Origin of the sequence: Serratia sarumanii (assembly GCF_029962605.1) — a bacterium.
GTDB classification, from domain to species: Bacteria; Pseudomonadota; Gammaproteobacteria; order Enterobacterales; family Enterobacteriaceae; genus Serratia; species Serratia sarumanii.
Map to the genome: position 1 here is coordinate 4,146,708 of NZ_CP124750.1, position 113,365 is coordinate 4,260,072.

The following is a 113,365-nucleotide window of genomic DNA, read 5'->3' on the forward strand; positions in this document are numbered from 1 at the left end:
TGGTTCCCGGATAAGGAGCGCGGCCGCGCCAACGCCATCGTCATCATGTTCGTACCGATCGCCGGCATCCTCACCGCCCCGCTGTCGGGTTGGATCATCACCGCCTGGGACTGGCGCATGCTGTTCCTGGTGGAGGGGGCTCTGTCGCTGGTGGTGATGGCACTGTGGTACTTCACCATCAGCAACCGGCCGCAGGAAGCCAAATGGATCTCGCAGGCGGAAAAAGAGTATCTGGTGAAGACCCTGCACGACGAACAGCTGCTGATTAAAGGAAAAACGGTGCGCAACGCCTCGCTGCGCCGGGTGCTGGGCGACCGGATCATGTGGCAGTTGATCCTGGTGAATTTCTTCTACCAGACCGGTATCTACGGCTACACCCTGTGGCTGCCGACCATTTTGAAAGGGCTGACCCACGGCGATATGGAGCAAGTGGGCCTGCTCGCTATCCTGCCCTATATCGGCGCCATCTTCGGCATGCTGATCATCTCCACCCTCTCCGATCGCACCGGCAAGCGCAAAGTCTTCGTCGCCCTGCCGCTGGCCTGCTTTGCTGCCTGCATGGCGCTGTCGGTGCTGCTGAAGGATCACGTCTGGTGGTCTTACGCTGCGCTGGTCGGCTGCGGCGTGTTTATTCAGGCGGCAGCCGGGGTGTTCTGGACCATCCCGCCCAAATTGTTCAACGCCGAAGTGGCCGGCGGCGCGCGCGGCGTGATCAATGCGCTGGGCAACCTCGGCGGCTTTTGCGGCCCGTATATGGTCGGCGTCCTGATCAGCCTGTTCAGCAAGGACGTCGGCGTCTACAGCCTGGCGGCTTCGCTGGCGATCGCCTCCGTGCTGGCGTTGATGCTGCCCAATAAATGCGACCACGGCGCGAGGAACGAATGATGGAATATTGGCTGGGGCTCGACTGCGGCGGCACCTTCATCAAGGCGGGATTATACGACCGCCGGGGCCATGAACACGGCGTTGCGCGGCGCAATCTGGCGATCGTCGCGCCGCAGCCCGGCTGGGCCGAGCGCGATATGGCATCGCTGTGGCGCACCGCCGCCGACGTGATCCGTGAAGTGCTGTCCGCCAGCGGCGTCGCCGCCGGCGCCATCCAGGCCATCGGCATCTCGGCGCAGGGCAAGGGCGCATTTCTGTTGGATAAGCAGGGGCAGCCGCTGGGCAACGCCATGCTCTCTTCCGATCAGCGCGCGCTGGCGCTGGTGCAGGAATGGCAGCGACAGGGCGTGCCGCAGGCGCTGTATCCGCAAACGCGCCAAACGCTGTGGACCGGGCACCCGGTCTCGCTGCTGCGTTGGCTGAAGCGGCATCAGCCGGAACGTTACGCCCGCATCGGCAGCGTGCTGATGGCGCACGACTACCTGCGCTATTGCCTGACCGGCGAGCTGGCCTGCGAAGAAACCAATATCTCCGAATCCAACCTGTATCTGATGCGCAGCGGACGCTATGACCCGGCGCTGGCGCAGCTGCTGGGTATCGGCGACATCATGCCCGCCCTGCCGACGATTGTCGGTTCGGCCGATATCGCCGGGCGCGTCGCGGCAAACGCCGCGGCCATCACCGGCCTGCAAACCGGCACCCCGGTGGTCGGTGGGCTGTTCGACGTGGTGTCCACCGCGCTGTGCGCCGGCCTGCAGGACGAAACCCGGCTCAATGCGGTGATGGGAACCTGGTCAGTCACCAGCGGCATCACCGACGCCATCGTCGAGGGTTTCGATCATCCCTTTGTCTATGGCCGCCACGCCGAAAGCGGCCAATACATCGTGCATGAAGCCAGCCCCACGTCCGCCGCCAACCTGGAATGGTTCTGTCGCCAATGGGGGCTGCAGGACTACGGCCAGCTTAACCGCTGGGTCGCCGCCCTGCCGAAAGCCGCCGGCGATCTGCTGTTCGCCCCTTTCCTGTACGGATCCAACGCCGGCCTGGGGCTGAGCGCCAGCTTCTACGGCCTGCAGGCCTTCCACCAGCGCGAGCACCTGGTGCAGGCGATCTACGAAGGCGTGGTGTTCTGCCACATGACGCACCTTAACCGCATGCGCCGGCGTTTCCCTGAGGCGCAGGCACTGCGCGTGACCGGCGGCCCTGCCAAATCCCTCCCCTGGATGCAAATGTTCGCCGACGTCAGCGGCCTGCCGGTGGAGCTGCCGCAGGTGGAAGAAACCGGCTGTCTGGGCGCGGCGATGGCGGCCATGGTCGGCAGCGGCGCCTTCAACGATTTCACCGCCGCCCAGCACCGGCTGGCGCCGCGTATCGAGCGGCTGCTGCCAGATGCGGCCGCCGCTGAAGCTTACGACAACAAACACCAACGTTATCAGGCACTGATTGCTGCATTGCAAAATCTGCAGCCCGCCAACAAGGAGGCTCCATGAGCACGAAACCGCGCCTGCAGTTGGCGCTCGATCAAACCCGTTTGGATACGGCGCTGCGCACCGCCGAGACCCTCAGCCCCCATGTGGACATCATCGAGGCCGGTACCATTTTGTGCATCAGCGCCGGCATTCAGGCGGTTAGCGCGCTGCGCGAGCGCTGCCCGCAGCACACGCTGGTGGCCGATCTCAAGGTGGCCGACGCCGGCGCGACGCTGGCCGAGCAGGCTTTCGGCCAGGGCGCGGACTGGATGACGGTGATCTGCGCCGCGCCGTTGGCCACCATGGCCAGCGCGCGGGAGGTCGCCGAGCGTCACGGCGGTGAAATCCAGATCGAACTGTTCGGCCGCTGGACATTGGAGGATGCACGGCAATGGCGCGGCCTCGGCATTCGCCAGGCGATCTATCACCGCGGCCGCGACGCGCAGGCCAGCGGGCAAACCTGGGGCCGGCAGGATCTGGATCGGATGAAGGCGCTGTCCGATCTGGGCATCGAACTGTCGGTGACCGGCGGCATTACGCCCGCCGACCTGCCGCTGTTTAAAGAGATCGCCGTCACCGCCTTTATCGCCGGCCGCGCGCTGGCCGAAGCCGGGGATCCGCCGGCGGCCGCCAGGCAGTTCCGCACCGCCATCGATGACATCTGGAGATCATGATATGCGTCAGCACCCGTTGGGAATTTACGAGAAGGCGCTGCCGAAACACCTGAGCTGGCCCGAACGCCTGGCGCTGGCCAAGGCCTGCGGCTTCGACTTCGTCGAAATGTCGGTGGACGAAAGCGATGAACGCCTGGCGCGCCTGAGCTGGAGCAAAGCGCAGCGCCTGGCGCTGGTGGACGCCATGCTGGAAACCGGCATCCGCATCCCGTCGATGTGCCTCTCCGGCCACCGGCGCTTTCCCTTTGGCAGCCACGATCCGGCGCTGCGCCAGCGCGCCTTCGACGTGATGGAACAGGCCATTAAGCTGGCCCAAGACGTCGGTATCCGCACCATCCAGCTGGCCGGCTACGACGTGTATTACGAAGAGCAGGACGAGGGGACGCTGGCGCGCTTTAGCGAAGGCATGCAGTGGGCGGTAGAACGTGCCGCCGCCGCCCAGGTGATGCTGGCGGTGGAAATTATGGATACCCCCTTTATGAACTCGATCGGTAAATGGAAAGCCTGGGACGCCCTGCTGGCCTCGCCGTGGTTCACGGTGTATCCAGACGTTGGCAACCTCAGCGCCTGGGGCAACGACGTGCCGCGCGAACTGGAGCTGGGCATCGATCGCATCGCCGCCATTCACCTGAAAGACACCTACCCGGTCACCGCCGCTTCGCCGGGGCAATTCCGTGACGTGCCGTTTGGCGAAGGCTGCGTCGACTTCGTCGAGGTGTTTCGCACGTTGCAGCGCCTCAATTACCGCGGCGCATTCCTGATTGAGATGTGGACAGAAAAAGCCGAGGAGCCGGTGGCCGAGATCGTTCAGGCCCGCCGCTGGATCGAACAGAAAATGCAACAAGGGGGCATGACATGCTGACTCAGTTAAAACAACAGGTGCTGGAGGCCAATCTCGATCTGCCGCGCCATAAGCTGGTGACCTTTACCTGGGGCAACGTCAGCGCGGTGGATCGCGAACGCGGCCTGGTGGTGATCAAGCCTTCCGGCGTTGAATACGAGCATATGACGGCGGAGGATATGGTGGTGGTCGATCTGGCCAGCGGCCGCACCGTCGAGGGGGCAAAGAAACCGTCGTCGGACACCGCCACCCATCTGGCGCTGTACCGCGAATTTGCCGATATCGGCGGCATCGTCCACACCCATTCCCGCCACGCCACCATCTGGGCGCAGGCCGGGCTGGACATCCCCGCCTGGGGAACCACCCACGCCGACTATTTTTATGGCGCTATCCCCTGCACGCGCCTGATGACCCAGGATGAAATTGAGCACGATTACGAACTGGAAACCGGCAAGGTGATTATCGAAACCTTCCGCCGGCGCGATATCAATCCCAACGCTATCCCAGCGGTACTGGTCAACGCCCACGGCCCCTTCGCCTGGGGCAAAGACGCCCACAATGCGGTGCATAATGCGGTGGTGCTGGAAGAAATTGCCTACATGGGCATTTTCTCACGCCAGCTGACGCCGGGCATCCACAGCATGCAGCGCGAACTGTTGGACAAACACTACCTGCGCAAACACGGCCAAAACGCCTACTACGGGCAGTAGCGCGCCAGGGCCATAATCGTTGCGCCCGATGCTTTGCCGCATCGGGTGCCAGCGGGCATGAGGCGCAGTGATAACGATAACCGCATTCGCCCATCGGCGAAAAATTCGCTATCATCCGCACCCACCTTCCAGCCGGCCGCCCAATGTCTACTGTCACCGATACCTTTATCGCACCGCCATGCCATGACCAAATAGAGATCCTCTATCAGGACGATCATCTGGCGCTGATCAATAAGCCGGCCGGGCTGCTCAGCCTGTCGGGCAAGAATCCGCAGAATCTCGATTCGGTACACCATCGGCTGGTACAGATCTTCCCCGGCTGCACCCTGGTGCACCGCCTGGATTTCGGCACGTCCGGCTTGATGGTGGTGGCCCGCAACAAGGCCGCCAACGCCGCGCTCTGCCGGCAGTTCAGCGAGCGCACCGTCGGCAAAGTGTACAGCGCGCTGCTGTGCGGCCATCTGGCGGATAACGAAGGGGTAATAGACGCGGCGATCGCCAAAGATCCGGCGCTGTTCCCGCTGATGTCGATTTGCGCCCTCCACGGCAAGCCCGCCCGCTCCCGCTATCGGGTCGTCGAGCGCTTTTATCGTGAAGCGGAGGGCGGGATCTCGCTGCCGCTGACGCGGGTGCAGCTCATCCCGGAGACCGGGCGCACCCACCAGCTGCGTATTCACAGCCGGCAGTTGGGCCACCCTATTTTAGGCTGCGATCTGTATGGCGGGCGACTGCTGCCGGGTACCGAACAGACGCCGCGGCTGATGCTGCACGCCAGCGAGCTGGACTTTGTGCACCCCATTAGCGGGGAGCGGATCGCCGCTCGTCACGCCGCGCCGTTCTGAACGCGGCTTACCACATCAAATCGTCGGGCACTTTAAAGTCGGCGTACGGATCGTCTTCATCCTGTTCTTCCTGACTCAGCGCGCTGTGCAGCACAATGCTGGCCGCATCGCGCTGCGCGATTTTATCGGCGACGCTCGCGGGGATAATCGCGTATTCACACTCTTCCCGGTTCTCGACCACCAGGCGTGCAATGGCGAGGCGGCCATTGATCAGCTGGGTTTGCGTCGCCTTATCCACCAGGATTTTCTTGATCAGGTTACCGTCGGTGAAGTTGAAACCGATATCGCCTTTCGCCAGAACGATGCGGTTCATTTCGATCAGCTGTTTCACCTGCGCCTTGTATTCTTTGGACAGCGCGGCCTGCTTTTGCTGCTCGTTCAGCTGCTTATCGCGCTCAAGCTGCGCCTTTTTATTCTCTTCCACCGCCTCTCTGGCCTCGCGGGCCTGAACGCGTGATTTTTTAGCCGTTCTTTGGACTTTGGCCATTTTCTTGCTGGTTACCAAGCCCGCTTTGAGCATCTGCTCTTGTAAGGTGAGTTTTGTCATGTTCGTGTCTGAAGCCGTGGGATCATGGGGGGATTATACCCGTAATTTTTCAGGCTGCACCAGGTTGCCGGCCCGGTACGTTGGCGGTTTGCGCCGCAGGGCGACGGCGGCCAACCGGCCCGAACGCCAGATCATGAATAGCGCTCATGTGGTAATGAAATTAAGTCTCTTTCACTCCCACCGGGACTCTGGCAAAAATAGACCTCATTAACGACAGACAATATGAAATCGGCTGAATAAAAAAAGAGAAAAACAACCCATTGAAAGAAATGGATAAATCCAGCCTTCATATCATATAACAGGATACTATAAGACGATGAATAGAGACTTTGCCTTTACGATTAAGAGCAGTTCTTTCGATGAAGATTATAACCCTTCTAAAAGTACGCGTATCACCACCAACTTCGCCAATTTGGCCAGAGGGGAAAACCGCCGGGAGAACCTGCGCAACACGCTGGTGATGATTAACAATCGCTTCAATTCGTTGGCGCATTGGGATAACCCCAAGGCCGACCGCTATTCGGTTGAGCTTGACATCATTTCGGTGGAGATGCGCGTTGAAGATCAGGGCGCCAGCTTCCCGGTGATCGAAATCCTGAAAACCAACATCATCGATAAAAAAACGCAAAAGCGAATTGATGGCATCGTCGGGAACAATTTCTCGTCTTACGTGCGCGATTATGACTTTAGCGTCTTGCTGCCGGCGCACAATAAAAACACGGCGGAATTCACTATCCCGAATGATTTCGGCGATTTGCACGGCAATATCTTTAAGCACTTCGTCAATTCAAACGAATACCATGAGAATTTCAGCAAACCGCCGGTGATCTGCCTCAGCGTCTCCAGCAAAGACACCTATCATCGGACGGGCAATCAACATCCGGTGTTGGGCGACGAGTATCGGCAAGACGGCGCTTCGCTGACCGACCGGTATTTTAAAAAAATGGGCCTGCAGGTGCGCTATTTCATGCCGAAAAATAGCGTCGCGCCCCTGGCGTTTTATTTCCCCGGGGATTTGCTGAGCGATTACACCGATCTGGAGCTGATCGGCACCATCAGCACGATGGAGACCTTCCAAAAAATCTATCGGCCTGAAATTTACAATGCCAACTCGGCGGCGGGGCAATGCTATCAGCCAAGCCTCAATAACCAGGACTATTCATTAACCAAGATTGTTTACGATCGCGAAGAGCGTAGCCAGTTAGCGATTGAGCAGGGGAAATTTACGGAAGAGCAATTTATCAAACCCTACAAGCCCATTCTTGAGCAATGGTCTGCTCACTACGCGCTTTGATTCACTTAAATACAGGTCATCTATTATGAAAATATTGCTCCCTACCTCGACCGCCGGCAGCTTGCCCAAACCTTCCTGGCTGGCCCAACCGGAAACCCTGTGGTCGCCCTGGAAATTGCAAAATGAAGAATTAATCGAAGGGAAACAGGATGCCCTGCGTTTGTCGCTGGCTGAACAACAACAGGCCGGCATCGATATCGTCAGCGATGGCGAGCAAACGCGCCAGCATTTCGTCACGACGTTCATCGAGCACCTCAGCGGCGTCGATTTCGAGAAACGCGAAGTGGTTAAAATCCGCAATCGCTATGAGGCGAGCGTGCCGAGCGTCGTGGGTGCGGTGGCGCGCCAAAAGCCCGTTTTCGTTGAAGACGCCAAATTTTTACGCCAGCTGACCAAACAGCCGATTAAATGGGCCCTGCCGGGGCCGATGACCATGATCGACACGCTCTATGACAACCACTATAAAAGCCGCGAGAAATTGGCCTGGGAGTTCGCCAAGATCCTCAATCAGGAAGCCAAAGAGCTCGAGGCCGCCGGCGTCGACATTATTCAGTTTGATGAGCCCGCATTTAACGTGTTCTTTGACGAGGTGAATGACTGGGGCATCGCCGCCCTGGAAAGGGCCGTTGAAGGGCTTAAGTGTGAAACGGCGGTGCATATCTGCTATGGATACGGCATTAAGGCCAATACCGACTGGAAAAAGACGCTGGGCTCAGAATGGCGGCAATATGAAGAGGCGTTCCCCAAGCTGCAAACGTCTACCATCGATATTATCTCGCTGGAGTGCCATAACTCGCACGTCCCGATGGATCTGCTGGAACTGATTCGCGGCAAAAAAGTGATGGTTGGCGCCATTGATGTGGCGAATCATACCGTTGAGACGCCGGAGGAAGTGGCCGCTACGCTGCGCAAAGCGCTGCAGTTTGTCGATGCCGACAAACTCTATCCGTCGACCAACTGCGGCATGGCTCCCCTGCCTCGTCAGGTCGCCAGCGGCAAGCTGAATGCCTTGAGTGCCGGCGCCGAGATCGTGCGCCGAGAACTGCTGGCCAAATAATCGCGCCATCGCCCGCCGCAGTACCCTCCTGCGGCGGGCGATGATCATCGACTCCCCCTCCCCGCAACGCCCCCGCTCTGGTGTATACTCGGATTTCTACGCGATGCCAGCCACAGCGGCCTGAACGGCCCCTCAGCCAGCCCACACCAGCTTAATAACAGTGGAACCCTCATGAGCCCAGATACCGCTCGCATCAGCGAAATTATCGATCGCGCCAGGATCTCGCCTTATCAAATCCTCATCCTCACCCTGTGTTTCCTGATCGCCCTGCTGGACGGGTTCGATACCGCCATCATCGGCTATATCGCCCCCGCGCTGCGCGAAGAGTGGGGCCTGCAGCCCTCGCAGCTCTCCCCCGCCTTCGGCGCGGGGTTGTTCGGCCTGCTGATCGGCAGCCTGCTGTTCGGGCCGATCGCCGACGCCATCGGCCGCAAACGCGTGCTGCTCGTCGCGGTGCTGGTATTTGGCGGCTGCACCCTGGCTTCGGCCTATACGCATTCGATCGAATCCCTGACCCTGCTGCGCTTCATCACCGGCATTGGCCTCGGGGGCGCGATACCGACCTGCATCACCCTCAGCTCGGAGTACTCACCGGCGCGCCGCCGCATGCTGATGGTCACCCTGAGCTGGAGCGGCTTTACCGCCGGCTTGGCCCTGGGCGGCCTGCTGGCCGGGCAGATCATTCCTGCATTTGGCTGGCGCGGCGTGCTGCTGGTCGGCGGCATCGCGCCGTTGGCGCTGCTGCCGCTGCTGGCCTGGCAGATGCCCGAGTCGGTACGCTTTATGGCCGCCAGCGCCAGGCATGCCGATCGGCTGCGCCGGGTGGTCGAGCGTATCACCGGCCAACGTTGGACGGGGATAACCATTGTCGATGACGAGCGCCCGGCACAGGCCAAGTCGCCGATCTCGCACCTGTTTATCGAAGGGCGCGCCGCGCGCACCCTGCTGCTGTGGGCGGCGTTCTTCTGCTCGCTGTTCGTGTTCTACCTGCTCACCAGTTGGCTGCCGACGATACTTAAAGACGCCGGTTACGATATCGTCCACGCCTCGCGCATCGGGGCGATGGTGCCGCTCGGCGGCACCCTGGGCGCCATCCTGATGGCGCTGCTGATGGACCGGATCGGGCCCTACCGCGTGCTGGCCGTCTCCTACCTGGGGGCCGCGCTGGTGATCGGCGCGACCGGGTATCTGATGGGCGACGTCTACACGCTGGCCGCCGGCGTGTTCCTGATAGGCTTCGGCGTGGCCGGCGCGCAGAACGGCCTGAATCTGGTTTCCGCCACCCTTTATCCGACCGCGGCCCGCGTCACCGGCGTCAGCTGGGCCATGGCCAATGGCCGCTTCGGCTCGATCGTCGGCTCAATGCTCGGCGCCTGGATGATGACCGCCGCCGGCTCGGCGGAAGTGTTCTTCCTCTGGCTGGCGCTGCCGGCGCTGCTGGGCGCGGGCGCCATCTTCCTGCTCTATCGCCTCAGCCTGCGCCGCCGCGCGCCGCTCGCCAAGCCGGTCGCCGGCGCCTGAACTCGCGGAAAAGAAAAGGCCGAGACGCCCTTGGAGATGTCTCGGCCTGTAATCAAAAAAGGGGGCCAAGGCCCCCTTCTCTGTTATTCCGCCTTGGCGGAAGCGTCTTCGGTGCGATACAGGTGCACGTCCATCTGCGGGAACGGAATGCCGATGTTGTGGGCATCCAGCGAGCGCTTGAAGTTTTCCATCAGATCGAAGTACACGTTCCAGTATTCCGCGTTGGTGGTCCAGGAACGGGTGACGAAGTTCAGGGAAGACGGCGCCATCTCGTTCAGACGCACGGTCACGCCTTTGGCGTGCATGATGCGCTTGTCGGCGGCGATCACATCGCCCAGCACCTTCTTCACCACGTCGATATCGGCGTTGTAGGCCACGCCTACCACGATATCCACGCGGCGGTTCGGCTCGCGGGAGTAGTTGATGATGTTGCCGGCGATGATTTTACCGTTCGGCACCACGATGGTTTTGTTGTCTGCGGTACGCAGGGTGGTGGAAAAAATCTGCACCTGATCGACGGTACCGGCCACGCCGCCCAGATCGACATATTCCCCCACGCGCAGCGGACGGAAGATCACCAGCAGCACGCCGGCGGCGAAGTTGGACAGCGAGCCTTGCAGCGCCAGGCCGACGGCCAAACCGGCGGCGCCCAGCACGGCGATCACCGAGGTGGTCTGCACGCCGACACGCCCCAGCACGGCGATGAAGGTGAACGCCAGCACGCCGTAGCGCACGATCGCCGCCAGGAAGTCTGCCACCGTGGCGTCGATGCCGCGCAGCTTCATCACGCGGTTCAGCGCATTGCCGACCACGCGAGCCACGATCGAACCGATGATCAGGATAACGATGGCGGCGACGATATTCACCGCGTACTGGATCAACAGATCCTGGTTCTTCACCAACCAGTTGCCGGCACCGTTGATGCCGTCTACTACATTCAAATCTTTCATTCGTGTCGTCCTAACTCAGTCCCTAACGGGAGAAACTCGCAAAAATACACTGGCCTCGGCAGCCAGTCGGAAACCACCGCCTAAGGGTAACCAACATTAAAGGCTCATGCCAACCGTCAGCGTTAAAAATAGCCGAAACCGCTCGCCGCTTCTTCTATGCTGAAAACAGCGCGTTGGCCATTTCACGACAAGGGATCCGTTCTTCATGCACATTCGCTCTTCGCTCAAACATTATTGGCAAGTGCGGCCCAGGCTGCTGTTTTCTGTCGGCGCCGGGCTGTTGTGCTTTCTGCTGCTGCCCGCCCAGCTCTCGTTGCTGCAGCGCTTGATGATCGGCTGGAATACGCTGGCCTGGCTCTACCTGCTGTTTCTCTGGCGGCTGATGCTGGTCAGCACGCCGCAGCACATTCGCCAGATCGCCCGGCGACAGGATGAAAGCGCCAGCACGGTGTTGGCGCTGGTCAGTTTCGGTTGTCTGGTGAGCATTCTGGCGATCCTGTTCGAATTGAGCAGCGCCAAACAGGCCAGCGACTCGCTGAAAACCCTGCATCTGGCGTTAACCGGCGGAACGCTGGCGGTCTCCTGGCTGCTGCTGCCGACCGCCTTCACCATGCACTACGCCCATCAATTTTATCGCCAGGGTGCGCAGCAGGAGCCTTTGCCGCTGCTGTTCCCCGGCAATCTCACCGAGCCGACCTATCTGGACTTCGCCTACTTCTCTTTCACCATCGCGGTCGCCTCGCAAACCGCCGACGTGGCGGTCGGCGCCGCGGAGGTGCGTAAAATCGCGCTCGTACAGTCGGTTATTTCGTTCGTGTTCAACATGCTGATCCTGGGCCTGTCTATCAACGTCGGCGCCGGCCTGCTGGGCTGAAAACGAAAAAGGCTCCCCGCAGGGAGCCTTTTGCATCGTGCAACAGGTGCCGAAGATTACAGAACGTCTACCGCGTTCAGATCTTTGAAGGCCTGCTCCAGACGCGTCACCATGCTGGTCTGCGCTGCGCGCAGCCATACGCGTGGATCGTAGTATTTCTTGTTCGGCTGATCGGCGCCTTTCGGGTTGCCCAGCTGGCCCTGCAGGTAAGCTTCGTTCGCTTTGTAGTACTGCAGGATGCCGTCCCAGGTCGCCCATTGGGTGTCGGTGTCGATGTTCATCTTGATCACGCCGTAACCCACAGACTCTTTGATCTCTGCGTCGGTAGAACCGGAACCGCCGTGGAACACGAAGTTCAGGCTGTTGTGCGGCAGGTTGAATTTCTTGGACACGTAGTCCTGAGAATCACGCAGGATGGTCGGGGTCAGCTTGACGTTGCCTGGCTTGTACACGCCGTGCACGTTACCGAAGGAGGCAGCGATGGTGAAGCGCGGGCTGATGGCGTTCAGTTTTTCGTACGCGTAAGCCACGTCTTCCGGCTGGGTGTACAGTGCGGAAGCGTCCATATGGCTGTTGTCCACGCCATCTTCTTCACCGCCGGTGCAGCCCAGTTCGATTTCCAGCGTCATGCCGATTTTGGCCATGCGCTTCAGGTAGGCGCTGCAGATCTCGATGTTTTCTTCCAGAGACTCTTCAGACAGATCGATCATGTGAGAAGAGAACAGCGGTTTGCCGGTAGCGGCGAAGTGCTTCTCGCCGGCGTCCAGCAGGCCGTCCAGCCATGGCAGCAGTTTCTTCGCGCAGTGGTCGGTGTGCAGGATCACCGGCACGCCGTAGTGTTCAGCCATCTGGTGAACGTGGTGTGCGCCGGAGATGGCGCCCAGAATCGCTGCGCCCTGAGGCACATCGGTCTTCACGCCTTTGCCGGCGATGAACGCGGCGCCGCCGTTGGAGAACTGAACGATGACCGGCGCGCGCACTTTAGCCGCGGCTTCCAGCACTGCGTTAATGGAGTCGGTACCCACGCAGTTTACCGCTGGCAGCGCAAAGTTGTTCTCTTTAGCAACTGCGAAGACTTTCTGAACGTCATCACCCGTGATGACACCCGGTTTTACGAAATCAAAAATTTTAGACATGTTACTTTGTCCTGTTTCGTCGGCCGTAGATGGATGTAAATCGATGTTTTCACGCCGCGCAGCGTGAGCCGCGCGGTATAAAACAAACGGGCGGCTTTCGCCTCCCGTTGTCTGAATTACTGCTTAGCGCGCTCTTCCAGCATCACGACTGCAGGCAGCGGTTTCCCTTCAACGAATTCCAGGAATGCGCCACCGCCGGTGGAGATGTAGGAAATTTTGTCAGCGATACCGAACAGATCGATGGCTGCCAGAGTGTCGCCGCCGCCAGCGATAGAGAAAGCGTCGCTATCGGCGATCGCGCGGGCGACAATTTCGGTGCCCTTACGGAAGTTAGGGAACTCGAATACGCCAACCGGGCCATTCCACAGAATGGTCTTGGCGTTCTTCAGGATAACGGCCAGACGCTCGGCAGAGACGTCGCCCATATCCAGAATTTGCTCGTTGTCCTGGATCTCGTTGGCCTGCTTCACGGTCGCGGTCGCGGTTTCGGAGAACTCGGTCGCTACGCGCACGTCGGTCGGAACCGGGATGTCGCAGGTTTCCAGCAGTTTCTGCGCGTTCGGGATCAGGTCAGGTTCGTACAGGGACTGGCCCACGTTGTTGCCCTGCGCCGCCACGAAGGTGTTGGCGATGCCGCCGCCGACGATCAGCTGATCGGCGATTTTGGACAGGGAATCCAGCACGGTCAGTTTGGTGGAGACTTTAGAACCGCCCACGATGGCAACCATCGGACGGGCCGGGTTGCCCAGGGCCTTGCCCAGCGCTTCCAGCTCGGCGGACAGCAGCGGGCCGGCACAGGCGACAGGCGCGAACTTGCCCACGCCGTGGGTGGAAGCCTGCGCGCGGTGCGCGGTGCCGAACGCGTCCATTACGTACACGTCGCACAGCGCCGCGTATTTCTTGGACAGGGTTTCGTCGTCTTTCTTCTCGCCCTTGTTGAAACGGACGTTTTCCAGCACCACCAGTTCGCCTTCGGCGACGTCGACGCCATCCAGATAATCCTTCGCCAGACGCACTGGGGATTTCAGGTGATCTTTCAGGTAGTTGACCACAGGCAGCAGGGAGAATTCTTCGTTGTACTCGCCTTCGGTAGGACGACCCAGGTGGGAGGTTACCATCACGCGGGCGCCTTGCTTCAGCGCAGCTTCGATAGTCGGCAGGGAAGCGCGGATACGCGCGTCGGAAGTCACTTTACCGTCTTTTACCGGCACGTTCAGATCGGAGCGGATCAGTACGCGTTTACCCGCCAGATCCAGATCGGTCATCTTAATTACAGACATGGTGAACCCTCTTTATTGAATCTCTATAAAATTGCCTGAGCAGCGCGCCAATCACGCCGGCGCCGCCGTACTAGAAACCGCTGGCGGCCATTGCCCGTGTTGTATCCAACATCCGATTGGCAAAGCCCCATTCATTGTCGCACCAGACCAAGGTCTTTATCAGGTGCTGCCCGCTGACCCGGGTCTGCGTACCGTCGACGATAGCGCTGTGCGGGTCATGGTTAAAATCGATCGAGACCAATGGTAATTCCGTGTAGTCAACTATACCACGAAATGATTCCCGTGCGGCCTTTTGCAACAGCTGGTTGACCTCCGCCACCTTCACCGCGGCGCTCACGCTGACGCTGAGATCGATAGCCGTCACGTTGATGGTCGGCACGCGCACCGAGATCGCCTCGAAGCGATCGCAAAACTGCGGGAAGATACGGGTGATGCCCGCGGCCAGCTTGGTGTCGACCGGAATGATCGACTGGCTCGCCGCGCGGGTGCGCCGCAAATCCGCGTGATACGCGTCGATCACCGGCTGATCGTTCATCGCCGAGTGAATGGTGGTCACGGTGCCGGATTCGATGCTGTAGGCGTCGTCCAGCAGCTTGATCACCGGAATAATGCAGTTGGTGGTGCACGAGGCGTTGGACACGATGCGATGTTCCGCCAGCAGCGTCTGATGGTTGACGCCGAACACGATGGTGGCGTCCAGATCGTTGCCGCCCGGATGGGCGAACAGCACTTTCTTCGCCCCCGCCGCCAGATGGGCTTCGCCATCCGCCCGGCTGCCGTACACGCCGCTGCAGTCCAGCACCACGTCGACGCCCAGCTCGCCCCAGGGCAACTGCTCCACCGCCGGCTGATGCAACAGGCGAATCGCGTCGTCCCCGACGCTCAGCGTGTCGCACTCTTGCCGCACATCCCAGGCGAAGCGGCCGTGGCTGGAATCGTACTTCAGCAGATGAGCCATGCCCTCGGCGTTCGCCAGCTCGTTGATCGCCACCACGGAGATTTCCGCCCGTCGTCCCGATTCGTACAGTGCGCGCAATACGCTGCGGCCGATGCGGCCAAAGCCGTTTATCGCTATGCGGATGGTCATGCTGCTCCTGAAAAAGGGCCGTCCCGCCGGGCTGACTCACCGGCGCCGGGCCGGCGCTGACTGGTTGTCTCACTAACCCGCATAGAGTAGTGGATCGCACCGCCCGCTGTGAATCGCCGCGTTTGCATTATTCCCGCGTTTCAGCGGCTTTTCGCCGCCGTCACATCGGCATTTCTGTCGAAGAGTGCTTCAACTGAAACGCTTCAGCTGAGCATAAACCAAAGTTTTGGCAAAAGGAACAGGTGCAACAGTTCCACAAGTAACGGAGGGGAGTTTTACGAGCATAAGATGATCTGGCGCACATTTTTGGCTTCAAGGCCGCGGCGGATTTTCACTCGCCGGCCCCGTTTCGCCGTAGTGCTCGCGGAAATAGTCGCGCAAAAATTCGACCGTCACCCGCACTTTCGCCGACGTTGCCAGCCGGGAAACGTACACCGCCCGGAAAAGATCGCCGCTAGCGGTTTAACTCTGTAAACGGAACGCCCGCGCCTGCGGGCGTCCTGATTATGCTTTCGGGAATATCCACAGATGCTCGGCCGGCAGGGAGAGCCGGCACAGCGCCCGATCGCGCGCTTCGTGGCCATAGGCGCGCACCACGAAATCCTCGGCCACGGTGCGGAACAGGTATTCCCAGCGATCGCCGAGATACATGCTGGCCAGCAGCGGCAGCTCAAGCTGGTTGCCCTGCGGATCTTCGCCCAACCGCACGCGCTCCACGCGGATCACCGCCGAGCCCTCCTGGCCGACCTGCACGCCTGCGCCCGCTTTGCCCCACAGCGCCCAATCCTTGCCTTCGATGCGCGCCCGGTCGCCTTCCAGCGCGACAACCTTGCCCGGCAAGCGGTTGTTGCTGCCCATGAACTCGGCGGTGAACAGCGTGGTGGGCGAACCGTACATCTCCTGCGGCGTGCCCTGCTGTTCGATTTTGCCGTTATTGAGCAGCAGGATGCGATCGGAGATGGCCATCGCCTCGTTCTGATCGTGGGTCACCATCAGCGCCGACAGGCCAAGCTTGATGATCAACTCGCGCAGGAATACCCGCGCCTCTTCGCGCAGCTTGGCGTCAAGGTTGGACAGCGGCTCGTCCAGCAGGATCACCGGCGGGTTGTAGACCAGCGCCCGTCCGATCGCCACGCGCTGCTGCTGGCCGCCGGAAAGCTGGTGCGGATGGCGCTTGGCCAGATGCCCCAACCCGAGCTGATCCAGCACCGCCTGCACCCGCTGGGTGATTTCCGCCGAGGCGATCTTACGCAGCTTCAGCGGGTAAGCGACGTTCTCAAACACCGTTTTATGCGGCCACAGCGCGTAGGACTGAAACACCAGCCCCAGATTGCGCTCTTCGGCTGGAATTTCGCTGCGCGCGCTGCCGTTGTACACCGCGTTATTGCCGATGACGATCCGCCCCTGGCTCGGTTTCTCCAGCCCGGCCACCGCCCGCAGCAGCGTGGTTTTGCCGCTGCCCGACGGACCCAGCAGCGAGACCACTTCGCCCCGTTTCAGATCCATCGACACCCCTTTCAACACCGGGTTGTCGCCATAGGTCAAATGCAGATTCTCTACCGAAAGTTCAATCATGTAATTTCACTCCAAAGCGCAAGGCAATCCCCAGCCCCAGCACCACCAGCAGGATATTGATGAACGACAGCGCGGCGACGATATCGATAGCGCCCGCGGCCCACAGGGAAACCAGCATCGAGCCGATGGTTTCCGTGCCCGGAGACAGCAGATACACCCCGGTAGAATATTCGCGTTCAAAAATCAGGAACATCAGCAGCCAGGAGCCGATCAGGCCGTAGCGCGACAGCGGAATGGTGACGTGGCGGGTGATCTGGCCACGGCTGGCGCCGGCGCTGCGCGCCGCCTCCTCCAGTTCCGGCCCCACCTGCAGCAGCGTGGAAGAGATCAGCCGCAGGCCGTAAGCCATCCACACCACGGTGTACGCCAGCCAGACGCTGAAGATGGTGCTGCGCAGCGAACGCAGCCAGACAATCCAGTTAGCACGCAGCCACTCGGCCATCGGCAGCGCCGACAGCCAGCCCTCCTTGAGCGATTTGTCCAACCACATCGGCAGGAACAGAAACACCCACAGGAACGCCAGACCGGCCAGCAGCCCCGGCACCGCGCGCGGCACCAGCACGCTGTAGTCGAGGAAGCGCGTGGCGCCATCCGGCTTGCGGTGCATGGCGATGCCGATGAACAGGTAGCACGCCACCGCCAGCGCCCCGCCGATCACCCCAATCGCCATTGAGTTGACGATGGCGCGCAGCAGGTTGGGTTGCGCCCAGATGGTGCGGAAGGTGTTGATCGACAGCTCGTCCCAAACAGACACGCCCACGCCCCAGTTGGAGATAAAGGCGCGCAGCACCACGCCTATCAGCGGCACGCCGATGGTCACGGTCAGCCAGAACACCACCACCGCGCCGGCCACCCAGCGCCATTTGCCCAGCGGCAGCGCACGGGCCTGCGAGGCTTTGCCCTTGACGGTAACGAAGCGGTTGGCGGTGCGCATCAGCCGGCGCTGCAGCATCACCAGCGGAATGGTGATGCAGATCAGCACCACCGCCACCGCCGCCATCAGGTGGTAAGACGGCGTGCCCAGCTTGTTGGTCAACTGGTACAGGTAGGTCGCCAGCACCAGATTGCCCTCCGGATCCCCCAGCACCAGCATCAGGCCGAACACTTCCAGCCCGAGGAAGAACAGCAGCACCCCGGCGTACAGGATAGACGGCCGCACCATCGGCAGGCTGACGGCGGTCATCACCTGCAGCGGCGTGGCGCCGGCGGTGCGCGCCGCTTCTTCAACGTCGGAGCCCACGCTGCGCAGCGCCGAGGAGATGTACAGATACGCGTGGGGCACGTGCGTCAATCCGGCTATCACCACGATGCTGGCCATCGAATAGATGTTCCACGGCACGAAGCCCAGCAGCGCCTGCGCCCACAGCGAGAAGAAGCCCACCGGCCCCGCCGCCACCACGTAGCCGAAGCCCAGCACCATCGGCGACACGAAGATCGGCACCAGAATCAGCGGCTCGATGATCCGCCGCCCCGGCAGATCGGTGCGCACCATCAGGAAGGCCAAAATGCCACCGAGGGGGATGGCGATGATCACCAGGCCGAATGCCAGAATAAAGCCGCTCTTCAGCGCCTTGTAGAAATCAGGATCGGTAAAGATGAACTCGAAGGCCTCCAGGCTGAAGACCTTGGAGGGAGAGAAAAACGGTGCCGAGAGGAAGCTTTGAATGATGATAAACGACAGGGGGACATAGATAACCAGCGCGGTTATCAACACCACCAGGCCGCGCGGCAGGCTCTGCCACTTTCTGCGCCATGCTTGCATAAATGCTCCCTATGGTTGTAAACGACGACCAAAGGGCGCGCGCCTCTAAGGCAGGCGCGCGTCCGAATGCAGTCCCTGTTATTTCGCCGCGGCGGCGCGCCACTGTTTGATGTAGTCGAGGCGTTTGGCCGGCTGCAGATATTCCAGCAGGCTGTCGTCGACCGGGATCGGCTTGAGCGCGTTACCCAACAGCTTGGTCATGCCGTCGATGTCGTTCTTGCCTTCGATGTCGTTGCGGATCGAGGGGATATCCGCCTGATTGGCGAGAATACTTTGCCCTTTCTCCGACAGCACGTAGTCGAACCACAGCTTGGCGGCGTTAGGGTTGCCGGCCTCTTTGCTGATGAAGCTCACGCGCGACAGCACCAGGGTATAATCTTTCGGATAGACGATGCCGAGCGACGGGTCGCTTTTGGCGCGGGCCTCGGCGTACGAACCGAGGATATTGAAGCCGATCAGGTTTTCACCGGAGGAGACGCGCTCCATCATGGTGCCGGTGGAGGATTGCACCGCCAACCCGCCCTTGGCCACGTCGGCCAGCGTTTTGAAGTAGTTGGGATCGGCCTTGAAGTCCTGCACCGACAGCATGAAGCCGACGCCGGATTTTTCGATGTCGTACGTGGTGACTTTCTTCTTGAATTTGTCCGTCTGGCCGGCGATCAGCTTGGCCAGCGCCGCGTGCGAATCCGGCACATCGCCTTGCGGGATCAGGCGTTTGTTATAGATAAACACCACCGGCTCATAGGTGGTGCCATACACTTTATCTTGCCATACCGCCCATTTCGGCAGCTGGGCCTGCTCAGGGGAGGTATACTCCTGCGCGTAATCGCCCGCCAGTTTCAAAATGGTGTCCATCGACGAGCTCCACACCACGTCGCCGCTGGTGCCGCCGGCCGCCTGCTCGCTGATGAAGCGGTTATAGAGTTCGGTGCTGTTCATGTCGTTGTATTCCACCTTGATGCCCGGGTACAACGCCTCGAACCCCTGGATCAGCGGCGCCGCCGCCTTGGTGTCGGTGGTCGAGTAAATCACCACCTTGCCTTCTTTCTTCGCGCCGTCGACCCATTTCTGATAGTCGGCGGGGTAGCCCGCCGGGAAGGCCGCATAGGCGGAAACGGAGCCCAGTAAGGTGATTGCAGCTACGGTCGCGCTGATTTTTTTCATCATCATCCATCCCCTGATCACATTTAATAAACCAAAAATTAACATATAGTTAATAACTGCAACGAGGCAACGGCGTTGCTTTGTTATCTTTCGGTTTTGTGAGGTTGGACATTTTTTAGCCAACAAAAAAGCCCGGCAGCGCGGGCTTTACGGCACTTTCTGTTGCAGACTATTCGGCCAGGCGAGAGCGCCGCAGCAGGCGAATTCGCTGTACGATGGCGATCTTGGAAACTTCAGGACAAACGCCGGCATTCAACCCGCAATATGCCGATCTTTTTCACCCGCAAACCGGTCGAAGACGGCCATGTCTCTTTCGCCTATGACTCTTTCAAACCGCATATCGAAATCCCGCTGTCGATAGACATGGTGGCGCGCGCGAGCTAAAGCCCTGCCGGGCCGGCCGCCATGATCCCTCTGTGCGGCCGGTTCACGCCAGGATAAACAGCGCTGGATTAATCAGGTTTTTGTCGCCGAATTATTATATCCTGCCGGACGAAAATTTTGCGGGCGCTCACGGCCCCCTGCGCCTGCCCTTCTGCGGTTATCCATCCGCAGCCAGGCCGTTTATTTCATGAATACAGGCAGTGCCATACCGTTATGACCAAGAATTTATCCCCGAAAGACATTATCGCCCTGGGCTTTATGACCTTCGCCCTGTTTGTCGGCGCCGGCAACATCATTTTCCCGCCGCTGGTGGGACTGCAGTCCGGTGAACATCTGTGGCCGGCCGCCCTCGGGTTTATGGTGACCGCCGTCGCCCTGCCGGTGATCGCCGTGATCGCGCTGGCGCGCGTCGGCGGCAGCATCAGCCTGCTGACCGGCCCCATCGGCCGCACCGCCGGCCTGCTGTTGGCGACCGTCTGCTATCTGGCGCTCGGCCCACTGTTCGCCACGCCGCGAACCGCCAATGTCTCTTTCGCCCTCGGCATCGCGCCCTTCACCGGCGACGGCGCCCTGCCGCAGTTCATCTACAGCCTGCTGTTCTTTACCCTGGCGATGATCGTGTCGCTGTATCCCGGCCGCTTGCTCGATAACGTCGGCCATATTCTGGCGCCGCTGAAAATTCTGGCGCTGGCCGCACTCGGCATCGCCGCCCTGGTTTGGCCCGCCGGTGCGCCGATCTCCGCCGTCGGCAGCTATCAGGCAGCGGCGTTTTCCACCGGTTTCGTGCAGGGGTATCAAACCATGGACACGCTGTCGGCGCTGATGTTCGGCTCGATTATCGTTACCGCCGCCCGCTCGCGCGGCGTCAGCGACAGCGGCCTGCTGCTGCGCTACACCCTGTGGGCCAGCCTGATCGCCGGCGTCGGCCTGACGCTGGTCTATATCTGCATGTTCAAGCTCGGCGCCGGCAGCGGCGGCCTGGTCGAGAGTGGCGCTCAGGATGGCGCGGCGATCCTGCACGCCTATGTGCAGCACACCTTCGGCGATCTGGGCAGCATCTTTATGGCGGTGCTGATGTTCATCGCCTGCCTGGTGACGGCGGTCGGCATGACCTGCGCCTGCGCGGACTTCTTCTCCCGCTACCTGCCGCTCTCTTACCGCGCGCTGGTGGTCATCCTAGCCCTCTTCGCCATGCTGGTCTCCAACATGGGGCTGGCCAATCTGATCCGCGTCTCGCTGCCGGTGCTGACGGCGATCTATCCGCCCTGCATCGCGCTGGTGTTACTCAGCTTCAGCCAGAACCGCTGGCGCAGCGCCAAGCGCGTCTTCGCGCCGGTGATCGCCACCAGCCTGGTGTTTGGCCTCGCCGACGGCCTGAAGGCCTCCAGCTTCAGCGGCCTGCTGCCCGACTGGTTCGATAAGCTGCCGCTGGCCGAACAGGGTCTGGTCTGGCTGCAGCCTACGCTGCTGGTGCTGTTGCTGGCGGCGGCTTACGACCGGTTGCGCAGCGTCGAAAGCGCCAACGCCGCGTCGTAACCGCGGGTCACGCCCATAAAAAAAGCCGGTCACGATGACCGGCTTTCTTATCGGCTGGCGCCAGGCCGCTTACTTCAGCAGCGCCTGCGCCTTGGCCACCACGTTGTCCACGGTGAAGCCGAACTCGGCGAACAGCTGCTCCGCCGGCGCCGACTCACCGAAGGTGGTCATGCCCACGATGGCGCCGTTCAGCCCCACGTACTTGTACCAGTAGTCCGCGATACCCGCTTCCACCGCCACGCGCGCCGTCACCGCCGCCGGCAGCACCGACTCGCGGTACGCCGCATCCTGCTTGTCGAACGCGTCCGTCGACGGCATCGACACCACGCGCACCTTGCGGCCCGCCGCAGTCAGCTTGTCCGCCGCTTCCACCGTGATGCCCACTTCGGAGCCGGTGGCAATCAGGATAACGTCCGGCGTGCCCGCGCAGTCTTTCAGCACGTAGCCGCCGCGGTACACGTTCGCCAGCTGCTCTGCGGTGCGTGGCTGCTGGGTCAGGTTCTGGCGCGAGAACACCAGCGTGGTCGGGCCGTCGTTGCGCTCGATGCCGTACTGCCACGCCACCGCCGATTCCACCTGGTCGCACGGGCGCCAGGTACTCATGTTCGGGGTCACGCGCAGGCTTGCCAGCTGCTCCACCGGCTGGTGGGTCGGGCCGTCTTCGCCCAGACCGATGGAGTCGTGGGTGTAGACGAACACGTTGCGCAGCTTCATCAGCGCCGCCATGCGCACCGCGTTGCGGGCGTATTCCACGAACATCAGGAAAGTCGCCGAGTACGGCAGGAAGCCGCCGTGCAGCGCGATGCCGTTGGTGATGGCGGTCATGCCGAACTCGCGCACGCCGTAATGAATGTAGTTGCCCGCCGGGTCAACGTTCAGCGCTTTCGAGCCTGACCACATGGTCAGGTTGCTCGGCGCCAGGTCGGCGGAGCCGCCCAGGAACTCCGGCAGCACCTTGCCGAACGCTTCCAGCGCGTTCTGCGACGCCTTGCGGCTGGCGATGTTGGCCGGGTTGGCCTGCAGTTTTTCCACGAACGCCTTGGCGTCGGCTTTCCAGTCGGCCGGCAGCTCGCCGTTCATGCGGCGCTTGAACTCGGCGGCCAGCTCCGGGAAGGCCCTGGCGTAGGCGGCGAATTTGTCGTTCCAGGCCGCTTCTTTGGCCTGACCGGCTTCCTTGGCGTCCCACTGGGCGTAGATGTCCTGCGGGATTTCAAAGGCGGCGTATTTCCAGCCCAGCGCTTCGCGGGTGGCGGCCACTTCGGCGGCGCCCAGCGCGGCGCCGTGCACGTCATGGGTGCCGGCCTTGTTCGGCGAACCGAAGCCGATAACGGTCTTGCACATCAGCAGCGACGGCTTGTCGGTCACCTTGCGGGCTTCTTCAATCGCGGCCTTGATGGCGTCCGGGTTGTGGCCGTCGACGTTGCGCACCACGTGCCAGCCGTAGGCTTCGAAGCGCAGGGCGGTGTCGTCGGTGAACCAGCCGTCGACGTGGCCGTCGATGGAGATGCCGTTGTCATCGTAGAAAGCGGTCAGCTTGCCGAGCTTGAGGGTACCGGCCAGAGAGCAGACTTCGTGCGAGATGCCTTCCATCATGCAGCCGTCGCCCATGAAGGCGTAGGTGTGGTGGTCAACGATGTCGTGGCCCGGGCGGTTGAACTGCGCGGCCAGGGTGCGTTCGGCGATGGCGAAGCCGACGGCGTTGGCGATGCCCTGGCCCAGCGGGCCGGTGGTGGTCTCAACGCCCGGGGTGTAGCCGTACTCCGGGTGCCCTGGGGTTTTGGAATGCAGCTGACGGAAGTTTTCCAGCTCGCGCATCGGCAGGTCGTAGCCGGTGAGGTGCAGGAGGCTGTAAATCAACATGGAGCCGTGGCCGTTGGAGAGCACGAAACGGTCGCGGTCAGCCCAGTGCGGGTTAGTCGGGTTGTGGTTGAGGTAGTCACGCCACAGGACTTCGGCGATGTCCGCCATGCCCATAGGGGCACCCGGGTGGCCGGAATTGGCTTTTTGTACGGCGTCCATGCTGAGTGCGCGGATGGCGTTGGCAAGCTCTTTACGAGAGGACATGTTTTACTCCAGGTCGGATAAAAAAAGCAGTCAAGTTCCCTATTTTCTCAGACTCCACATCACAACGGCAATCCCTAATGCCAAATGAGAGCGAGTTCACCACTTATTAGCACGATTGGACGCTTTTTCGGAATAACACTATTCTCGCCCCGGCTGGCGTACACTAGGCTCTTGCAACAAGATTTCCTCCAAGCAAAATGACTCTTTTACCTTGTTACCTTCACAGGAAGATGGCGTTATGAAGATCCGTACCTCTTTGATTGCGTTGGGCATTGCCACCCTGGCAACCGGCTGTCAAAACCTGAATACCGAAACCTTGATGCAGTCCGGCGCGCAGGCATTCCAGGCGGCGACCCTGAGCAACAACGACGTTAAGGCCCTGAGTGATAAATCCTGCGCCGAGATGGACAGCAAGGCACAAATCGCGCCGGCCGACAGCACCTACGCCAAGCGTCTCAACAAAATCGCCGCGGCGCTGGGCGACAACATCAACGGCACCCCGGCCAACTACAAGGTCTACGTGACCAAAGACGTCAACGCCTGGGCGATGGCCAACGGCTGCATCCGCGTCTACAGCGGCCTGATGGACATGATGAACGACAACGAAGTCGAAGGCGTGCTGGGCCATGAAATGGGCCACGTGGCGCTGGGCCACACCCGCAAGGCGATGCAGGTGGCTTACGGCACCGTGGCGCTGCGCACCGCGGCGTCCTCCGCCGGGGGCGTCATCGGCTCGCTGTCGCAGTCGCAGCTGGCGGACATCGGCGAGAAGCTGGTCAGCGCCCAGTTCTCGCAGAAGCAGGAAAGCGAAGCGGATGATTACTCGTTCGATCTGCTGAAAAAGCGCGGCATCGATCCGAATGGCCTGGCCACCAGCTTCGAAAAACTGGCCCAGATGGAAGCCGGCCGTCAGAGCAGCATGTTCGACGATCACCCGTCTTCCCAAGCGCGCGCTCAGCACATTCGCGATCGCATCGCGGCAGAGAAATAACCACGAGAACGCCCGGCAATCGCCGGGCGTTTTTTATCGTCTCAATACAGCGTCTTCTGCGGCGGCCCGGCGAAGGTCAGCGGCCCGACCTGCTTCATGTCCACCTCGACCACCGACGGCCCCGGGTAGTTGATCGCCTCGGCCAGCACGCCGTTGAACTGCGACGCCGCGTCCACCTTCCAGGCTTTCAACCCCATCGCTTCGGCGATCTGGGTAAAGGCCGGCGTATGCAGCTCGTTGTAATACTGACGCCCGGCGAAGTACTTGTCCTGAATACCGCGCATCACGCCATAACCGCCGTCGTTCATGATAATCAGGGTGATGTTCACCTGTTCCTGCGCCATGGTCGCCAGCTCGCCCAGGCCCAGCGCCAGACCACCGTCGCCCACCAGCCCCACCACCTTGCGCTGCGGGTTGGCGATCGCGGTGCCGATAGCCATCGGCAGCCCCATACCGATGGCGCCCGCCAGCGAGTGAATGTTGCACAGCGGCGAGATCGCCCGGAACAGCCGGCTGCCCCAGACGCTGCCGGAAACGGTGATATCGCGTACCAGCAACCCGTCCTGCGGCAGCGCGGCGTCGATGGCGTCGTTGAGTTTGGCGTATTCGCCGGACTGCTGGCGCAGCGCGCGCTCCGCCTGCTGCACCGCCCCCGCGATCTCGGCATCCCACTCGGCGTTGACCTTCTCGCCGGGGCTCAGCCGCGCCGCCAGCGCCGCGAGCAGCGCCGCACAGTCGCCGTTGATCTGCTCATCAGCCAGATAGTTGCGGTTGGCCGCCGCCGGATCGATGTCAATCTGCACCAGCGGGCGCGGCAGCGGCAGCGTCCAGGTGCGGGTTTCATTACTGCGCAGGCGCGAACCGGCCACCAGCGTCAGATCGCACTGCGTCAGGATCGCTTCGATGCTCGGTGAGTTATGGAACGCCCGCAGGCTGCGCGGATGGCTGTCCGGCAGAATGCCGCGCCCGTGGGTGCTGGAGATCACCGCTACGCCGGCGTCCGCCAGCTTGCGCACCGCGTCGCCGCAGGCCAAGGCGCCGCCCCCCAACCACAGCAGCGGGCGCTTGGCCTGTTTCAGCCGCTGATGCAGCCGTTCCACCGCCGCATCGTCCGCCTGCGGCAGCGGCGCCGGCGCCAACGGTTCGGTCAGCACCGAACGGGAAACCAGGCTGCTTTGAATATCGATCGGGATCTCGACCGCCACCGGGCCACAGGGCACGGTTTGCGCATCCAGGATCGCCCGCTGGATCACCGCCACCGCCTGCTCCGGCGAATTGACCCGATAAGCGCGCTTGGAGCAGGCGCGCAGGAAGCCGAGCTGATCGCGGGTTTCATGAATAAAACCGGCGTCGGCGTCCAGATAGGCTTTTTCCACCTGGCCGGTGATATGCAGCAGCGGCGTGTTGGCGTTGAGCGCCTCAATCATCGCCCCCACCGCGTTGCCGGCGCCGGCGCCGGTGCTGGTCAACGCCACGCCCAGGCCGGAGAAGCGCCCGTGCGCGTCGGCCATGGTGACCGCCCCCGCTTCGCCGCGCGCCGGCACGAAGCGAATTTTATCGCGCTGCCCCACCGCATCGGCGATCGGCAGATTATGAATCGAAATGATGCCGTACATCGCCGACACCGCGTACTGTTCCAGAGTCCGGGCTATCGCCTCGCCAACCGTGATTTTATCGCTCATCATCTGCCTTCTTAGGGTAGTCGTTATTAGGGTTATGCGTAGAGGTGTCGGCCTAGTCGCTCCAGCGGTTCACCTGATGGCTCAGCGCCAGATACACGCTTTTCTGCTGCATGTAGGCCTTGATGCCGTTCAGGCCTTTTTCGCGGCCCAGCCCGCTTTCCTTGAAACCGCCGAACGGCGTGGAAATCGAGAACGTTTTGTAGGTATTGACCCAGACGGTGCCGGTTTCCAGCCGCTCCGCCAGCGCCATCGCGCGAGGGAAGTCGCGGCTCCAGATGCCGGCCGCCAGGCCGTACACCGAGTCATTTGCCTGTTCGATCAGCTGTTGCTCATCGTCAAACGGCAGCGCCACCAGCACCGGGCCGAAGATCTCTTCCTGGCAAACGCGGGCGTCGTTGTTCAAGCCTTCAATAATGGTCGGCAGGTAATAGCTACCGCTCGCCAGCTGCGGATCGGCCGGCGCTTCACCGCCGATGATCACCCGACCGCCCTCCTGCCGCGCCAGCGCCACGTAGTCCGCCACGCTTTGCCGATGTTTGGCGCTGATCAGCGGGCCGAGGTGCACGCCCGGCACCAGCGGGTTGCCGATGCGCAGCCCCGCCGTCAGTTCGGTCAAGCGCGCCAGCAGCGGCTGATACAGCGAACGATGCACGAACAGCCGCGAACCGGCGATGCACGCCTGGCCGGCGGAGCTGAAGATGCCGTAGCAGATGCCGCGCGCCGCCTGTTCCAGATCGGCGTCCTCCAGCACGATGGTCGGCGATTTGCCCCCCAGCTCCAGCGAGGTGGGGATCAGCTTGTCGGCGGCGATGTGCGCCAAATGGCGCCCGGTACTGGTCCCGCCGGTAAAGGCGATCTTTTTCACCAGCGGATGGCGCGCCAACGCCTCGCCGATCACCGAACCTTTGCCCGGCAACACGCTGAGCAGCCCGGCCGGCAGGCCCGCCTGTTCGAACAGCTCGGCCAGCTTCAGCGCCATCAGCGGCGTGGCTTCGGCCGGTTTGAGCACCACCGCGTTGCCCGCCGCCAGCGCCGGCGCCACCTTCTGCATTTCGCTGGCGATCGGCGAGTTCCACGGCGTAATGGCGGCGATCACCCCCATCGGTTGGTACTGGCTGAGCGTCATCACCTCAGCGCTGCGCGGGGTCGGCAGCTCGCCTTCCAACACCTCGCAGGCGGCGGCAAAGTAGCGCGCGGTCGCCGCCGCGCTGGCCACCAGCCCACGGGTCTCGGCCAGCGGCTTGCCGTTGTCGCGGGTTTGCAGCTCGGCCAACTGCTCCTGCTGCGCCAGGATCAGGTTGCTGACGCGGTAGAGGATCGAGGCGCGTTGATGCGGCACCAGCCCGCGCCATTCCGGCGCGCGCCAGGCGCGCTCTGCCGCTTCCACCGCCTCGTTCACGTCCTCGACGTTGGCGGCGCGCAGCCGCGCGTTGACGCTGCCGTCGGCCGGGAATACCGAAGCCATCTCTTCGCCACGCCCTTCACGCCAGCGCCCGGCGACAAAAATATTCAATCGTTCCATGCTCCGCTCCTGCCGTTCAGGCAATAAAACCGCCGTCCACCAGACGGCGGCAGGCTTGTACCGCGCTCAGCGCCGCCAGGGTTGATGTTTTGGGATTGCTTGCCAGCGGGGTGCCGCTCAGCTCGATGTGAAATTCGCCAAAGTCGCCGCATACCTGCAGACGATGGGTATTGCGCCGGGTGGCGGGATCGACCTGCAGGCGCACCCGGGTGGCGTCCATCCCCAGACCGTTGAGCGCAATGGTGGCCGCCACGTTGGCATTGGCCGGGAACAAACGCGCCGCTTCGCGCGCCGAGCCTTCAAAAAATACCTGCGCTTCGCTCACCGCATCGAGGTCGATCAGCTGCTCCGCCGGGCTGCCTCGCCAGCTGGCCGGGCTTTTGCTGGCCTGATAAGTCACGCTCTCCAGCCCGCCTTCGCGCGCCGACGCCAGCCCATCCATCCCCGCCACCGCACCGGACAGCACGATTAGCTGCCCGTGATGGCGGCGGCAAACCTGCTGCAGCCGCTGTTGCAATGCGGCGTCCGCCAGCGCGCCGGTCGAGATCAGCGCCAGCGGCCAACCGCGCTGCAGCACCGCTTCGCCGAACTCCGCCACCGCCTGCTGGCTGGCGCACTCCAGTACCAGATCCGGCCGCTGCAAACACTGCTCGGGATGGGTCAGCGCCTGCACCCGCCCGCCAAAGGCCGCGGCGATCGCCGCATGATGAGCCGCGCGCGCCAGGATCCAACCGACCTCCACGCCTTCCGGCAAACGGGCGATCACTTCCTTCGCCATCGCGCCGTAGCCAATCATCATGATCTTCTTCATCTTTATCGGCCCCTGCTACACATGGCGGTTAAAGCCGCCGGATACGTCCAGCGCCGCGCCGGTGGTAAAGGAAGCCAGCGGCGAAGCGAGGAACAGCAGCGCCTGCGCCGGCTCCTGCGGCTTGCCCAGGCGCTTCATCGGGATGCCGCGCCGTTCGGCGATCGCCGCCGTCCACTGTTCCCAGCTTTGATCTTTATCGCTGCGCTCGTCGAAACGGCGGCGCCACTGGCCTGACTCCACCATCCCCAGCAAGATCGAGTTAACGCGAATGCCCTTGCCCACCAGCTCTTTCGACAGCGTCAGCGTCATGTTGAGCAGCGCGGCGCGCGCCGCCGAGGTGGCGATCATGTGTTCTTCCGGCTGCAGCGCCAGCAGCGAGTTCACGCAGGTGATAGACGCGATCGCCGACCGTTCCAGCGCCGGTAAGAACGCCTGCACCGGGTTGATCACGCCGAACAGCTTCAGCTCGGCCTCATGCAGCCAGGCTTCGCGCGGCGTCTGGTCAAAATGGGCGACGAAGCCCTGACCGGCATTGTTGATCAGCAGATCCACGCCGCCGAAATGCGCCGTCACCTGAGCGGCGAACTGCGCCACCTGCTGCGCGTCCAGCACGTCGCAGCGCAGCGCCAGGATCTCCGCCTGCGGAAACTCCGCACGCAGGCTGGCCTCCGCGCCGGCCAGTTTGTCCGGATCGCGGCCGCAGAACGCCACCTTAGCCCCTTCGGCCAGCAGCAGCTTCAGGGTTTCGAAACCGATGCCCGACGAGCCGCCGGTCACCACCGCCACCCGATTCTCAAGCTGAAAATTCATCGTTGGATTGCTCCCGTAAAGTCCCGCAGATAGCGGTTGAAACACGCCGGCGCGTCGAGGTAGCTGGCATGGCCGGCGGCGGCGATCAAACGCAGCGTCGCGTCCTGCTCACGCGCCAGCTCGGCCGCCTTCTCCGGCGGCGTAATGCGATCCTGCTCACCGCACCAGACTTCCAGCGGGCCGCGATAGCGCGCCAGATAGCGGTCGATATCGTCGTTGGCCAGCATCCAGGCGGCTCTCAGAAAGCCGTCGGGATCGAGCTGCTGCATGCCGTTGCGCACCCAGGCGATGTCCTGCGGATCCGCCCCTTCACGCAGCAAGGCCGCCGCCCGCTGCTCGCCGTAGCCCACCGGCCCCAGCGTCTCTATCATCTGTTGGCGCTGGCCGTACACCTGCCGGCGTTTTTCCTCCGGCGCCGTGGCATAGCCCTGCGCCGGATCCGCCAACGCCAATCCGCATAACCCGTCCGGATAGCCGGCGGCATAGGCGCTGCCGATCAGCGCCCCCAGCGAATGGCCGACGATCAGCGGCTGCGCCAGTTGCAGCTCATCTATCAGCGCCGCCAACGCCGCCGCATAACCGGCGGCATCGGCCTGCGGATCCGCCAACGGCAGGCTGCCGCCGTAGCCCGGCGCGTCCCACGCCAACAGACGGTGGCCATCCGTCAGGCCGCTATCGTTGAGCTGCTTGATCCACGAGGCCGATCCGGAGCTGATGCCGTGCAGCAACACCACCGGCCGCCCCTGCCCGGCCTCGCGCCAGCTCAGGGTATACGCCCCGCAGCGCGCCCGTTGGCGTTGCGCCAGGCCGTTCATCAGTTGCGCTTCACTTTGGATAGCGGATGATCCGCCGGATAGGTCGGGATCTCCGGCTTGGCGGTGCCGAGCATCACGCACATCAGCGCCTCTTCCTCACCGTGGTTGAACAGGCCGCGATACACCCCCGCCGGCACCGAGATCAGATCGCGCTCTTTCAGCCTGGTCTCGTAATACTCTTCGCCGTCCTGAATCATCAGCGTGATGCTGCCCTTCAGCATGAAGAACACTTCCTCCACGTCGTCGTGCAGGTGCAGCGGGCCCTCGCACTTCGACGGCAGCACCATGGTGGAGAAGGTGAAATTGCCCGCCGGAATGGTGTTGGCGTCGCTGGCCACGCCGGTGGCGCCGGTGCCGATGTAGCGCATCTGCGCGCGGCGGTATTTCGGGTCAAAGTCGGCCTGGAATTTCAGCGCGTTCCAGTCGTATTTACGGCCTTCGAAACGGGCGATGCGCGACTCCACCCAATTTTCCATCGACAGATCCTGCGGCTTGACGCCGGCTTTGTTCTCAACCTGAGACATGTTGTCACTCCTCTGTTGAATCGATTGATTAATCAGTACTTTCTCAGTAACGGCAGCAGAATGAGGCAGCCGACGAAAGCCATCACCACCAGGAACAGCAGGCCGTTATCCATATTGCCGGTGGCGGCGATCAACGCCCCCATCAGCACCGGTGCCAGCGCGCCGGCAAAATTGCCCAACCCGTTGAAGATGCCGCCGGCGGTGGCGCTGACCTTGCTGCTGGTCGCCTTCGCCAACAGCGCGAAAATATTCGGCGCGCCGGCGCCCCACATAAAGGTGCTGAAGGCCATGGCGGCGATTACGCTGTAGGTGCCCTGCAGGTGCAGCACCACCGCCAGACCGAGGCCGGCGCCGCACAGCGACAGGAAACAGGCCAGCGCGCGCCGATCCAGCTTGTCCGACAGCCAGGCGCCCAGCACTTCGCCAAGCAGCATGGCGATGAACGGCAGCGAAGAGAGGTAACCGGCATGCTCCAGATGAATGCCTTTCCCCTTGATCAGGTAGCTCGGCAACCAGCCGTTCATGCCCCACAGGTAGGTCAGGAAGGCGATGTTGAACAGGCAGATCATCCAAAAGTGCGGGCTGCGCAGCAGCTCGCGGCGATGCTGTTTACGTTCGGACACCGCCGGCTTGGTCGCCGCCGCCGGGCGCGCGACGTTCAGGTGGCGCATGCCGAACAGCACCAGCAACATCACCGGCAGCGTCAGAAACGCCATAAAGAAGAAGGTGGCCTGCCAGTCGAAGGTATTGAGGATGTACAGGGTGACCGGGAAGCCAAGCGCGGCGCCCAGCGGCGTGCCGAGCAGCCACAGCATGGTGGCGCGCGCCTGCAGCTGCGGCGGGAAGGCCTGACGAATAATGGCGTAGGCCATCGGCAGCAGCGGCCCTTCGGCGATGCCGAGCAGAATGCGCAGCGTCATCATGGCGTGATAGGAACGCGTCATCCCCATCAACACCATCAGCACGCCCCACACCACCATCATGCCAATCAATACCTTGACCGGATTAAGCCGATCGCCGATGCCGCTGAGCAGCATCGAGGAAATGCCGTAGGAGAACAGAAACGCGCTCATCAGCAAACCCAGCCGCGCCGGGTCAAACCCGATCCCTAACGCCTGCTGGAACTCGCTATCGGAAAACAGCGCCGCGATGCTGATCTTGTCGAAAAACGCCAGCAGCACGCAGGCGAACAGCGCGATCGGCACCGACCAGCGCACCCGCTGCTGCGGATTTTCGGCAACGGCTTCCCCCGCCCGTCCAGCGCGGGCGTCAATGTCTTGCGTAGTCATAAAACGCTCCCGAGGTTCGGGCGTTATTTCAACGCCATCAAAGAAAACTCCGCATCCGCCAGCTGCTGCGGATCCAGCACCCGGCCGCTCGCCAGCCAACGCTTGCCGAGCTTGATGGTGCGCGCATCGTTGAACGCCACCATCTGCACCAGCTGCCGATCGGCGTTCAGCGTGAAGAACACCTGCGACTGCGGCGTGCGGCGCACCACATGGTGCACGCCGCCGCTCGGCACGCCGAGGATCTGGATATTGGCGTCGTATTGATCCGACCAAAGCCAGGCCACGTCGTCATACGGTGCGGCGAAGGCGTCGAGCATCGCGCAGGCGGTGCTGATGGCCTGATTTTGCGCGTAGGCCCAGGACTGCAGGCACAGGCCGAGCGTCGGGTGGCGCGCCACGTCGCCGGCGGCGAAGATCGCCGGATGGCTGGTGCGCCCCTGGCCGTCGACCACGATGCCGGACTCGATCGCCAGCCCGGCGCTGCGCGCCAGTTCGAGATTCAGCTCGACGCCGATCCCCACCACCACCAGATCGAAGGCCTGCGGATCGCTGACTTCGCTGCCGATCCAGGCGGCGCCGTCGCGATCTTCCAACGAGATCTCGCCGCAGCCACACAGCACCGTGACGCCCTGCTGACGATGCAGTTCGAGCAACGCCTGTGAAACGTCGGCGCCGACGCTGCGCATGCACAGCGCGGGCTGGCGTTCAAACACCGTCACCTCGGCGCCGAGACGGCGCGCGGAAGCGGCGATCTCCAGCCCGATCCAACCGCCGCCGACGATCGCCAGGCGGCGGCAACCCTGCAGGCCCTGCCGCAACCGAGCCGCATCGTCCCAGGAACGCAGCGTCATCACGCACGGGTGCTGCGCCCAGGCGGCGCCCGGCAAACGCGGCCGACCGCCGGTGGCGATCAGCAACTGCTCGAACTGCAGCCGTTGCCCGTCGCTGAGCGTGACGATTTGCTGTTCTGCATCGATGGACTCGGCGCGCAGCGGGCGACGCCAGTCGATATTCAGCTCCGCCACTGTCTGTTCGCTGAACAGCCGGCTGAGGGGAGCCGCGGCATCCAGCAGCGCCGCTTTCGACAGCGGCGGCCGCTCGTAAAAATCGTAGGGTTCGTCGCTGACAACCGTCAGCCGGCCGCTGTAACCGCGATCGCGCAGCGTCTTGGCCGCCCAGCCCCCAGCCTGGCCGCCGCCGACGATGACGATGCCCGCGTGTTCCGGCCGGTTCATAACGCCGCCGCCTTTTTATGCTGACGGCGCGTGTCGTGATCGATGCCGCCCTCTACCGCCCATTCGGTGAAGGAGACCAACGAATGCTCCAGCTCGCGCGGCTGCCAGTTTTCCGTCAGATAATCGTCGTTGGTGTAGTACTCGAACGCGCCGCCGGTCGGGCTGTTGACGTACCAGAAATAGGCCGAGGAGATCGGGTGGCGGCCGGGGCCGATAAAGGTGCTCCACTTCTCCTTGTTCATGGCGATGCCGCCGCCGATCACTTCGTGGATATCGCGCACGGTGAACGCCACGTGGTTCAGGCCCCGTGGGCGGTTCGGCAGCTTCAGCAGGAACAGGTTATGGTGGCCGCCGCGCGCCTGGGTACGCAGGAAGACGGCGCGATCGATATAGCGATCGGAAACCTGGAAATCCAACAGCTCGCGATAGAAGCGCTCGGTCGCCGCCAGATCCTCAACGAAGAACACCACGTGGCCGATGTTGATCGGCTGTGCCTGCGAATAGACCGGGCTGGGTTGATCGATGCGGCGCACGTCGCCCCATTGGTTGATTGGCGTGACCGGCACCTCGACCGCCTGCTGGCGGCTGACGACGAAGCGCAGCGTCATGCCGTTGGGATCGAGGCATTCCAGCTCTTCTCCCACCTGCCGGAAGCCGGGCATCAGCGCCAAACGCGGCTGCAGATGCGCCAGATCGGCAGGCGAGGCCACGCCCCAGGTCATGCGGCGCAGGGTAGAACCGCCTTCAAACGCCGCAGGCAGCGCCGCGCTTTGCAACGGATGCAGGACAACCCGCGCCCCGCTCAGGGTGGTGAATTCGCGCTGCGGTTCGCCCCAATGTTGCGTGGCGGGCTGCAGGCCGAAGTCTTGCATGAATTTTTCGCAGGTTGGCAGATCTTCGACGCCAAATTCCAGTTTTTCGATTCCGATTACGCTCATTGTTCAGCCTCACGTTCTCGCTGCATACGGTTTTCAGGCATGAGTCAACCCCGCCCCCTGTTTGCTACGGGCCTTATCCCTGCCTGAGTAAAAGAGTCGGTCCTGTCAGTTAGCCGACGTTGGCCTGCGGCGGCGCGCCGAGGAAGCCGGAAATTTTCTCCGCCGCGTCGCGTACTTCCATGCGCAGCCGCTCGCGATCCGCTTTCGGGATCTCATCGGACGGCACCATGATGCTGACCACCGCCTCGACCCGCTGCTCGCGGTTGAAGATCGGGTAGACGATCGAGGAGATGCCGTGGCGGAAGAACGATTCGCCGATCACATAGCCGCGCGCTTTGTCTTGCTGCACCATCTGCCACAGCGTTTCGCGATCCGCCGGGGTGCCCGGCGCATTGCCCGGCAGCTGCGCGTCCGGATAAAGTTGTTCGAACTCGCTGCGGGTGGCGCTGGTCAACAGCATGCGGCCGAGCGAGGTTTGGTGCACCGGCAAGCGGGTGCCGACGCTGACCTGATTGATCTGCGAACCGGCGGCGCTGACGCGGGCGATGTAGATCACGTCGCGCCCGTCGCGGATCGCCAGATGGCTGCTGCACTGGCTGCGATCGCGCAGCTGCTCAATCACCGGCTGGCCGGCCTGCGCCACGTCCAGCGACGCGATGTATTCAAAGCCGAGGCGCAGCACCTTGATGCCGAGCGCAAAGGTGTTGGTGCGCGGATTGCGCTCCAGAAAGCCCAGGTGCTCGAGCGTCTGCACCACGCGGTAAGCGGTGGCCTTCGGCATATCGACCAGGCGATGCAACTCGGCGAAAGTCATTTCCTTATGCTGCTCGCCAAACGCCAGCAGCAGCTGCAACCCGCGATCCAGCCCCGGGATCAGATACTTACATGCTTGCTCGTCCGCCATCTCTCGCTCCTGCGCTGTGCGCCGGCCCTGCGGGCCGTCAGTTGAATACAAAGCCGCCGTTGACCGGCAGCAGTTGGCCGGTGACGAAATCCGCCAGCGGCGACAGCAGATAAAGCACCGTACCGTTCACATCGTCCGGGTGCTGCGCCCCGGCCAGCGCGCGCCCCTGCTCGTACAGCTGATGACGCTCGGCGGGCACATACTCGGTGGCTTCCACCCGCGTCAGGCCCGGCGCGATGGCGTTGACGCAGATCCCCTGCGGGCCCAGCTCGCGTGCCATCGATCGGGTCATCGCGATCAGCGCGCCTTTGCTGGCGACATAGGCCATCAGGCGCGGCGCGCCCCACAGCGCAGTGTCCGACGCCACGTTGACGATCTTGGCGTGCGGGCTGCGCGCCAGCAGCGGCACCGCCGCCTGGCTCACCAGCCAGGTGCCGCGCACGTTGACCTGCATCACCCGATCCCACAGATCGATATCGTATTCCATCATGGTTTTGCCGCCGACGCCGGTCGCCAGCGCCGCGTTGTTCACCAGGCCGTCGATTCCGCCGCCTGCGGCGATCTTCTCGAACGCCGAACGGATCGAATCCGGTGACGCCAGATCGATGGTCTGCGTTTCCACCTGAGCGCCCTGCTCACGCAGCGCGGCGCCGCTCGCCGCCAGCTCATCCGCCAGAATGTCGCACATCACCACCTGCGCGCCGGCGGCGGCGATGGCGGCAGCGAAGCTGTAACCCAGGCCGCGCGCCGCCCCGGTGACCACGATGCGTTTGCCGTTCAACAGGCCGTTCACTGCGCCGCCTCCCGCTCGCGCAGCGTCGCCAGCTGTTTCTGGGCCTCTTTTTGCATCAGGCGGCGCAGGCGCGAAAGGCCGACGTCGTGCTGGTACAGGTATTCGCGGCCGCGGGCGTTAGGCGCCATATTTTCAAGCACGATGCGATCCTGCTCGAGCACATCCCAATGCAACGATTCCAGGCGGTTGCGGTACATGAAGCGCCACATGTCGCGCTGCCAGTCTTTGACCTTACGGATGCGCCAGAAGAACACCCGGCAGTGATCCTTGTCTTCCGGCACCACCATGCCGATGATCCAGAAGTGACCGCCCGGCCCGAAGCGCTTTTTGTACGGGATCGACAGGCGCATCCAATACGCGCCGCTGTTGCCGAACTCCACCCAGTCGAAGTTGACGCCAATCTGGCCGTTTTTCTTGAAGATAAACCCGCTGTCGGTCGGCTCCAGCCCCATATCCGCCTTGCGGTCCCCTTCCGCCATCGAGTGCGAGGAGGAGTGCAGGTAGGTGCCGTGCATCGGATCCATCACGTTTTCCAGGGCGTATTGGTAGTTGCAGTTCCAGCTGGCGGTGCACAGGAAATTGCTGTACGACGCTTCGTCCGCCAGCTCTTGCGGGAAAGTCAGCTCCGCCGGCGCTTCATCCGCCGTCACGCCGAAATAAAGGAACACCGCGCCGTAGGCTTCTTTGGCCGGGTAAGACCGCAGGCATTTTTGCCCCACCAGCGGGCAACGATCCACCGCCGGCACGTCTTTCACCGTGCCGTCGCCGCCGACCTCCACCCCGTGATACCAGCAGGCGATGCGATCGCCGAGGTTCCATCCCATGGAAAGCCGCGCGCCGCGGTGCGGGCAGCGGTCTTCCAGCGCGTGGATCTGGCCTTCACCGTCGCGCCATACCACGATTTGCTGCTCCAGACGGGTGATGCCGACCGGATTGTTGCCCACTTCCCAGCTGGCCAGCACCGGATACCACATGCCGCGCAGCCCCTGGTCAAGATAGTCCTGCAAGCTCTGTTCGGAGGATGTTGTATTTGCTGTCATTGTCTTCTCCCGGATGTGGCTCAGAAACCGTTAACGTGAAGGAATTCGCGGAACGTCGCCTCATTCCACGGTTGGCCGCTGCGATCGAACAGGCGGCGCTGATTCAACGCGCTGACGATCTGCTCCAGCTCATCCGCGCCCTGATCGAAGATCGTTTCCAGCGCCGCCACCAGGGCGGTTTCGAAACCGTCCGGCACCCGGGCGCGGTTTTGCCAGATGACATTGCGGAACTGGCCCGGCTGATGGATTTGACCGTTGCCGCCTTCGCGGGCCGGCGTCACCTGTTGGGTGTCCGGCAGCCAGGGATTGAAATCGGTGATGTGCTGCATGATTACTCCTCCGCGATAAAGGTGATCTGGATTTGGTTGTCGACCACCCGGGTGGGATAGGTTTGCAGATCGCGGCCGCCCGGCTCGCGCAGGCACTGGCCGGTGCGCACGTCAAACAGCGCTTCGTGCAGCGGGCACTCAACCTTACCGTCGTCTACAAACCCCTGGCTGAGCAAGGCATAGGCATGCGGGCAGACGTCTTCCAGCGCGTAGTAGTTACCGTCGAGCAGGTATACCCCGATCTCTTTTCCTTCCACGTTGCCGGAAAAAGGAAAATCTTCTTTCACCTGAGACACTTCGCACACATTCTTCCAGCTCATTGCTTTTATCCTCTATCTGATTGTTTCATATATGAAACTCAGTTTCTTATTTAATACATTCACTATAAGTGTGGCGAAACTTTCGTCAAGCGAGCGGAACGGCAAATGTTAATGAAAGGTTGTTTAAAAATGACAAATGCGGGAAGGATCACGAAATAATGCACCGATATGAAAAACCTATGTCAGTTGTGCGCTCCCCTGCTAATTTATGGCAAAAAACGCGTTGATTCCGGCGACGCATTGCGCGTAAAAGTGTTTTCTCTCTGTCTTTCACACCCTATTTGATAACAATAATTTTACATCAATCAGCCTCATCCTCCCGCGTTTGCGCTAACTGGCATCCTCGGGTGAGTTTGCTGCTGCCTGAATTCGTCAACCGCTCGCACTGAGGAACGCGCCGTGCAACAACGTCAACGCTGGTTTGGAGTGATCGCCCTGCTGTTTCTGATCGTTATCGCCTATGCGGATCGGGTCAATATCGCCGTGATGTTGGTCAATCCCGACTTCCTGCAACACTTCCAACTCGGCGGCGACCGCGCTCACCAGGGCACGCTGATGACGGTGTTTTTGCTCGGCTACGGGCTGTCCGCCATGTTGCTGACGCCGTTTCTGGAAACGCTGATGGGCTACCGCCGCGCGCTGACGCTGAGCGTGGTGCTGTGGGCGCTGCTCACCGCCGCCTCGCCGCTGGCGGGATCGCTGATGCTGCTGTGCGTGGTGCGCGCGCTGCTTGGCGTCAGCGAAGGGCCGCTGTTCTCGCTGAAGACCATGTACATCGGCGAGCATTTCGCCGCCGACGAGCGCGGCAAGCCCAACGCGGTCAGCGCATTGGGCGTTTCATTGGGGCTGGTGCTCGGCTTTCCGCTGGTGAGTTTTCTGATGGCGCACTTCGGTTGGGCGATGTCGTTTCACCTGCTGGCGCTGCTCAACCTGCTGCTGGGGCTGGCGCTGGTGCGGCTGTTCGTTCACCCGCTCCCCTTATCCTCATCTTCACGCCCAGCCGATCCGCAACCGGTGCTGAACCGCGTCTGGCGCACCTTTGCACTGGCCTGGCGCACGCCGATGCTCGGCTGGATCCTGCTGATCGAGATCGCCACGCTCAGCTACCTGTGGGGCTCCAGCGCCTGGCTGCCGGCGTATCTGACCGATGAAAAGGGGTTTTCCATCAAGCAGATGGGCTGGATGGCCGCGCTGCCTTTCATCGTCAGCATCGCCTCCAAATACCTCGGTGGCGTGTTGCTCGATCGTATCCGCCCTTATCAGGCGCCGCTGATCTTCGTCTGCGGCGGCGCAGCGACCGCGCTGTGCATTTATGGCGTGATGCACAGCCATCAGCTTGGCTGGATCGCCTTCTTCCTGCTGGCGGCCAACGCCTGTTGGGGGGCGCAGGGCGCGGCGATACCCACGCTGCTGCAACATTATGCGCGGCCGGAGGCGGTCGGCAGCGCCTATGGGCTGATCAACGGCATCGGCAATCTGTTCTCGGCGTTTGTGCCGATGGCGATGGGCATGGTGATGACCAGCCAGGGCAAGGTGTCTTCAGGCTTTGCGGTGCTGATCGCCTCGCAGCTGCTGACGCTGCTGGCGGGCGGCGCGCTGTTTGGCCGCATGTTGCTGGCACAGCAGATGAAGCGGGCATAAACCCGTTTCTCTGCCCTGTGCGGCGGAAAACCGAAAGCGTTGAGAGGGTGCTCGTAGATCTGGACGCCAACAGCCAGCAGACGGGGAACATCCCCCGCCGCCGGGTTGCCTTACCGTTCGGATTCGTAAGCCAAAATGGCCGCAACCTCCGTATTGCCCGATCGGATCCGCAGCTCACACAGCGTGCTGCGAGTTATCCATGCCAGTGATATTACCGTGGCACAAATAACCACCAATTTTAACAGGCTCCGTTTGTTCGGCATCATGCCTTCTTCTCCTTGCCTCGCGGCGGGTAAGAGGCTAACTTAACGTTGTCTGGCGTTAGAGTTGGCCTCGGGTTGATGGATATCGACTCGGGGCTTTTCTCTTTGTACCTTTCACGCAGGCTCCAGATACAAAGATCCAGAGCACCCGCGCGCAGTATATTCATCCTCTCCACTCTCCCGATTCCTTTTTACTGACTCAGTTTCATTTCTGCGCAGGATTGCGCAAAGGCGTTGCAACGGACTGAGAAGGCAGCGCGGATGGCGACAAATGCAATAAAAAAGCGGCCCCCATACAATGGAGGCCGCTTTTTCAGCGAGGAGTGGCCTGGCGTCAGGCGTGTTTCTTGGCCGCCTGCAGGTACAGCATCTCCAGGCCCAGGGTCGCCGCGGCCAGCGCGGTGATCTCGGACTGGTCATAAGCCGGCGCCACTTCCACCACGTCCATGCCGACGATGTTCAGCGACTGCATGCCGCGCACCAGCTTCAGCGCGCGATCGGAGGTCAGGCCGCCGATCACCGGCGTGCCGGTGCCCGGTGCGAACGCAGGATCCAGGCAGTCGATGTCGAAGGTCAGATACACCGGCATATCGCCGACGATGCCCTTGATCTGGGTCAGCAGGTCGTCCACGCTGCGATCGTTCACCTGCGCGGCGTCCAGCACGGTAAAACCGTTGTCATGATCGAACTCGGTACGAATGCCGATCTGCACCGAGTGGTGCGGATCGATCAAGCCTTCGTTCGGGGCATGGTAGAACATGGTGCCGTGGTCGAACTTGCTGCCGTTGGCGTAGGTATCGGTGTGGGCGTCGAAGTGCACCAGCGCCAGCTTGCCGAAATGCTTGGCGTGCGCGCGCAGCAGCGGCAGGGTCACGAAGTGGTCGCCGCCGAACGAGAGCATGCGCTTACCGGCCTTCAGCAGTTTCTCCGCGTGCGCCTGCAGCTTGTCGCTCATGTCTTGCGCGTCGCCGAAGTTGAACACGATATCGCCGCAGTCAACTACGTTCAGCCGATCGCGCAGATCGAAGCTCCACGGCCAGCGGTTGCCTTCCCAGGCCAGGTTGGTGGACACCTGACGGATGGCCGCCGGGCCGTGACGGCCGCCGGCGCGACCGGAGGTCGCCATGTCAAACGGAATGCCGGTGATGACCCACTCTGCATCGCTGTCGTAAGGCATGAAGTTCAGCGGAAAGCGCAGGAAACCAAAGGCGTTGGACACTAATGAATTATCGGACTGATGGCCTAAGGTGCTCATAGTAAACCCTCGTAGTTCAACAAGTTGCCGGGCGCAGAGGCCGGGCCGTTACAAAAAAAAATCCCTCCCGCGTCGTTAGCCCGACGAGAAAGGGATTTGTTCGATGTTTGTTTCGGTGCTACCGATACGGCTGATTATGGCCGCATTTTATCCATGCTTCAAGGGGGCCGATATCGCCCCCCTGAAGAGGGCAGTTACTCGTCTTCCAGATACGTGTAGCCGTACAGGCCGGCTTCAAACTCTTCCAGGAATTGCGCCTGCAGCTCGCTGTCCAGATCGGTTTCTTTGACCTGATCGCGGAACTTGGCCAGCAGCGCACCCGGATCGAGCTGCACGTACTCCAGCATGTCCGCCACGGTGTCGCCCTCGTCGGACAACTCGGTCTCGACGCTGCCGTCCGGGAACACGTACACGTCAACCGAGGCGGTGTCGCCGAACAGGTTGTGCATGTTGCCGAGGATCTCCTGGTACGCGCCGACCATGAAGAAGCCCAGCGCCGGCGGGTTCTCCGGATCGTACGGCGGCATCGGCATGGTGGTCGCCACGCCGTCGCCGTCGACGTAATGGTCGATAGTGCCGTCGGAATCGCAGGTGATGTCGAGCAGCACCGCACGGCCTTCCGGCGGCTTATCCAGCCCTTCCAGCGGCAGCACCGGGAACAGCTGATCGATACCCCAGGCATCCGGCATCGACTGGAACAGCGAGAAATTGACGTAGAACTTGTCCGCCATGCGCTCTTGCAGCTCGTCGATGATTGGACGGTGCGCGCGATTGCTCGGATCGAGCTGCTGCTGGATCTTGTTGCAGATGTTCAGATACAGCTGCTCGGCCCAGGCGCGCTTGGTCAGATCCAGCATGCCGTGCGCGTATTGGGTATGCACGTCGTGCAGATCCATCTGGCTGTCGTGCAGCCATTCGCGCAGCGAGCGGCGGTTCTCCGGCTCGTTCATTTCCAGCCAGGTTTCCCACATGCTTTCCAGCGCGCGCGGCGCGTCGGCTTCCGGCGGCAACGGTTCGCTGAATTCGTTGCGCTCGACGCCGATCACGTTGGAAACCAGCACCGTATGGTGCGCGGTCACGGCGCGGCCGGACTCGGTGATCACCGTCGGGTGCGGCAGGCCGTGTTCGTTACAGGCATCGCCGATACCCCAAATCACGTTGTTGGCGTATTCGTTCAGGCCGTAGTTCACCGAGCAGTCGGACTGCGAGCGGGTGCCTTCGTAGTCGACGCCCAAGCCGCCGCCCACGTCGAAGCACTGAATGTTGACGCCCAGCTTGTGCAGTTCAACGTAAAAGCGCGCCGATTCGCGCACGCCGGTGGCGATATCGCGAATGTTGGCCAGCTGCGAGCCCAAGTGGAAATGCAGCAGTTGCAGGCTGTCGAGACGGCCCGCTTCGCGCAGGGTCTCCACCAGCTTCAGCACCTGCACCGCCGCCAGACCGAACTTGGATTTTTCGCCGCCGCTCGACTGCCATTTGCCGGAGCCCTGCGACGCCAGGCGCGCACGCACGCCCAGGCGCGGCACCACGTTCAGCCGCTCAGCCTCTTCCAGCACCAGGTTGATCTCGGACATCTTCTCGATCACCAGGTACACCTTGTGCCCCAGTTTTTCGCCGATCAGCGCCAGGCGAATATATTCACGATCTTTATAACCGTTACAGACGATCACCGAGCGGGTCATGCCGGCATGCGCCAGCACCGCCATCAGCTCGGCCTTGGAGCCGGCTTCCAGCCCCAGCGGTTCGCCGGAGTTCACCAGCGACTCAATCACGCGGCGATGTTGGTTCACCTTGATCGGATACACCAGGAAATAGCCGCCCTGGTAACCGAAAGACTCACGCGCGCGTTTGAACGCGGCGTTGATCGAACGCAGGCGATGCTGAAGGATCTGCGGGAAGCAGAACAGCGCAGGCAAACGTTGGCCGTCTTGCTGGCGCGTTTTCACCAGTTCTGCCAGATCGACGCGCGCCTGCGGGACATCCGGGTCCGGGCACACGCTGATATGGCCCAGCTCGTTGACGTCATAGTAATTGTTGCCCCAGTAGGCGACGTTATAAGTACGCAGCATCTTGCTGGCATTACGATCATTCATGGCAACCTCCTGCATGGAGCGCAAAGATAAAGACTCGCCCGCAACCGGCGGGCGGTGAATCAACAGATCATCAGACATGGTTCGCCTCACATTCCGCACTGACGAAACCGTCAGCCACTATCGCAGCTACCACCCGCGAGAACAACCCAACAAGCCGCGCTGGCGGCAGCGAAGAGAACCGCCGTTCGCGGTCAGCGATCGGTTTATCACTCATATAATTGTAAGACACCCTGTTCAAACCTCGTGAATCGGGCCAAGAAACATCCCACAGGAAGGCTGCAGGCTACCCTTGTTCAGTTCTTCAGACGACCGTTAGCCGGCCCGAGAATCCTGAGTAGCGGCCAAGTGTTTATCGCACCTGGTAAGTGACAAAGAGACAAGACGGGAAATAGCAGAAGAATGTGCGCCAGAACGGCACTGCTGTTGGGAACCAACAACCGGTAGACAACGGATCATTAATCCAACCACCTCCACGCGCGCCGTTCGGAGTGAACGACCAAGCCTCTAAAATAGTGTAAGAACGTGACCGTTCGATGAAGCGGCGGCGCTCACGGAGAACGCCTGCGACGGATAATAGCGCAACGGCGGCGAATGCAAAGCGGAAGTTTATCGCGCCTTCCCCCACTCAAGACCGCCGTACTGTGCAGCAAATGAACCGCGCGCGCAGTTTATACCGGTAAGCAGGTGAAAAAGCAAAATGAAAATTCGCCGAAAACTGTTTCAAGCGATGAAAATGGCGCCAACCCGTTTGCGCAAAAGAGCGAAAGCGCAAAAAATTACTGGCAATCTGGCTAAACCCTGACCTAAAATAGACGTCCAGATGTTAATCCATCTATACTGGTTAACTGATAAACTGCTTAACGGCTTTGCCTGAGGGGCGTTGCAGGATGCATCTCGCGCCATCAGCGGAAGACCCTTCGCTTTGATGCCGGATCTCCAGCGCTGTGCAGTAATTTCTAACCCGTCTTATGCAAGGTAAAGAACACAATGGCTAAACACCTCTTCACGTCCGAATCCGTCTCCGAAGGACATCCCGATAAAATCGCCGATCAGATCTCCGATGCCGTCCTCGACGCCATCCTGGAACAAGATCCGAAGGCGCGCGTCGCCTGCGAAACCTACGTGAAAACCGGCATGGTGCTGGTCGGCGGTGAAATCACCACCAGCGCCTGGGTCGATATCGAAGAGATCACCCGCAAGACCGTGCGCGAGATCGGCTACGTTCATTCGGACATGGGCTTTGACGCCAACTCCTGCGCAGTATTGAGCGCCATCGGCAAACAATCCCCGGATATCAATCAGGGCGTTGACCGTACCGATCCTCTCGAGCAGGGCGCCGGCGATCAGGGCTTGATGTTTGGCTACGCCACCAACGAAACCGACGTGCTGATGCCGGCCCCGGTGACCTACGCGCACCGTCTGGTGCAGCGCCAGTCCGAAGTGCGTAAAAACGGCACCCTGCCGTGGCTGCGTCCGGACGCGAAGAGCCAGGTGACCTTCCAGTACGACGACGGCAAAATCGTCGGCATCGACGCCGTGGTGCTGTCCACCCAGCATTCCGAAGACATCGCGCTGAAAGATCTGCAAGAAGCGGTGATGGAAGAGATCATCAAACCGGTCCTGCCGGCGGAATGGCTGACGGCGGGCACCAAATACCACATCAACCCGACCGGCCGTTTCGTTATCGGCGGCCCGATGGGCGACTGCGGCCTGACCGGCCGTAAGATCATCGTCGACACCTACGGCGGCATGGCGCGCCACGGCGGCGGCGCCTTCTCCGGTAAGGATCCGTCCAAGGTTGACCGTTCCGCGGCCTACGCGGCACGCTACGTGGCGAAAAACATCGTTGCCGCCGGCCTGGCCGATCGTTGCGAAATCCAGGTGTCTTACGCTATCGGCGTAGCGGAACCGACCTCCATCATGGTGGAAACCTTCGGTACCGAGAAAGTGCCAACCGAACAGCTGACGCTGCTGGTGCGCGAATTCTTCGATCTGCGCCCATATGGCCTGATCCAGATGATGGATCTGCTGCAGCCGATCTACCGCGAAACCGCTGCCTACGGCCACTTCGGCCGCGAGCACTTCCCGTGGGAAGCGACCGACAAAGCCGCGCTGCTGCGCGATGCCGCCGGCCTGAAATAAGCCCCGACATCAACATGAAAACGGCGAGCCCTGGCTCGCCGTTTTTTTTGAGCGGATGGGTGCTCCTGGATCAACGCATCGACTGCCGGCCGGCGGAGGTACCGCCCCCGCCGCCGGGTTGCCTTACCGTTCGGATTCGTAAGCCAAAATGGCCGCAACCTCCGTAGTGCCCGCTCGGATCCGCAGCTCACACAGCGTGCTGTGGGTTATCCATGCCAGTGATATTACAGTGACACAAATAATCACCAGTTTTAACGGGCTGCGTTTGTTCGGCATCATGCCTTCTTCTCCTTGCCTCGCGGCGGGTAAGAGGCTAACTTAACGTTGTGACGCGTTAGAGTAGGCCTCGGGTTGATGAATATCGACTCGGGGCTTTTCTCTTTGTATCTTTCGCAGAAGCTCCAGAGACAAAGATCCAGAGCACCCGCCCGCAGTATATTCATCTCACCGCCACGCCTCGCGTTCCTTTTCGCACGCAATATCGTTTTTGCGCATCCGTTCGCAGCACCTTGCAACATCATGAAAAATAAAAAAGGCCCAGCAACGCGGAGCCTTTGATGACAGAGAGAACGCAGCCGAGACGCCGCTTACGAGGTCTGCTTACGCAACAGATACACGAAGTACGGTGCACCGATAAAGGTCGCCAATAACCCGGCGGGGATCTGATACGGGAACAGCAGCATCCGTCCGCACCAGTCGGCAAACACCATCAGCAAGCCGCCCAGCAGCGCGGCGATCACCATTTGCGGCAGCGCGCGGCGGAAGCCCAGCATGCGCGCCATATGCGGCGCCATCAGCCCGACAAAGCTCAGCGGCCCTACGGTCAGGGTCGCCATCGCGGTCAGGGTGGCAGCCAGCAACAGAATGCTCAACCGCGCCGGCGTCAGCGCAATGCCCACAGAACGGGCGGTGGCGCCGCCGAGCGGCAGGATGGTCAGCCAGCGGCGGCACAGCGGCGCCAATACCAGCAATCCGGCGGCGATCAGCGCGGTGCGCAGCGCCTGCGCCGGCTCCACCGAATAGGTCGAACCGGAGAGCCAGGTCAGCAAGCCCCCCATACGCGGATCGCCGCTGGCCAACAGCAGGAAGATGACGGTGGTAAAGGCGGTGCTGAGCGCGATACCGGCCAGCAGCATGCGTTCGGTCGAGAAACCGCCGCGGCCTGCGGCGATCATGATGATCAGCAACGTGGCGGCCGCTCCCAGACTGCCGGCGGGCAGCAGCCACACGAAGGCGTCGCCCGGCACCATAAACAGCATCATCACGACGCCAAAAGCGGCGCCGGAGCTGATGCCCAACACTTCCGGGCTGGCCATCGGATTGCCGGTCAACTTCTGGATCAGCGTGCCGGCGACCGCCAGCATCATGCCCGCCGCCAGCGCCGACAACACCCGCGGCCAGCGCCACGGCAGCAGAGCGTCCAGTTCCACGCCCAGGCTCCAGTGCCAGCCGCCGGCATTTTTGCCCAGCATCAGCGCCAGCGCCAGGCCGATCAGCAACACGAGGCCGCCCACCAGGATCCAGCCGGGCAGATTCCCGCGTTCGGCAGGCACCTTGTCGCCGAGGTTCATCGGCGGCGGCGTGGCGGCGCTGCGCAAACGCGGCAGCAGCCACAGCAGCAGCGGCGCGCCGAACAGCGCGGTGGCCGCGCCGGTCGGGATCTCGTGCCACACCTGCGTTACCCCGAGCATCACCTGATCGGTCAGCCACAGCAACAGCGCCCCCAGCAGCGGCGCCAGCATCATGCGGTGCGCCAGGCGGCGAGCCCCCAACATCTTCGCTATCAGCGGTGCAAACAGGCCGATAAAGCCGATAACGCCCACCGCGCTCACCAACATGGCGCTGAAGATGATGGCCACCCCCAAAGCACAGAAGCGCGCCATCGACAGCCCTAACCCCAGGTTGCGCGCCACACCGTCGTCCAGCCCCAGCAGCGTCAGCGGGCGCAGCAACAGCGCCGCTAACAGGCCAGCCACCAGCAAACGCGGCAGGAGGAACTGCACGGCGCTCCAGTCCTGTTGGTTCAACGCGCCGGTGCCCCACAGGAACATGCCCTGCAGCTGATCGTAATTAAACAGCGCCAACAGGCTGTTGACCGCGCCGCAGTACAGCCCCAGCACCAGCCCGGCCAGAATCAGCGTGACCGGCGACATCCGCTTGCCCCAGGCGACGCCGAACACCAGCCCGCCCACCACAATCGCGCCCACCATAGCGGCCAGCTGGCGGGTAAACTCACCTCCCGGCAGCACCCACAGCGTGGCGATGGTCAGGCCAAGCTGCGCGCCGGCGGCGACGCCGAGCGTCGACGGCTCCGCCAACGGATTGCGCAACACCTGCTGGAACAGCACGCCGACCAACCCCAGACCGGCGCCGGCCAACAGCGACACCGTCAACCGCGGCAACAGGCTGTAATGGAACAGCATTTGCCGCACGTCGTCGATGTCCGGCGCGCTGAGCGCCCGCGCCCATTGCGCCGGCGGCAGCTGCTGCGCCAGATTGTATATCGTCAGGCCACCTGCCGCCGCCAGCAACAGTAGGATCAGCGTCAGCGGCAATTTCCGGATGCCCGAACTCATGACGCACTCTCCTGAGCCTGCGCCAGCAGGCGGCAAAACCGCATCGTCGACAGCGTGGCACCGTAGAACCACACCGCCGGCACCTGCCGCAGCTGGTTTTGCCTCACGAAGGGCAACGACTGCCACAGCGGCGTCGCGCTGACCTTGTCCATCATCGCCTGATTACCGTGATCGAGATAGATGACCCGGGCATTACGCACCGTGGCCAACCGTTCAATGCCCACCACCGCCGTGCCCCAGAAATTGGTTTCTTCCTGCCAGGCATTGCGGATGCCCAGTTGATCCATCGCTTCCTGGAACAGGCTTTTCTGGCCGATGATCAACGCATGGCGCGTGTCGATCAGTGAAAACAGCAGCAGCGGTTGCCGGGTGTAGCTTTGCAGGCGCTGACGCGCGTCCTGCATAAAGCGGTCAAACTGCGCCAGGTGCTGTACCGCGCGGCTTTCTATGCCCAATCGTTGCCCCAGCGCCAGCAGCGACTGGCGGGCGACGGTCAGCGGTTTGCCGCTGCCGTCGTTGAAGCCAAAGCTCATGGTTGGCGCGATGGGTTGGATTTTTTGCGGCGTTGGGCCATAGCCTTGCGACAGTAACACCAGCGAAGGCTGAAGCTGCTGCAGCAGTTCGAGGTTAGGTTCGGTGCGCTGGCCGACGTCGACCACCGTCGCCGGCAGCTTCGGCTCCGCCACCCACAGGTTGTAGTTATGCACATCGGCCACCGCCAGCGGCGTCACGCCCAATGCCAACAGCAGTTCGATCGGCAGCCATTCCAGCGCCGCAACGCGGGCGATATCCGGCGGCGCATCCGCCGCTCGGCCGGGCAACGAGCCCAACAGCGGCGACAGCGCCAGCGCCATCAACAAACGGCGGCGCAGCGGATCGTGAGAAGAAGTGAATGCAGAGGACATCAGTAGACAAAACTCACCGGCGCGCCGCCGCTCGGGTGCGGCAACGTGCCCATAGGAATACCGTAAATTTGTTCCAGCACCGGCCCCTGCATCAGTTCCAGCGGGCCGCCCTGGGCGATCATTTCACCGCCGCGCAGCGCCACCAGATGGTCGCAGTAGCGTGCCGCCATGTTGATGTCGTGCAGCACGGCGATCACCGTGAGATCGCGTTCGCGGCTCAGGCGCTGGATCAGCGCCAGCACCTCGACCTGGTGCGCAATGTCCAGCGCCGAGGTCGGTTCGTCAAGCAGCAGGCAGCGGCTGTCCTGCGCCACCATCATCGCCAGCCAGGCGCGTTGGCGCTCGCCGCCGGAGAGGCTGTCCACCAGGCGGCTGGCGAACGGCTTCAGCCCCACCAGCGCGATGGCCTCTTCCACCAATTGGCGATCGTTGGCGCCAAAACGCCCCAGCGCGCCGTGCCACGGATAGCGGCCGACGGCCACCAGCTCGCGCACCGTCATGCCTTCCGCCGCCGGCAACTGCTGCGGCAGGTAGGCCACCTGGCGGGCGAAGGATTTGCTGTCCCACTGCGCCAACGGCTGCCGATTGAGCAAAACCTGACCGCCGCTGGGCGCATGATGCCGCCCGAGCAATTTCAACAGGGTGGATTTACCGGAACCGTTATGGCCGATCAGGCCGCAGACTTTGCCCTGGGGAAAACTGAGCGACAGCGGTTGCAACAGCACCCGGCCGGGGACGGCGAAGCTGGCGTTATCCAGCGCGAAGGTCGCGCCGGGATTAAGAAGTTTGTCCTGCATAGATCCTGCTTTGTCCGGGGCGACGCGGCGCCGCCCCGGCTATCCGGTTAGAAACGGAAGGTTGCGGTGGCGACCACCTGGCGTTCTGCGCCCCAGTAGCAGCCATAAGTAGCAAAGCAGCTGGAGACATATTCCTTATCAAACAGGTTGTTCACATTGATGCCAATCGAAGAACCCGGCAAATTGAAACGCGCCAGATCATATTTTATCGCGGCATCAAACACCGTGTAATCCTTCACTTTAAACGTATTGGCCTCGTCACCATAGCTGGAGCCAACATAGCGAACGCCTGAACCCAAGGTCAAACCGCTAATCGCAGTTTCATGGAAGGTGTAATCAGCCCACAGAGAAGCCATGTGTTTAGGGATAGCGGAAGGTGTATTCCCCTGTAGCGAAGTATCTTTAGTATATTCAGCATCCGTGTAGGTGTAAGAGCCCAACAGATTGAGGTTAGCCGACAAGGCCGCTTTCGCCTCCAACTCAATCCCACGAGAACGGACCTCCCCACCCTGGACGCTAAAGAACGGATGTTCTAAGTCAGCCACTTTATTGTTGGTTTTAGTCAACTGGTAAAACGCCACACTGGCGGTGATCGGACGATCCTTAGGTGCGTATTTAACCCCAGCCTCATACTGCTTGCCTTTAGAGGCAGCAAATGTATTGCCTGAGAAATCAGTGCCTGAGGTTGGCTCAAACGATTCGCTGTAGCTGACATAAGGCGCGATGCCGTTTTCGAAAACATAGTTCAAGCCAGCACGGCCGGTAAACTGGTTATCCTGCTGCTTAGAGACGGAATTCTGGTTCAGGCGATTGGTGCTATTGGTATCGCTCCAATCATAGCGCCCCCCCATCGTCAGAACCCAGTTGTTCCATTCAGCCTGATCTTGCACATACAGGCCGGTCTGCTCCTGACGGTTAACCTGACTGGCACCACCGGTAATGGTATAGCTCCGATTGCCGTACTGTGGAGCGATGACATTCAGATTGGATGCACTGCCATATTGATACACAACATCATTGCGCATACGCATATAATCCACACCCATCAACAAGATATGGTCAACTTGCCCGGTCGCAAATTTAGCCTGTGCCTGTGTGTCGACCGCAAAGCTGGACATATGCTCTTTGGAATTCATCACGCCACGCTTCAGCTCAGCTGAATTATCTGGATCAATGCCTAGGCCGTAAATAGAACGGTAGTCCACATCCATTTTCGAATAACGCAGGTTTTGGCGCACGGTCCAAACATCATCAAAACTATGCTCAAAGGCATATCCGACCATTTGCTGCTTGCGGGAAATGTTGTTATAGCCAGGCTCACCATCGTTGAAACTGGTCGGTAACTTACCGTTGATACCATTTTGCACCGTACCTTCTTTCGGCAACCAGCCATAGAAGCCAACGCTAGGATCATCCTGGAAGCTGCTGAGGAAAGTCAAAGAAGTGCGATCATCAGGTCGCCAACTGAAGGAAGGAGCAATAGCATAACGTTTACTTTTCTCGCCAACCTGCTGCTGATCTTCATCGCGCGCAACCCCCGTCAGACGATATGAGTAAACCCCCGCATCATCCAAAGCGTCACTGAAGTCAAAACCGGTCTGGAACAGATTATCTGTCCCCATTTTGAATTGAACTTCGCGCAGCGTCTCTGTTGTCGGCCGCTTACTGACCAGCGCGACCACCCCACCAGGGTTGCTTTTGCCGTACAATACCGAAGACGGTCCGCGCAGTACTTCCGCTCGCTCAAGGAAGTAAGGGTCTATCTGATAAATCGAATAGTTATCGTCCTGCAGTTTCAGGCCATCCAGATACATATTGGTACCTACCGAGCTGAAACCACGGATGTTCACTGCATCATAGGCGGTGGAGGCACCGCGATTTCCAATCATCACACCTGGCGTATAGGCCAGTGCGCCCTTCACCGTATCCGGCTGGCGCATGTCCATCTCTTCACGCGTCACTACGGAAACGGACTGCGGGTTCTTCTCGATTGGCGTATCGGTTTTGGTGCCGGTGGCGCTGCGTTTGGCGACATAGGTGCCGACCGGCCCCCAGGCGCTTTCCTGCTGGGCGGTATTGCTGCCGCCCACAACGGTAATCGTGTCTTCCTTGGTGGCCGGCTTGGCGTCGGCGGAAAAAGCCGGCATCGCCAGCGTGCCCAACGCCGCAGCGACGGTGATCGCTAACGCGCTGACGGGGGTACGGCCCTGCTTGGCCGCGGATGACGAAAGACGCTTGGTCGACATAGTTGATTTCTCTGATGAATTATTAAATGAAGAATGTAAACGATAATAATTATTATAAGCGTCGCATTTTATGCAGAAGCCAAATTAAACTGCAAGCCGAATTCATGGGGCAAATAGGTTAAGGATTAGGCGCTTAGCCATGCGGTTAGCAGGGAAATAAAACGAGCGAAAAAATAAAAAAACCCGCAACCAAGGTTACGGGCTTAATAACAAAGAAAAAATTTTCACCGGGGCCGACGCCCCGGTAGCGATTACTGGCCGAACATATCCTTGATCCAGCCGGCGACGCCATCGCCATCTTTTTGCTCACCCGCCGCCGGTTGCTGCTGTTGCTGCTCCGCCGTCTGGCTGGCCTGGCACAATCCCTGCGGATTGTCAGTCCAGACCGGGATGGTGCGCCAGCTGCCGCCGCCGCAGATAAAGTTGCCGGCAGAGTCGATGCTCATCTGGTTAATGCCTTCCGGCGGCTGCAGCATCAGCGGCAGCGGCGTCTGGTTTTCCAGATAACGACGATACAGGGTCAACGCGCCGTTGGCGCCGGTCAGCTTGGCCGGGCCGTTGTTGTCGCGCCCCACCCAGGCGATCGCCACTTCCTTGCCGTCGATGCCGGCGAACCAGCTGTCGCGCAGATCGTTGGTGGTACCGGTTTTCGCCGCCAGGTTGTAGTTCGGGAACTTCACCGACAGCGAGCGAGAAGTCCCGCGCGCCACGCCTTGCTGCATCGCGTACAGCGTCAGGTAAGCGGCCTGCGCCGGCACCATGCGTTCGGCCTGCGGGAAGCTCTGGTACAGCACCGTGCCGTCTTCGGCGATCACCGAACGCACCGCCGACAGCGGCGCACGGTTACCGCCGCTGGCGATGGTCTGGTACTCCTGCGCGACTTCCATCGGCGTCAGGCCGATCGCGCCCAGCAGCATCGAAGGCACCGGGTTGATCTCCGCTTTCGGGATGCCCAGACGTTGCAGCGTGGCGCTGATCTGATCCAGCCCCACCGACAGGCCAAGGTTCACCGTCGGCACGTTCAGCGAGTTGGCCAACGCATCCACCAGCATCACCTGACCGCGGAATTTGCGATCATAGTTGTTCGGCTGCCAGACGGCGCCGTTCGGCTGTTTCAGCGACAGCGGCGCATCCGCCAGCCAGGTGTTGAGGCGGTATTTATCCGGTTCGGACAGCGCGGTCAGGTACGTCGGCGGCTTGGCCAGCGAGCCGACCAGGCGGCGCGCCTGCATGGCGCGGTTGAAACCGGCGAACTGCGGATTGGCGCCGCCGACCATGGCGCGCACTTCACCGCTGAAGCGATCGACGATCACCATCGCCGCTTCCAGATCCTGCACGTGACGCGCAGCGCGCAGCGCCGGGATGCCGTCTTCGACCGCTTTTTCCGCCGCGTCTTGCGACACCGGATCCAGCGTGGTGAAAATCTTCACGCCGGACAGATCATTCACCTTATCGCCCAGCCTGGTCTGCAGCTCCTGACGCACCATCTGCATAAAGGCCGGCTGTGGCGTAATGACGCCGCCTTTCGGCTGCACGCCCAGCGGACGCGCGCTCAGCATGTCGTACAGCTCGCCGTCGATTACGCCCTGGTTTTTCAGCAGCTTGAGCACCAGATTGCGGCGCTCCAGCGCCAGTTTCGGGTTACGCCACGGGTTATACAGCGACGCGCCCTTGACCATGCCGACCAGCAGCGCCTGCTGATCGAGGCTCAGCTCGTCCACCGGCCGGCCGAAGTAGTACAGGCTGGCCAACGGGAAACCGCGGATCTGGTCGCTGCCGCTCTGGCCGAGGTACACCTCGTTCAGATACAGCTCCAAAATGCGGTCCTTGCTGTAACGGTAATCGACCAGCAGCGCCATATAGGCTTCGTTGGCCTTACGCCACAGCGAGCGTTCGTTGGTCAGGAACAGGTTCTTCACCAGCTGCTGCGTCAGGGTACTGCCACCCTGCACCGCACGGCCGGCGGTCAGGTTGGCCAGCACCGCACGGCCGATGGAATACGGGCTGATGCCGTCATGCTCATAGAAGTGGCGGTCTTCCGTGGCGATCAGCGTATCCACCAACAGATCCGGGAAACCGGCGCGCGGCACGAACAGACGCTGTTCACCGTTTGGCGACTGCAGCATGGTGATCAGGCGCGGATCGAGGCGGAAGAAGCCGAAGCTGCGGCCGCTGTCCAGGTTTTCGATCTTAGCCAGACGGTTGTTCTGGAAATCGAGACGGGCGCGGATCTGCCCTTCTTTACCATCCGGGAAATCGAACGGGCGGCGCAGCATCTCGATGCTGTTGGCCTGCACGGTAAACTCGCCCGGACGCGTCATGCGGCTGACCTGGCGATACTGCATGCCTTCCAGCAGGTTGACCATTTCCTTCTTGCTGTACGGCATGCCCGGTTCCAGGTTGACCATGCGGCCGTACACTGCCGCCGGCAGCTGCCAGACTTTGCCGTCGATGCGGCTGCGGATCTGGGAATCCAGATAGACGCCGTAGATCGCCAACAGGACGGCGATCACCAGGATCAGTTTGATAATCAGGCCGAGCCAGCGGCGTTTTTTACGCGGCGGAGTCGCTTTTACCTTACGCGGCATGCGTTCCTCCTCCTCTTCATACTCATCATCGTCATACTCGTCTTCTTCGTAATCGTCATAATCGTCGTCTCGGCGACGGCGCGGCGGCTTGCGCGACGCGGTGTTTTTTGGTTGTTTTCCTTTGCGCCCGATGGGCTCGCGGTCATCCCCAGCCATGGCTGTTGTTCTCCGAGCTTGCCGACACTGCCGGCCATGATTAGTCGCTTAATCTGTGCCTACGCCGCAGCGCTGACCAGAAGAAACATCTGAATTCCAAACCTTGAATGATCGCGGCCTACTGATATTTCTTCGTTCGGCGCGTCGGTACCGCCGTGGCCGGATCGTCCGGCCAAACGTGTTTCGGGTAGCGGCCCTTCATCTCTTTTTGCACCTCGCGGTAGGCGCCTTGCCAGAAGGCCGCCAGATCGCCGGTGATTTGCAACGGCCGGTGCGCCGGTGAGAGTAACTCAAGCACCACCGGGATGCGACCCTCCGCCAACATCGGGCTGCGCTGCTCGCCGAACACCTCCTGCAAACGCACCGCCAGCGCCGGCGGTTTGCCGGCCTCATAACGGATCGGCAGGCGACTGCCGGTCGGCACAGTGTAATGAGTGGGTAGCGCATTATCCAGCCGCTGCTTTTGCTGCCAGTCCAGCAGGCGGGACAGCGCCTCGGCGATGTTGACCTGCTTCAAGCCGCGCAGATCGCGCACGCCGTTCAGCGACGGCAACAGCCACTGCTCCAGCGCCGCCAGCAGCGGCTCTTCATCCATCGCCGGCCATTCCGCCTCCGGCAACCAGGCTTGCGCGCACTGCAGGCGCACCCGCAATTGTTCGGCGGCGCCCTCCCAGTTGAGCACCGCCAGCCCCTGCGCACGCACCCAATCGAGCAGCGCCTGCTGCAGCTCTTCGTCCGCCGGTTTGGCCAGCGGCTGGGCGCGCAGCGTCAAACGGCCGATCTGCTGGCGCTTCCAGGCGCGCAGCGTGCCCTTCTCGTCATCCCACTCCACCGCCGTGCGCTGCGTGACGATCGCCGGCAGCTGCGCCGCCAGCGCGTCGATGTCCACCGGCAGCGCCAACAGGATGCGCGCATCGGGGCTGTTGTGGCCCTGCAACAGGCTGGGGACGATGAGCCAGGGCGCGCGCGACAGCGCCTCATCCTGATTCATCGCCGCCCCCATGCCGTTGGCCAGCAGGTAGCGGCCGTCCTGGCCTCGCCGCTGGGCGATGCGATCGGTAAACGCCGGTGCCAACAGGCGCGGCGCCAGATCGACGTCGACTTGCCCTGCACGTTGCGGCAGGCGTTTGGCCAACTGCGCGGCACGCTGCCGCCAGTTCGGTTGCGGGCGGCTCAGCCAGTAGCCGATATCCATCTGCCCGCCGCGCGGCGGTTCTTCCAGCAATGCCGCCAGCAACGCCGCCGTCGCCAGGCCGTCGGCACTCAGCGCCGCGCCGGCGGTCAGCATCGTCGCCAGCCGCGGCTCGCATCCCAGCGCGGCCATCTGGCGCCCCGGTGCGGTAAGTTTGCCACCGTCATCCGTGGCCCCCAGCCGGTGCAACAGCGCCCTGGCCGCCGCCAATGCGGCGGCAGGAGGCGCATCCAGCCAGGTCAGCTGCGCCGGGTCGTGGCAACCCCACTGCAGCAACTCGAGCCAAAAGCCGGTGAGATCGCTCTGTAAAATGTCCGGTTCGGCGTGTTCCGCCGCGCGCTCCGCCTGTTCTTTGGCGAACAGATGCCAGCAAATGCCCGGCTCAAGACGCCCGGCGCGCCCGGCGCGCTGCACCATCGAGGCCTGACTGATGCGCTGCGTCGCCAGCCGCGTCAAACCGTTGCGTACGTCGTAACGCGCCACGCGTTCCAGGCCGCTGTCCACCACCAGCCGAATGCCCTCGATCGTCAGGCTGGTTTCAGCGATGTTGGTCGCCAGCACCACCTTGCGGCGGCCAACCGCCGCCGGCTGAATCGCTTTTTGCTGCTGCGCCAGAGGCAGCGCGCCATACAGCGGGCAAAGATCGGTATCGCTCGCCACCTCGCCGGTCAATCGCTCCAGCACCCGATTGATCTCCGCCACGCCCGGCAGGAACAGCAGCAAAGACCCCGGCTGTTCGGCCAGCAACCGCTTCACCGCCGCCGCTACGCCATCTTCCAGCCGCTGATGGCTGGCCAACGGCTGATATAAACGTTCAACCGGGAAGCTGCGCCCCTCGGACACCACCACCGGCGCTGCCGGCAGCAGCTGCGACAGGCGCGCGTTGTCCAGGGTGGCCGACATGATCAGCAGTTTCAGATCGTCGCGCAGCCCTTGCTGCACGTCGAGCAGCAGCGCCAGCGCCAAATCGGCCTGCAGGCTGCGTTCGTGGAACTCATCGAGGATCACCAGCGACACGCCCTGCAGTTCGGCGTCCTGCTGCAGCATGCGGGTGAGAATGCCTTCCGTCACCACTTCCAGCCGGGTCTGCGGCCCGCTTTTACTCTCGGCGCGCATGCGGTAGCCCACGGTCTGGCCGGGCTCCTCCCCCAGTTGCTGCGCCAGGCGATAAGCGACGTTTTTCGCCGCCAGCCGCCGCGGCTCCAGCATGATAATGCGCCCCGGCAACCCGGCCTTAGCCAGGATCTGCAGCGGCAACCAGGTGGATTTACCGGCGCCGGTCGGGGCGTGCAACAGTACCTGAGGAGCGGACTGCAACGCAGCCAGCAACTCATCAAGCACCGCGCTGACGGGCAATGAAGACACTGAACTCTCCGTGGTGGTTAACGTTAAACGGCGTACAGTGTAGCATTAGCTTTGCCCCCGTAGCCTTTCAAACTGCGGCGTCGTTAGCTATAGTACGGAGCTCGTCCAGGCGTCCCGCTTCGCGCGAGGCCGCTGCAAGCCGCATTCAAATCTGTTCCTGACGGATTTGTCATTATTTACCGAGCCCCCATGTCCAATTCGCGCCGCCTGTTTTTCGCCCTGTCCTTGCCTGATGCCCTGCAACAGCAGGTGATCCGCTGGCGCGCCGAGGCGTTTGCGCCGGAGGCCGGCCGGCCGGTGGCGGCGGCTAATTTGCACCTGACGCTGGCGTTTCTCGGCGAAGTCACCGCGCAGAAAGAGCTGGCGCTGCGCAAACTGGCCGGCCGCATCGTGCAACCCGGCTTCAGCATGCGGCTCGACGATCTCGGCCATTGGCCGCGCCCCGGCGTGGTCTGGCTCGGCACCCGCCGCGCGCCGCGCGGGCTATTGCAGCTGGCCGAACTGCTGCGTTCGCAGGCCGCCCGCAGCGGCTGCCATCAAAGCGCGTTGCCGTTCCATCCGCACATCACGCTGCTGCGCGCCGCCACCCAGCCGGTGGCGATCCCGCCGGCGACGCCGGGCTGGGCGTTCAGCGCCGACGCCTTTTCCTTGTATGAGTCGGTGTTCGAAAACGGGCGCACCCGTTACCAACACCTCGAACAGTGGCCGCTGGCCACGCAGGCATCCGCATGATTTTCTCTCCACCGCTGCGTTCCGCCACGCTGATAAAACGTTACAAACGCTTTCTGGCGGACGTGATCACCCCGGAAGGGGAAACCTTTACGCTGCACTGCGCCAATACCGGCGCCATGACCGGCTGCGCCACGCCCGGCGACACCGTTTGGTACTCCACCTCGGATAACCCCAAGCGCAAATACGCCCACAGCTGGGAACTGACCCATACCCAACAGGGGCACTGGATCTGCGTCAACACCCTGCGTGCCAACGCGCTGGTGCGCGAGGCGATCGAACACAATTTAATCAATGAATTATCCGGTTACAGTAAAATCAGCGGCGAAGTGAAATACGGCGGTGAAAACAGCCGTATCGATTTGTTATTACAGGCAGAAAATCGGGTTAACTGCTATATTGAAGTTAAGTCAGTCACATTACTGCAACAACAACGTGGTTACTTTCCTGATGCGGTAACGCTCAGAGGGCAAAAGCACCTGCGTGAGTTGCTCAGCGTGGTTGAAAGCGGGCAACGGGCGGTGTTGTTCTTTGCCGTGTTACACAGCGGTATTGAGCAGGTCGCACCGGCACATCATATAGATGAGCGCTATGCGGCGCTGTTGGCACAGGTCCGGCAGTTGGGAGTGGAAGTGGTTTGCTACGGGGCAAAGTTATCACCTGACGGTATTTATCTCTGCGATAAGCTGCCGTTTTTTATCGATTAGCGCGGTCGGGTCCCTATAAATAGACAACCGGCCAGCACGATCGCCAAATACGCCCTCCTTCACACGATTGTCAAGCGGGCGACAGGAATAATTGCCAACCTACCTTCCTTCTGTTATTTATAGCGGCCTGTTTTTCCCCCGCATTGGGGATTCGATAGTGCGTGTGTATGTAGGAGAAGCAACATGCAAGAAGGGCAAAACCGTAAAACCTCGTCCTTGAGCATTCTCGCCATCGCTGGGGTGGAGCCGTACCAAGAGAAGCCGGGCGAAGAGTACATGAACGACGCCCAGTTGTCGCATTTCAAGCGCATTCTTGAAGCGTGGCGCAACCAGCTCAGGGACGAAGTGGACCGTACTGTATCGCATATGCAAGAAGAGGCAGCCAACTTCCCTGATCCGGCAGACCGTGCTACTCAGGAAGAAGAGTTCAGCCTTGAACTGCGTAACCGTGACCGTGAACGCAAACTGATCAAAAAGATCGAGAAAACGCTGAAGAAAGTGGAAGACGATGATTTCGGCTACTGCGAATCTTGCGGCGTGGAGATCGGCATTCGTCGCCTCGAAGCGCGTCCGACCGCCGATCTGTGCATCGACTGCAAGACGCTGGCTGAGATCCGCGAAAAGCAGATGGCCGGCTAATACCGTTGTTACCGCTGCGGCGTGCGCACCCGCGTGCGCCGCACAGAGAAAAGGGAACCACTCCCCTCTGATATGCAAGAAAGTCATTATGTGGGGCGCTTTGCCCCATCGCCTTCCGGGGATCTGCATTTCGGTTCGCTGATTGCCGCTCTGGGAAGCTACCTTCAGGCTCGCGCCCAACGCGGGCAGTGGCTGGTTCGCATCGAAGATATCGACCCGCCGCGCGAAGTCCCCGGCGCCGCCGCTCGCATCCTGTCCGCGCTGGAACATTATGGTCTCCACTGGGACGGCCAGGTCATCTATCAATCCCAACGTCACGACGCCTATCGCGCCGCGCTGGATCTGTTGCAGCGTCAGGGGCTCAGCTATTACTGCACCTGCACCCGCAGCCGCATCCAGCAGATCGGCGGATTGTACGACGGCCACTGCCGCGACTTGCAGCTCGGCCCGCAGGGCGCCGCCATCCGCTTGCGCCAGACCGCGCCCGTTTACGGGTTCCACGATCGCCTGCAGGGAGAGTTGCACGCCGATCCGGCGCTGGCGGGGGAAGACTTTATCATTCGCCGCCGCGACGGGCTGTTCGCCTACAACCTGGCGGTGGTGATCGACGACCATTTTCAGGGCGTGACCGAGATTGTGCGCGGCGCCGACCTGATCGAACCGACGGTGCGTCAAATTGCCCTCTACCGCCAGCTGCAGGCGCCGGTGCCCGCCTATGTGCATCTGCCGCTGGCGCTGGGCGCCAACGGCATCAAGCTGTCGAAGCAAAACCATGCGCCGGCGTTGCCCGCCGGCGATCCGCGCCCGGTGCTGATCGCCGTGCTGAAATTTCTGCGCCAACCGCTGCCGGAAAGCTGGCAAGATCTTGACCTGCCATTATTATTGAGCTGGGCGGTCGCACATTGGCGGTTGGAAAACGTGCCGCGTCAGGAGGCTATCCCTCTGGATGAAAACACGCCGGCATTCTCAAAGGAGCCATGGTGAGCTATGATTAGCCGCTATTTTTTGTTAGCTCCATTTTTATCAGTCACTATCGAGGTGTACCATTTTTACCCGAGTAGCCAACTTCTGTCGTAAGGTACTGACCCGCGATGACAAGCTGCCCCGCGACGACGCGGCGGCCGGCGATAAAAACGTAGTCCGCGAAGAGCGTGCCGCGGCGCCAAGCCGCCCTGCGCCGCAGCCGCGCGCCGCCGACAACGGCAACAACGCCCCTGCCCGCCGCTCAACGCCGCGCAAGCGTCCGCCTTTCCCCCTCGCCGAGAGCAACGACTCGATGACCGTGATCCCGCGCGAACAGCACTCGATTTCCCGCAAAGACATTAGCGAAAATGCGCTGAAAGTGCTTTACCGCCTGAACAAGTCCGGCTACGAAGCCTATCTGGTCGGCGGCGGCGTGCGCGATCTGTTGCTCGGCAAAAAGCCGAAAGACTTTGACATCACCACCAACGCCACGCCGGAGCAAGTGCGCAAGCTGTTCCGCAACTGCCGCCTGGTCGGCCGGCGCTTCCGCCTGGCGCACGTGATGTTCGGGCCGGAAATCATCGAAGTGGCCACTTTCCGCGGCCACCACGAACAGAACCCGGAATCCGACAAGAACTCGTCTCAGCAGGCGCAAAACGGCATGCTGCTGCGCGACAACATCTTCGGTTCGATCGAGGAAGACGCCCAGCGCCGTGACTTCACCATCAACAGCCTGTACTACGGCGTGGCGGATTTCACCCTGCGCGATTACGTCGGCGGCCTGAACGATCTGAAACAGGGCGTGATTCGCCTGATCGGCGATCCGGAAACCCGCTACCGCGAAGATCCGGTGCGCATGCTGCGCGCGGTGCGCTTCGCCGCCAAGCTGGATATGCGCATCAGCGAAGAGACCGCCGAGCCGATCCCGCGCCTGGCCTCGCTGCTGCATGAGATACCGCCGGCGCGCCTGTTCGAAGAATCCCTCAAGCTGCTGCAGGCCGGTTACGGTTTCCAGACCTACCTGAAGCTGTGCGAATACCAGCTGTTCCAACCACTGTTCCCGCTGATCGCCCGCAACTTCACGCCGAACCACGATACGCCGATGGAGCGCATTCTGGTGCAGGTGTTGAAGAACACCGATCACCGCCTGCAGAACGACATGCGCGTCAACCCGGCGTTCCTGTTTGCCGCCATGCTGTGGTACCCGCTGCTGGAGCACGCGCAGAAGCTGGCGCAGGAAAGCGGCCTGGCCTACTACGACGCCTTCGCGCTGGCGATGAACGACGTACTCGACGAGCAGTGCCGCTCGCTGGCCATCCCGAAACGCATTACCACGCTGGTACGCGATATCTGGCAACTGCAGCTGCGCCTGTCCCGCCGCCAGGGCAAACGCGCGCACAAGCTGATGGAACACCCGAAATTCCGCGCCGCCTATGATCTGCTGGCGCTGCGTGCAGAAGTGGAAGACAATCAGGAGATGCTGCGTCTGGCCGAGTGGTGGGGCGAGTTCCAGGACGCCACGCCGGCGCGGCAGAAAGCCATGCTGAGCACCCTGGGGGACGATCCGGCGCCGCGCCGCGCGCGTCAACGCCGCCCTCGCCGCCGGGCACCGCGTAAAGAAGGGGCATAATGATCCGCGTTTATATCGCGCTGGGCAGCAACCTGGCGCAGCCGCTGCAACAGGTTAAAGCCGCACTGGAGGCGCTGGAGCATCTCCCGCGCTCCCGGCTGGTCACCTGTTCTTCGTTTTACCGCACCAAGCCGCTGGGGCCGCAAAACCAGCCGGACTTTCTCAACGCGGTAGTGGCGCTGGATACCCTGTTGCCGCCCGAACAGCTGCTCGACCATACCCAGGCGATAGAACGTAATCAGGGGCGCGTGCGCAAGGATGAACGCTGGGGGCCGCGCACGCTCGATCTGGACATCATGCTGTACGGCGACAAGGTGATCCATACCGAGCGCCTGACGGTGCCGCATTACGGCCTGAAAGAGCGCGAATTCATGCTCTACCCGCTGGCGGAAATCGCTCCCGATCTGATTTTCCCCGATGGCGAGCCGCTCGCCAGCTGCCTCAAGCGCGTGCCGGAAAACGGCATGGCGCTGTGGCATCAAAGTAAAAAGTGATCGCGGGGTCTAGAGCAGATAAAGCTTGAGTTGCGCCACGGCGGCCAGCAGCATCACCACCATCATACAGCCGAATATCCGCCTCACCCACCGCAGCCTTCGTTCCTGCGCTTCCGGCCCCGTAGCCTCTCTCCCGCGTGACCAGACAAACATCACCAACGCAAACGCCAACATCAAAAAGCCGCTCGCTGCCAACAGCAAACTGCCCGACACCATGCCGGCACGCAGCGACAGCAGCCCGACCACCGCCATCGTCAACGCGGTACGCCCCCAGGCCAGACGAGTACGTTCAGGTTGCAAACCAGGATCGCGCGGCGGCGCTTCCACCGTTGGGTGCATCACACGCCAAAACTCAGAATGACCGCCACCAGCGCCAGAGCGATGACGACCACGAACAGGGTCAATAGCCACAGCAGGCGGGTATAAGGCATATCGCCGTCATGCCGCATGGCTTTCTCATTGGCCTTCCAGCGACGATAGGCCATCAGCCCCAGCACTACAGCCCCCAGCGTCAAAGCCACCGCCAGCCCCTGACGGATGGCTGCCGTGCCAAATTCGGAGGCAAACTGATTGATGCCGACCGCTCCCGCCATAAACGCCAATGCAGTGCGGATCCAAGCCAGAAAAGTGCGCTCATTGGCTAAAGAAAAGCGGTAGTCGGGCGTTTTACCCTTGGCCCACCATTTTAACGGGCGATTTGGCGATGGCTGGTTCATGATTTCCCTTGAACATGTAAAACCTTTCTGAAACAGAACCCTCGCACAATAAACAATTCAACCACCGTTTGCCATTCGCGATACGGGTTCTGTGGAGTCCGTCTTACAGCGTCAGCCGCGCAACGAACCCGCCCGGCGGGCGATTGGCAAAGCCGATCTGTAAACCATGCAATCCGGCGATACGCTGCACGATCGAGAGGCCCAGCCCGCTGCCGGTTTGCTCCTGCCCCGGCGGGCGATAGAAGCGTTCTCCGAGCCGTGCCAGATGTTCCGTGGTGACCCCCGGACCGTCGTCCTCCACCGTCAGCGAGCGTTCGCTCAGCGTCACGGTGACGACGCCGCCCTGCGGGGTATAGCGCACCGCGTTATCCAGCAAGTTGCGCAATAGCAGCGACAGCAGCAAGGTTTCCCCCTGACGCGGCGGCGGCGTTCCCTGATGTTCATAGCGCAGCGTCACGCCCGCCGCATGGGCCTGCCGATCCTGCTCCGCCAGGGTCATCGTCACCAGTTCGTTCCAGTCGATCGGCGCCAGTTCGGCCAGATCCGACAGCGAATCCAGCCGCGACAGCGTCAGCAGCTGATCCACCAGCCGGGTGGCGCGATCGATGCCGACCGTAAGATTGTCCAGCGCGTGCTCGCGCATCGGCGCATCGTCCCCTGCCAGTTGAACCACTTCGGTCTGCACCCGCAGCGCCGCCAGCGGGCTGCGCAACTCGTGCGCGGCATCGGAGGTGAAACGCCGCTCCCGCACCAGCAACGCGTTGATGCGAGCGAACAGCGCATTGAGCGCATCCACCAGCGGACGCACCTCGGTCGGCACCTGGCGCGCGTCCAACGGCGTCGCGTCATCGGGCGCGCGCCGGCGCAAACCGGCCGCCACCGCGCGCAGCGGCCGCAGCTCGCGCCCGACCATCAGCGCGATCAGCAGCATCAGCACCGGCAGCGTCGCCAGCCAGGGCACCAGTTGGCCAGTCACCATGCCCAGCGCCATATCGCGCCGGTAATCCCACTCCTGGCCGACCACGATGCGATAGCGCCCATCCGGGCTGGTCAGCCACAGCAGGCGCCAGCTGTCGTCATCACCTTTGCGCTCGCCGTCGGTAAAACCTTCACGCTCCCCGTCAAACAGGAAATCGGCGCCGTTCTCGCCGTCGTTGAGCAGCATCTTGCCTTGGCGATCGAAGATGGCGAACGCCAGCGCGTCGTCGTCCTGATCGCCACGCTTGCCGTGATGCACCAGCTTCTTGGTTTTCGGCAGGCTGCGCGCGCTTTCATCGGCCAGCAGATCGCCGAGGTTGGCGGTCGCCAGCCGTTTGGCGAACAGCATCTGCTGGGTATCGAACACTTCATTGATGGTGTTGCGCGACATCACCCAGGCCACCACGCTGGCGGTGCACCAGGTCATCAGCGCCAACAGGCTGAAGATCAGGATCAGACGCAGCCGCAGGCTGAGACGCTTCACGGCGCATCCCCCAGCGTGTAACCCACGCCGTGAATGGTGCGGATGAAGCCGTTGCCCAGCTTGCGCCGCAGGTGGTGAATATGCACCTCCACCGCGTTGCTGCTCACCTCGTCGTCCCAGTTGTACAGCTTCTCCTGAATCAACGGCCGCGCCAGCACCCGCCCCTTGTTGTGCAGAAACAGCTCCAGCACCGCCAACTCGCGCGGCGTCAGCGTCACCGGCTCGCCGTTGCAGCTCACGCTGCGGGTGGCGCTGTCAAACACCACGTTGCCGTGCGTCAGCTGCGGCATCAGTTGGCCGTGGCGACGGCGGATCAGCGCCTGCAGGCGCGCCGCCACTTCGGCCAGCGCGAACGGCTTGCACAGATAATCGTCGGCGCCGCTTTGCAACCCGCTGACCCGCTGCTCCAGTGCATCGCGGGCAGTGAGGATCAGCACCGGCACGTCCTGCCCGGCCTGGCGCCACTGGCGCAGCAGATCCAGGCCATCGAGGCCCGGCAGGCTGAGATCGAGGATCACCGCGTCGTACGGCGCGCTGTCCAGCGCATTTTTGCCAACGGCGCCGTCGGTGAACCAGTCCAGATTGAAGCCGAGTTTGGTCAGCCCGGCCTTGATGCCGTCCCCGATCAGTTTGTCATCTTCGATCAGCAGAATTCGCATGAGTATCCCTTTTCAGTCATTGCGCCATTGCACCACAAGGTTCTTAAGAACCGCTTAAGCATGGCGATCCGCGCTACCCACCCCGATCGGGTTACAGTAGAATGGCTGCACTTTTTTGCAGCCTGGGCCTGCGCAAGCCGCACGGCCCGTTTCAGGAGACGTTGTGATGAAACCCACCACCGTGACCCACTTGCGCCAGTGGAAACAGGAGCAACGCAAGTTTGCTACCCTTACCGCCTACGATGCCAGCTTTGCCAAACTGTTTGAAGAGCAAGGCATCAAAGTCCTGTTGGTGGGCGATTCGCTGGGCATGACGCTGCAGGGCCACGACTCCACGCTGCCGGTCACCGTCGCCGACGTAGCCTACCACACGCGCGCCGTGCGCCGCGGCGCGCCGGCCTGCCTGCTGCTGGCCGATCTGCCGTTCATGAGTTACGCCACCCCGGAACAGACCTTCGCCAACGCTGCCGAGCTGATGCGCGCTGGCGCCAACATGGTGAAACTGGAAGGCGGCAGCTGGCTGTGCGACACGGTGAAAATGCTTGCCGAGCGCGCGGTGCCGGTGTGCGGCCACCTGGGCCTGACGCCGCAGTCGGTCAACGTGTTCGGCGGCTATAAGGTGCAAGGGCGCGACGAACTGGCCGCCAAACAGCTGCTGCAGGACGCGCAGAACCTGGAGCTGGCCGGCATTCAGCTGCTGGTGTTGGAATGTGTGCCGACCGAGCTGGCGCGCCAGATCACCGAAGCGCTGTCCATTCCGGTCATCGGCATCGGCGCCGGCAACGGCACCGACGGCCAGATCCTGGTGATGCACGACGCCTTCGGCATCACCGGCGGCCATACGCCGAAGTTCGCCAAGAACTTCCTGGCGCAGAGCGGCGATATCCGCACGGCGGTGCAGCACTACATTCAGGAAGTGGAACAAGGCCTCTACCCGGCGGCTGAACACTCTTTTAACTAAGCGATGGTTCCAGGAGTCACCCAATGATTATTATCGAAACCCTGCCGATGCTTCGTCAGCAGATCCGTCGCTGGCGCCAGGAAGGCAAACGCATCGCGCTGGTGCCGACCATGGGCAACCTGCACGACGGCCATATGACGCTGGTCGATGAAGCGCGCGCCCGCGCCGACGTGGTGGTGGTGAGCATCTTCGTCAACCCGATGCAGTTCGATCGGCCGGACGATCTGGCGCGCTACCCGCGCACGCTGCAGGAAGACAGCGAGAAGCTGACCCGCCGCGGCGTCGATCTGGTGTTCGCGCCAGCCCCGGCCGCGGTCTATCCGCAGGGGCTGGAGCAGCAGACCTACGTCGACGTGCCGGGCATCTCCAGCATCCTGGAAGGCGCAAGCCGGCCGGGCCACTTCCGCGGCGTTTCCACCATCGTCAGCAAGCTGTTTAACCTGGTGCAACCTGATTTAGCCTGCTTCGGCGAGAAGGATTACCAACAGCTGGCGCTGATCCGCAAAATGGTGGCGGACATGGGTTACGACATCGACATCGTCGGTGTGCCGACCGTGCGCGCCAAAGACGGCCTGGCCCTCAGCTCGCGCAACGGCTACCTGACCGCCGAAGAGCGCAAGGTCGCGCCGCAGCTGAGCAAAATCATGAATGGGCTGGCGCAGCAGTTGGCCAATGGCGAGCGCCATATCGAAACGCTGCTGGAACAGACCGCCGAGCAGCTGCGCGCCGCCGGCTTTACGCCGGATGAACTGTTTATTCGCGACGCCGACAGCCTGCAGCCGCTGACGGTGGACAGCCAGCGGGCGGTGGTGCTGATGGCCGCCTGGCTGGGCAAGGCGCGTCTTATCGACAACCAGCAGGTCGACCTGACGCTGTAAGCCGTTTTTTATACTGTCGTCACCCTTGGCCGCTGACCATTGGTAGACAATGGCGGAGCAATCGGTGACGATAGAGATTGCAGGGATGCAGGAGAGATGTTCAACCCCAGCGCCTGTGAAGGCCGATATTCAGTTAGGTAAAGCTATGATACGTACTATGCTGCAAGGCAAGCTGCATCGCGTCAAAGTCACTCAGGCTGACTTGCACTATGAAGGGTCCTGCGCCATCGACCAGGATTTCCTGGAGGCCGCCGGCATTCTGGAATATGAAGCGATCGATATTTACAACGTGGATAACGGCCAGCGCTTCTCCACCTACGCCATCGCCGCCGAGCGCGGTTCGCGCATCATTTCGGTTAACGGCGCCGCCGCGCGCTGCGCCTGCGTGGGCGACAAACTGATCATCTGCTCCTATGTGCAAATGACCGACGCCGACGCCCGCCAACACCACCCGAAAGTCGCCTATTTCGAAGGTGACAACAACCTGCAGCGCAAGGCGAAAGCCGTGCCGGTTCAGGTCGCCTGACACTAAAACGGGCGCCTTGCGCGCCCGTTCTTCCTTACTGCACCACCACCGTGCCCGGCTTGTTGGCTATCCGATCCGCCATGGTCTGGATCGAGTCGGTGCGCAGAATATACAGCCGCTTCAGCGTATAGGGGTTATCCCCCGGCTTCACCTTGCCCTGCACCGTGGTCACCGCCAGATGGAAACCGGCGTCCTGCGCCGCCTGGATCGCCCGCTGGTTATAGCCGCCGAACGGGTAGGACAGATACAGCACGTGCGGGTTGAACTGCGACAGCGCGCGGCGCGAGCGCTCAAAATCGAACTCGATATTGTGCAGCGAACGGCTCAGCAAAATCGGCTGGCGATTGCCGTCGGTGCGGTGCAGGAAGTGAGTGTGCGACTGCACGTCGAACACGTCCTGAATCTGCTTCAGCTCCGAGACGCTCATAAACTGCAGCGAATCCGGGTTCCATTTCTGCGGGTGGCGTTTGATGCGCGAAGAGATGATGAACGCCGTGGCGCGGAAACCGTAATCCTTCAGCACCGGGTAAGCGTAGCGATAAACCGATTTCAGCCCGTCGTCGAAGGTCAGCACGATCGCCTTGCCCGGCAGGTTGATCTGGTTCTTCAGGTAGGCTTCCAGCTGATACAGCGAAATGGTGTCGTAGCCCGCCTGCTTCAGGTAGGTCATCTGGTTGCTGAACGCCACGTCTGAGGTGGTGGTCGAGGTGTGGCGGAAGCGCTTGTTCTCTTCGTTTTTCAGCAGGTGATGATAGGTCAGCACCGGTATGCCGCTATCGATCTCGCAGTCCAGCTCATTGACAAACCCCAGCCGCTCGCCGATGTTGACCTCGTACCAGGTGTTGTTCAGGCGATCCTTCAGCTTGCCGATGATCGGATAGCGCAGGTTGCCTTCCAGCGTGCCCAAGACCTCGCTGTCCTTGTCCGCCGCGGTATAAACGTCGATCGTTTTTTGGGTGATCAGATTCTGGTTGGTCAGCGGTTTGTTCAGCTCGCCCAGATCGTCTTGTACCTTGCGCGACTTCTTCAGTTCGCGCACGTCATCTTTATCGATAAAGCCGGTGCCGTGCCCGAATTTGAATTCGTAGTATTCCGCATCCGCCGGGAACACCTGGATCAGCTGCCCGCGCTTCACTTCTCCTACCGGGATCACATGCTCGCCCACCAACGCATAGACTTCGCTATCGCGCTGCGCTTCCATGTATTCAGATTTAACCGCGCCGTCTTCCGACAGCAGATTCGCCAGGCTCACAGGGGAAACCAACGACATCAGAATGCCGAGGAAACCAGCCGCTAACGTGTATTGAGGCCGCATGATGATGTTCTACTTACGAGTGCGTAATGACTAAAGTGAAGGAAATGTGGAGCGCCAGCATAGCACGATTTGAACAACGGGGAACTAGCGGTTATTTGAGCAATTCTATTGATTTACGCGCCGCCTGCGCCAAATCAAGAAAAGCGCCCCCGCCGGAAAAGCGGGGGCGCGATACCATCAGCTGCGCAGGCCGCGGCCGCGCTCGATCAGGTACCAGGAAAGCAGGTAAAACACCGCGATAAACGCCAGCAGCACCGCCATGGTGAACGCCAGCGGCACGTCGTTGATGCCGAGGAAACCGTAGCGGAAACCGCTGATCATATAGACGATGGGGTTCAGCTTGGACACCGCCTGCCAGAATGGCGGCAGCAGCGACAGCGAGTAGAACACCCCGCCCAGGTAGGTCAGCGGCGTCAGCACGAAGGTCGGGATCAGGCTGATATCGTCGAAGGTGGTGGCGAACACCGCATTGATCAGCCCCGCCAGCGAGAACAGGATCGCCGTCAGCAGCAGCGTCAGCGCAATCACCCACCAGGCGTGCACCTGCAGCGGCACAAAGAACAGCGAGATGATGGTCACCAGCACGCCGACGCAGATGCCGCGCGCCACGCCGCCGCCGACATAGCCGGCGATCACCACGTGGGTCGGCACCGGCGCCACCAGCAGTTCCTCAATGTTGCGCTGGAATTTGGCGCTGAAGAACGACGAGGCGACGTTGGCATAGGAGTTGGTGATCACCGCCATCATGATAAGGCCAGGCACGATGAACTGCATGTAGCTGAAGCCGTGCATATCGCCGATGCGCGAGCCGATCAGATTGCCGAAGATGATGAAGTACAGCGTCATGGTGATCACCGGCGGCACCAGGGTCTGGATCCAGATGCGCGCGAACCGGTTCACCTCTTTGGCCCAGATGCTCTGCAAGGCTACCCAATACAAACGCGTCATGCTTTTTCTCCATTGCCGTTAACCAGGGTGACAAACAGTTCTTCCAGGCGGTTCGCCTTGTTGCGCATGCTCAGCACCTGCACGCCCTGCGCGCTCAGTTGGGTGAACAGGCCGTTCAGCCCCTGCTCGCGCATCACTTCCACTTCCAGCGTCGAGGTATCCGTCAGGCGGCTGTGGTAACCGTCCAGCTTCGGCAACGGGCTCTTCGCCGCCAAATCGAGGATGAAGGTTTCCGACTTCAGCTTGGCCAGCAGCCCCTTCATCGAGGTGTTTTCCACCAGCTCCCCGTTCTGGATGATGCCGATATTGCGGCACAGCATCTCCGCCTCTTCCAGATAGTGGGTAGTGAGGATAATGGTGGTGCCCTGGGCGTTCAGCTCTTTCAGGAAGCCCCACATCGAGCGACGCAGCTCGATGTCCACCCCGGCGGTCGGCTCATCGAGGATCAGCAGCTTCGGCTGATGCATCAACGCGCGGGCGATCATCAGGCGGCGCTTCATGCCGCCGGACAGCATGCGGGCGCGCTCGTTGCGCTTGCCCCACAGATCCAGCTGATTGAGGTATTTTTCGGCGCGCGCCATCGCTTCACGCCGCGTGACGCCGTAGTAACCCGCCTGGTTCACCACGATCTGCAACACGGTCTCGAACGGGTTGAAGTTGAACTCTTGCGGCACCAGGCCGAGCTGGCGCTTGGCGTTGACGATGTCTTTATCGATGTCGTAACCGAACACCCGCACGCTGCCGGCCGTTTTGTTCACCAGCGAGCTGATGATGCCGATGGTGGTGGATTTTCCGGCGCCGTTTGGCCCCAGCAGGGCATAAAAATCCCCCGCTTCGACGCTCAGGTCGATACCGCGCAGCGCCTTGACGCCACCGGCATAAGTCTTGGTCAGCTGCGCTAATTCCAGTGCATAATTCATATGTAAAATAGTACCTTATGACGATGAGTATGCCGCCGCGCCCCTGTTTGCGAGGCTTGAAACACTAACGATAATCCTAGCATCGGCGACGTTTTCACTGAGTCGAATCCGTGCGGAAAATGAGGCTGCACCACTGTTCCGATTTCCAAAGTGTGACGCTTACCCTATATTACCCCAACGCAATCTGTCCGTTACGGGTCAATCACCTCCATGAAAGAAATCGAAGAGCTTATCGCCAACAACCAGGCCTGGTCGGCCAACATCAGCCAGGAAGACCCGGAATTTTTTGAACGTTTAGCCCAGGCGCAAAAGCCCCGCTTCTTATGGATTGGTTGCTCTGACAGCCGCGTTCCCGCAGAACGCCTGACCGGCCTCGAGCCGGGTGAACTGTTCGTCCATCGCAACGTGGCGAACCTCGTTATCCACACCGATCTTAACTGCCTGTCGGTGGTGCAGTATGCGGTAGATGTGCTGGAAGTCGAACACATCATCATTTGCGGCCATCTGGGCTGCGGTGGCGTGCAGGCGGCGGTGGAAAACCCGGAGCTGGGGTTGATCGACAACTGGCTGCTGCACATTCGCGATCTGTGGTACAAGCACAGCTCGCTGCTGGGCGAGCTGCCGCCGGAGCAGCGTTTCGACATGCTGTGCGAGATCAACGTCATTGAGCAGGTATACAACCTGGGCCACTCCACCATCATGCAGTCCGCGTGGAAGCGCGGCCAGAAGGTGATGATCCACGGTTGGGTGTACGGCATTCAGGACGGCCGCCTGCGCGATATGGAAGTGCTGGCGACCAGCCGCGAGAGCCTGGAGATGGGCTACCGCAAAGCGATAGCCAAACTGAAGCAGGATAAAGGCATATAACCCCGCCGCGGGCGCGGCTGGCCGCGCCCCACATCAATTACTCGTCCAGCAGCACCACTTTGCCGACGTACGGCAGGTGACGGTAGCGCTGAGCGTAGTCGATGCCATACCCCACCACGAACTCATCCGGGATCGAGAAGCCGACATATTCGACCGGCACCTGCACTTCACGGCGCTCAGGCTTGTCCAGCAAGGTGCAAATCGCCAGCGATTTCGGCCCGCGCAGCGCCAAAATCTCGCGCACTTTGTTCAGCGTGTTACCGGAATCGATGATGTCTTCCACGATCAGCACGTCTTTGCCGCGAATGTCTTCGTCCAGATCCTTGAGAATCTTCACGTCGCGGGTGGTGGACATGCCGCTGCCGTAGCTGGAGGCGGTCATAAAGTCGACTTCGTGCGGCACGTCGATGGCGCGGCAGAGATCGGCCATGAACATGAAGGAGCCGCGCAGCAGCCCGACCAGCACCATGTCGCTGCCGCTGTCGCGGTAATGTTCGGTGATCTGGCGGCCAAGTTCGGCGATACGGGTCTTAACTTCCTGCTCGGAAATCATTACGTCTACAGTGTGTTTCATAGTATTCAGGTCAGTTGCCGGAAGAAAGGCGCAGAGTTTAGCATAGCCTTTCGCCGGTGGCGACGCGAGCGCGCCGCCACCTGAGCGACGGGCTGCGATCATTCGCCGACGGTGAAGCCCATCATCATGCCGGTATCTTCGTGCTCCAGCAGGTGGCAGTGGGCCATGTACGCATGTTCGCTGCTGGCCGGATGGTCGAAGCGCACCAGCACTTCGCTGCGCCACCCTTCGACGCGCACCGTGTCCTTCCAGCCGCTGCGATGCGCCGCCGGCGGTTTGCCATTTTCCGACAGGATACGGAACTGGGTGCCGTGAATATGGAACGGGTGCAACATCATGTCGCCCTCGCCGGAAATGGTCCACTTCTCATACTGGCCCCGTTTGGCGGCGAACATCGGCTTGGTCATGTCGAAGGCCTTGCCGTTGATCATGTTGCCGTGGCTGAAGTCGAACGGTTTGGCTTTACCCTGCGCGCCGCCGTGATCCATCCCGGCCATCTTGCCATGATCCATGCCCTTCATGTTGCCCATGTTGCCATGGTCCATGCCCTGCATGCCGCCCTTTTCCATGCCTTTCATGTTGCCGTGGTCCATGCCTTTCATGTCTCCACCGCCCATCGCGCCATGATTCATGCTCATGCCTGCCATCGCCTGGTGACCATAACGATCCATCAGCGCCTGCATGCCGAGCATATCCAGCTGCGGATCCATCATCAGCTGCAGCCAACGCTCCTGGATACCGGTGATAGCGGGTAATGTCGGCAGCTTCACCAGGCTGTCCGGCATGGTTTTGATGCCCTGCGCCAGCGACGGCTGAATGCGCAACACCGGCAGCGGTTGATCGAACGGCGCCAGCGTCATACCCATCTGCTTCACCGGCAGCGTCACGATGTCGAACGCTTTCCCGTCGGAGGCATCCACCAGCACTTCAAAACGTTCGCCCATCAGCATCGGCAGCTCGGTCAGTTTCACCGGCTCCGCCAGGAAACCGCCGTCGCTGGCGATGACATACAGCGGACGGTTGTCACTGGCCGCCAGATTCAGCGAGCGGGCGTTGCAGCCGTTGAGGAAGCGCAGACGCAGCCAGCCGCGCGGCGCCAAATGTTGCGGATACTGCGCGCCGTTGGTGAACATGCGATCGCCAAACCAGCCCACCGCCGCGCTCATCACGTCCAGGCGGTATTCGATTTGTGCGTCTTTGCCCAACCGCTTATCTTGCAGGATCACCGGAATATCATCCTGCCCCCAGGTTTTCGGCAGCGGCAGTTTGGCGCTCTCCTCATCTTCCAGCAGCACCAGCCCCGCCAGCCCCATCATCACCTGGCTGCCGGTTTTACCGTGGGTATGCGGGTGGAACCAGCAGGTGGCCGCCGGTTGATCGACGGTGAAATTCACCGTGCGCGTCGCGCCGGGATGGATCAATGCCTGCGGGCCGCCATCGACGTCGCCGGGAATTTCCAGGCCGTGCCAGTGGACGGTGCTGGCCTCCGCCAGGCCGTTTTTGATGTCGACCGTCACCGGCTGCCCACGCTGCAGCTTCACCGCCGGCCCGAGCAGCGCGCCGTTGAATCCCCAGGTTTTGGTGGCGGCGCCGGGCAACCAGCGGGTTTCCCCCGCCTGCAGCGCCAGCGCAATTTTTCCCTGCGCGTCCGGCGTCAACAACGGCGGCACCGGCAGGGCCGGCCGATCGGCCGCCCAGGCGGCCCGGCTCCATAACGGCAATGTGCTCGCAGCGCCCAGTGCGGCGGTTAATTTAATAAAATCACGGCGTAACATCGCTGACTCCCTTTTCTCAGTGACATAACTCAATGCCGCCAGCCTAAACCTTCCCCCTGGCGGAAGGTCAAGCCTTTCCTGGCGGTATTTTAAGCTATGCCTCACAATCAACAGAATATGGCTGGCAAACGCAACGCCGGCCCGGCAGCAATAAAATTTGGTGCCTTTACAGGCAAGTGTGGTAACGTCAGCAAACGACAAACAGGCCTATTTCATGATGAAAAAAACAACGTTATCGATGCTGTTGCTGGCGATGCTGGGCTTCTCCAACGCCAGTCTGGCGCTGAATGAATCCGAGGCGGAAGATCTGGCCGATCTGACGGCGGTATTTATTTATTTGAAAAATGATTGCGGCTACAACGATTTGCCAAACGCGCAAATCAAACGCGCCATCGTCTATTTCGCGCAACAAAACCGCTGGGATTTGAGCAACTACAACAGCTTCAATATGAAGGCGCTGGGCGAAGACAGCTATCGCGATCTCAGCGGCATCGCCATTCCAACGCCCAAGAAGTGCAAATCGCTGGCGCGCGACTCTTTGAGCCTGCTGGCCTACGCCAACTAATTCCTTCCCCTTTTCCCGCCCGCCTAACGCTCTCTCTGTCTGAAATTCAACCGTGCATCGCCAGGCAGAGTTAGCTATGATGTTGCGCCGATTTTTCATGGCTGTTATTACGGAGTTTCCCGCACATGACCCAGAAAGAAATTTGGTACGAAACGCTGCATACGGGCTTCGGCCAGTATTTCTCGGTAGAGAAGGTGCTGTACCGCGAGAAGACCGATCACCAGGATCTGGTGATCTTCGAGAACCCGGTGCTGGGGCGCGTGATGGCGCTCGACGGCGTGGTGCAAACCACCGAGCGTGACGAGTTCATCTATCACGAAATGCTGACCCACGTGCCGCTGCTGGCGCACAGCGCGGCGAAGAAAGTGCTGATCATCGGCGGCGGCGACGGCGGCATGCTGCGCGAAGTCAGCCGGCACCCTGGCGTGGAGCAGATCACCATGGTCGAGATCGACGCCGGTGTCGTCGAGTTCTGCCGCCAGTACCTGCCCAACCACAGCGCCGGCGCCTATGACGATCCGCGCTTCAAGCTGGTGATCGACGACGGCGTCAACTTCGTGAACCAAACCGACGAAACCTTCGATGTGATCATCTCCGACTGCACCGATCCGATCGGCCCCGGCGAAAGCCTGTTCACTTCGGCGTTTTATGAAGGCTGCGCCCGCTGCCTGAATGAGGGCGGCATTTTCGTCGCGCAGAACGGCGTCTGCTTCCTGCAACAGGACGAGGCGGTCAACAGCCACGCCAAACTGAGCCGCTACTTTACCGACGTCAGCTTCTATCAGGCGGCGATCCCAACCTATTACGGCGGCATCATGACCTTTGCCTGGGCGAGCCAAAACCCGGCGCTGCGCCAGCGCGATCTGCCTACTCTGCAACAGCGCTTTAACCAAAGCGGCCTACACTGTCGTTATTACAACCCGGCAATTCACGTCGGCAGTTTTGCCCTGCCGCAATATTTGCTCAATGCCCTGAACGTAACACGTTAAGCGAGAAGATAAAGGAGGTGGCCCAAATTGCATAAGCTAAAACTGCACGGCTTCAACAACCTGACCAAGAGCCTGAGTTTTTGTATTTACGATATTTGTTACGCCAAGACCGCGGACGACCGCGACGGCTATATCGCCTACATTGACGAACAGTATAACGCCAACCGGCTGACCGAGATCCTGAGCGAAACCTGCTCGATCATCGGCGCCAATATTCTGAACATCGCGCGTCAGGACTACGAGCCGCAGGGCGCCAGCGTCACCATCCTGGTCAGCGAAGAGCCGATCGATCCGAAAGACGTCGATACGTCGGAGCATCCCGGCCCGCTGCCGAACACGGTCGTTGCGCACCTGGACAAGAGCCATATCTGCGTACACACCTACCCGGAAAGCCATCCGGAAGGCGGGCTATGCACCTTCCGCGCCGATATCGAGGTTTCGACCTGCGGCGTCATTTCGCCCCTCAAGGCGCTGAACTACTTAATTCACCAGCTGGAATCCGACATCGTCACCATGGACTATCGCGTGCGCGGTTTTACCCGCGACGTGAACGGCGTGAAACATTACATCGATCATGAGATCAATTCGATCCAGAACTTTATGTCGGAAGACATCAAGGCGCTGTATCACATGATGGACGTGAACGTTTACCAGGAAAATATCTTCCATACCAAGATGTTGCTGAAAGATTTCGATCTGAAGCACTACCTGTTCAACGCGGAACCAGAGGCGCTGAGCGCCGCCGAACGCAAGCAGATCACCGATCTGTTATGGAAAGAGATGCAGGAAATCTATTACGGCCGCAATATTCCGCATCTGTGATGGAAAGGGCGCGGCACGCCGCGCCCTGATGCTTAGTATTTCAGCATGAAAGAACGATAGGCCTTCAACACCAGCAGGAAGTCCTCAACGCCGCAGAATGAGAGGCTTTCTTCGTCGTAGTAATTCATCCCCTCTTCCATTTCATCGCCCTCGAACTCCAGCTGATTGGCGCGGATCATCACTTCTTCACCATCCATCAGCAGCGTATATTCATGGCCTTCCAGCTGCCATTGACGTTCACTGCCTTTGACCTCGGCCGCACCGGCTTCAATCCGGTCCAGCAGGTTGAAATCGCCTTTGACTTCTTCGTTGATCCAGTGGCCAATCGCTTCATGCCCCATCGAAAATCTGACGATCACCTGACCGGTGACGTCACGCAGAAATTCGTAATCCATAGCATGCCCTCCTGAGCCCTTTTTCTTAGTGTAAACATAAATGGCGGACTAACTCAGTGAGCGCTCGCAAAGTTGGCAACTGAGCAAAATAAAACGGGAGGCCAAGGCCTCCCGTTAAACAGTTGCGCAATATAGCGGCTTACACGGCGGTTTGGAAGATCACGCCGTCGGCTTTTTCGGTGTACTGCCCCAGCTGGTCAAAGTTCAGGTAGCGGTAGGTATCCGCCGCCGTCTTATCGACCTGCGCCATATAGGTCTGGTACTCGTCCGGCGTCGGCAGGCGGCCCAGCAGGGACGCAACCGCAGCCAGTTCGGCTGACGCCAGATAGACGTTGGCGCCGGTGCCCAGACGGTTCGGGAAGTTACGGGTCGAGGTGGAGACCACCGTCGCACCGTCCGCCACGCGCGCCTGGTTGCCCATGCACAGCGAGCAGCCCGGGATCTCGATACGCGCGCCGCTCTTGCCGAACACGCTGTAGTAGCCTTCTTCGGTCAGCTGAGCCGCGTCCATCTTGGTTGGCGGCGCCACCCACAGACGGGTTGGCAGCTGGCCCTTGTGCTGATCCAGCAGCTTGCCGGCCGCGCGGAAGTGGCCGATGTTGGTCATGCAAGACCCGATGAACACTTCATCGATTTTGCTGTTGGCCACGTCGGACAGCAGGCGCGCATCGTCAGGATCGTTCGGCGCGCACAGGATCGGCTCCTTGATCTCGTTCAGATCGATGTCGATCACCGCCGCGTATTCCGCATCCGCATCGCCTTCCAGCAGTTGCGGATCCGCCAGCCATTTTTCCATGCCCTGAATACGGCGCTCCAGCGTACGGCGGTCGCCGTAGCCTTCGGAGATCATCCACTTCAGCAGCACGATGTTGGAGTTCAGGTACTCTTCGATCGGCGCCTTGTCCAGCTTGATGGTACAACCGGCGGCGGAACGTTCGGCGGACGCATCGGTCAGCTCAAACGCCTGCTCGACCTTCAGATCCGGCAGGCCTTCGATCTCCAGGATGCGGCCGGAGAAGATGTTTTTCTTGCCCTTCTTCTCGACGGTCAGCAAGCCTTGCTGGATCGCGTAGTAAGGGATGGCGTGCACCAGATCGCGCAGGGTGATGCCCGGCTGCATTTTGCCTTTGAAGCGCACCAGCACCGACTCAGGCATATCCAGCGGCATTACGCCGGTCGCGGCGGCAAACGCCACCAGGCCGGAACCGGCCGGGAAGGAGATGCCGATCGGGAAGCGGGTGTGGGAATCGCCGCCGGTGCCGACGGTGTCAGGCAGCAGCATGCGGTTCAGCCAGGAGTGGATCACGCCGTCGCCCGGACGCAGCGAGACGCCGCCGCGGTTCATGATGAAGTCAGGCAGCGTGTGGTGCGTGGTCACGTCGACCGGTTTCGGGTACGCGGCGGTGTGGCAGAATGACTGCATGACCAGATCGGCGGAGAAGCCGAGGCAGGCCAGGTCTTTCAGCTCATCACGGGTCATCGGGCCGGTGGTGTCCTGAGAACCGACGGAGGTCATCTTCGGTTCGCAGTATTCGCCAGGGCGAATGCCGGCGACGCCGCAGGCGCGGCCGACCATTTTCTGCGCCAGCGAGAAGCCTTTGCTGCTGGCGGCGACCGGCTTGGCGATACGGAACACATCGCTGTGCGGCAGACCCAGCGCTTCGCGCGCCTTGGTGGTCAGGCCGCGGCCGATGATCAGCGGGATACGGCCGCCGGCGCGCACTTCATCCAGCAGCACGTCGGTTTTCAGCTCGAAGCTGGCGATCAGCGCGCCGGTTTCGTGGTTGCGCACTTCACCTTTGTATGGGTAAACGTCGATCACGTCGCCCATGTTCAGCTCGGACACGTCCACTTCGATCGGCAAGGCGCCGGCATCTTCCATGGTGTTGAAGAAGATAGGCGCAATCTTGCCGCCCAGCACCACGCCGCCGCCGCGCTTGTTCGGCACGTGCGGGATGTCGTCGCCCATAAACCACAGCACGGAGTTGGTGGCGGATTTACGGGAAGAACCGGTGCCGACCACGTCGCCGACGTAGGCCAGCGGGAAGCCTTTTTTGTTCAGCAGCTCGATCTGTTTGATCGGGCCGACGCTGCCCGGCTGATCCGGCACGATGCCTTCACGTTCGTTTTTCAGCATCGCCAGCGCGTGCAGCGGGATATCCGGGCGCGACCAGGCGTCCGGCGCCGGAGAAAGGTCATCGGTGTTGGTTTCGCCGGTGACTTTGAACACGGTGACGGTGATCTTTTCCGCCAGCTCAGGGCGCGACAGGTACCATTCGGCGTCGGCCCAGGACTGCATGATCTGCTTGGCGTGCGGGTTACCGGCCTTGGCCTTCTCTTCCACGTCGTAGAAGTTGTCGAACATCAGCAGCGTGTGGGACAGCGCTTTCGCGGCGATAGGCGCCAGCGTTTCGTTATCCAGCGCTTCGATCAGCGGGTGAATGTTATAGCCGCCCTGCATGGTGCCTAACAGTTCAATGGCTTTCTCGGGGGTAACCAGGGGGGATGTCGCTTCACCTTTGGCGATGGCCGCCAGGAAACCTGCTTTGACGTAGGCGGCTTCGTCGACGCCCGGTGGAACACGGTTAATCAGCAGGTCTAACAGGAATTCTTCTTCGCCTTTTGGCGGATTCTTCAGTAGTTCGACCAGCGCGGCCATTTGGGTGGCGTCTAGCGGCTTAGGGGCGATGCCCTCAGCAGCACGCTCGGCTACGTGCTTACGGTATTCTTCTAGCACGACGTTCTCCTCGCTCTCATTGTCATTTATTGTGCCTGGCGTATATGCAAACCGGGTTTATACCCTTGGGGTTTCACTCTGTGGCTAGGCGATCGGCCCGTAAAGGCCCCGAAACGGTGATTGGGGCAAACAGACACGGTCAAACAGCGTTACAGCATGAAAGACTGATGGGTAGAGCGCACGGCGATATTGATGCCATCTATCCTGACGGGGCACTGCTGTCGATGTCCTGGACTGTAAGGTACAGTGCCCGGTTCCGCTCAGCCAGCATATCAGGATTTGAAACGGTTGTTAATTCGTTCACATAAAAGCAACATTAAATCTTTGCTGAATCGTTGAGCGCAGCGTAATCGGCTGCCGGACTAGCAGGGCATTATATCCATATAATTAGAATGGATATAAGCAGAGGGATCGGAATTTGGCGCAGCGGCCACAAAAAAACCGCTTTCTGAGTTTGAGCAAAAAAAAACGGCTCCTTGTCAGGAGCCGCTTGTTAACCGGTCAAACCAGCAGAATTACTTCTTCTTGGCTTTCGGGTTAGGCAGGTCGGTGATGCTGCCTTCGTAGATCTCCGCCGCCAGGCCCACGGATTCGTGCAGGGTCGGGTGAGCGTGGATGGTCAGCGCGATGTCTTCCGCGTCGCAGCCCATCTCGATAGCCAGACCGATTTCACCCAGCAGTTCGCCGCCGTTGGTGCCGACAATCGCGCCACCGATGATGCGGTGAGTTTCTTTGTCGAAGATCAGTTTGGTCATGCCGTCTGCACAGTCGGAAGCGATCGCACGGCCGGAAGCCGCCCACGGGAAGGTGGAGGTTTCGTAGCTGATGCCTTTCTCTTTCGCTTCTTTCTCGGTCAGACCCACCCATGCCACTTCCGGCTCGGTGTAAGCGATGGATGGGATCACTTTCGGATCGAAGTAGTGCTTCATGCCGGCGATAACTTCTGCGGCAACGTGGCCTTCGTGCACGCCTTTGTGCGCCAGCATCGGCTGACCGACGATGTCGCCGATAGCGAAGATGTGCGGCACGTTGGTGCGCAGCTGTTTGTCGACGTTGATGAAGCCACGCTCGTCAACTTCAACACCGGCTTTGCCGGCATCCAGCAGTTTGCCGTTCGGCACGCGGCCGATCGCCACCAGCACCGCGTCGTAACGCTGTGGTTCTGCCGGCGCTTTTTTACCTTCCATCGTGACGTAGATGCCGTCTTCTTTGGCTTCTACCGCGGTCACTTTGGTTTCCAGCATCAGGTTGAACTGCTTGCTGATACGTTTGGTGAAGACTTTCACCACGTCTTTATCTGCCGCCGGGATAACCTGATCGAACATCTCAACGACGTCGATCTGTGAACCCAGCGCATGGTATACGGTGCCCATTTCCAGGCCGATGATGCCGCCGCCCATAACCAGCAGACGCTCTGGGACGGTTTTCAGCTCCAGCGCATCGGTGGAATCCCACACGCGTGGATCTTCATGAGGAATGAATGGCAGTTGGATCGGACGAGAACCTGCAGCGATGATGGCGTTGTCGAAGTTGATGGTGGTTGGGCCGTTTTCGCCTTCAACAACCAGGGTGTTAGCGCCGGTGAACTTGCCCAGGCCGTTGACCACTTTCACTTTACGGCCTTTCGCCATGCCAGCCAGACCGCCGGTCAGCTGAGTGATGACTTTTTCTTTCCAGACGCGCACTTTGTCGATGTCGGTTTTCGGCTCGCCGAAAACGATGCCGTGTTCGGCCAGCGCTTTGGCTTCTTCGATCACTTTGGCAACGTGCAGCAGTGCTTTGGAAGGGATACATCCCACGTTCAGGCAAACCCCGCCCAGAGTGGAATAACGTTCAACCAGAACGGTTTCAAGACCTAAGTCAGCGCAACGAAAGGCTGCAGAGTAACCTGCCGGGCCCGCCCCAAGTACCACGACCTGAGTTTTAATTTCAGTACTCATCATGACCTCTTAATTGATTGTCCGGCGGGTCAGACGTCATTTTTATTGCTAATCGATCTCATAACGCCCTTCATCCACCGGGACGCTTACACCGCGAGCAGTTTACAGAATTGTTAATAATCTGCAAAGCGTGTTCGAGTGACCCGTGTCTCAACAATTTTGTCGAGTTATGCAAAATCCGACAAAACTGCTACAGAATCGTCAGGGGCGCAGCATGCTGCGCCCCTTTTGCATTACATCACCAGACGGCGAATGTCGGACAACATGTTGTTGATGATGGTGATGAAGCGCGCACCATCGGCACCGTCGATAACGCGGTGGTCGAAGGACAGCGACATCGGCATCATCAGGCGCGGCATGAACTCTTTACCGTTCCAGACCGGCTCCATCGCAGACTTGGAGACGCCCAGGATAGCCACTTCCGGCGCGTTGACGATCGGCGCGAAGTGGGTCGTCCCGATGCCGCCCAGGCTGGAGATGGTGAAGCAGCCGCCCTGCATCTCGCCCGCGGTCAGCTTGCCGTCGCGCGCTTTCTTGGAGATGGTCATCAGTTCGCGAGACAGCTCGGTGATGCTCTTCTTGTTCACGTCCTTGAACACCGGAACCACCAGGCCGTTCGGGGTATCTACCGCCACGCCGATGTTGATGTATTTCTTCAGCGTCAGCTTCTGACCGTCTTCGGACAGCGAGCTGTTGAAGCGCGGCATCTGCTCCAGAGCGGCAGCAACGGCTTTCATGATGAACACGACAGGCGTGAACTTCACGTCCAGCTTGCGCTTGGCCGCTTCTTCGTTCTGCTGTTTGCGGAACGCTTCCAGATCGGTGATGTCGGTTTTGTCGAAGTGAGTCACGTGCGGGATCATCACCCAGTTGCGGCTCAGGTTCGCACCAGAGATCTTCTGGATGCGGCCCATTTCGACTTCTTCGATCTCGCCGAACTTGCTGAAGTCCACTTTCGGCCATGGCAGCATGCCTGGCAGACCGCCGCCGGCAGCGGCCGGGGCCGCTTCAGCGCGTTTCACCGCGTCTTTCACGTAAGCCTGAACGTCTTCGCGCAGGATGCGGCCTTTACGACCGGTGCCTTTCACTTTCGCCAGGTTAACGCCGAATTCACGCGCCAGACGACGAATGACCGGGGTCGCGTGCACGTATGCCGCGTTCTCGGCGAACTCGCCTTTGTCGTCAGCTTTCGCAGCCGGAGCGGCGGCTTTCGCGGCGGCCGGCGCCGGCGCAGCTTCCGCTTTAGCAGCAGGCGCGGCGGCAGCGGCAGGCGCAGCGCCTTCCACTTCAAACACCATGATCAGGGAGCCGGTTTTCACTTTGTCGCCGGTCGCGATCTTGATCTCTTTAACGGTCCCCGCGAACGGTGCCGGCACTTCCATGGAGGCCTTGTCGCCTTCCACGGTGATCAGAGACTGCTCGGCGGCAACCTTGTCGCCCACCTTAACCATCACTTCGGTCACTTCGACTTCGTCGCCGCCGATATCCGGCACGGCGACGTCTTTGGCCGCAGAGGCCGCAGGCGCTGCAGCGGCGGCAGGAGCTTCAACCGCAGCCGGGGCCGCAGCGGAAGCGGCGCCGGCCACTTCGAACACCATGATCAGGGAGCCGGTTTTCACTTTGTCGCCGGTCGCGATCTTGATCTCTTTCACGGTGCCCGCGAACGGCGCAGGGACTTCCATGGAAGCCTTGTCGCCTTCCACGGTGATCAGGGACTGCTCGGCTTCCACCTTGTCGCCCACTTTCACCAGGATCTCGGTCACTTCGACTTCGTCGGCGCCGATGTCCGGCACGGCAACGTCTTTGGCCGCAGCGGCGGCCGGGGCAGCTGCTGCTGCCGCCGGTTTTTCTTCCGCTTTCGCCGCCGGTGCAGCTTCCGCTGCGCCTGCCGCTTCGAAGATCATGATCAGTTTGCCGGTTTCGGTTTTATCGCCGACCGCCACTTTGATCTCTTTCACCACGCCCGCCTGCGGGGATGGCACTTCCATGGAAGCCTTGTCGCCTTCCACGGTGATCAGCGATTGTTCCGCTTCAACTTTATCGCCGACCTTCACCAGAATCTCGGTGATTTCGACTTCATCTGCACCGATGTCCGGTACGTTGATTTCGATAGACATTATTCAGTACCTCTTAGGCCAGACGCGGGTTAACTTTTTCCGGGTTGATGTCGAATTTCTTGATTGCATCGGCAACCACAGAAGCTTCGATCTCACCGCGTTTAGCCAGTTCACCCAGAGCAGCAACCACCACGTAGGATGCATCGACTTCGAAGTGGTGACGCAGGTTTTCGCGGCTGTCCGAACGACCGAAGCCGTCGGTGCCCAGTACGCGATAGTCGCTGGCCGGCACATAAGTACGAACCTGTTCGGCGAACAGTTTCATGTAGTCGGTAGAAGCTACCGCCGGCGCGTCGCTCATCACCTGAGCGATGTAAGGCACGCGTGGCGTTTCGGTTGGGTGCAGCATGTTCCAGCGCTCGCAATCCTGGCCGTCGCGCGCCAGTTCGGTGAACGAGGTCACGCTGTAGGTGTCGGAACCCACGCCGTAGTCCTTCGCCAGGATCTGCGCAGCTTCGCGCACGTGGCGCAGGATGGCGCCGGAGCCCAGCAGCTGTACCTTGCCTTTGCTGCCTTCCAGCGTTTCCAGCTTGTAGATACCCTTGCGGATACCTTCTTCCGCACCCTGCGGCATCGCAGGCATGTGGTAGTTTTCGTTCAGCGTGGTCAAGTAGTAGTACACGTTTTCCGGGTTGTCGCCATACATGCGCACCAGACCGTCGTGCATGATCACCGCCACTTCGTACGCGTAAGCCGGATCGTAAGAGATGCAGTTAGGGATGGTCAGAGACTGAATGTGGCTGTGGCCATCTTCGTGCTGCAGACCTTCGCCGTTCAGGGTAGTACGGCCCGAGGTCCCGCCGATCAGGAAGCCGCGCGCCTGTTGGTCGCCCGCTGCCCAGCACAGGTCGCCGATACGTTGGAAACCGAACATCGAGTAGTAGATGTAGAACGGAATCATCGGCAGATCGTTGGTGCTGTAGGAAGTCGCTGCGGCCAGCCAGGAAGAGGCTGCGCCCAGTTCGTTGATGCCTTCCTGCAGGATTTGGCCTTTCTCGTCTTCTTTGTAGTAAGCCACCTGCTCACGGTCCTGCGGGGTGTACTGCTGGCCGTTCGGGCTGTAGATACCGATCTGACGGAACAGACCTTCCATACCGAAGGTACGCGCTTCGTCGGCGATGATTGGCACCAGGCGATCTTTGATCGACTTGTTCTTCAGCATCACGTTCAGGGCACGCACGAAGGCGATAGTGGTGGAGATCTCTTTGTTCTGCTCTTCCAGCAGCGAGCTGAAATCTTCCAGCGCCGGCATTTCCAGCTTCTGGGTGAACTCCGGCAGACGCGTCGGCACGTAGCCTTTCAGCGCCTGGCGACGTTCGTGCAGGTATTTGTACTCTTCGGAATCTTTCTCGAAGGTGATGTACGGCAGTTTTTCGATGTCAGCATCGGCAACCGGCACGTTGAAACGATCGCGGAAGTGGTGAACCCCTTCCATGTTCATTTTCTTCACCTGGTGAGCGATGTTTTTACCTTCCGCGGTTTCACCCATGCCGTAACCTTTGATGGTGTGGGCCAGGATAACGGTCGGTTTGCCTTTGGTGTCCTGCGCTTTTTTCAGTGCAGCGAAGATTTTCTTCGGATCGTGACCACCACGGTTCAGCGCCCAGATTTCGTCGTCGGTCATGTCTTTGACCAGCGCCGCAGTTTCCGGGTAACGGCCGAAGAAGTGCTCGCGCACGTAAGCGCCGTCTTTGGATTTGAAGGTCTGGTAGTCGCCGTCCAGGGTCTCGTTCATCAGCTGAACCAGTTTACCGCTGGTGTCTTTACGCAGCAGTTCGTCCCAACGGCCGCCCCAGATCACTTTCAGCACCTGCCAGCCTGCGCCGGAGAAGATGCCTTCCAGTTCGTTGATGATCTTGCCGTTGCCGGTGACCGGGCCGTCCAAGCGCTGCAGGTTGCAGTTGATGACAAACACCAGGTTGTCCAGCTTCTCGCGGGTCGCGATGGTGATGGCGCCTTTGGATTCCGGCTCATCCATCTCGCCGTCGCCCAGGAAGGCGTAAACGGTCTGCTCAGAGGTGTCTTTCAGGCCGCGGTGTTCCAGGTATTTCAGGAACTTCGCCTGATAGATGGCGCTGATTGGGCCCAGGCCCATGGATACGGTCGGGAACTGCCAGAATTCCGGCATCAGCTTAGGATGCGGGTAAGAGGACAGGCCGTTGCCGTGCACTTCCTGACGGAAGTTGTTCATTTGTTCTTCGGTCAGGCGGCCTTCAAGGAAGGCACGCGCGTAAACGCCCGGAGAGATGTGGCCCTGGAAGTACACCAGGTCGCCGCCGTCTTTCTCGTTGCGTGCGCGGAAGAAGTGGTTAAAGCAGACTTCATAGAAGGTCGCGGAAGACTGGAAGGAAGCCATGTGGCCGCCCAGCTCCAGGTCTTTTTTGGATGCGCGAAGAACGGTCATGATCGCGTTCCAACGGATCGCAGAGCGAATGCGGCGTTCCAGATCCAGGTTGCCTGGGTAGGCCGGTTCGTCTTCTACCGCGATGGTGTTGACGTAGTTGTGCGCTGCAGCACCGGCCGCAACGTTAACGCCGCCTTTGCGGGCTTCTCCCAATACCTGATCAATCAGAAACTGAGCTCGCTCAACACCCTCTTCACGGATGACCGATTCGATCGCCTGCAGCCAGTCGCGGGTTTCGATCGGATCCACGTCATTGTTTAAACGTTCTGACATGGTGGTATTCCTTATCTGTCTAATGGTTTGTTTGGAGCCTGTCTTCCTGTGCTCTGTGCAAAAACACACGAAGACAGGCCCATCAGTTTAGTTGCCGCTTAAGTACTTAACTAAGTACCTCGAACTTAACCCCCGCAGGCTGGTGTACCCTGAAGAGGACAGCTCTTAATCCTTGCGTTGCTGGAGACGCCGTAGCGATCTCTCGCGCCGAGTATGCTCCCGGCTGAGATCCAGCAAGATTTCCTCGATAAACGCCAAGTGGCGATGCGAGGCTTCACGGGCCTTTTCCGGCTCGCGTGCCACAATCGCCTCAAAAATTCCGGCGCGGTGGCTGCTCACTTTTGCCAACATCTCACGGCGCGAGTAGAGCAATTCAAAGTTCTGACGCACGTTCTGTTCCAGCATCGGCCCCATGCAGCGTAGCAGGTGAAGTAACACAACGTTGTGGGCAGCTTCGGTCACGGCGATTTGATACTGCATGACCGCATCGGCTTCGGCGTCGAGATCGCCGCTGTCTTGAGCCTGTTGAATCACGATGTGGCAGTCGCGGATGCGCGCCAGATCTTCATCGGTGCCGCGCAGCGCCGCGTAATAGGCGGCAATGCCTTCCAGCGCGTGACGGGTTTCCAGCAGATCGAACTGTGATTCGGGATGGTCGGCCAGCAGCTCGGCCAGCGGATCGCTGAAGCTCTGCCACAGATTAGTTTGCACGAAGGTGCCGCCGCCCTGACGACGCAGGAGCAGCCCTTTCGCTTCCAGGCGCTGAATGGCCTCTCTCAGAGAAGGACGGGAGACATCAAATTGTTTCGCCAGCTCGCGCTCCGGAGGCAGTTTTTCGCCTGGGCGCAGTGTCCCCTCGAGGATCAGATATTCGAGCTGTTGCTCGATAACATCTGACAACTTGGGTTGGCGGATTTTGCTGTAGGCCATGAGTGAATTCTTCTCTGCGAATGGCGCGGAGTCAATTGGTAATACCAATTTCAAAAACGTGACGGTAAAGTAACAAAGTATTCACCTCCTGTCCATACGGGCCTTGATCGAAATCAGGTTACCCGCACATTTTAACACCCCGCTGAAAACCCCGCTGCAAACCGGTAACGCCGTGATGGTATTACCATTTACGCGCCGGGTTGGGGATTTAACTTTTACCAAACCTTACGCAAGGAAGAGTGCAAACTTTTTGCCCAAGTTTTATTGCATGGTTATGACGCTTTAATGAATGGCTATTTGGCGAGCACCGCCACGGTGATTCGTTCATTATTTGAACGCGCACCGCCGCTCGGATCTACGTTATTTTTGCGCATTATGTGATTTGTTGCTTATTTCATGCACTGAATCCCTCCCGCCGTCACACAACCCGCATTTTGTTTCCTAAACTGCTGCAATCTTAATCACTCACACGACAAAGCAGGTGCAAACCGACGCACATAACATTATTCTCTGCCAAACGGTAGCGGCGCCGTGGAATTAATAGCTATAACGCCGTAAATAAAACAAAACACACATCGTAACCACTGCTTTACAGGTATGTGGGCATTCACAACGACAGAGGGTTTGATTGATGGATGGTCAACAGCATGGTGACCAGCTGAAACGCGGCCTGAAAAACCGCCATATTCAGCTCATCGCCTTAGGTGGCGCAATCGGCACCGGGTTATTTCTCGGTATCGCTCAAACAATAAAAATGGCCGGCCCGTCAGTGCTTCTCGGCTACGCCATTGGCGGCTTCATCGCGTTTCTGATCATGCGCCAGCTGGGGGAGATGGTGGTGGAAGAGCCGGTTGCCGGTTCCTTCAGCCACTTCGCCTACAAATACTGGGGCAACTTCGCCGGCTTCGCCTCCGGCTGGAACTACTGGGTGCTGTATGTCCTGGTGGCGATGGCGGAACTGACCGCGGTCGGCATCTACGTGCAGTACTGGTGGCCGGAGATCCCCACCTGGGTTTCCGCCGCGGTATTCTTCCTGGCGATCAACGCCATCAACCTGGCCAACGTGAAAGTTTACGGCGAGATGGAGTTCTGGTTTGCCATCATCAAGGTGGTGGCAATTATCGGCATGATCGTGTTCGGCGCCTACCTGCTGTTCAGCGGCATGGGCGGCCCGGAAGCCACCGTCACCAACCTGTGGGCGCAGGGCGGGTTCTTCCCGAACGGCATCATGGGCCTGGTGATGGCGATGGCGGTGATCATGTTCTCCTTCGGCGGCCTCGAGCTGGTCGGCATCACCGCCGCCGAAGCCGACGACCCGCAAAAGAGCATTCCGAAAGCCACCAATCAGGTGATCTACCGCATTCTGATCTTCTATATCGGTTCGCTGGCCATTCTGCTGTCGCTGTACCCTTGGGGCAAAGTGGTCGAAGGCGGCAGCCCGTTCGTGCTGATCTTCCACGCGCTGAACAGCAACCTGGTGGCGACCGTGCTGAACATCGTGGTGCTTACCGCCGCGCTGTCGGTGTACAACAGCTGCGTCTACTGTAACAGCCGCATGCTGTACGGCCTGGCGCAGCAGGGCAACGGCCCGAAAAGCCTGTTGAAGGTCGACGGCCGCGGCGTGCCGGTGGTGGCCATCGGCATTTCCGCCCTCGCCACCGCGCTGTGCGTGCTGATTAACTACCTGATCCCGGGCCGCGCCTTCGAACTGTTGATGGCGTTGGTGGTATCGGCGCTGGTGATCAACTGGGCAATGATCAGCCTGGCGCACCTGAAGTTCCGCGCCGCCAAAAACCGCGAAGGCGTGGTGCCGAAGTTCAAAGCGTTCTGGTACCCGTTCAGCAACTACCTGTGCCTGCTGTTCATGGCCGGCATCCTGGTGATCATGTACCTGACGCCGGGCATTCAAATCTCGGTGCTGCTGATCCCGGTGTGGGTGGCGATCCTGGCCGTCGGTTACGCCATCAAACAGCGCAGCCAACGCGTCGACGGCGTCACCAGCCGTTGAATCCCATGACCGCGCAATAAAATGGCCCGCTGATGCGGGCCATTTTTTTTGCCTGAACGCCGCTTACTTGCGCAGCGCTTTCACCTGTTCGGCGGTGATGTCCGCCGGCAAGCCGCCCCAGGTCACGCGCAGATAATTCACCAGCTCCGCCACGTCGGCATCGCTCAGCCGTTCGCCGAAGCCCGACATGCTCTGCATGCTTTCGCCGTTCGGGAACTGCTGAGCCGGCAGGCCGTCCAGCACCGACACGATCAGGTTCTTGCCGTCCGCCTGGCGCAGCGTGGCGTTGTCGCGCATCGCCGGTGCGACGTGCGGTTTGCCCTCGCCTTCACGCGCGTGACAGCCGGCGCACTGATCCAGATAGGCCATGCGCCCGGCATCGCTGCCCTGGCCCATTTTCACCGGCACCGCCGCCGGCGGCTGCTCGCCCATCAGATACAGCGCCAGCGCCTGATGGTCTTCCGGCGTTAAATGCCGGGTGCTGAGATCCACCACCATGTGCATCTCGCTGAAGGCGGAACCCTGCGGCGCGAGGCCGGTGCTGAGGAAGCGGCTGACGTCCTGCGGCGTCCAGCCGCGCTGCGCCAGGCCGTGCGGCGTAATGTCCGGCGCCATGAAGCGGCCGAGATCGCCGCCCTGCATCGGCTTGGCAAGATCCATCTGCCCCAGCGCGCCGCGCGGCGTGTGGCATTCGCCACAGTGGCCCAGCACGTCGGCCAGATAGCGGCCGCGCTGCCATTGCGGCGAGCTGCCCTGCGAACTGGCCGGCAGCGGATCCTGGCTGCGGAACAGCAGGTTCCAGCCGATCAGCGCCATGCGCTGGTTGAACGGGAACGGCATCTCGTTGGCCGGGATGGCCACGTCCACCGCCGGGCGCGTCATCAGGTAAGCGTAGATGTCGTCGGCGTCCTGACGTGACATGCCCTTGTACGAGGTGTAAGGCATCGCCGGGTACAGGTGCCGCCCGCCCGGCGCCACGCCCTGCGTCAGCGCCAGGAAGAAGTCGTCCCTGGTCCAGCGCCCGATGCCGTGGTCGGCCGACGGCGTCAGATTGCTGCCGTAAATCGTGCCGAACGGCGTTTCCAGCGGATAGCCGCCGGCCAGCGGCGCCCCGCCGCTGGCGGTATGACAGGCGGCGCAGTCGGCGGCCTGCGCCAGATAGCGGCCGCGGGCGATCTGTTCGGCGCCGGCGGTCACCTGCTGCACCGGGCCGTCGTAACGGCGGTTTTCCCGCCACCACAGCAGCGCAATCACCACGATCGCCACCAGCAAAATCAATACTGCGAGACGTTTTTTCATTGCGCCGTCTCCTTGAGCAGGCCCGGCGTTTTCAGCACCACGTCGCGCACCGCTTCGTAGTAGCGCACATAGCCGGTGCAGCGGCAGATGTGGCTGTCCAGCGCCTGCTCGATGGCGCTTTCCAGCTGCTCGCGAGCGATAGGTTCACGCTTGAGCTTTTCCACGAAAATGGTGGCGGCATTGACGAAGCCCGGCGTGCAATAGCCGCACTGGAAGCTGTAGTGCTCCAGAAACGCCTGCTGGATCGGCGACAGTTCAACCACCTCGCCCTGCTCGTCCACCCTGGCGTGGCCTTCGACGGTACGCACTTTCTTGCCGTTGAAGAAATGCGCGCCGGTGATGCAGGTGCGCACCTCTTCACTGGTGCCGCTCGGGTGATCGACGATTGCCACGCAGGCGTGGCAAATGCCCTGCCCGCAGCCGAGGCGCGAGCCGGTCAGGTCAAGGTATTCGTGCAGGAAATCGATCATCATCAGGCCTTCCGGCACCTCGATTGGGCCGTATTGCTTCTGGTTGATGGTCAGGGAGATCGGCTGGGTTTTAATGCTCATTGTAATACCTCACGAATATTTTCTGCACGAACGGGCAAATCACGGAAACGGTGGCCGGTGGCGTCGGCGATGGCGTTGACCAGCGCGGCCACAATCGGGATCATCACCACCTCCGCCATGCCTTTCGGCGGATCGGTTTCCGACAGCGCCGGCAGGATGTCGCCGCTCTGCTTCCACACCGCCACGTCGCTGGCGCGCGGCAGGTGGTAACGGTTGAAGTTCCAGGTGCCGTTGCCCGGCCCGTCTTCGTACAGCGGTAAATATTCGTGCAGCGCATGGCCGATCCCCATCGCCAGCCCGCCCTGCAGCTGGCCGGAAACCAGTTCCGGCACGATCAGGTTGCCGCACTCCATGATCGAATGGTGATTCAGCAATTCCACCTGGCCGGTGGCGATATCCACCGCCACTTCCGCCAGCGTGCCGACGGCGCTGTAGTAGGTGACCGCCGCATTGTTACGCTGGGTTGGCGGGTAGTAGACCTGCCCACGCGCCAGCGGTTTGAATTCGCCGCCGGCGTTGCGCAGCGCCATGCCGTCGATCGGCAGGCGTTCGCTTTTGCCGTTCAGCGTGAAATCGGCCTCCGCCCACTGCCAGCGGTTGAAGACGTGCACCGCCGCGCCGGTGACGCCGCCCATCTGATAGGCCGTCTTGGCCAGCAGCTCGAGGCTCAGCACCGACATGCCCGCCGCCGTCAGGCCGCCCTCGACCCAACGCGCATCTTCACGCCGCACTACCAGCGGCGCCGCCTGGCCGCCGCCGATGCCGGCCTGCCACAGCGCCATCGCCGCCGGCCACAGGCCGTGATCGAAGATCAGGCGCGCCGCTTCGCGGGTGCTGTGCGAGAAGTAATAGGCCGAGTTGCTGGCGCTGGACGGCGAACAGTAGCTCGGCGTCCAGTTAGGGTTGGTTTGCAGCTTGTCCTGCTCCTCCTGCGACATCAGGTATGGATCGCCGCTGGTGACCATCGGCAGCACCGACCAGTCAGTGACCGAGAAATGCGCTTCGTCGGCCGATTTGCCCAGCCACTGCGCGCACAGCACCGACTGCGAGGTCGACATGCCGGTGCCCATCTCCGCGCCGCTGTGATGCAGCGTGATGCGGCCGTCTTCGCTCAGCTCCACCCGGGCGAACGAGGTTTCCGCCCCGGTGCCGAAGTCTTTCTGCACGCAGCCGAAGCCAACGCCATAGCGCTTGCCGGGATGGCGGCTCTCAAACTCGGCCTTGCGTTCGGCGCGCTTGAGCCACATCTCATGCTTCGCCGCCTTCTCCAGCACTTCATCGGCGCGGATCGCACCGGCCGGGATCGCCCCCTGGGTGTTTTTCATGCCGGATTTCAGCACGTTGCGCAGGCGGAACTCGATCGGGTCGATCTTCAGCTCGGCGGCCAGCTCATCCACCATCATCTCGGTGGCGGCCATGCTCTGCAGCGTGCCGTAACCGCGCGCCGAGCCGGCGTCGATGGCGCGTGAGGCCAGTCCGACCGACGACAGATCGCTTTTCGGGAAGTAGTAAATCGACTGGGCGGCGGTCGCGCCGACCATCACCACCGAAGGGGTAAAGTTGCTGCGGCCGCCGCCGTCCGCGGTCATGTCGCCGAGGAACGACTGCATGACGCCGGTCTGCTTATTCACCGCGATGCGGTAATTCATGTCGAACGCGTGGCGCTTCAGCGCCGTCTGGAACTGCTCGAAGCGGTCGTTGGCCAGGCGCACCGGGTAGCCGTCGCCGTACATCGCCGCCACCGCGCCGTAATACGGGAAGTTGTAGTGATCTTTCGAGCCGTAGCCCACGGTGTAGCACGGGTGCAGGATCAGCTGTTTCACCGGTGGATTGCGCTTGGCCAGCATGCGCGGCATCTCGTCGGCCACTTCCTGCGGCGACTGGGTCGGCACCACCAGATGCAGCGTTTGCGTCTCGGCGTCGAACCAGCCGTTGGCGTTGTCCGGCTCCAGCGCCGAGGTGTCGATCGACTGCGTGGTGTAGCGGCGCGACATCACCAGCCAATCGGCCGGCGGATTGGCCATCTCGTCGGCGATCAGGCCCGCATAGCGCATGCCTTCCTGATCCAGCTTGCCGCCCTCGCGCCCTTCCGGCCACACCGGCAGGTGTTTTTTCATCGACACCGGGAAGATCGGCGTGTCCTTCAGGCTGGAGAAGCGATCGTCGTCGAACGGTTGATCGCCCCCCACCCGCACATAGCGGAAGCTGCCCCAGGGATCGCGCTCCAGCGGGCCGGTGACCGCGCCGTATTTGATGGTTTCCTCACGGAATTTCAGCTTGTCCTTGGCGAAGCGGAAACGGGCGAAGTCGTGATAGATCAGTATCGCCACCGCCTGGCCGAGATAGGCCGGGGTTTTGCCGCTCGGCAGCAGCATGTCGTCGCCGTAGAACGCCGGGAAGGCCAGGCCGTCGCGCGCCAGATCTTCCGCCGTCACCAGGCGATCCGGCTGCAGGTCGTCCCCCAGCAGCGACAGATCGACGCCCTCGAACAGCCGGTCGGCTTTAGTGACGCGAAGAATGAAGGCGTGCGCCTGTTTCTGCGGCCAGTGCGGCATGTCCACCGCGCGGATATCGCGCGCGAACACCTTCTGCCCCATGACCTTGGCGCGGCCGTCGATACGGAAACGGACGCGTTTGGTCTGCGGATCCCAGTTGGGTGACTGGAGGATTTTTTGCTCGAACAGCGCGGCGTAGGCGCGGCTGTACAGGGGCGCGAGGTACACGGACACCCCCGCAATCACGGCGCCTTTGATAAAGCGGCGCCGCGACGGGTTGAAATTGCTCATAAATAAGTCCTTCACGTCTTTCTTGTAATTGGTTTTTGTTCGCGGTGTTGTTGCGCAAACGCTGACGACCTTGCCGTAGACGTCATAAGCATATGCTTATAACTAAAATTATGTGATGATTAACAGGCTGTTTTCAACAAAAAAACATTTACAAAACACAGGTAGTTTGTAGGCTAATAAATAATTTGCGCAAACGCGGACTTCAACCATGACCACGGGCATTGTCATTACCGCCGCCGGACGCGGGGAGCGCTTTATTCAGGCCGGCGGCCGGGGCAACAAATTGAACGCCGGATTTGCCGATGCGGCGGGCGAGCGGCGATCGCTGTTCGAACACACCCTGCGCCAGGCGCTGGCCTCCGGCCTGCCGGTACAGGTGGTGACCCGGCCGGATAATCTGCCGGTGCTGGCCGCCTGCGCCGCCAACCAGGTGCCGGTCACCCTGCTCGCCAGCGCGGGCCTCGGCGACTCGATCGCCGCGGGCGTTGCGGCCACGCCGCACTGGCAGGGCTGGCTGATTCACCTGGCCGATATGCCGTTCGTCGGCGCCGATGTTTTCCGGCAGGTGGCGGATGCCTTACGGCAGCACGCGATCGTGCGCCCCTGCTATGCGCAACAGCCCGGTCATCCGGTCGGCTTTTCCGCTCTATTGCGCAAACCACTTTGCCAACTGCGCGGCGATAATGGCGCGCGTGAACTGCTGCAAGGCGCGGCAGTGCACCTGCTGCCGCTTGAGCAACCCGGCGTCGTGCAGGATATTGATCTTCCATCGCAACTCCCGGCCAGCGAGTAAATTCACCTATGCAACATCTTGACGTCACCGTAGTCAGCCAGGCGATAAGCTGGCTGCAGCAACAGCCGGTCTGGTTATGTACCGTGCTCAGCACCTACGGCTCTTCGCCGCGCTCGCCGGGCGCGCTGATGGCGGCGACCCGCGATGGCCGCTACAGCGGCTCGCTGTCGGGCGGCTGCGTGGAGGAGGATTTTTTGCGCCGCGTGGCCGCCGGGGAGTATCAGGCGGCCAGCCAGGTGATCCGGTACGGCGAAGGCGGCATGACGCCCAACGTGGCGCTGCCCTGCGGCGGCGTGCTGGACGTGCTGATCGAATACCTGCCGGCGAGTGAAGCCAGCATCGCTTACCTGCGGCGCATCGCCGGCGCGCTGGAAGGGCATCACGCGTTGATCAAACGCCTGACGCTGCCCAACGCCTGCCACAGCCTCGAGCAGAGCCACTTCACCAGCGCCACCCAGGTCGAACGCCGGCTTGAGCAGATCACCCTGCACATCGCGGCCGCGCCACGCCTGCTGATCGCCGGGCTGTCCAGCGTGGCGCTGTACTGCGCCGATTTCGCCGTGGCGTTGGGGTTTGAGGTGCTGGTGTGCGAGAACCGCCCGGAGGCGCTGGATAACTTTGCCGCCGAGCTGAAACCGGGCGTGACGTTGCTGCGTCAGTTTCCGGCCAAATTCATTGAGGAAGGGGGTTGCCACGCCAATACCGCCGTCGTGGCGCTGACCCACGATCCGCGCATGGACGACCTGACGCTGATGGAAGCGATCCACACCCCGGCGTTTTACATCGGCGCCATGGGCTCGCTCAGAAACAGCGCGCGGCGGCGCCAGCGTTTGCAGCAGATTGCCGAATTCACCCCGCAGGAGCTGGAACGCATCCATGCGCCGATCGGCCTGCCGCTGGGCAGCAAAACCCCGGCGGAGATCGCCCTGGCGGTGATGGCGGCGATCGTGCAGCAAAAAAACCGGCTGCCGGCCGCCGACGGGCTCAATGCAGCGGCACCACCGGCACCAGATGCTGCAGCTCCAGATGCAGCTCCTCTTTCCCGCTCAGCGAATAGCTGAACACCGTAATGTCCGGCCCGTCACCGCGGGCCAGCCCCATTTCGGGCAGCACCTGCGTGTAGATTTGAATGATGTGGTCATTGAGCGCCACCGGCTTGCCGGAATAGCGAAAACGGCAAAACTCGCCGTGGATCTCCGGCAGCGGCTCCAGCACCACGCCTTCGCGCAGCGGGTATTCCGTCGTCACGCCCAGGGTATAATCGACCCTGACCCGCTCGCCGTCCGGCACCAGTTGAGTAAACGAATAGGTTTGCATCGGGCGCTCGCCCAATAAGGTATAGAACTGCGCCCGCAGCGCGCTGCGCTGCGGCAGGTGCGACTTGTCCAGCTTCTCGATATCCAGGTGATAAGCGTACTGCTTGCCGTGAAAGGCGTATTGCCCGCTGGCGATGCTGACGCGTTCGACCTGAATATCGCCCGGCTGGCTGGCCGCCAGCGAACGCACCAGATTGCTGAAGTCCTGCTTGCGGGCATGGCGATAGACGCTGGGCGATTCGGCGAAGTGTTTCTTGAAACAGCGCGAGAACGTCTGCTGGTTATCGAATTGGTATTCGACCGAGATATCGAGGATGCTCTTCTGCGTGAAACGCAAGGCGAAGGCGGCGAGATAGAGGCGGCGAGCGCGGATATACGAAGCTAACGATAATCCGGTCTGCTTCTTGAACATGCGCTGCAGATACCATTTCGTATAGCCTGACTTGGCGGAAACGATATCCAACGACAGCGGATTGGTCAGATTATCCTCAATCCAGACCAGCAATTCCTTGATATGACTTTCCTGCGTACTCATGTGCTTGCCGAGCCTTCTGTTGCCGATATTCCATTAGTCGAATTTTAGTGCTGTCCGCGTAGGGTATACAGGTTAAAACTCGCCGTCCAGCAGGCTACAGGACTTTACACAATCCCCTTCACCGCCCGCAGGCGGCGAAGGGGGCCGCGCTTATTTCAGGCAGCTGGAGCACTGACCGGCCTGGATCTTCTGGAAGAAGTCATTGCCTTTGTCATCCACCAAGATAAACGCCGGGAAATCTTCCACCTCGATTTTCCAGATCGCTTCCATGCCCAGCTCAGGGTACTCCACGCACTCCAGGCTCTTGATGCTCTGCTGCGCCAGCACCGCCGCCGGGCCGCCGATGCTGCCGAGATAGAAACCGCCGTGCTTGTGGCAGGCATCCGTTACCTGCTGGCTGCGGTTGCCTTTCGCCAGCATGATCATGCTGCCGCCGTGGGATTGCAGCAGATCGACGTAGGAGTCCATACGCCCGGCGGTGGTTGGCCCCAGCGAACCGGACGCGTAGCCCTCCGGCGTTTTGGCCGGGCCGGCGTAGTAGATCGGGTGATCCTTGACGTACTGCGGCAGGCCTTCACCGCGATCCAGGCGCTCTTTCAGCTTGGCGTGCGCGATATCACGGCCGACGATGATGGTGCCGCTCAGCGACAGGCGGGTGGAAACCGGGTACTGCGACAGCTGTTTGAGGATCTCGGCCATCGGACGGTTGAGATCGACCTTGATCGCCTCGCCCTCCCCGGCCTGGCGCAGCTCCTGAGGAATGAATTTCCCCGGATTGTGCTCCAGTTTTTCCAGCCAGATGCCGTCGCGGTTGATTTTGCCTTTGATGTTGCGATCCGCGGAGCAGGAGACGCCCATGCCGACCGGGCACGACGCGCCGTGGCGCGGTAGGCGCACCACGCGGATATCGTGCGCGAAGTATTTGCCGCCGAACTGCGCGCCCAGACCCAGGTTCTGCGCTTCTTGCAGCAATTCCGCTTCGAGTTCCAGATCGCGGAACGCCTGGCCATGCTCATTGCCTTCGGTCGGCAGACCATCGTAATACTTGGTCGAAGCCAGCTTGACGGTTTTCAGCGTCGCTTCCGCCGAGGTGCCGCCGATGACGAACGCCACGTGGTACGGCGGGCAAGCCGCGGTGCCCAGCGTGCGCATCTTGTCGACCAGGTAATTTTTCAGTTTGCCCGGCGACAGCAGCGCCTTGGTTTCCTGATACAGATAGGTTTTGTTGGCGGAACCGCCGCCCTTGGCGATGCACAGAAACTTATACTCTTCACCGTCCACGCTGTAGAGATCGATCTGCGCCGGCAGGTTGCTGCCGGTGTTGACCTCTTTGTACATATCCAGCGCGGCGTTCTGCGAATAGCGCAAATTCTCTTGGATGTAGGTGTTGTACACCCCGCGCGACAGCGCGGCTTCATCGCCGCCGCCGGTCCAGACGCGCTGGCCCTTTTTGCCGACGATGATCGCCGTGCCGGTGTCCTGGCAGGTCGGTAAAATACCCTTGGCGGCGATTTCTGAGTTACGCAGAAATTGCAGCGCAACGTACTTGTCGTTTTCGCTGGCGTCCGGATCTTTGAGGATATCGGCCACCTGCTGCTGGTGCGCCGGGCGCAGCATGAACGAGGCGTCGTGGAACGCATGCTGGGCAAGCAGGGTTAACGCTTCAGGGGCAACTTTCAGAATTTCCTGGCCTTCAAATTCGCTCACGGAAACGTGGTCGCGGCTCAGCAGGTAGTATTCGGTATCGTCTTTCTTCAGCGGGAACGGATCTTGATAGTGGAACGGTTTATTCGACATTGATCTCTCACTTGCAACATCAGCTGCGTTAAATTCACACTTGCGGCGCACGGCTCGGCGCCTTGTCAAAAAACTGCCTCCACCTTACGTATTTTTAATCAGTCAGTTATTGCGCCAAATCGCAAAATAACCGCTCTTTGCGTAAGGGATTACCACAGGCGGCGTTTCAACCTTGCTCGGTGAGAACTGCGGGTACAGGCTCATCATGCACGCTTTATTATCCCGCAGTTAACACATTGATTACAATCCATCGGCGGCGATCGTCTTATCAATGTGGCGAAAAAGCGCCGGATGCGATTTACGCGGGGCGTATTGTCAGCCGCCGCGCCATTGCTTAAGCTAGGCCGCAATGAACAAACCGAGAATCCCCATCGCGCTGCAACAAGCGGTAATGCGCTGCCTGCGAGAAAAGCTGCAGCTGGCCCGCCGGCATTTTGCCGTCGAGTTCCCCGAACCCAGCATCGTCTATCAGCAACGCGGCACCAGCGCGGGCACCGCCTGGCTGCAAAGCTGGGAAATCCGCCTGAATCCGGTGCTGCTGCTGGAAAACCAACAGCCGTTTATCGATGAAGTGGTGCCGCACGAGTTGGCGCACCTGCTGGTGTTTCGCCAATTCGGCCGGGTGGCGCCGCACGGCCGCGAATGGCGCTGGATGATGGAAAACGTGCTGCTGACCCCCGCCAGCCGCACCCACCGCTTCGAAACCGCCTCGGTGCAAAGCAAAACCTTCCCCTATCGCTGCGGCTGCGGGCAGCACCAGCTCACCATCCGCCGCCATAATCGCGTGCTGCGCGGCGAAAGCGAATACCGCTGCCGCCGGTGTGGCGAAAAACTGAAATTTCTCGCTAACGAGAACCTTTAGTTAAACGATTTATACGTTAAAACAAGCAAATATCGCCATTTGCCACTGCCGGCAAGTTCCGTTACCCTGCCTGCTTTTCCAATTTTGAGCTGTTTTGGAATATGCTTCGCAGAATTTTGTTTATCGCGGTTTTCGCCGCAGGCGCCGTACAGGCGCACGGCATCAATAACTTTTCTCAGGCCAAGGCGGCGGCGGCCAAGATTAACCAGGATGCGCCGGGCAGTTTTTACTGCGGCTGCCGCATCGACTGGCAAGGCAAGAAGGGCATCCCGGATCTCGCCGGCTGCGGCTATCAGGTGCGTAAAAACGCCCAGCGCGCGCAGCGTATCGAGTGGGAACACGTGGTGCCGGCCTGGCAGTTCGGCCACCAGCTGCAGTGCTGGCAGGACGGCGGGCGCAAAAACTGCAACAAGGACGCCACCTATCGCCAGATAGAAACCGATCTGCACAACCTGCAGCCGGCGATCGGCGAAGTGAACGGCGACCGCAATAACTTCATGTACAGCCAATGGAACGGCGGCGCCGGCCAGTACGGGCAATGCCCGATGAAGGTGGACTTCAAGAATAAACAGGCGGAGCCGCCCGCCCGCGCCCGCGGCGCCATCGCCCGCACCTACTTCTACATGCGCGATCGCTACCAGCTGCGGCTGTCACGCCAGCAAACCCAGCTCTTCGAGGTGTGGAACCGGCAATATCCGGTGAGCCAATGGGAATGTCAGCGTGAAGCACGTATCGCCAAGGTGCAGGGCAACCACAACCCCTATATTCAACAGGCTTGTCAGCAGCGGAAAAGCTAACCTACTATAGCCTTTATCTTTCATGGCGCCGCCAACCCGCGGCGCCGTTTCGTCAGGATCAGACTACCCATGCGCATACCCCGCATTTACCATCCGCAGCCGTTGACCAATCGGGCGGAGATCGCCCTGAGCGAGGACGCCGCCAACCACGTCGGCCGCGTGCTGCGCATGAGCGCCGGCCAGGCGCTGCAGCTGTTCGACGGCAGCAACCAGGTGTTCGACGCCGAGATAGTTCGGGTGGACAAAAAGAGCGTGCTGGTGCGCCTCGGCGACGGCCGCGTGGATGACATCGAATCGCCGCTCAACCTGCATCTGGGCCAGGTGATCTCGCGCGGCGAGAAGATGGAGTTCACCATTCAGAAATCCATCGAGCTGGGCGTCAACGTCATTACCCCGCTGTTTTCCGAGCGCTGCGGCGTCAAACTGGACGGCGAGCGTCTGGCGAAGAAAATCCAGCAATGGCAAAAGATCGCCATCGCCGCCTGCGAACAGTGCGGCCGTAACCGCATTCCCGAAATCCGCGAGGCGATGTCGCTGGAAGCCTGGTGCGCCGAGCAGGACGGCAGCCTGAAGCTCAACCTGCATCCGCGCGCCAGCCACAGCATCAACACGCTGCCGCAGCCGGTAGACCGCGTCCGCCTGCTGATCGGCCCGGAAGGCGGTTTGTCCGCCGACGAAATCGCCATGACCACCAACCACGGATTTACTGATATTCTGCTGGGGCCACGCGTGCTGCGTACCGAAACCACAGCGCTCACCGCCATTACCGCTCTGCAGGTCCGCTTCGGCGACCTGGGTTAAAGGAGAAAAGATGATTAAGCTCGGCATCGTGATGGACCCTATCGATTCCATCAACATCAAGAAAGACACCAGCTTCGCCATGCTGCTCGAAGCGCAGCGCCGCGGTTACGAATTGCACTACATGGAGATGAACGATCTCTATCTGCACGCCGGTGACGGGCGCGCCCGCACCCGCCTGCTGAGCGTGAAGGAAGACAAGGAGAACTGGTTCAGCTTCGGCAGCGAGCAGGATCTGGCGCTGCACGATCTGGACGTGATCCTGATGCGCAAGGATCCGCCGTTCGATACCGAATACATCTACGCGACCTACATTCTGGAGCGCGCCGAAGTCAAAGGCACGCTGGTGGTCAACAAGCCGCAAAGCCTGCGCGACTGCAACGAGAAGCTCTTCACCGCCTGGTTCCCGGAACTGACGCCGGACACGCTGGTCAGTCGCAGCGCCGCGCACATCCGCAAATTCCACCAGCAGCACGGCGACGTCATCCTGAAGCCGCTGGACGGCATGGGCGGCGCGTCTATCTTCCGCGTGAAGCAGGACGATCCTAACCTGTCGGTGATCATCGAAACCCTGACCGAACACGGCAGCCGTTTCTGCATGGCGCAGAACTTCCTGCCGGCGATCAAGGACGGCGACAAACGCATTCTGGTCGTCGACGGCGAGCCGGTGCCTTACTGCCTGGCGCGCATTCCGGCGCAGGGCGAAACCCGTGGCAACCTGGCGGCCGGCGGCCGCGGCGAAGCGCGTCCGCTGAGCGAGAGCGACTGGAAAATCGCCCGCGCCGTCGCGCCGACGCTGAAAGAGAAAGGGCTGATCTTCGTCGGCTTGGACGTGATCGGCGATCGCCTGACCGAAATCAACGTGACCAGCCCAACCTGCGCGCGCGAAATTGAGGCGGCATTCCCGATCTCGATTACCGGCATGCTGATGGACGCGATTGAAAAGCGCCTGGCGGCGAAGTAATGCGCCATGCGGGCGGCCTGCCGCCCGCTATCCTGCATCGCGCCCGCCAAAGCACGCCTTTGCACGCGGCTTGAAAGGCGGCGGGTATAGCCGCATACTGGCGGCTGTTTATTTTCTCATCCATTGATTACCTTATACTAACGCCATGAATTTACAGCACCATTTTCTGATCGCCATGCCCACCCTGCAGGATCCTCGCTTCAAGCGCTCGGTGATTTACGTCTGCGAGCACAACGAAGAAGGCGCCATGGGTTTGGTGATCAATAAACCGGTGGAGCAGTTCACGGTAGCCACGGTACTGAGCAAGCTGAAGATCATGCCGCCTGCGCGCGATCCGGCCATCAGCCTGGACAAGCCGGTGTTCGCCGGCGGCCCGCTGGCGGACGATCGCGGATTTATCCTGCATACGCCGCGCCACGGCTTCGGTGCCAGCATTCAAATTTCCCCCAACACCATGATCACCACCTCGAAAGACGTGCTGGAAACGCTCGGCACCCCGGAACAACCGGACGACGTGCTGGTGGCGCTGGGTTATGCAGGTTGGGAAAAGGGCCAGCTGGAGCAGGAGGTGTTGGAGAACGCCTGGCTGACCATCGAGGCCAACACCGACATTCTGTTCCGCACGCCGATCGCCAGCCGTTGGCGCGAGGCGGGGAACCTTCTGGGTATCGACATTCGCAGCATCGCCAACCACGCAGGACACGCCTGATGAGCAACCGCACCATTATCGCCTTCGACTTCGGCACCAAAAGCATCGGCGCGGCCGTCGGCCAGGAGTTGACCGGCAGCGCCCGCGCCCTGCCGGCCTTCAAAGCGCAGGACGGCTCGCCGGGCTGGCTGAAAATCGAAAAGCTGCTGAAGGAGTGGCAGCCGGATCTGGTGGTGGTCGGCCTGCCGCTGAACATGGACGGCACCGAACAACCCGTGACCGCCCAGGCGCGCAAGTTCGCCAACCGCCTGCACGGCCGCTTCGGCATCCAAATCGATCTGCATGACGAGCGCCTGAGCACCGTGGAAGCGCGCGCCAACCTGTTCGATCGCGGCGGCTTCCGCGCGCTCGACAAAGGCAGCGTGGATTCCGCCTCTGCGGTGGTGATCCTCGAAAGCTGGTTCGAACGGCAGCTGGGTTAACCCTCCGTTCCCTCCCCCGCACTCTCCCCCAACACGCCGGCGTCGATCCGCTGCTGCAAACCTTGCTCAAAGGTTTGCATGCCGGACTGCGCGCCGGTTTGCAACACGCTCGCCAACTGATGGGTTTTCCCTTCGCGGATCAGGTTGCTGACCGCCGCCGTCGCCGTCAGCACCTCAAAGATCGCCACTCGCCCACCGCCGGGCCGCCTCATCAGCTTTTGCGCGATCACCGCCTGCAGGCTGCCGGCCAGCTGGGCGCGCACATAGGGTTTCTCTTCCGCCGGAAACACGTCCACCAGCCGTTCCACCGCCTGCGGCGCGCTGCGGGTGTGCAACGTCGCCAGCACCAGATGCCCGGTCTCCGCCGCGGTGAGCGCCAGCCGGATGGTGGCGATATCGCGCAGCTCACCCAGCAGGATCACATCCGGATCTTCGCGCAGCGCGGCGCGCAACGCCGCATCGAAGCTGTGGCTGTCGCGGCCGATCTCCCGCTGCTGGATCAGCGAACGCCGGCTGCGGTGCAGGAATTCGATCGGATCCTCCAGCGTCAAAATGTGCCGCGGCTGGTGCCGGTTGATCTCGTCGATCATCGCCGCCAGCGTGGTGGACTTGCCGCTGCCGGTGGCGCCGGTGACCAGGAGAAGCCCGTCGTCGCGCCGCAGCAGCGCCGGGACGATGGCCGGCACCGCCAGCTCGGCAAGCGAGGGCGCCTGCCCGGCGATGCGCCGCAACGCGAGAGACATCCCTGCGCTTTGCTGAAAAACGTTGGCCCGCAGCCGTTCCCCGCCCGGCCGGTGCAACGCCAGATCGACCTGCCCCAGCCGCCGCAGGCTCTCGCGCTGCTGCGCATTCAGCAATCCGTCGCAGAGGGCCTGCACGCCTTGCGCCGTCAGCGTTGGCGCCGCCGCCAGCGGCTGCAGTTCACCGTCGATGCGCAACATCGGCGGATGGCCGGCACAAAGGTGCAGATCGGAAGCATTATGCTTTACACTAAGGGCCACGAATTCATCGATATCCATATCACTCTCCCGGGTCAATAATGAGCACTATCCAACAGAACCTGCAGGATGTCAGAAACCGCATCGCGGCCGCCGCGCAAAACTGCGCGCGGGCGCCAGAAGAAGTTGCCCTGCTTGCAGTCAGCAAAACCAAACCTGTGGCGGCGATCGAAGAAGCCATCGCCGCCGGCCAGCGCGCCTTCGGCGAGAACTACGTGCAGGAAGGGGTAGACAAGATCCGGCATTTCGCCGAGTCGCCGCAGGACGGCGAGCTGGTGTGGCACTTTATCGGCCCGCTGCAATCCAATAAGAGTCGGCTGGTGGCGGAACACTTCGCCTGGTGCCACACCGTAGATCGGCTGCGCATCGCCCAGCGCCTGAGCGATCAGCGCCCGGCCGGCATGCCGCCGCTCAACGTGCTGATTCAAATCAACATCAGCGACGAGCAAAGCAAATCCGGCATCGCGTTAAGCGAACTGCCAGCGCTGGCCGAAGCGATCGCCGCGCTGCCGAACCTGACGCTGCGCGGCCTGATGGCCATCCCGGCGCCAGAAGCGGATTATCAGCGGCAGCTGGCGGTATTCAACCAGATGAACGACGCCTTTCTCGCCCTGCGTCAGCGTTATCCGCAGGCCGATACGCTATCTATGGGCATGACGGACGATATGGCGGCAGCGATTGCCGCAGGCAGCACCCTGGTGCGCATCGGCACCGCAATTTTTGGCGCCCGCGACTACTCGCAGGCCTGACAAACAGACGAGGGATTTGATGCAACATCGCAAGATTACCTTTATCGGCGCCGGCAACATGGCGCGTGCAATCATCGCCGGCCTGGTGGCGGGCGGCTATCCGGCCAAATCCATCAGCGTCTGCGCCCCTTCGGCGAAAAACCGCGATGCGCTGGCGGCGGACTATGGCATCGTCAGCAGCGGCGACAACGTCGCCTGCGCGCGCGCGGCCGAAGTAGTGGTGCTGGCGGTCAAACCGCAGATGATGGCCGACGTTTGCCAACCGCTGCGCGAGCAGGTCGATTTCAGCGGCAAACTGGTGCTGTCGATCGCCGCCGGTATTCAGGTCAACCGTTTCTATCAGCTGCTCGGCGACAAGCTGGACATCGTGCGCATCATGCCCAACACCCCGTCGTTGGTCGGCAAGGGCATGAGCGGGTTGTACGCGCCGGCGCAGGTCAGCCAGCAGGATCGCGACTACACCGGCGATTTAATGGCGTCGGTCGGTAAAGTTTGCTGGGTCGATGACGAAAATGGCATCAACGGCGTGATCGCCGCCGCGGGCAGCGCCCCGGCCTATTTCTTCCTGTTTATGGAGGCGATGCAACAAGAGGCCGAACGTATGGGCTTCGACAGCCAGACCGCGCGCGATCTGGTGCAGCAGGCCGCTTCCGGCGCCGCCGCGCTGGTGGAAGCCAACCCGGATACGCCGCTGGGCACGCTGCGCGAGCAGGTGACCTCCAAAGGCGGCACCACCGCTGAAGCGCTGCGGGTGTTCAATGAACGCCAGCTGCCGGAAACCGTGGCGCAAGCGATGCAGGCCGCCGTTTCCCGCGCGCAAGAGATGGAAAAATTATTTTAAATAACCATGAGTTAAGGAGAAGGACCACTTCATGCTAACGCTGACTTTCCTGGTCAAGACCGTTATTGATCTGTACGTGATGGTGCTGTTGCTGCGCATTTGGATGCAATGGACACGCACCGATTTTTACAACCCGTTCTCGCAGTTTGTGGTGAAGATCACCCAGCCGGTGGTCGGCCCGCTGCGCCGCATCATCCCGTCGCTGGGGCCCATCGACAGCGCTTCGCTGCTGCTGGCGTTCCTGCTGATGACCATCAAGTACCCGCTGCTGCTGCTGATCCAGGGCGGCGCGATGTCGCTCAGCCCCTATAACCTGCTGTTCGGCCTGATCTCGCTGGTGAAGTCTGCCGGCTACCTGATCTTCTGGGTGATGATCATTCGTGCGCTGATGAGCTGGATCAGTCAGGGCCGCAGCCCCATCGACTATGTAATGTACCAGCTCACCGAACCCTTGATGGCGCCGATCCGTCGCATCATCCCGGCGATGGGCGGCATCGACTTTTCCGCCATGGTGGTGATCCTGATCCTCTATCTGATCAATTACCTGGGCATGGATCTGTTCGGCGAGATCTGGTTCCTGCTGTGAGTGCAGTCACTCCGGTGCTGGACGGGCTGGCGATCAGGCTATATATTCAGCCGAAAGCCAGCCGCGACCAAATTATCGGCTTGCATGGCGACGAACTGAAAGTCGCCATCACCGCCCCGCCGGTCGACGGCCAAGCCAACGCCCATCTGATCAAGTTTATCGCCAAGCAGTTCAAAGTGGCGAAAAGCAACGTCACCATCGAGAAAGGCGAACTGGGGCGGCATAAACAGTTACGCATCGTGAATCCGCAACAGATCCCCGCCGTGGTCGCGGCGCTCATCGAATAATTTTCAAGGTAGTCATTATGCAAAAAGTCGTTCTTGCCACCGGTAACCCGGGCAAAGTGCGCGAACTCGCCGACCTGTTGGCCGATTTCGGCCTGGACGTGGTCGCGCAAACCGATCTGGGCGTGGAATCCGCCGAAGAAACCGGGCTGACGTTTATCGAAAACGCCATTCTGAAAGCGCGCCATGCGGCACAGGTCACCGGCCTGCCGGCGATCGCCGACGACTCCGGCCTGGCGGTAGACGCGCTGGGAGGCGCACCGGGCATCTACTCCGCGCGCTACGCCGGTGAAGACGCCGACGATCGGCAGAACCTCGACAAGCTGCTGGCGGCGCTGAAAGACGTGGCGCCAGGCCGGCGCGGCGCGCAATTCCACTGCGTGCTGGTCTATCTGCGCCATGCGCAAGATCCGACGCCGCTGGTGTTCCACGGCAGCTGGGCCGGCGAAATCACCGAGCAAGCCGCCGGCGAAGGCGGTTTCGGTTACGATCCTGTCTTCTATGTGCCGGAGCTGGGCCGCACCGCCGCCGAGCTGAGCCGCGACGAGAAGCGAGCGATTTCGCACCGTGGCAAGGCGCTGAAGCTGATGTTGGAAGGCATGCGCAATGCTTAAGCTGCCCCCGCTGAGTCTCTACATCCACATCCCGTGGTGCGTGCAGAAATGCCCGTACTGCGACTTCAACTCCCATGCGCTGAAGGGTGACGTGCCGCATCAGGAGTATGTCGATCATCTGTTGGCGGATCTGGATGCCGACCTGCCGCTGGCCGGCGGCCGGGAGATAAGCACCATCTTCATCGGCGGCGGCACCCCCAGCCTGCTGAGCGCCGAGGCGATGCAAGCCTTGCTGGACGGCGTGCGGGCGCGCATTCACGTCGCCGACGACGCCGAAATCACCATGGAGGCCAACCCCGGCACCGTGGAGGCCGATCGCTTCAGTGGCTACCAGCGCGCCGGCGTCAACCGCATCTCCATCGGGGTGCAAAGCTTCAGCGCCGAGAAGCTGACCCGCCTGGGGCGCATCCACGGCCCGGAAGAGGCCAAGCGCGCGGCGACGCTGGCGACCGGCCTCGGCCTACGCAGCTTCAACCTCGATCTGATGCACGGCCTGCCGGATCAGTCGCTGGAAGAGGCGCTGGACGATCTGCGCCAGGCTATCGCCCTCAATCCGCCGCACCTGTCGTGGTATCAGCTGACCATCGAACCGAACACCCTGTTCAGCTCGCGCCCGCCGGTCTTGCCGGACGACGACGCGCTGTGGGACATCTTCGAACGCGGCCACCAGCTGCTGAGCGCCGCCGGCTATCAGCAGTATGAAACCTCGGCCTACGCCAAGCCGGGCTACCAATGCCAGCACAACCTCAACTACTGGCGCTTCGGCGACTATCTGGGGATCGGCTGCGGCGCGCACGGCAAGGTGACCTTCAGCGACGGGCGCATCCTGCGCACCGCCAAGACCAAGCACCCGCGCGGCTTTATGCGCGGCGACTACATGGACAAGCAGCATGAGGTGGCGACGGCGGATCGGCCGTTCGAATTCTTCATGAACCGCTTCCGCCTGCTGGAAGCCGCGCCGCGCGCCGACTTCGTCAACTACACCGGGCTGGCGGAAAGCGTCATTCGCCCGCAGCTGGACGAAGCGCTGGCCAAAGGCTATCTGGAAGAAACCGCGGAGCACTGGCAGATCACCGAGAAGGGCAAACTGTTCCTCAACTCGCTGCTGGAACTGTTCCTGGCGGACGACGAGTAAAAAAAAGCGCTGAATAATCAGCGCTTTTTTTCATGTTCAGGCGGCATTATGAGGGCGATGCGTCACGTCGCCACGCCCCTTCAGCAATCCCTCAACGGAAACATCCTCGTCCAACGCGTCCCAAAGCTGACGCGTTTAGCCGTACTCATGCCAAGCCTCCAAAAACAATGCCTGATAGGTATCAACCAGAATTTCGCTTCGCCTCAGCGTCTCTGATATGGATATGCGATATCTATCCGTTACTTCAATGCCTTCAGCAGATCCTTGCGCTGGGTTTCCAGTGCGGTGACGCGGTTGCAAACGTCGCGGCCGAAGTTCTGGAAGTCCTGCTCCTGGTTGTTCCATTCGTTCTGGATCGCCTTCTGCAAGCCGCCCAGGTTGCCCATGATCGCCTGTAGCGGATTGCCGCCGCTGTTGGCGGCCTGTTTGACGCCCATCTCGTTCAGGCTGTCCTGCAGCACCCCGCCCATGCTTTGCTGCACGATGTTGCGGCCGTCCTGTTCCACCTGGTCAATCGCCTTGTGGTGGAAGGTCAGGCCGTCGCTGCGGTGCTCAATGATGCGGTTCATCTGCTGTTTCAGCTGGCCGTTCAGGGTGGTCAGCCGGTTGCGCACGTTGCTGTTGCTGCCCAGCTCTTTGACGATCACCTTATCCAGCGCCGAACGGGCTTTCTCCAGGTGCTGCTGCGCGCCGTCGTCGATCCACGGCAGCTGCTTGCGCAGCGCGCTCTGGTAGCTGAAGGCTTTCTGCCGCTGGCTGTCGTTCAGGCTCAGCGCCTGGCCGTTGCGGATCACGTCGCCATCCGGCGAAATTTGCAGGTCGCCGCTGGCGCCTTTCACCTGCACGCTCTGAGGGCTGATGATCACATCATCCTGGGGTTTAACGCTGCATTGGTACTCGGCGTGGGCCTGCGCGGCAGTCGCCGCCAGCAGCAGTAAGGCTAACCCGGTTTTCTTCAACATAGCTTCTCCTGACTCCCATCCAGATTGGGATTAAAAAATCGAACGACCGATACGTTGAGACAACAGTTCCAGCGCCGCAGTTCCCGCCAGCGAGTTGCCGGAAGCATCCAGCTCCGGCGACCAGACGACGATCGACAGCTCGCCCGGCACGATAGCCACGATGCCGCCGCCCACGCCGGACTTGCCCGGCATCCCCACCCGATAGGCGAATTCGCCGGCGCCGTCGTACATGCCGCTGGTCATCATCAGGGCGTTGATCTGCCGGGCCTGCAGCGGGCTGATCACCGTCTCGCCGTTGAGATCGCGGCCGTGATTGGCCAGATAGACGAAGCTGCGCGCCAGCTCCACGCAGCTCATGCGCAGCGCGCAGTAGTGGAAATAGGTTTGCAGGACGGTGATCACGTCGTTCTCGAAGTTGCCGAACGACTTCATCAGGTAGGCGATGGCCGCATTGCGATCGGAGTGTTCGAACTCGGAGCGCGCCACCCGCAGGTCATAGGCCAGGTCGTCTTCGCCGGCCAGCTGGCGCACCACCTCCAGCATCCGCTGTTTGGGGGCGCTGAGCCGGGTTTGCAGCATGTCGCACACCACCAGCGCGCCGGGGTTGATAAACGGATTGCGCGGTTTGCCCTGTTCCATCTCCAGCTGCAGCAGCGAATTGAACGGCAGGCCGGAAGGTTCTTTGCCGACGCGCCGCCAGATCTCAGGCTCCTGATAGCGCGTCAGAGCCAGCGTCAGGCTCAGCACCTTGGAGATCGACTGAATGGAGAAGCGCTCCGCGGCGTCGCCGGCCTGGAACAGTTCGCCGTCCACCGTGCATACGGCGATCGCCAGCCGATCGGCGGGCACTTCCGCCAACGCCGGGATGTAGTCGGCCACTTTCCCCTGGCCAATCAACGGGCGCACCTGTTGCAGGATCTCCTCCAGCAACGCGTTATCCAATGTTGTTACCACCTCGGTCACACTCCGGGCAAAACAAAGGCGCCGTTAAGGCACCTTAGATCAATAAAACGGCGCGGCGCGAAGCCGCGCTCATCGGGCAAGCGCGATCAATCCCACCAGATATCGAACAGATCGCTGACCTTAACGTCGCTCAGTTTGCGCGCTTCCAGCCAGTTTTTCACCAGCTCGCGATGCTCGTCGGTGCAGTGGCCGATCTTCTGCAGGCAGATCAGACCTTCCCACTGCAGGTAGCCGCTGCCGTCAAACGCCAGGCCGTTCGGCTCGATCACTTCATCGATGAAGGTATCCAGCGTGCTGTCGATGTCTTCCACCGACGTGCCTTCGGCGAAGCGCCAAGCTACGGAAAAACCCAACTCCTGAAATTCTTCAATGTGCAACTTTTTACGTAAACGACGACTGCGGTTCTTAGCCATTATTCTTTCCTCTCAAACATCAAGTCCCAAACGCCATGTCCCAGGCGCTGGCCGCGTAATTCAAATTTCGTCAGTGGGCGCGAATCCGGACGCGGCACGTAATCATTATCGCTGGAAAGATTACGGTAGCCTGCGACCCCGTTCATAACCTCTAACATATGTTCCGCATAAGGTTGCCAATCGGTGGCCATGTGGAAGACGCCGCCGGTCTTCAGCTTGCGCAGCACCAGTTCGACAAACGGCGTTTGCACGATGCGGCGCTTGTTGTGGCGCGCCTTGTGCCACGGATCGGGGAAGAACAGCTGCACCATGTCCAGCGAGCCGTCCGGGATCATGTTTTCCAGCACCTCAACCGCGTCGTGGCACATCACGCGCAGGTTGCTCAGCTTCGCCTCGTGGGCGTCGGCCAGGCAGGCGCCCACGCCCGGCGAGTGCACCTCAATCCCTAAAAAGTTCTGCTGCGGGTTGTTGCCCGCCATGGTCACCAGCGAGGCGCCCATGCCAAAACCGATCTCCAGCACCGTCGGCGCTTCGCGGCCGAACAGCGCGGCGAGATCGACAGCGTCAGCCTGATACTCCACGCCCATCACCGGCCAATAGTTCTCCAGCGCGTGCTGCTGGCCTTTGGTCAGCCGCCCCTGGCGGCGGACAAAACTGCGGATACGGCGCATCGCGCGGCCGTTCTCATCAAATTCCGGGGAGATGACGTCATTAATCATAGTGCTTTCTGTCTGTTTGGCTGCCAATTAGGGAAACGCGCATTATGCAAAGATACATTGGTTTAGCAAGTGTTCATCTTCTGTACCCGCCGTGCGGCGTCGGAAAGTTCCGGTTTACAGCACCATGACTCTATGCTGCAATCTCGCTTCATTTTCTGCCGGATAACGACGCTGCTCATGATGCAAGCACAACAATTCGCACAGGTGGTGCTTGACTGGTATCAGCGCTACGGCCGCAAGACCCTGCCGTGGCAGCTGGAGAAAACCGCCTATCAAGTATGGCTCTCCGAGGTGATGTTGCAACAGACCCAGGTTGCCACCGTCATTCCTTATTTTCAGCGCTTTATGGCCCGTTTTCCCAACGTGCGCGCGCTGGCGGAGGCCCCGCTGGACGAAGTGCTGCATCTGTGGACCGGCCTCGGCTATTACGCCCGCGCCCGCAACCTGCACAAGGCGGCGCAGACCATTGTCGCACAGCACGGCGGCGAGTTCCCGACAACCTTCGCAGAAATCGCCGATTTACCGGGCGTCGGCCGCTCTACCGCCGGCGCGGTGCTGTCGTTGGCGCTGGGCCAACACTATCCGATCCTCGACGGCAACGTGAAGCGCGTGCTGGCCCGCTGCTACGCGGTGGAGGGCTGGCCGGGCAAGAAAGAGGTCGAAAACCGGCTGTGGAAAATCAGCGAAGAGGTCACCCCGGCGCAGGGCGTCGGCCAGTTCAACCAGGCGATGATGGATCTGGGCGCCATGGTCTGCACCCGCTCCAAGCCCAAGTGTGAACTCTGCCCGCTCAACGTCGGCTGCCTGTCTTACGCCAATCACAGCTGGGCCAACTACCCCGGCAAGAAACCCAAACAGACCCTGCCGGAAAAAACCGCCTACTTCTTATTGCTGCAGCACGGCGACCGGGTGTGGCTGGAACAGCGCCCGGCGGTAGGCCTGTGGGGCGGCCTGTTCTGCTTCCCGCAGTTCAGCGCGCGCGTTGATTTGGAACTCTGGCTGCAGCAGCGCGGTCTGAAAGGCAAGCGCCTGGAACAGCTGACCGCGTTTCGCCACACGTTCAGCCATTTCCACCTCGATATCGTGCCGATGTGGCTGTCGCTCGACGCGGTGGGCAGCGGCATGGATGAGGGCGCAGGTCTCTGGTATAACTTAGCGCAGCCGCCGTCGGTCGGGCTGGCAGCGCCGGTGGATCGCCTGTTGCAACAGCTGGCGAAGCAGCCCCCGATCCAACAAAACTTATATGGCGATAGCGCCATCGATGAGGAATTAGCATGAGCCGCACCATTTTTTGTACTTTCCTGCAGCGCGACGCCGAAGGCCAGGACTTCCAGCTTTATCCCGGTGACGTCGGCAAGCGCATCTACAACGAGATCTCCAAGGAAGCCTGGGGCGAGTGGATGAAAAAGCAGACCATGCTGATCAACGAGAAGAAGCTGAACATGATGAACGTGGACGACCGCAAGCTGCTGGAAGAGGAAATGATCAAGTTCCTGTTCGAAGGGCACGACGTGCACATCGAAGGCTATACGCCGCCGAGCGAATAACGCTGTTGGGGCCAGGCGCTGGCCCGCTTCAACCCTCTTATACTTCTTCCAAACGGCTTTAAGATGAAGAAAATTTTAGCTTTGCTCGTAATAGCGCCTTTGCTGATCTCCTGTTCCGGCAAAAAAAGTGAAGAAATCAACGAAGCCTGGATTAAAGATACCAACGGTTTCGACATTCTGATGGGCCAATTCGCCCACAACATCGAGAACATCTGGGGTCTGAACGAAGTTCTGATCGCCGGGCCGAAAGACTACGTCAAATATACCGACCAATACCAAACCCGCAGCCACATCAACTTCGACACCGGCGCCATTACCATCGAGACCATCGCCACCACCGATCCGGCCGCGCACCTGCGCCAGGCGATAATCAGCACGCTGCTGATGGGTGACGATCCGGGGTCCATCGATCTCTATTCCGACGCCAACGATATCCAGATCAGCAAAGAACCGTTCCTGTACGGCCAGGTGCTGGATAACAAGGGCGCGCCGATCCGCTGGGAATGGCGCGCGGCGCACTTCGCCGATTACCTGCTGCAGACCAAGCTGCAAAAACGCACCTCCGGCCTGCACGTGATCTACTCGGTCACCATCCAGTTGGTGCCGAACCACCTGGACAAGCGTGCGCACAAATACCTGCCGATGGTGCGCAAGGCGTCGGAAAAATACGGCGTGGACGAGTCGCTGATCCTGGCTATCATGCAGACCGAATCGAGCTTCAACCCGTATGCGGTGAGCGGTTCGGACGCGCTGGGCCTGATGCAGGTGATGCAGCATACCGCCGGCAAGGATGTGTTCCAGATGCGCGGCAAGTGGGGCACCCCGAGCCGCAGCTACCTGTTCGATCCGGAGAACAACATCGACACCGGCACCGCCTACCTGGCGATCCTGCAGAACAACTACCTGGGCGGCATTCAGAACCCGACCTCGCGCCGCTATGCGGTGATCACCGCCTACAACGGCGGCGCCGGCAGCGTGCTGCGGGTGTTCTCCAGCGACAGAACGCGCGCGGTGGGCATCATCAACGCCATGCAGCCGGGCGACGTGTATCAGACGCTGACCACCAAGCACCCGGCCGCCGAGTCGCGCCGCTATCTGGTGAAAGTGA

General features: G+C 61.1%; 103 protein-coding genes and 2 pseudogenes (2 of these 105 only partly in view). 45 read left to right on the forward strand and 60 right to left on the reverse strand.

Annotation, left to right across the window (positions count from 1 at the left end):
- The 6 genes from SSARUM_RS19670 to SSARUM_RS19695 all read left to right on the forward strand — a co-directional run.
- A protein-coding gene (locus SSARUM_RS19670; RefSeq protein ID WP_033654042.1) for an MFS transporter crosses the window boundary here: on the forward strand, positions 1-885 show its 3' portion. 411 nt of this gene lie to the left of the window's left edge; 885 of the gene's 1,296 nt are visible here — the last part of the coding sequence; the start codon falls outside the window, past its left edge; its stop codon occupies positions 883-885.
- A complete protein-coding gene (locus SSARUM_RS19675; RefSeq protein WP_060388358.1) occupies positions 885-2,375 on the forward strand; it encodes an FGGY-family carbohydrate kinase in 1,491 nt (496 codons plus the stop codon). The genes SSARUM_RS19670 and SSARUM_RS19675 overlap by 1 nt, the downstream gene beginning before the upstream one ends.
- The gene (ulaD, locus tag SSARUM_RS19680; RefSeq protein WP_033649415.1) at positions 2,372-3,028 is read left to right on the forward strand and encodes a 3-keto-L-gulonate-6-phosphate decarboxylase UlaD; all 657 of its coding nucleotides are present in this window, start codon (positions 2,372-2,374) and stop codon (positions 3,026-3,028) included. The genes SSARUM_RS19675 and ulaD overlap by 4 nt, the downstream gene beginning before the upstream one ends.
- 1 nt (position 3,029) lies before the next feature.
- The gene (locus SSARUM_RS19685; protein WP_060388357.1) at positions 3,030-3,890 is read left to right on the forward strand and encodes an L-ribulose-5-phosphate 3-epimerase; all 861 of its coding nucleotides are present in this window, start codon (positions 3,030-3,032) and stop codon (positions 3,888-3,890) included.
- A complete protein-coding gene (gene araD / locus SSARUM_RS19690; RefSeq protein WP_033649413.1) occupies positions 3,884-4,579 on the forward strand; it encodes an L-ribulose-5-phosphate 4-epimerase in 696 nt (231 codons plus the stop codon). Before SSARUM_RS19685 ends, araD begins: the two co-directional genes overlap by 7 nt.
- Before the next feature lie 143 nt (positions 4,580-4,722).
- Positions 4,723-5,421 carry an RluA family pseudouridine synthase gene (locus tag SSARUM_RS19695; RefSeq protein WP_060388356.1) on the forward strand — a complete coding sequence of 233 codons (699 nt, stop codon included), beginning with the start codon at positions 4,723-4,725 and terminating at the stop codon, positions 5,419-5,421.
- 7 nt (positions 5,422-5,428) lie between these two features.
- On the opposite strand, the gene SSARUM_RS19700 is transcribed toward SSARUM_RS19695, so the two are convergent.
- The gene (locus SSARUM_RS19700) at positions 5,429-5,968 is read right to left on the reverse strand and encodes a DUF2058 domain-containing protein (RefSeq protein ID WP_033635867.1); all 540 of its coding nucleotides are present in this window, start codon (positions 5,966-5,968) and stop codon (positions 5,429-5,431) included.
- A 316-nt stretch (positions 5,969-6,284) separates the two neighbouring features.
- On the opposite strand from SSARUM_RS19700, the gene SSARUM_RS19705 reads away from it, so the two are divergent.
- From SSARUM_RS19705 to SSARUM_RS19715, 3 genes are all read left to right on the forward strand, one after another.
- Positions 6,285-7,262, forward strand: a complete 978-nt coding sequence (locus SSARUM_RS19705; RefSeq protein WP_060431097.1) for a DUF1852 domain-containing protein — start codon at positions 6,285-6,287, stop codon at positions 7,260-7,262.
- 25 nt (positions 7,263-7,287) lie between these two features.
- Complete coding sequence (locus tag SSARUM_RS19710; protein WP_033649411.1) at positions 7,288-8,319, forward strand: methionine synthase; 1,032 nt, start codon at positions 7,288-7,290, stop codon at positions 8,317-8,319.
- Between the two features lie 171 nt (positions 8,320-8,490).
- A complete protein-coding gene (locus tag SSARUM_RS19715; protein ID WP_060431099.1) occupies positions 8,491-9,840 on the forward strand; it encodes an MFS transporter in 1,350 nt (449 codons plus the stop codon).
- 83 nt (positions 9,841-9,923) lie between these two features.
- Here the strand turns inward: SSARUM_RS19715 and mscS are convergent, their stop codons facing one another.
- Positions 9,924-10,790, reverse strand: a complete 867-nt coding sequence (mscS, locus tag SSARUM_RS19720; RefSeq protein ID WP_060431101.1) for a small-conductance mechanosensitive channel MscS — start codon at positions 10,788-10,790, stop codon at positions 9,924-9,926.
- A 205-nt stretch (positions 10,791-10,995) separates the two neighbouring features.
- Here mscS and SSARUM_RS19725 point away from each other — a divergent pair, with 205 nt between their 5' ends.
- Entirely contained in the window at positions 10,996-11,664 is a 669-nt protein-coding gene (locus SSARUM_RS19725; RefSeq protein ID WP_033635872.1) for a DUF1345 domain-containing protein, read from the forward strand.
- 56 nt (positions 11,665-11,720) lie between these two features.
- Here the strand turns inward: SSARUM_RS19725 and fbaA are convergent, their stop codons facing one another.
- The 7 genes and pseudogenes from fbaA to SSARUM_RS19760 form a co-directional block, all read right to left on the reverse strand.
- Complete coding sequence (gene fbaA / locus SSARUM_RS19730) at positions 11,721-12,800, reverse strand: class II fructose-bisphosphate aldolase (protein ID WP_025304179.1); 1,080 nt, start codon at positions 12,798-12,800, stop codon at positions 11,721-11,723.
- Between the two features lie 116 nt (positions 12,801-12,916).
- Entirely contained in the window at positions 12,917-14,080 is a 1,164-nt protein-coding gene (pgk, locus tag SSARUM_RS19735; protein WP_025160206.1) for a phosphoglycerate kinase, read from the reverse strand.
- 70 nt (positions 14,081-14,150) lie between these two features.
- Entirely contained in the window at positions 14,151-15,167 is a 1,017-nt protein-coding gene (epd, locus tag SSARUM_RS19740; protein WP_004931582.1) for an erythrose-4-phosphate dehydrogenase, read from the reverse strand.
- A 312-nt stretch (positions 15,168-15,479) separates the two neighbouring features.
- A pseudogene (locus SSARUM_RS19745) lies at positions 15,480-15,605 on the reverse strand (LysR family transcriptional regulator); the annotation flags it as partial.
- A gap of 66 nt (positions 15,606-15,671) precedes the next feature.
- Entirely contained in the window at positions 15,672-16,742 is a 1,071-nt protein-coding gene (locus tag SSARUM_RS19750) for an ABC transporter ATP-binding protein (RefSeq protein ID WP_033649407.1), read from the reverse strand.
- Positions 16,735-18,504: an ABC transporter permease gene (locus tag SSARUM_RS19755; protein WP_033635883.1), complete on the reverse strand. Its 1,770-nt coding sequence runs from the start codon at positions 18,502-18,504 to the stop codon at positions 16,735-16,737. The genes SSARUM_RS19750 and SSARUM_RS19755 overlap by 8 nt, the downstream gene beginning before the upstream one ends.
- 78 nt (positions 18,505-18,582) lie before the next feature.
- On the reverse strand, positions 18,583-19,671 hold the full coding sequence (locus SSARUM_RS19760) for an ABC transporter substrate-binding protein (RefSeq protein ID WP_033649508.1): 1,089 nt from the start codon (positions 19,669-19,671) through the stop codon (positions 18,583-18,585).
- Between the two features lie 594 nt (positions 19,672-20,265).
- On the opposite strand from SSARUM_RS19760, the gene brnQ reads away from it, so the two are divergent.
- Positions 20,266-21,588: a branched-chain amino acid transport system II carrier protein gene (gene brnQ, locus SSARUM_RS19765; protein ID WP_060431103.1), complete on the forward strand. Its 1,323-nt coding sequence runs from the start codon at positions 20,266-20,268 to the stop codon at positions 21,586-21,588.
- Positions 21,589-21,657: 69 nt separating this feature from the next.
- Here brnQ and tkt read toward each other — a convergent pair whose 3' ends face one another.
- The gene (tkt, locus tag SSARUM_RS19770) at positions 21,658-23,652 is read right to left on the reverse strand and encodes a transketolase (protein WP_033632127.1); all 1,995 of its coding nucleotides are present in this window, start codon (positions 23,650-23,652) and stop codon (positions 21,658-21,660) included.
- A gap of 238 nt (positions 23,653-23,890) precedes the next feature.
- On the opposite strand from tkt, the gene loiP reads away from it, so the two are divergent.
- On the forward strand, positions 23,891-24,643 hold the full coding sequence (gene loiP / locus SSARUM_RS19775) for a metalloprotease LoiP (protein ID WP_033654702.1): 753 nt from the start codon (positions 23,891-23,893) through the stop codon (positions 24,641-24,643).
- Between the two features lie 41 nt (positions 24,644-24,684).
- Here the strand turns inward: loiP and SSARUM_RS19780 are convergent, their stop codons facing one another.
- From SSARUM_RS19780 to SSARUM_RS19845, 14 genes are all read right to left on the reverse strand, one after another.
- Positions 24,685-26,325, reverse strand: a complete 1,641-nt coding sequence (locus tag SSARUM_RS19780) for a thiamine pyrophosphate-binding protein (protein ID WP_033649627.1) — start codon at positions 26,323-26,325, stop codon at positions 24,685-24,687.
- Positions 26,326-26,377: 52 nt separating this feature from the next.
- Entirely contained in the window at positions 26,378-27,847 is a 1,470-nt protein-coding gene (locus SSARUM_RS19785) for an aldehyde dehydrogenase (RefSeq protein ID WP_033649626.1), read from the reverse strand.
- A gap of 16 nt (positions 27,848-27,863) precedes the next feature.
- Complete coding sequence (locus tag SSARUM_RS19790) at positions 27,864-28,658, reverse strand: aspartate dehydrogenase (RefSeq protein WP_033635893.1); 795 nt, start codon at positions 28,656-28,658, stop codon at positions 27,864-27,866.
- Between the two features lie 15 nt (positions 28,659-28,673).
- Positions 28,674-29,468: an SDR family oxidoreductase gene (locus SSARUM_RS19795; protein ID WP_041036613.1), complete on the reverse strand. Its 795-nt coding sequence runs from the start codon at positions 29,466-29,468 to the stop codon at positions 28,674-28,676.
- The gene (locus SSARUM_RS19800; protein ID WP_043147999.1) at positions 29,465-30,283 is read right to left on the reverse strand and encodes an alpha/beta fold hydrolase; all 819 of its coding nucleotides are present in this window, start codon (positions 30,281-30,283) and stop codon (positions 29,465-29,467) included. The genes SSARUM_RS19795 and SSARUM_RS19800 overlap by 4 nt, the downstream gene beginning before the upstream one ends.
- Positions 30,283-30,807 carry a cupin domain-containing protein gene (locus tag SSARUM_RS19805; RefSeq protein ID WP_004937634.1) on the reverse strand — a complete coding sequence of 175 codons (525 nt, stop codon included), beginning with the start codon at positions 30,805-30,807 and terminating at the stop codon, positions 30,283-30,285. The genes SSARUM_RS19800 and SSARUM_RS19805 overlap by 1 nt, the downstream gene beginning before the upstream one ends.
- A gap of 32 nt (positions 30,808-30,839) precedes the next feature.
- On the reverse strand, positions 30,840-32,096 hold the full coding sequence (locus tag SSARUM_RS19810) for an MFS transporter (RefSeq protein WP_033635897.1): 1,257 nt from the start codon (positions 32,094-32,096) through the stop codon (positions 30,840-30,842).
- A 23-nt stretch (positions 32,097-32,119) separates the two neighbouring features.
- The gene (locus tag SSARUM_RS19815) at positions 32,120-33,331 is read right to left on the reverse strand and encodes an NAD(P)/FAD-dependent oxidoreductase (protein WP_033649622.1); all 1,212 of its coding nucleotides are present in this window, start codon (positions 33,329-33,331) and stop codon (positions 32,120-32,122) included.
- Entirely contained in the window at positions 33,328-34,269 is a 942-nt protein-coding gene (locus tag SSARUM_RS19820) for a VOC family protein (protein WP_033649621.1), read from the reverse strand. Before SSARUM_RS19820 ends, SSARUM_RS19815 begins: the two co-directional genes overlap by 4 nt.
- Positions 34,270-34,378: 109 nt before the next feature.
- On the reverse strand, positions 34,379-35,173 hold the full coding sequence (locus SSARUM_RS19825; protein ID WP_004937625.1) for an IclR family transcriptional regulator: 795 nt from the start codon (positions 35,171-35,173) through the stop codon (positions 34,379-34,381).
- A gap of 37 nt (positions 35,174-35,210) precedes the next feature.
- Positions 35,211-35,966: an SDR family oxidoreductase gene (locus SSARUM_RS19830; RefSeq protein WP_033635901.1), complete on the reverse strand. Its 756-nt coding sequence runs from the start codon at positions 35,964-35,966 to the stop codon at positions 35,211-35,213.
- Positions 35,963-37,006, reverse strand: coding sequence for an aromatic ring-hydroxylating oxygenase subunit alpha (locus tag SSARUM_RS19835; RefSeq protein WP_033649620.1), 1,044 nt, complete (start codon positions 37,004-37,006; stop codon positions 35,963-35,965). The genes SSARUM_RS19830 and SSARUM_RS19835 overlap by 4 nt, the downstream gene beginning before the upstream one ends.
- 20 nt (positions 37,007-37,026) lie before the next feature.
- A complete protein-coding gene (locus SSARUM_RS19840; RefSeq protein WP_033649619.1) occupies positions 37,027-37,335 on the reverse strand; it encodes a recombinase-like helix-turn-helix domain-containing protein in 309 nt (102 codons plus the stop codon).
- Positions 37,336-37,337: 2 nt separating this feature from the next.
- Positions 37,338-37,655: a non-heme iron oxygenase ferredoxin subunit gene (locus tag SSARUM_RS19845; RefSeq protein WP_033632120.1), complete on the reverse strand. Its 318-nt coding sequence runs from the start codon at positions 37,653-37,655 to the stop codon at positions 37,338-37,340.
- A 399-nt stretch (positions 37,656-38,054) separates the two neighbouring features.
- Here SSARUM_RS19845 and SSARUM_RS19850 point away from each other — a divergent pair, with 399 nt between their 5' ends.
- Positions 38,055-39,296: an MFS transporter gene (locus SSARUM_RS19850; protein ID WP_033649618.1), complete on the forward strand. Its 1,242-nt coding sequence runs from the start codon at positions 38,055-38,057 to the stop codon at positions 39,294-39,296.
- Positions 39,297-39,406: 110 nt separating this feature from the next.
- On the opposite strand, the gene SSARUM_RS19855 is transcribed toward SSARUM_RS19850, so the two are convergent.
- The 3 genes from SSARUM_RS19855 to speA all read right to left on the reverse strand — a co-directional run bounded on the left by SSARUM_RS19855 (position 39,407) and on the right by speA (position 42,985).
- The gene (locus SSARUM_RS19855) at positions 39,407-39,559 is read right to left on the reverse strand and encodes a Hok/Gef family protein (protein WP_033638576.1); all 153 of its coding nucleotides are present in this window, start codon (positions 39,557-39,559) and stop codon (positions 39,407-39,409) included.
- A 334-nt stretch (positions 39,560-39,893) separates the two neighbouring features.
- Complete coding sequence (speB, locus tag SSARUM_RS19860) at positions 39,894-40,814, reverse strand: agmatinase (protein WP_004937606.1); 921 nt, start codon at positions 40,812-40,814, stop codon at positions 39,894-39,896.
- A 194-nt stretch (positions 40,815-41,008) separates the two neighbouring features.
- Positions 41,009-42,985 (reverse strand): biosynthetic arginine decarboxylase, encoded by a 1,977-nt coding sequence (gene speA, locus SSARUM_RS19865; protein WP_033649617.1) that lies wholly within the window; start codon positions 42,983-42,985, stop codon positions 41,009-41,011.
- A 909-nt stretch (positions 42,986-43,894) separates the two neighbouring features.
- Between speA and metK the strand changes: the two genes are divergently transcribed.
- Complete coding sequence (metK, locus tag SSARUM_RS19870) at positions 43,895-45,049, forward strand: methionine adenosyltransferase (protein WP_033654692.1); 1,155 nt, start codon at positions 43,895-43,897, stop codon at positions 45,047-45,049.
- Positions 45,050-45,172: 123 nt separating this feature from the next.
- Here the strand turns inward: metK and SSARUM_RS19875 are convergent, their stop codons facing one another.
- The 7 genes from SSARUM_RS19875 to hrpB form a co-directional block, all read right to left on the reverse strand.
- Positions 45,173-45,325 (reverse strand): Hok/Gef family protein, encoded by a 153-nt coding sequence (locus tag SSARUM_RS19875; protein WP_060431005.1) that lies wholly within the window; start codon positions 45,323-45,325, stop codon positions 45,173-45,175.
- Between the two features lie 311 nt (positions 45,326-45,636).
- The gene (gene fhuB, locus SSARUM_RS19880) at positions 45,637-47,625 is read right to left on the reverse strand and encodes a Fe(3+)-hydroxamate ABC transporter permease FhuB (RefSeq protein ID WP_060431001.1); all 1,989 of its coding nucleotides are present in this window, start codon (positions 47,623-47,625) and stop codon (positions 45,637-45,639) included.
- The gene (gene fhuD, locus SSARUM_RS19885) at positions 47,622-48,530 is read right to left on the reverse strand and encodes a Fe(3+)-hydroxamate ABC transporter substrate-binding protein FhuD (RefSeq protein ID WP_033649614.1); all 909 of its coding nucleotides are present in this window, start codon (positions 48,528-48,530) and stop codon (positions 47,622-47,624) included. The genes fhuB and fhuD overlap by 4 nt, the downstream gene beginning before the upstream one ends.
- Complete coding sequence (fhuC, locus tag SSARUM_RS19890) at positions 48,530-49,327, reverse strand: Fe3+-hydroxamate ABC transporter ATP-binding protein FhuC (protein WP_033649613.1); 798 nt, start codon at positions 49,325-49,327, stop codon at positions 48,530-48,532. The genes fhuD and fhuC overlap by 1 nt, the downstream gene beginning before the upstream one ends.
- Before the next feature lie 47 nt (positions 49,328-49,374).
- Positions 49,375-51,573 carry a ferrichrome porin FhuA gene (gene fhuA, locus SSARUM_RS19895; protein WP_033649612.1) on the reverse strand — a complete coding sequence of 733 codons (2,199 nt, stop codon included), beginning with the start codon at positions 51,571-51,573 and terminating at the stop codon, positions 49,375-49,377.
- 251 nt (positions 51,574-51,824) lie between these two features.
- A complete protein-coding gene (gene mrcB / locus SSARUM_RS19900) occupies positions 51,825-54,317 on the reverse strand; it encodes a bifunctional glycosyl transferase/transpeptidase (RefSeq protein WP_140926574.1) in 2,493 nt (830 codons plus the stop codon).
- A 118-nt stretch (positions 54,318-54,435) separates the two neighbouring features.
- Complete coding sequence (hrpB, locus tag SSARUM_RS19905) at positions 54,436-56,874, reverse strand: ATP-dependent helicase HrpB (RefSeq protein WP_170310569.1); 2,439 nt, start codon at positions 56,872-56,874, stop codon at positions 54,436-54,438.
- Between the two features lie 189 nt (positions 56,875-57,063).
- On the opposite strand from hrpB, the gene thpR reads away from it, so the two are divergent.
- The 6 genes from thpR to folK all read left to right on the forward strand — a co-directional run bounded on the left by thpR (position 57,064) and on the right by folK (position 62,036).
- On the forward strand, positions 57,064-57,606 hold the full coding sequence (thpR, locus tag SSARUM_RS19910) for an RNA 2',3'-cyclic phosphodiesterase (RefSeq protein WP_033649609.1): 543 nt from the start codon (positions 57,064-57,066) through the stop codon (positions 57,604-57,606).
- A complete protein-coding gene (gene sfsA, locus SSARUM_RS19915) occupies positions 57,603-58,310 on the forward strand; it encodes a DNA/RNA nuclease SfsA (protein ID WP_004937572.1) in 708 nt (235 codons plus the stop codon). Before thpR ends, sfsA begins: the two co-directional genes overlap by 4 nt.
- A gap of 183 nt (positions 58,311-58,493) precedes the next feature.
- Positions 58,494-58,949 (forward strand): RNA polymerase-binding protein DksA, encoded by a 456-nt coding sequence (dksA, locus tag SSARUM_RS19920; protein WP_004937569.1) that lies wholly within the window; start codon positions 58,494-58,496, stop codon positions 58,947-58,949.
- A gap of 72 nt (positions 58,950-59,021) precedes the next feature.
- Positions 59,022-59,933 (forward strand): tRNA glutamyl-Q(34) synthetase GluQRS, encoded by a 912-nt coding sequence (gene gluQRS, locus SSARUM_RS19925; protein ID WP_039567236.1) that lies wholly within the window; start codon positions 59,022-59,024, stop codon positions 59,931-59,933.
- Positions 59,934-59,994: 61 nt separating this feature from the next.
- On the forward strand, positions 59,995-61,542 hold the full coding sequence (gene pcnB / locus SSARUM_RS19930; protein WP_071883846.1) for a polynucleotide adenylyltransferase PcnB: 1,548 nt from the start codon (positions 59,995-59,997) through the stop codon (positions 61,540-61,542).
- Positions 61,542-62,036 carry a 2-amino-4-hydroxy-6-hydroxymethyldihydropteridine diphosphokinase gene (folK, locus tag SSARUM_RS19935; RefSeq protein ID WP_060430999.1) on the forward strand — a complete coding sequence of 165 codons (495 nt, stop codon included), beginning with the start codon at positions 61,542-61,544 and terminating at the stop codon, positions 62,034-62,036. The genes pcnB and folK overlap by 1 nt, the downstream gene beginning before the upstream one ends.
- 9 nt (positions 62,037-62,045) lie before the next feature.
- Here the strand turns inward: folK and SSARUM_RS19940 are convergent, their stop codons facing one another.
- The 4 genes from SSARUM_RS19940 to qseB form a co-directional block, all read right to left on the reverse strand.
- Positions 62,046-62,375 (reverse strand): DUF202 domain-containing protein, encoded by a 330-nt coding sequence (locus SSARUM_RS19940; protein WP_050438979.1) that lies wholly within the window; start codon positions 62,373-62,375, stop codon positions 62,046-62,048.
- Positions 62,375-62,752 (reverse strand): YidH family protein, encoded by a 378-nt coding sequence (locus tag SSARUM_RS19945; protein WP_033649606.1) that lies wholly within the window; start codon positions 62,750-62,752, stop codon positions 62,375-62,377. Before SSARUM_RS19945 ends, SSARUM_RS19940 begins: the two co-directional genes overlap by 1 nt.
- 103 nt (positions 62,753-62,855) lie before the next feature.
- Entirely contained in the window at positions 62,856-64,214 is a 1,359-nt protein-coding gene (gene qseC / locus SSARUM_RS19950; RefSeq protein WP_033649605.1) for a quorum sensing histidine kinase QseC, read from the reverse strand.
- Positions 64,211-64,873, reverse strand: coding sequence for a quorum sensing response regulator transcription factor QseB (qseB, locus tag SSARUM_RS19955; protein WP_004937550.1), 663 nt, complete (start codon positions 64,871-64,873; stop codon positions 64,211-64,213). Before qseB ends, qseC begins: the two co-directional genes overlap by 4 nt.
- A 166-nt stretch (positions 64,874-65,039) precedes the next feature.
- Between qseB and panB the strand changes: the two genes are divergently transcribed.
- The 3 genes from panB (at position 65,040) to panD (ending at position 67,238) form a co-directional block, all read left to right on the forward strand.
- Positions 65,040-65,834, forward strand: a complete 795-nt coding sequence (panB, locus tag SSARUM_RS19960) for a 3-methyl-2-oxobutanoate hydroxymethyltransferase (RefSeq protein WP_004937548.1) — start codon at positions 65,040-65,042, stop codon at positions 65,832-65,834.
- Positions 65,835-65,857: 23 nt separating this feature from the next.
- Complete coding sequence (gene panC / locus SSARUM_RS19965) at positions 65,858-66,712, forward strand: pantoate--beta-alanine ligase (protein ID WP_033649603.1); 855 nt, start codon at positions 65,858-65,860, stop codon at positions 66,710-66,712.
- A gap of 145 nt (positions 66,713-66,857) precedes the next feature.
- Positions 66,858-67,238, forward strand: a complete 381-nt coding sequence (panD, locus tag SSARUM_RS19970) for an aspartate 1-decarboxylase (protein WP_004937544.1) — start codon at positions 66,858-66,860, stop codon at positions 67,236-67,238.
- Between the two features lie 34 nt (positions 67,239-67,272).
- Here panD and SSARUM_RS19975 read toward each other — a convergent pair whose 3' ends face one another.
- The 3 genes from SSARUM_RS19975 to SSARUM_RS19985 all read right to left on the reverse strand — a co-directional run bounded on the left by SSARUM_RS19975 (position 67,273) and on the right by SSARUM_RS19985 (position 70,421).
- Positions 67,273-68,553, reverse strand: a complete 1,281-nt coding sequence (locus tag SSARUM_RS19975; RefSeq protein WP_033635920.1) for a polysaccharide deacetylase family protein — start codon at positions 68,551-68,553, stop codon at positions 67,273-67,275.
- Positions 68,554-68,730: 177 nt separating this feature from the next.
- Positions 68,731-69,501, reverse strand: coding sequence for an ABC transporter permease (locus SSARUM_RS19980; protein ID WP_033635921.1), 771 nt, complete (start codon positions 69,499-69,501; stop codon positions 68,731-68,733).
- A complete protein-coding gene (locus SSARUM_RS19985; RefSeq protein WP_033635922.1) occupies positions 69,498-70,421 on the reverse strand; it encodes an ABC transporter ATP-binding protein in 924 nt (307 codons plus the stop codon). The genes SSARUM_RS19980 and SSARUM_RS19985 overlap by 4 nt, the downstream gene beginning before the upstream one ends.
- A gap of 210 nt (positions 70,422-70,631) precedes the next feature.
- Between SSARUM_RS19985 and can the strand changes: the two genes are divergently transcribed.
- Complete coding sequence (gene can / locus SSARUM_RS19990) at positions 70,632-71,288, forward strand: carbonate dehydratase (protein WP_033635923.1); 657 nt, start codon at positions 70,632-70,634, stop codon at positions 71,286-71,288.
- A 37-nt stretch (positions 71,289-71,325) separates the two neighbouring features.
- Here the strand turns inward: can and hpt are convergent, their stop codons facing one another.
- Positions 71,326-71,862: a hypoxanthine phosphoribosyltransferase gene (hpt, locus tag SSARUM_RS19995; protein ID WP_048234659.1), complete on the reverse strand. Its 537-nt coding sequence runs from the start codon at positions 71,860-71,862 to the stop codon at positions 71,326-71,328.
- Positions 71,863-71,960: 98 nt separating this feature from the next.
- Complete coding sequence (cueO, locus tag SSARUM_RS20000) at positions 71,961-73,637, reverse strand: multicopper oxidase CueO (RefSeq protein WP_041036649.1); 1,677 nt, start codon at positions 73,635-73,637, stop codon at positions 71,961-71,963.
- 217 nt (positions 73,638-73,854) lie between these two features.
- Between cueO and SSARUM_RS20005 the strand changes: the two genes are divergently transcribed.
- The 3 genes from SSARUM_RS20005 to speD all read left to right on the forward strand — a co-directional run bounded on the left by SSARUM_RS20005 (position 73,855) and on the right by speD (position 76,013).
- The gene (locus SSARUM_RS20005) at positions 73,855-74,202 is read left to right on the forward strand and encodes a YacC family pilotin-like protein (RefSeq protein WP_004937515.1); all 348 of its coding nucleotides are present in this window, start codon (positions 73,855-73,857) and stop codon (positions 74,200-74,202) included.
- Positions 74,203-74,327: 125 nt separating this feature from the next.
- Positions 74,328-75,191, forward strand: coding sequence for a polyamine aminopropyltransferase (gene speE, locus SSARUM_RS20010; protein ID WP_033649601.1), 864 nt, complete (start codon positions 74,328-74,330; stop codon positions 75,189-75,191).
- A 27-nt stretch (positions 75,192-75,218) separates the two neighbouring features.
- Positions 75,219-76,013, forward strand: a complete 795-nt coding sequence (gene speD / locus SSARUM_RS20015) for an adenosylmethionine decarboxylase (RefSeq protein ID WP_004937510.1) — start codon at positions 75,219-75,221, stop codon at positions 76,011-76,013.
- A gap of 32 nt (positions 76,014-76,045) precedes the next feature.
- On the opposite strand, the gene yacL is transcribed toward speD, so the two are convergent.
- From yacL to pdhR, 6 genes are all read right to left on the reverse strand, one after another.
- Positions 76,046-76,408, reverse strand: coding sequence for a protein YacL (yacL, locus tag SSARUM_RS20020; protein ID WP_004937507.1), 363 nt, complete (start codon positions 76,406-76,408; stop codon positions 76,046-76,048).
- Between the two features lie 139 nt (positions 76,409-76,547).
- Positions 76,548-79,145, reverse strand: a complete 2,598-nt coding sequence (gene acnB, locus SSARUM_RS20025) for a bifunctional aconitate hydratase 2/2-methylisocitrate dehydratase (protein ID WP_060388223.1) — start codon at positions 79,143-79,145, stop codon at positions 76,548-76,550.
- Positions 79,146-79,660: 515 nt separating this feature from the next.
- On the reverse strand, positions 79,661-81,085 hold the full coding sequence (gene lpdA / locus SSARUM_RS20030) for a dihydrolipoyl dehydrogenase (RefSeq protein WP_004937500.1): 1,425 nt from the start codon (positions 81,083-81,085) through the stop codon (positions 79,661-79,663).
- Between the two features lie 233 nt (positions 81,086-81,318).
- Complete coding sequence (gene aceF / locus SSARUM_RS20035; protein WP_033649600.1) at positions 81,319-83,202, reverse strand: pyruvate dehydrogenase complex dihydrolipoyllysine-residue acetyltransferase; 1,884 nt, start codon at positions 83,200-83,202, stop codon at positions 81,319-81,321.
- Positions 83,203-83,215: 13 nt separating this feature from the next.
- On the reverse strand, positions 83,216-85,879 hold the full coding sequence (gene aceE, locus SSARUM_RS20040) for a pyruvate dehydrogenase (acetyl-transferring), homodimeric type (protein ID WP_004937495.1): 2,664 nt from the start codon (positions 85,877-85,879) through the stop codon (positions 83,216-83,218).
- Between the two features lie 165 nt (positions 85,880-86,044).
- Positions 86,045-86,809 carry a pyruvate dehydrogenase complex transcriptional repressor PdhR gene (gene pdhR, locus SSARUM_RS20045; protein WP_004937490.1) on the reverse strand — a complete coding sequence of 255 codons (765 nt, stop codon included), beginning with the start codon at positions 86,807-86,809 and terminating at the stop codon, positions 86,045-86,047.
- 631 nt (positions 86,810-87,440) lie between these two features.
- Here pdhR and SSARUM_RS20050 point away from each other — a divergent pair.
- Positions 87,441-88,817 carry an amino acid permease gene (locus tag SSARUM_RS20050; RefSeq protein ID WP_033649599.1) on the forward strand — a complete coding sequence of 459 codons (1,377 nt, stop codon included), beginning with the start codon at positions 87,441-87,443 and terminating at the stop codon, positions 88,815-88,817.
- Positions 88,818-88,880: 63 nt separating this feature from the next.
- Here the strand turns inward: SSARUM_RS20050 and SSARUM_RS20055 are convergent, their stop codons facing one another.
- Genes SSARUM_RS20055 through SSARUM_RS20065 form a run of 3 tightly spaced genes read right to left on the reverse strand, consistent with a single transcriptional unit; the run spans position 88,881 to position 93,453 of the window.
- Positions 88,881-90,116 (reverse strand): cytochrome c, encoded by a 1,236-nt coding sequence (locus tag SSARUM_RS20055; protein ID WP_033649598.1) that lies wholly within the window; start codon positions 90,114-90,116, stop codon positions 88,881-88,883.
- Complete coding sequence (locus SSARUM_RS20060; RefSeq protein WP_033635931.1) at positions 90,113-90,667, reverse strand: (2Fe-2S)-binding protein; 555 nt, start codon at positions 90,665-90,667, stop codon at positions 90,113-90,115. The genes SSARUM_RS20055 and SSARUM_RS20060 overlap by 4 nt, the downstream gene beginning before the upstream one ends.
- Complete coding sequence (locus SSARUM_RS20065) at positions 90,664-93,453, reverse strand: xanthine dehydrogenase family protein molybdopterin-binding subunit (protein ID WP_060430997.1); 2,790 nt, start codon at positions 93,451-93,453, stop codon at positions 90,664-90,666. Before SSARUM_RS20065 ends, SSARUM_RS20060 begins: the two co-directional genes overlap by 4 nt.
- A gap of 208 nt (positions 93,454-93,661) precedes the next feature.
- On the opposite strand from SSARUM_RS20065, the gene SSARUM_RS20070 reads away from it, so the two are divergent.
- Together SSARUM_RS20070 and SSARUM_RS20075 are read left to right on the forward strand one after the other, a co-directional pair.
- Positions 93,662-94,246 (forward strand): nucleotidyltransferase family protein, encoded by a 585-nt coding sequence (locus tag SSARUM_RS20070; RefSeq protein ID WP_033649596.1) that lies wholly within the window; start codon positions 93,662-93,664, stop codon positions 94,244-94,246.
- 8 nt (positions 94,247-94,254) lie between these two features.
- Positions 94,255-95,307 carry an XdhC family protein gene (locus SSARUM_RS20075; protein WP_033649595.1) on the forward strand — a complete coding sequence of 351 codons (1,053 nt, stop codon included), beginning with the start codon at positions 94,255-94,257 and terminating at the stop codon, positions 95,305-95,307.
- On the opposite strand, the gene SSARUM_RS20080 is transcribed toward SSARUM_RS20075, so the two are convergent.
- Both SSARUM_RS20080 and fumA read right to left on the reverse strand, forming a co-directional pair.
- Positions 95,231-96,097: a helix-turn-helix domain-containing protein gene (locus tag SSARUM_RS20080; RefSeq protein ID WP_039567215.1), complete on the reverse strand. Its 867-nt coding sequence runs from the start codon at positions 96,095-96,097 to the stop codon at positions 95,231-95,233. The two genes, SSARUM_RS20075 and SSARUM_RS20080, sit on opposite strands and share 77 nt — an antisense overlap.
- A gap of 150 nt (positions 96,098-96,247) precedes the next feature.
- Entirely contained in the window at positions 96,248-97,894 is a 1,647-nt protein-coding gene (fumA, locus tag SSARUM_RS20085; RefSeq protein ID WP_033649593.1) for a class I fumarate hydratase FumA, read from the reverse strand.
- Positions 97,895-98,243: 349 nt separating this feature from the next.
- Between fumA and SSARUM_RS20090 the strand changes: the two genes are divergently transcribed.
- From SSARUM_RS20090 to ruvX, 6 genes are all read left to right on the forward strand, one after another.
- On the forward strand, positions 98,244-98,756 hold the full coding sequence (locus SSARUM_RS20090) for a SprT family zinc-dependent metalloprotease (RefSeq protein ID WP_060429432.1): 513 nt from the start codon (positions 98,244-98,246) through the stop codon (positions 98,754-98,756).
- Between the two features lie 101 nt (positions 98,757-98,857).
- Positions 98,858-99,553, forward strand: coding sequence for a deoxyribonuclease I (gene endA, locus SSARUM_RS20095; protein ID WP_033649591.1), 696 nt, complete (start codon positions 98,858-98,860; stop codon positions 99,551-99,553).
- Between the two features lie 69 nt (positions 99,554-99,622).
- Positions 99,623-100,354: a 16S rRNA (uracil(1498)-N(3))-methyltransferase gene (gene rsmE / locus SSARUM_RS20100; RefSeq protein WP_060430995.1), complete on the forward strand. Its 732-nt coding sequence runs from the start codon at positions 99,623-99,625 to the stop codon at positions 100,352-100,354.
- 10 nt (positions 100,355-100,364) lie between these two features.
- On the forward strand, positions 100,365-101,315 hold the full coding sequence (gene gshB, locus SSARUM_RS20105) for a glutathione synthase (RefSeq protein WP_047729854.1): 951 nt from the start codon (positions 100,365-100,367) through the stop codon (positions 101,313-101,315).
- 145 nt (positions 101,316-101,460) lie between these two features.
- The gene (locus SSARUM_RS20110) at positions 101,461-102,024 is read left to right on the forward strand and encodes a YqgE/AlgH family protein (protein WP_033635940.1); all 564 of its coding nucleotides are present in this window, start codon (positions 101,461-101,463) and stop codon (positions 102,022-102,024) included.
- Positions 102,024-102,446 (forward strand): Holliday junction resolvase RuvX, encoded by a 423-nt coding sequence (ruvX, locus tag SSARUM_RS20115; RefSeq protein WP_140926780.1) that lies wholly within the window; start codon positions 102,024-102,026, stop codon positions 102,444-102,446. The genes SSARUM_RS20110 and ruvX overlap by 1 nt, the downstream gene beginning before the upstream one ends.
- Here the strand turns inward: ruvX and SSARUM_RS20120 are convergent.
- Entirely contained in the window at positions 102,443-103,465 is a 1,023-nt protein-coding gene (locus tag SSARUM_RS20120; RefSeq protein ID WP_060430992.1) for a type IV pilus twitching motility protein PilT, read from the reverse strand. The two genes, ruvX and SSARUM_RS20120, sit on opposite strands and share 4 nt — an antisense overlap.
- A 20-nt stretch (positions 103,466-103,485) precedes the next feature.
- Here SSARUM_RS20120 and SSARUM_RS20125 point away from each other — a divergent pair, with 20 nt between their 5' ends.
- From SSARUM_RS20125 to hemW, 6 genes are read left to right on the forward strand one after another with little or no spacing between them, the layout of a single operon-like run.
- Positions 103,486-104,193, forward strand: a complete 708-nt coding sequence (locus SSARUM_RS20125; protein WP_060426992.1) for a YggS family pyridoxal phosphate-dependent enzyme — start codon at positions 103,486-103,488, stop codon at positions 104,191-104,193.
- A 19-nt stretch (positions 104,194-104,212) separates the two neighbouring features.
- A complete protein-coding gene (gene proC, locus SSARUM_RS20130; RefSeq protein ID WP_033649586.1) occupies positions 104,213-105,034 on the forward strand; it encodes a pyrroline-5-carboxylate reductase in 822 nt (273 codons plus the stop codon).
- Between the two features lie 31 nt (positions 105,035-105,065).
- Complete coding sequence (locus tag SSARUM_RS20135; protein ID WP_033635944.1) at positions 105,066-105,620, forward strand: YggT family protein; 555 nt, start codon at positions 105,066-105,068, stop codon at positions 105,618-105,620.
- A complete protein-coding gene (yggU, locus tag SSARUM_RS20140) occupies positions 105,617-105,907 on the forward strand; it encodes a DUF167 family protein YggU (RefSeq protein ID WP_004948014.1) in 291 nt (96 codons plus the stop codon). The genes SSARUM_RS20135 and yggU overlap by 4 nt, the downstream gene beginning before the upstream one ends.
- Before the next feature lie 17 nt (positions 105,908-105,924).
- Positions 105,925-106,518: an XTP/dITP diphosphatase gene (locus tag SSARUM_RS20145; protein WP_060388227.1), complete on the forward strand. Its 594-nt coding sequence runs from the start codon at positions 105,925-105,927 to the stop codon at positions 106,516-106,518.
- Positions 106,511-107,653 (forward strand): radical SAM family heme chaperone HemW, encoded by a 1,143-nt coding sequence (hemW, locus tag SSARUM_RS20150; RefSeq protein WP_060388228.1) that lies wholly within the window; start codon positions 106,511-106,513, stop codon positions 107,651-107,653. The genes SSARUM_RS20145 and hemW overlap by 8 nt, the downstream gene beginning before the upstream one ends.
- Before the next feature lie 36 nt (positions 107,654-107,689).
- On the opposite strand, the pseudogene SSARUM_RS20155 reads toward hemW, so the two are convergent.
- The 5 genes and pseudogenes from SSARUM_RS20155 to trmB all read right to left on the reverse strand — a co-directional run.
- A pseudogene (locus SSARUM_RS20155) lies at positions 107,690-107,776 on the reverse strand (DUF2442 domain-containing protein); the annotation flags it as partial.
- A 116-nt stretch (positions 107,777-107,892) separates the two neighbouring features.
- Entirely contained in the window at positions 107,893-108,615 is a 723-nt protein-coding gene (locus SSARUM_RS20160; RefSeq protein ID WP_033635949.1) for a YggN family protein, read from the reverse strand.
- A gap of 30 nt (positions 108,616-108,645) precedes the next feature.
- Positions 108,646-109,569, reverse strand: coding sequence for a glutaminase B (glsB, locus tag SSARUM_RS20165; protein ID WP_033649631.1), 924 nt, complete (start codon positions 109,567-109,569; stop codon positions 108,646-108,648).
- Between the two features lie 95 nt (positions 109,570-109,664).
- Positions 109,665-109,991: a YggL family protein gene (locus SSARUM_RS20170; RefSeq protein WP_025304256.1), complete on the reverse strand. Its 327-nt coding sequence runs from the start codon at positions 109,989-109,991 to the stop codon at positions 109,665-109,667.
- Positions 109,991-110,710 (reverse strand): tRNA (guanosine(46)-N7)-methyltransferase TrmB, encoded by a 720-nt coding sequence (gene trmB / locus SSARUM_RS20175; RefSeq protein WP_004937410.1) that lies wholly within the window; start codon positions 110,708-110,710, stop codon positions 109,991-109,993. Before trmB ends, SSARUM_RS20170 begins: the two co-directional genes overlap by 1 nt.
- A gap of 177 nt (positions 110,711-110,887) precedes the next feature.
- Here trmB and mutY point away from each other — a divergent pair, with 177 nt between their 5' ends.
- The 3 genes from mutY to mltC form a co-directional block, all read left to right on the forward strand.
- On the forward strand, positions 110,888-111,988 hold the full coding sequence (mutY, locus tag SSARUM_RS20180) for an A/G-specific adenine glycosylase (RefSeq protein ID WP_223182024.1): 1,101 nt from the start codon (positions 110,888-110,890) through the stop codon (positions 111,986-111,988).
- Positions 111,985-112,257, forward strand: a complete 273-nt coding sequence (locus SSARUM_RS20185; RefSeq protein ID WP_004937404.1) for an oxidative damage protection protein — start codon at positions 111,985-111,987, stop codon at positions 112,255-112,257. Before mutY ends, SSARUM_RS20185 begins: the two co-directional genes overlap by 4 nt.
- 63 nt (positions 112,258-112,320) lie before the next feature.
- Positions 112,321-113,365, forward strand: the 5' portion of a protein-coding gene (gene mltC, locus SSARUM_RS20190) for a membrane-bound lytic murein transglycosylase MltC (RefSeq protein WP_033649581.1). The gene runs 32 nt beyond the window's last position; the window shows 1,045 of its 1,077 coding nt (coding positions 1-1,045); the start codon lies at positions 112,321-112,323; its stop codon lies beyond the right edge, outside the window.

Excerpts from the sequence above, each read along its gene's own strand:
- SSARUM_RS19675 (WP_060388358.1), top strand. The coding sequence starts at position 885 with ATGGAATATTGGCTGGGGCTCGACTGCGGCGGCACCTTCATCAAGGCG.
- ulaD (WP_033649415.1), top strand. The coding sequence starts at position 2,372 with ATGAGCACGAAACCGCGCCTGCAGTTGGCGCTCGATCAAACCCGTTTG.
- SSARUM_RS19685 (WP_060388357.1), top strand. The coding sequence starts at position 3,030 with ATGCGTCAGCACCCGTTGGGAATTTACGAGAAGGCGCTGCCGAAACAC.
- araD (WP_033649413.1), top strand. The coding sequence starts at position 3,884 with ATGCTGACTCAGTTAAAACAACAGGTGCTGGAGGCCAATCTCGATCTG.
- SSARUM_RS19695 (WP_060388356.1), top strand. The coding sequence starts at position 4,723 with ATGTCTACTGTCACCGATACCTTTATCGCACCGCCATGCCATGACCAA.
- SSARUM_RS19700 (WP_033635867.1), bottom strand. The coding sequence starts at position 5,968 with ATGACAAAACTCACCTTACAAGAGCAGATGCTCAAAGCGGGCTTGGTA.
- SSARUM_RS19705 (WP_060431097.1), top strand. The coding sequence starts at position 6,285 with ATGAATAGAGACTTTGCCTTTACGATTAAGAGCAGTTCTTTCGATGAA.
- SSARUM_RS19710 (WP_033649411.1), top strand. The coding sequence starts at position 7,288 with ATGAAAATATTGCTCCCTACCTCGACCGCCGGCAGCTTGCCCAAACCT.
- SSARUM_RS19715 (WP_060431099.1), top strand. The coding sequence starts at position 8,491 with ATGAGCCCAGATACCGCTCGCATCAGCGAAATTATCGATCGCGCCAGG.
- mscS (WP_060431101.1), bottom strand. The coding sequence starts at position 10,790 with ATGAAAGATTTGAATGTAGTAGACGGCATCAACGGTGCCGGCAACTGG.
- SSARUM_RS19725 (WP_033635872.1), top strand. The coding sequence starts at position 10,996 with ATGCACATTCGCTCTTCGCTCAAACATTATTGGCAAGTGCGGCCCAGG.
- fbaA (WP_025304179.1), bottom strand. The coding sequence starts at position 12,800 with ATGTCTAAAATTTTTGATTTCGTAAAACCGGGTGTCATCACGGGTGAT.
- pgk (WP_025160206.1), bottom strand. The coding sequence starts at position 14,080 with ATGTCTGTAATTAAGATGACCGATCTGGATCTGGCGGGTAAACGCGTA.
- epd (WP_004931582.1), bottom strand. The coding sequence starts at position 15,167 with ATGACCATCCGCATAGCGATAAACGGCTTTGGCCGCATCGGCCGCAGC.
- SSARUM_RS19750 (WP_033649407.1), bottom strand. The coding sequence starts at position 16,742 with ATGATTGAACTTTCGGTAGAGAATCTGCATTTGACCTATGGCGACAAC.
- SSARUM_RS19755 (WP_033635883.1), bottom strand. The coding sequence starts at position 18,504 with ATGCAAGCATGGCGCAGAAAGTGGCAGAGCCTGCCGCGCGGCCTGGTG.
- SSARUM_RS19760 (WP_033649508.1), bottom strand. The coding sequence starts at position 19,671 with ATGATGAAAAAAATCAGCGCGACCGTAGCTGCAATCACCTTACTGGGC.
- brnQ (WP_060431103.1), top strand. The coding sequence starts at position 20,266 with ATGACCAAGAATTTATCCCCGAAAGACATTATCGCCCTGGGCTTTATG.
- tkt (WP_033632127.1), bottom strand. The coding sequence starts at position 23,652 with ATGTCCTCTCGTAAAGAGCTTGCCAACGCCATCCGCGCACTCAGCATG.
- loiP (WP_033654702.1), top strand. The coding sequence starts at position 23,891 with ATGAAGATCCGTACCTCTTTGATTGCGTTGGGCATTGCCACCCTGGCA.
- SSARUM_RS19780 (WP_033649627.1), bottom strand. The coding sequence starts at position 26,325 with ATGAGCGATAAAATCACGGTTGGCGAGGCGATAGCCCGGACTCTGGAA.
- SSARUM_RS19785 (WP_033649626.1), bottom strand. The coding sequence starts at position 27,847 with ATGGAACGATTGAATATTTTTGTCGCCGGGCGCTGGCGTGAAGGGCGT.
- SSARUM_RS19790 (WP_033635893.1), bottom strand. The coding sequence starts at position 28,658 with ATGAAGAAGATCATGATGATTGGCTACGGCGCGATGGCGAAGGAAGTG.
- SSARUM_RS19795 (WP_041036613.1), bottom strand. The coding sequence starts at position 29,468 with ATGAATTTTCAGCTTGAGAATCGGGTGGCGGTGGTGACCGGCGGCTCG.
- SSARUM_RS19800 (WP_043147999.1), bottom strand. The coding sequence starts at position 30,283 with ATGAACGGCCTGGCGCAACGCCAACGGGCGCGCTGCGGGGCGTATACC.
- SSARUM_RS19805 (WP_004937634.1), bottom strand. The coding sequence starts at position 30,807 with ATGTCTCAGGTTGAGAACAAAGCCGGCGTCAAGCCGCAGGATCTGTCG.
- SSARUM_RS19810 (WP_033635897.1), bottom strand. The coding sequence starts at position 32,096 with ATGACTACGCAAGACATTGACGCCCGCGCTGGACGGGCGGGGGAAGCC.
- SSARUM_RS19815 (WP_033649622.1), bottom strand. The coding sequence starts at position 33,331 with ATGAACCGGCCGGAACACGCGGGCATCGTCATCGTCGGCGGCGGCCAG.
- SSARUM_RS19820 (WP_033649621.1), bottom strand. The coding sequence starts at position 34,269 with ATGAGCGTAATCGGAATCGAAAAACTGGAATTTGGCGTCGAAGATCTG.
- SSARUM_RS19825 (WP_004937625.1), bottom strand. The coding sequence starts at position 35,173 with ATGGCGGACGAGCAAGCATGTAAGTATCTGATCCCGGGGCTGGATCGC.
- SSARUM_RS19835 (WP_033649620.1), bottom strand. The coding sequence starts at position 37,006 with ATGACAGCAAATACAACATCCTCCGAACAGAGCTTGCAGGACTATCTT.
- SSARUM_RS19840 (WP_033649619.1), bottom strand. The coding sequence starts at position 37,335 with ATGCAGCACATCACCGATTTCAATCCCTGGCTGCCGGACACCCAACAG.
- SSARUM_RS19845 (WP_033632120.1), bottom strand. The coding sequence starts at position 37,655 with ATGAGCTGGAAGAATGTGTGCGAAGTGTCTCAGGTGAAAGAAGATTTT.
- SSARUM_RS19855 (WP_033638576.1), bottom strand. The coding sequence starts at position 39,559 with ATGCCGAACAAACGGAGCCTGTTAAAATTGGTGGTTATTTGTGCCACG.
- speB (WP_004937606.1), bottom strand. The coding sequence starts at position 40,814 with ATGAGCACCTTAGGCCATCAGTCCGATAATTCATTAGTGTCCAACGCC.
- speA (WP_033649617.1), bottom strand. The coding sequence starts at position 42,985 with ATGTCTGATGATCTGTTGATTCACCGCCCGCCGGTTGCGGGCGAGTCT.
- metK (WP_033654692.1), top strand. The coding sequence starts at position 43,895 with ATGGCTAAACACCTCTTCACGTCCGAATCCGTCTCCGAAGGACATCCC.
- SSARUM_RS19875 (WP_060431005.1), bottom strand. The coding sequence starts at position 45,325 with ATGCCGAACAAACGCAGCCCGTTAAAACTGGTGATTATTTGTGTCACT.
- fhuB (WP_060431001.1), bottom strand. The coding sequence starts at position 47,625 with ATGAGTTCGGGCATCCGGAAATTGCCGCTGACGCTGATCCTACTGTTG.
- fhuD (WP_033649614.1), bottom strand. The coding sequence starts at position 48,530 with ATGTCCTCTGCATTCACTTCTTCTCACGATCCGCTGCGCCGCCGTTTG.
- fhuC (WP_033649613.1), bottom strand. The coding sequence starts at position 49,327 with ATGCAGGACAAACTTCTTAATCCCGGCGCGACCTTCGCGCTGGATAAC.
- fhuA (WP_033649612.1), bottom strand. The coding sequence starts at position 51,573 with ATGTCGACCAAGCGTCTTTCGTCATCCGCGGCCAAGCAGGGCCGTACC.
- mrcB (WP_140926574.1), bottom strand. The coding sequence starts at position 54,317 with ATGGCTGGGGATGACCGCGAGCCCATCGGGCGCAAAGGAAAACAACCA.
- thpR (WP_033649609.1), top strand. The coding sequence starts at position 57,064 with ATGTCCAATTCGCGCCGCCTGTTTTTCGCCCTGTCCTTGCCTGATGCC.
- sfsA (WP_004937572.1), top strand. The coding sequence starts at position 57,603 with ATGATTTTCTCTCCACCGCTGCGTTCCGCCACGCTGATAAAACGTTAC.
- dksA (WP_004937569.1), top strand. The coding sequence starts at position 58,494 with ATGCAAGAAGGGCAAAACCGTAAAACCTCGTCCTTGAGCATTCTCGCC.
- gluQRS (WP_039567236.1), top strand. The coding sequence starts at position 59,022 with ATGCAAGAAAGTCATTATGTGGGGCGCTTTGCCCCATCGCCTTCCGGG.
- folK (WP_060430999.1), top strand. The coding sequence starts at position 61,542 with ATGATCCGCGTTTATATCGCGCTGGGCAGCAACCTGGCGCAGCCGCTG.
- SSARUM_RS19940 (WP_050438979.1), bottom strand. The coding sequence starts at position 62,375 with ATGCACCCAACGGTGGAAGCGCCGCCGCGCGATCCTGGTTTGCAACCT.
- SSARUM_RS19945 (WP_033649606.1), bottom strand. The coding sequence starts at position 62,752 with ATGAACCAGCCATCGCCAAATCGCCCGTTAAAATGGTGGGCCAAGGGT.
- qseB (WP_004937550.1), bottom strand. The coding sequence starts at position 64,873 with ATGCGAATTCTGCTGATCGAAGATGACAAACTGATCGGGGACGGCATC.
- panB (WP_004937548.1), top strand. The coding sequence starts at position 65,040 with ATGAAACCCACCACCGTGACCCACTTGCGCCAGTGGAAACAGGAGCAA.
- panC (WP_033649603.1), top strand. The coding sequence starts at position 65,858 with ATGATTATTATCGAAACCCTGCCGATGCTTCGTCAGCAGATCCGTCGC.
- panD (WP_004937544.1), top strand. The coding sequence starts at position 66,858 with ATGATACGTACTATGCTGCAAGGCAAGCTGCATCGCGTCAAAGTCACT.
- SSARUM_RS19975 (WP_033635920.1), bottom strand. The coding sequence starts at position 68,553 with ATGCGGCCTCAATACACGTTAGCGGCTGGTTTCCTCGGCATTCTGATG.
- SSARUM_RS19980 (WP_033635921.1), bottom strand. The coding sequence starts at position 69,501 with ATGACGCGTTTGTATTGGGTAGCCTTGCAGAGCATCTGGGCCAAAGAG.
- SSARUM_RS19985 (WP_033635922.1), bottom strand. The coding sequence starts at position 70,421 with ATGAATTATGCACTGGAATTAGCGCAGCTGACCAAGACTTATGCCGGT.
- can (WP_033635923.1), top strand. The coding sequence starts at position 70,632 with ATGAAAGAAATCGAAGAGCTTATCGCCAACAACCAGGCCTGGTCGGCC.
- hpt (WP_048234659.1), bottom strand. The coding sequence starts at position 71,862 with ATGAAACACACTGTAGACGTAATGATTTCCGAGCAGGAAGTTAAGACC.
- cueO (WP_041036649.1), bottom strand. The coding sequence starts at position 73,637 with ATGTTACGCCGTGATTTTATTAAATTAACCGCCGCACTGGGCGCTGCG.
- SSARUM_RS20005 (WP_004937515.1), top strand. The coding sequence starts at position 73,855 with ATGAAAAAAACAACGTTATCGATGCTGTTGCTGGCGATGCTGGGCTTC.
- speE (WP_033649601.1), top strand. The coding sequence starts at position 74,328 with ATGACCCAGAAAGAAATTTGGTACGAAACGCTGCATACGGGCTTCGGC.
- yacL (WP_004937507.1), bottom strand. The coding sequence starts at position 76,408 with ATGGATTACGAATTTCTGCGTGACGTCACCGGTCAGGTGATCGTCAGA.
- lpdA (WP_004937500.1), bottom strand. The coding sequence starts at position 81,085 with ATGAGTACTGAAATTAAAACTCAGGTCGTGGTACTTGGGGCGGGCCCG.
- aceF (WP_033649600.1), bottom strand. The coding sequence starts at position 83,202 with ATGTCTATCGAAATCAACGTACCGGACATCGGTGCAGATGAAGTCGAA.
- aceE (WP_004937495.1), bottom strand. The coding sequence starts at position 85,879 with ATGTCAGAACGTTTAAACAATGACGTGGATCCGATCGAAACCCGCGAC.
- pdhR (WP_004937490.1), bottom strand. The coding sequence starts at position 86,809 with ATGGCCTACAGCAAAATCCGCCAACCCAAGTTGTCAGATGTTATCGAG.
- SSARUM_RS20050 (WP_033649599.1), top strand. The coding sequence starts at position 87,441 with ATGGATGGTCAACAGCATGGTGACCAGCTGAAACGCGGCCTGAAAAAC.
- SSARUM_RS20055 (WP_033649598.1), bottom strand. The coding sequence starts at position 90,116 with ATGAAAAAACGTCTCGCAGTATTGATTTTGCTGGTGGCGATCGTGGTG.
- SSARUM_RS20060 (WP_033635931.1), bottom strand. The coding sequence starts at position 90,667 with ATGAGCATTAAAACCCAGCCGATCTCCCTGACCATCAACCAGAAGCAA.
- SSARUM_RS20065 (WP_060430997.1), bottom strand. The coding sequence starts at position 93,453 with ATGAGCAATTTCAACCCGTCGCGGCGCCGCTTTATCAAAGGCGCCGTG.
- SSARUM_RS20070 (WP_033649596.1), top strand. The coding sequence starts at position 93,662 with ATGACCACGGGCATTGTCATTACCGCCGCCGGACGCGGGGAGCGCTTT.
- SSARUM_RS20075 (WP_033649595.1), top strand. The coding sequence starts at position 94,255 with ATGCAACATCTTGACGTCACCGTAGTCAGCCAGGCGATAAGCTGGCTG.
- SSARUM_RS20080 (WP_039567215.1), bottom strand. The coding sequence starts at position 96,097 with ATGAGTACGCAGGAAAGTCATATCAAGGAATTGCTGGTCTGGATTGAG.
- fumA (WP_033649593.1), bottom strand. The coding sequence starts at position 97,894 with ATGTCGAATAAACCGTTCCACTATCAAGATCCGTTCCCGCTGAAGAAA.
- SSARUM_RS20090 (WP_060429432.1), top strand. The coding sequence starts at position 98,244 with ATGAACAAACCGAGAATCCCCATCGCGCTGCAACAAGCGGTAATGCGC.
- endA (WP_033649591.1), top strand. The coding sequence starts at position 98,858 with ATGCTTCGCAGAATTTTGTTTATCGCGGTTTTCGCCGCAGGCGCCGTA.
- rsmE (WP_060430995.1), top strand. The coding sequence starts at position 99,623 with ATGCGCATACCCCGCATTTACCATCCGCAGCCGTTGACCAATCGGGCG.
- gshB (WP_047729854.1), top strand. The coding sequence starts at position 100,365 with ATGATTAAGCTCGGCATCGTGATGGACCCTATCGATTCCATCAACATC.
- SSARUM_RS20110 (WP_033635940.1), top strand. The coding sequence starts at position 101,461 with ATGAATTTACAGCACCATTTTCTGATCGCCATGCCCACCCTGCAGGAT.
- ruvX (WP_140926780.1), top strand. The coding sequence starts at position 102,024 with ATGAGCAACCGCACCATTATCGCCTTCGACTTCGGCACCAAAAGCATC.
- SSARUM_RS20120 (WP_060430992.1), bottom strand. The coding sequence starts at position 103,465 with ATGGATATCGATGAATTCGTGGCCCTTAGTGTAAAGCATAATGCTTCC.
- SSARUM_RS20125 (WP_060426992.1), top strand. The coding sequence starts at position 103,486 with ATGAGCACTATCCAACAGAACCTGCAGGATGTCAGAAACCGCATCGCG.
- proC (WP_033649586.1), top strand. The coding sequence starts at position 104,213 with ATGCAACATCGCAAGATTACCTTTATCGGCGCCGGCAACATGGCGCGT.
- SSARUM_RS20135 (WP_033635944.1), top strand. The coding sequence starts at position 105,066 with ATGCTAACGCTGACTTTCCTGGTCAAGACCGTTATTGATCTGTACGTG.
- SSARUM_RS20145 (WP_060388227.1), top strand. The coding sequence starts at position 105,925 with ATGCAAAAAGTCGTTCTTGCCACCGGTAACCCGGGCAAAGTGCGCGAA.
- hemW (WP_060388228.1), top strand. The coding sequence starts at position 106,511 with ATGCTTAAGCTGCCCCCGCTGAGTCTCTACATCCACATCCCGTGGTGC.
- SSARUM_RS20160 (WP_033635949.1), bottom strand. The coding sequence starts at position 108,615 with ATGTTGAAGAAAACCGGGTTAGCCTTACTGCTGCTGGCGGCGACTGCC.
- SSARUM_RS20170 (WP_025304256.1), bottom strand. The coding sequence starts at position 109,991 with ATGGCTAAGAACCGCAGTCGTCGTTTACGTAAAAAGTTGCACATTGAA.
- trmB (WP_004937410.1), bottom strand. The coding sequence starts at position 110,710 with ATGATTAATGACGTCATCTCCCCGGAATTTGATGAGAACGGCCGCGCG.
- mutY (WP_223182024.1), top strand. The coding sequence starts at position 110,888 with ATGATGCAAGCACAACAATTCGCACAGGTGGTGCTTGACTGGTATCAG.
- SSARUM_RS20185 (WP_004937404.1), top strand. The coding sequence starts at position 111,985 with ATGAGCCGCACCATTTTTTGTACTTTCCTGCAGCGCGACGCCGAAGGC.